General features: G+C 43.2%; 78 protein-coding genes and 4 tRNA genes (1 of these 82 running past the window's edge). 35 read left to right on the top strand and 47 right to left on the bottom strand.

The features are described from left to right. The 3 genes from pyrF to VQ048_RS05875 all read left to right on the top strand — a co-directional run. Nucleotides 1-1231, top strand: the 3' portion of a protein-coding gene (gene pyrF, locus VQ048_RS05865) for an orotidine-5'-phosphate decarboxylase (RefSeq protein WP_327610758.1). 137 nt of this gene lie to the left of the window's left edge; the window shows 1231 of its 1368 coding nt (coding positions 138-1368); its start codon lies off the left edge, out of view; it ends in the stop codon at nt 1229-1231. Between the two features lie 212 nt (nt 1232-1443). Beyond that, nucleotides 1444-3105, top strand: a complete 1662-nt coding sequence (gene glgP, locus VQ048_RS05870; RefSeq protein WP_327610759.1) for an alpha-glucan family phosphorylase — start codon at nt 1444-1446, stop codon at nt 3103-3105. Between the two features lie 228 nt (nt 3106-3333). Continuing rightward, a complete protein-coding gene (locus tag VQ048_RS05875; RefSeq protein WP_327610760.1) occupies nt 3334-3993 on the top strand; it encodes a DUF2461 domain-containing protein in 660 nt (219 codons plus the stop codon). A 108-nt stretch (nt 3994-4101) separates the two neighbouring features. Here VQ048_RS05875 and VQ048_RS05880 read toward each other — a convergent pair whose 3' ends face one another. From VQ048_RS05880 to VQ048_RS05890, 3 genes are read right to left on the bottom strand one after another with little or no spacing between them, the layout of a single operon-like run. After that, complete coding sequence (locus tag VQ048_RS05880) at nt 4102-5424, bottom strand: RagB/SusD family nutrient uptake outer membrane protein (RefSeq protein ID WP_327610761.1); 1323 nt, start codon at nt 5422-5424, stop codon at nt 4102-4104. A 22-nt stretch (nt 5425-5446) separates the two neighbouring features. After that, nucleotides 5447-8512, bottom strand: coding sequence for a SusC/RagA family TonB-linked outer membrane protein (locus VQ048_RS05885; RefSeq protein WP_327610762.1), 3066 nt, complete (start codon nt 8510-8512; stop codon nt 5447-5449). Between the two features lie 12 nt (nt 8513-8524). Further along, nucleotides 8525-11101 carry a zinc-dependent metalloprotease gene (locus VQ048_RS05890; RefSeq protein WP_327610763.1) on the bottom strand — a complete coding sequence of 859 codons (2577 nt, stop codon included), beginning with the start codon at nt 11099-11101 and terminating at the stop codon, nt 8525-8527. Between the two features lie 119 nt (nt 11102-11220). On the opposite strand from VQ048_RS05890, the gene VQ048_RS05895 reads away from it, so the two are divergent. The 6 genes from VQ048_RS05895 (at nt 11221) to VQ048_RS05920 (ending at nt 19035) form a co-directional block, all read left to right on the top strand. After that, entirely contained in the window at nt 11221-13356 is a 2136-nt protein-coding gene (locus VQ048_RS05895) for a S9 family peptidase (RefSeq protein ID WP_327610764.1), read from the top strand. A gap of 73 nt (nt 13357-13429) precedes the next feature. Beyond that, nucleotides 13430-15091 carry a peptide MFS transporter gene (locus VQ048_RS05900; protein ID WP_327610765.1) on the top strand — a complete coding sequence of 554 codons (1662 nt, stop codon included), beginning with the start codon at nt 13430-13432 and terminating at the stop codon, nt 15089-15091. 124 nt (nt 15092-15215) lie between these two features. After that, nucleotides 15216-16712 carry a peptide MFS transporter gene (locus VQ048_RS05905; RefSeq protein WP_327610766.1) on the top strand — a complete coding sequence of 499 codons (1497 nt, stop codon included), beginning with the start codon at nt 15216-15218 and terminating at the stop codon, nt 16710-16712. A 182-nt stretch (nt 16713-16894) separates the two neighbouring features. Then, nucleotides 16895-17644: a UbiA prenyltransferase family protein gene (locus VQ048_RS05910; RefSeq protein WP_327610767.1), complete on the top strand. Its 750-nt coding sequence runs from the start codon at nt 16895-16897 to the stop codon at nt 17642-17644. 9 nt (nt 17645-17653) lie between these two features. Then, nucleotides 17654-18736, top strand: coding sequence for a DNA replication/repair protein RecF (gene recF, locus VQ048_RS05915; protein WP_327610768.1), 1083 nt, complete (start codon nt 17654-17656; stop codon nt 18734-18736). A gap of 5 nt (nt 18737-18741) precedes the next feature. Further along, the gene (locus tag VQ048_RS05920; RefSeq protein WP_327610769.1) at nt 18742-19035 is read left to right on the top strand and encodes a DciA family protein; all 294 of its coding nucleotides are present in this window, start codon (nt 18742-18744) and stop codon (nt 19033-19035) included. Here VQ048_RS05920 and VQ048_RS05925 read toward each other — a convergent pair. Genes VQ048_RS05925 through VQ048_RS05935 form a run of 3 tightly spaced genes read right to left on the bottom strand, consistent with a single transcriptional unit; the run spans nt 19013 to nt 22746 of the window. Next, complete coding sequence (locus VQ048_RS05925) at nt 19013-21049, bottom strand: transporter-like protein (protein ID WP_327610833.1); 2037 nt, start codon at nt 21047-21049, stop codon at nt 19013-19015. The two genes, VQ048_RS05920 and VQ048_RS05925, sit on opposite strands and share 23 nt — an antisense overlap. Nucleotides 21050-21061: 12 nt before the next feature. Beyond that, nucleotides 21062-21706: a monofunctional biosynthetic peptidoglycan transglycosylase gene (gene mtgA / locus VQ048_RS05930; protein ID WP_327610770.1), complete on the bottom strand. Its 645-nt coding sequence runs from the start codon at nt 21704-21706 to the stop codon at nt 21062-21064. A 53-nt stretch (nt 21707-21759) separates the two neighbouring features. After that, on the bottom strand, nt 21760-22746 hold the full coding sequence (locus VQ048_RS05935; RefSeq protein WP_327610771.1) for an ABC transporter substrate-binding protein: 987 nt from the start codon (nt 22744-22746) through the stop codon (nt 21760-21762). A 108-nt stretch (nt 22747-22854) separates the two neighbouring features. On the opposite strand from VQ048_RS05935, the gene VQ048_RS05940 reads away from it, so the two are divergent. After that, nucleotides 22855-22931, top strand: a tRNA-Arg gene (locus VQ048_RS05940). Between the two features lie 49 nt (nt 22932-22980). On the opposite strand, the gene VQ048_RS05945 is transcribed toward VQ048_RS05940, so the two are convergent. The 11 genes from VQ048_RS05945 to leuS form a co-directional block, all read right to left on the bottom strand. Further along, nucleotides 22981-23373, bottom strand: a complete 393-nt coding sequence (locus VQ048_RS05945) for a hypothetical protein (RefSeq protein WP_327610772.1) — start codon at nt 23371-23373, stop codon at nt 22981-22983. 138 nt (nt 23374-23511) lie between these two features. Next, nucleotides 23512-23585: transfer RNA gene (locus tag VQ048_RS05950), tRNA-His, on the bottom strand. 36 nt (nt 23586-23621) lie between these two features. Further along, nucleotides 23622-24341, bottom strand: coding sequence for a bacillithiol biosynthesis deacetylase BshB1 (gene bshB1, locus VQ048_RS05955; RefSeq protein ID WP_327610773.1), 720 nt, complete (start codon nt 24339-24341; stop codon nt 23622-23624). A gap of 79 nt (nt 24342-24420) precedes the next feature. Further along, nucleotides 24421-26088 carry a tetratricopeptide repeat protein gene (locus tag VQ048_RS05960; RefSeq protein WP_327610774.1) on the bottom strand — a complete coding sequence of 556 codons (1668 nt, stop codon included), beginning with the start codon at nt 26086-26088 and terminating at the stop codon, nt 24421-24423. Nucleotides 26089-26153: 65 nt separating this feature from the next. Beyond that, complete coding sequence (locus VQ048_RS05965; RefSeq protein WP_327610775.1) at nt 26154-27038, bottom strand: PstS family phosphate ABC transporter substrate-binding protein; 885 nt, start codon at nt 27036-27038, stop codon at nt 26154-26156. Beyond that, the gene (locus VQ048_RS05970) at nt 27028-27225 is read right to left on the bottom strand and encodes a C4-dicarboxylate ABC transporter (RefSeq protein ID WP_327610776.1); all 198 of its coding nucleotides are present in this window, start codon (nt 27223-27225) and stop codon (nt 27028-27030) included. Before VQ048_RS05970 ends, VQ048_RS05965 begins: the two co-directional genes overlap by 11 nt. A 65-nt stretch (nt 27226-27290) precedes the next feature. Further along, nucleotides 27291-28136, bottom strand: a complete 846-nt coding sequence (locus VQ048_RS05975) for an energy transducer TonB (protein WP_327610777.1) — start codon at nt 28134-28136, stop codon at nt 27291-27293. Nucleotides 28137-28159: 23 nt separating this feature from the next. After that, the gene (locus VQ048_RS05980; protein ID WP_327610778.1) at nt 28160-28714 is read right to left on the bottom strand and encodes an ExbD/TolR family protein; all 555 of its coding nucleotides are present in this window, start codon (nt 28712-28714) and stop codon (nt 28160-28162) included. Nucleotides 28715-28726: 12 nt separating this feature from the next. Beyond that, the gene (locus VQ048_RS05985; protein WP_327610779.1) at nt 28727-29335 is read right to left on the bottom strand and encodes an ExbD/TolR family protein; all 609 of its coding nucleotides are present in this window, start codon (nt 29333-29335) and stop codon (nt 28727-28729) included. A 68-nt stretch (nt 29336-29403) separates the two neighbouring features. Continuing rightward, a complete protein-coding gene (locus tag VQ048_RS05990; protein ID WP_327610780.1) occupies nt 29404-30267 on the bottom strand; it encodes a MotA/TolQ/ExbB proton channel family protein in 864 nt (287 codons plus the stop codon). Between the two features lie 260 nt (nt 30268-30527). Next, nucleotides 30528-33341 carry a leucine--tRNA ligase gene (gene leuS, locus VQ048_RS05995; protein WP_327610781.1) on the bottom strand — a complete coding sequence of 938 codons (2814 nt, stop codon included), beginning with the start codon at nt 33339-33341 and terminating at the stop codon, nt 30528-30530. A gap of 119 nt (nt 33342-33460) precedes the next feature. Here leuS and VQ048_RS06000 point away from each other — a divergent pair, with 119 nt between their 5' ends. After that, on the top strand, nt 33461-34213 hold the full coding sequence (locus VQ048_RS06000; protein ID WP_327610782.1) for a glycosyltransferase family 2 protein: 753 nt from the start codon (nt 33461-33463) through the stop codon (nt 34211-34213). Nucleotides 34214-34328: 115 nt separating this feature from the next. Here VQ048_RS06000 and VQ048_RS06005 read toward each other — a convergent pair whose 3' ends face one another. From VQ048_RS06005 to VQ048_RS06030, 6 genes are all read right to left on the bottom strand, one after another. Next, nucleotides 34329-34967: a hypothetical protein gene (locus VQ048_RS06005; RefSeq protein ID WP_327610783.1), complete on the bottom strand. Its 639-nt coding sequence runs from the start codon at nt 34965-34967 to the stop codon at nt 34329-34331. A gap of 219 nt (nt 34968-35186) precedes the next feature. Beyond that, nucleotides 35187-35411, bottom strand: coding sequence for a hypothetical protein (locus VQ048_RS06010; RefSeq protein WP_327610784.1), 225 nt, complete (start codon nt 35409-35411; stop codon nt 35187-35189). 154 nt (nt 35412-35565) lie between these two features. Next, a complete protein-coding gene (locus VQ048_RS06015; RefSeq protein WP_327610785.1) occupies nt 35566-36810 on the bottom strand; it encodes a 3-deoxy-D-manno-octulosonic acid transferase in 1245 nt (414 codons plus the stop codon). A 13-nt stretch (nt 36811-36823) separates the two neighbouring features. Next, complete coding sequence (locus VQ048_RS06020; RefSeq protein ID WP_327610786.1) at nt 36824-37546, bottom strand: C40 family peptidase; 723 nt, start codon at nt 37544-37546, stop codon at nt 36824-36826. 23 nt (nt 37547-37569) lie between these two features. Next, complete coding sequence (locus VQ048_RS06025) at nt 37570-38217, bottom strand: O-methyltransferase (RefSeq protein ID WP_327610787.1); 648 nt, start codon at nt 38215-38217, stop codon at nt 37570-37572. A 117-nt stretch (nt 38218-38334) separates the two neighbouring features. Continuing rightward, nucleotides 38335-39168, bottom strand: a complete 834-nt coding sequence (locus VQ048_RS06030) for an OmpA/MotB family protein (protein WP_327610788.1) — start codon at nt 39166-39168, stop codon at nt 38335-38337. A gap of 105 nt (nt 39169-39273) precedes the next feature. On the opposite strand from VQ048_RS06030, the gene tilS reads away from it, so the two are divergent. From tilS to VQ048_RS06045, 3 genes are all read left to right on the top strand, one after another. After that, nucleotides 39274-40608 carry a tRNA lysidine(34) synthetase TilS gene (gene tilS / locus VQ048_RS06035; protein WP_327610789.1) on the top strand — a complete coding sequence of 445 codons (1335 nt, stop codon included), beginning with the start codon at nt 39274-39276 and terminating at the stop codon, nt 40606-40608. 61 nt (nt 40609-40669) lie between these two features. Further along, nucleotides 40670-42733, top strand: a complete 2064-nt coding sequence (locus tag VQ048_RS06040) for a protein-disulfide reductase DsbD family protein (RefSeq protein ID WP_327610790.1) — start codon at nt 40670-40672, stop codon at nt 42731-42733. 79 nt (nt 42734-42812) lie between these two features. Next, nucleotides 42813-43583 (top strand): alpha/beta fold hydrolase, encoded by a 771-nt coding sequence (locus VQ048_RS06045; RefSeq protein WP_327610791.1) that lies wholly within the window; start codon nt 42813-42815, stop codon nt 43581-43583. Here VQ048_RS06045 and VQ048_RS06050 read toward each other — a convergent pair. Beyond that, nucleotides 43580-44587 (bottom strand): DHH family phosphoesterase, encoded by a 1008-nt coding sequence (locus tag VQ048_RS06050; RefSeq protein ID WP_327610792.1) that lies wholly within the window; start codon nt 44585-44587, stop codon nt 43580-43582. The two genes, VQ048_RS06045 and VQ048_RS06050, sit on opposite strands and share 4 nt — an antisense overlap. Nucleotides 44588-44778: 191 nt before the next feature. Between VQ048_RS06050 and rpmH the strand changes: the two genes are divergently transcribed. Both rpmH and VQ048_RS06060 read left to right on the top strand, forming a co-directional pair. Next, the gene (gene rpmH, locus VQ048_RS06055; protein WP_009085498.1) at nt 44779-44934 is read left to right on the top strand and encodes a 50S ribosomal protein L34; all 156 of its coding nucleotides are present in this window, start codon (nt 44779-44781) and stop codon (nt 44932-44934) included. A 177-nt stretch (nt 44935-45111) separates the two neighbouring features. Continuing rightward, nucleotides 45112-45822, top strand: coding sequence for a cell division ATP-binding protein FtsE (locus VQ048_RS06060; RefSeq protein WP_327610793.1), 711 nt, complete (start codon nt 45112-45114; stop codon nt 45820-45822). Between the two features lie 14 nt (nt 45823-45836). On the opposite strand, the gene VQ048_RS06065 is transcribed toward VQ048_RS06060, so the two are convergent. From VQ048_RS06065 to VQ048_RS06075, 3 genes are read right to left on the bottom strand one after another with little or no spacing between them, the layout of a single operon-like run. After that, complete coding sequence (locus VQ048_RS06065; RefSeq protein WP_327610794.1) at nt 45837-46535, bottom strand: tRNA1(Val) (adenine(37)-N6)-methyltransferase; 699 nt, start codon at nt 46533-46535, stop codon at nt 45837-45839. After that, nucleotides 46532-47986, bottom strand: a complete 1455-nt coding sequence (locus VQ048_RS06070; RefSeq protein ID WP_327610795.1) for an ATP-binding protein — start codon at nt 47984-47986, stop codon at nt 46532-46534. The genes VQ048_RS06065 and VQ048_RS06070 overlap by 4 nt, the downstream gene beginning before the upstream one ends. Then, nucleotides 47973-48572, bottom strand: a complete 600-nt coding sequence (locus tag VQ048_RS06075; RefSeq protein ID WP_327610796.1) for a riboflavin synthase — start codon at nt 48570-48572, stop codon at nt 47973-47975. Before VQ048_RS06075 ends, VQ048_RS06070 begins: the two co-directional genes overlap by 14 nt. 61 nt (nt 48573-48633) lie before the next feature. Here VQ048_RS06075 and pdxA point away from each other — a divergent pair, with 61 nt between their 5' ends. Continuing rightward, complete coding sequence (pdxA, locus tag VQ048_RS06080; RefSeq protein ID WP_327610797.1) at nt 48634-49725, top strand: 4-hydroxythreonine-4-phosphate dehydrogenase PdxA; 1092 nt, start codon at nt 48634-48636, stop codon at nt 49723-49725. A gap of 333 nt (nt 49726-50058) precedes the next feature. On the opposite strand, the gene VQ048_RS06085 is transcribed toward pdxA, so the two are convergent. Both VQ048_RS06085 and VQ048_RS06090 read right to left on the bottom strand, forming a co-directional pair. Continuing rightward, nucleotides 50059-50280, bottom strand: coding sequence for a hypothetical protein (locus tag VQ048_RS06085; protein WP_327610798.1), 222 nt, complete (start codon nt 50278-50280; stop codon nt 50059-50061). 128 nt (nt 50281-50408) lie between these two features. Next, on the bottom strand, nt 50409-50975 hold the full coding sequence (locus tag VQ048_RS06090) for a Crp/Fnr family transcriptional regulator (RefSeq protein ID WP_327610799.1): 567 nt from the start codon (nt 50973-50975) through the stop codon (nt 50409-50411). A 131-nt stretch (nt 50976-51106) separates the two neighbouring features. Between VQ048_RS06090 and VQ048_RS06095 the strand changes: the two genes are divergently transcribed. The 5 genes from VQ048_RS06095 (at nt 51107) to rocD (ending at nt 55305) form a co-directional block, all read left to right on the top strand. Beyond that, on the top strand, nt 51107-51637 hold the full coding sequence (locus VQ048_RS06095; RefSeq protein WP_327610800.1) for a YceD family protein: 531 nt from the start codon (nt 51107-51109) through the stop codon (nt 51635-51637). Nucleotides 51638-51723: 86 nt separating this feature from the next. After that, the gene (gene rpmF, locus VQ048_RS06100) at nt 51724-51927 is read left to right on the top strand and encodes a 50S ribosomal protein L32 (RefSeq protein ID WP_327610801.1); all 204 of its coding nucleotides are present in this window, start codon (nt 51724-51726) and stop codon (nt 51925-51927) included. A gap of 114 nt (nt 51928-52041) precedes the next feature. Further along, complete coding sequence (gene accB, locus VQ048_RS06105; RefSeq protein WP_327610802.1) at nt 52042-52530, top strand: acetyl-CoA carboxylase biotin carboxyl carrier protein; 489 nt, start codon at nt 52042-52044, stop codon at nt 52528-52530. Between the two features lie 79 nt (nt 52531-52609). After that, nucleotides 52610-53965 (top strand): acetyl-CoA carboxylase biotin carboxylase subunit, encoded by a 1356-nt coding sequence (accC, locus tag VQ048_RS06110; protein WP_327610803.1) that lies wholly within the window; start codon nt 52610-52612, stop codon nt 53963-53965. Nucleotides 53966-54054: 89 nt separating this feature from the next. Then, nucleotides 54055-55305 (top strand): ornithine--oxo-acid transaminase, encoded by a 1251-nt coding sequence (gene rocD / locus VQ048_RS06115; protein WP_327610804.1) that lies wholly within the window; start codon nt 54055-54057, stop codon nt 55303-55305. Between the two features lie 36 nt (nt 55306-55341). Here rocD and VQ048_RS06120 read toward each other — a convergent pair whose 3' ends face one another. Beyond that, nucleotides 55342-56430, bottom strand: coding sequence for a glycosyltransferase (locus tag VQ048_RS06120; RefSeq protein WP_327610805.1), 1089 nt, complete (start codon nt 56428-56430; stop codon nt 55342-55344). 132 nt (nt 56431-56562) lie between these two features. On the opposite strand from VQ048_RS06120, the gene VQ048_RS06125 reads away from it, so the two are divergent. The 4 genes from VQ048_RS06125 to VQ048_RS06140 are packed head-to-tail and all read left to right on the top strand — an operon-like array spanning nt 56563 to nt 60193. Next, nucleotides 56563-57354: a glycosyltransferase family 2 protein gene (locus tag VQ048_RS06125; protein WP_327610806.1), complete on the top strand. Its 792-nt coding sequence runs from the start codon at nt 56563-56565 to the stop codon at nt 57352-57354. Further along, entirely contained in the window at nt 57351-58358 is a 1008-nt protein-coding gene (locus tag VQ048_RS06130) for a WaaS/CpsH family glycosyltransferase (RefSeq protein WP_327610807.1), read from the top strand. The genes VQ048_RS06125 and VQ048_RS06130 overlap by 4 nt, the downstream gene beginning before the upstream one ends. Next, on the top strand, nt 58348-59340 hold the full coding sequence (locus tag VQ048_RS06135; protein ID WP_503619821.1) for a WaaS/CpsH family glycosyltransferase: 993 nt from the start codon (nt 58348-58350) through the stop codon (nt 59338-59340). Before VQ048_RS06130 ends, VQ048_RS06135 begins: the two co-directional genes overlap by 11 nt. Before the next feature lie 22 nt (nt 59341-59362). Further along, nucleotides 59363-60193, top strand: coding sequence for a glycosyltransferase family 2 protein (locus VQ048_RS06140; protein WP_327610809.1), 831 nt, complete (start codon nt 59363-59365; stop codon nt 60191-60193). Between the two features lie 120 nt (nt 60194-60313). Here the strand turns inward: VQ048_RS06140 and VQ048_RS06145 are convergent, their stop codons facing one another. From VQ048_RS06145 to VQ048_RS06165, 5 genes are all read right to left on the bottom strand, one after another. Beyond that, entirely contained in the window at nt 60314-60652 is a 339-nt protein-coding gene (locus VQ048_RS06145; protein ID WP_327610834.1) for a phosphomannose isomerase type II C-terminal cupin domain, read from the bottom strand. A gap of 141 nt (nt 60653-60793) precedes the next feature. After that, nucleotides 60794-60874: transfer RNA gene (locus VQ048_RS06150), tRNA-Leu, on the bottom strand. Nucleotides 60875-60938: 64 nt separating this feature from the next. Beyond that, on the bottom strand, nt 60939-61706 hold the full coding sequence (locus tag VQ048_RS06155) for an MBL fold metallo-hydrolase (protein WP_327610810.1): 768 nt from the start codon (nt 61704-61706) through the stop codon (nt 60939-60941). A 48-nt stretch (nt 61707-61754) separates the two neighbouring features. Beyond that, nucleotides 61755-62345 (bottom strand): HD domain-containing protein, encoded by a 591-nt coding sequence (locus tag VQ048_RS06160; protein ID WP_327610811.1) that lies wholly within the window; start codon nt 62343-62345, stop codon nt 61755-61757. Nucleotides 62346-62364: 19 nt separating this feature from the next. Further along, a complete protein-coding gene (locus VQ048_RS06165; RefSeq protein ID WP_327610812.1) occupies nt 62365-62754 on the bottom strand; it encodes an acyl-CoA thioesterase in 390 nt (129 codons plus the stop codon). 103 nt (nt 62755-62857) lie between these two features. Between VQ048_RS06165 and VQ048_RS06170 the strand changes: the two genes are divergently transcribed. The 5 genes from VQ048_RS06170 (at nt 62858) to VQ048_RS06190 (ending at nt 69842) form a co-directional block, all read left to right on the top strand. Continuing rightward, the gene (locus VQ048_RS06170) at nt 62858-63409 is read left to right on the top strand and encodes an L-threonylcarbamoyladenylate synthase (protein WP_327610813.1); all 552 of its coding nucleotides are present in this window, start codon (nt 62858-62860) and stop codon (nt 63407-63409) included. A 96-nt stretch (nt 63410-63505) separates the two neighbouring features. Further along, nucleotides 63506-64939, top strand: a complete 1434-nt coding sequence (locus VQ048_RS06175; protein WP_327610835.1) for a CCA tRNA nucleotidyltransferase — start codon at nt 63506-63508, stop codon at nt 64937-64939. A 38-nt stretch (nt 64940-64977) separates the two neighbouring features. Beyond that, nucleotides 64978-66060: a DNA polymerase IV gene (dinB, locus tag VQ048_RS06180; RefSeq protein ID WP_327610814.1), complete on the top strand. Its 1083-nt coding sequence runs from the start codon at nt 64978-64980 to the stop codon at nt 66058-66060. A 79-nt stretch (nt 66061-66139) separates the two neighbouring features. Next, nucleotides 66140-67612: an alpha-amylase gene (locus VQ048_RS06185; protein WP_327610815.1), complete on the top strand. Its 1473-nt coding sequence runs from the start codon at nt 66140-66142 to the stop codon at nt 67610-67612. A 727-nt stretch (nt 67613-68339) separates the two neighbouring features. Then, on the top strand, nt 68340-69842 hold the full coding sequence (locus VQ048_RS06190; RefSeq protein ID WP_327610816.1) for a phage tail-like protein: 1503 nt from the start codon (nt 68340-68342) through the stop codon (nt 69840-69842). A 70-nt stretch (nt 69843-69912) separates the two neighbouring features. Here the strand turns inward: VQ048_RS06190 and VQ048_RS06195 are convergent, their stop codons facing one another. Further along, nucleotides 69913-70257, bottom strand: a complete 345-nt coding sequence (locus tag VQ048_RS06195; RefSeq protein ID WP_327610817.1) for a winged helix-turn-helix transcriptional regulator — start codon at nt 70255-70257, stop codon at nt 69913-69915. Nucleotides 70258-70354: 97 nt separating this feature from the next. On the opposite strand from VQ048_RS06195, the gene VQ048_RS06200 reads away from it, so the two are divergent. Continuing rightward, complete coding sequence (locus VQ048_RS06200) at nt 70355-71044, top strand: nitroreductase family protein (RefSeq protein ID WP_327610818.1); 690 nt, start codon at nt 70355-70357, stop codon at nt 71042-71044. Here the strand turns inward: VQ048_RS06200 and VQ048_RS06205 are convergent. The 6 genes from VQ048_RS06205 to ribB all read right to left on the bottom strand — a co-directional run bounded on the left by VQ048_RS06205 (nt 71017) and on the right by ribB (nt 81097). Continuing rightward, complete coding sequence (locus VQ048_RS06205; protein WP_327610819.1) at nt 71017-73398, bottom strand: TonB-dependent receptor; 2382 nt, start codon at nt 73396-73398, stop codon at nt 71017-71019. The genes VQ048_RS06200 and VQ048_RS06205 overlap by 28 nt on opposite strands. Before the next feature lie 34 nt (nt 73399-73432). After that, nucleotides 73433-74374 (bottom strand): carbohydrate kinase family protein, encoded by a 942-nt coding sequence (locus VQ048_RS06210; RefSeq protein ID WP_327610820.1) that lies wholly within the window; start codon nt 74372-74374, stop codon nt 73433-73435. A 2-nt stretch (nt 74375-74376) separates the two neighbouring features. Further along, entirely contained in the window at nt 74377-75552 is a 1176-nt protein-coding gene (locus VQ048_RS06215) for a glucosidase family protein (protein ID WP_327610821.1), read from the bottom strand. Nucleotides 75553-75569: 17 nt separating this feature from the next. Next, entirely contained in the window at nt 75570-76871 is a 1302-nt protein-coding gene (locus VQ048_RS06220) for an MFS transporter (protein ID WP_327610822.1), read from the bottom strand. Nucleotides 76872-76945: 74 nt separating this feature from the next. Next, a complete protein-coding gene (locus VQ048_RS06225; protein WP_327610823.1) occupies nt 76946-79573 on the bottom strand; it encodes a TonB-dependent receptor in 2628 nt (875 codons plus the stop codon). Nucleotides 79574-79975: 402 nt separating this feature from the next. Then, nucleotides 79976-81097: a 3,4-dihydroxy-2-butanone-4-phosphate synthase gene (gene ribB, locus VQ048_RS06230; RefSeq protein WP_327610824.1), complete on the bottom strand. Its 1122-nt coding sequence runs from the start codon at nt 81095-81097 to the stop codon at nt 79976-79978. Between the two features lie 116 nt (nt 81098-81213). Here ribB and VQ048_RS06235 point away from each other — a divergent pair. After that, nucleotides 81214-81284 (top strand) — tRNA-Cys (locus VQ048_RS06235). Nucleotides 81285-81380: 96 nt separating this feature from the next. Next, on the top strand, nt 81381-83000 hold the full coding sequence (locus VQ048_RS06240; RefSeq protein ID WP_327610825.1) for an LIC_10190 family membrane protein: 1620 nt from the start codon (nt 81381-81383) through the stop codon (nt 82998-83000). A gap of 65 nt (nt 83001-83065) precedes the next feature. Here the strand turns inward: VQ048_RS06240 and VQ048_RS06245 are convergent, their stop codons facing one another. The 5 genes from VQ048_RS06245 to VQ048_RS06265 all read right to left on the bottom strand — a co-directional run bounded on the left by VQ048_RS06245 (nt 83066) and on the right by VQ048_RS06265 (nt 85897). After that, nucleotides 83066-83431, bottom strand: a complete 366-nt coding sequence (locus VQ048_RS06245) for a hypothetical protein (RefSeq protein WP_327610826.1) — start codon at nt 83429-83431, stop codon at nt 83066-83068. Nucleotides 83432-83566: 135 nt separating this feature from the next. After that, entirely contained in the window at nt 83567-83935 is a 369-nt protein-coding gene (locus tag VQ048_RS06250) for a hypothetical protein (protein WP_327610827.1), read from the bottom strand. Next, nucleotides 83917-84069, bottom strand: a complete 153-nt coding sequence (locus VQ048_RS06255) for a hypothetical protein (RefSeq protein ID WP_327610828.1) — start codon at nt 84067-84069, stop codon at nt 83917-83919. Before VQ048_RS06255 ends, VQ048_RS06250 begins: the two co-directional genes overlap by 19 nt. Nucleotides 84070-84104: 35 nt before the next feature. Further along, a complete protein-coding gene (locus tag VQ048_RS06260) occupies nt 84105-85115 on the bottom strand; it encodes a phenylalanine--tRNA ligase subunit alpha (RefSeq protein ID WP_327610829.1) in 1011 nt (336 codons plus the stop codon). A gap of 119 nt (nt 85116-85234) precedes the next feature. Then, nucleotides 85235-85897, bottom strand: coding sequence for a YceI family protein (locus VQ048_RS06265; RefSeq protein ID WP_327610830.1), 663 nt, complete (start codon nt 85895-85897; stop codon nt 85235-85237). Between the two features lie 360 nt (nt 85898-86257). Here VQ048_RS06265 and VQ048_RS06270 point away from each other — a divergent pair. Continuing rightward, nucleotides 86258-86458: hypothetical protein (locus tag VQ048_RS06270; protein WP_327610831.1), on the top strand; the 201-nt coding region annotated here is incomplete at its 3' end.

An 86458-nucleotide genomic window follows, 5' to 3' on the forward strand; every position in this document is an offset into this window, starting at 1 on the left:
GAAGCAATTGGCGCATCACCTTTTGAACCTTTTGCCCGATCGGAACTTCGATTTAATTTGCGGCGTTCCCTATGCCGCCCTCCCGATGGCCACCGCCATCTCTTTGGAAAGCCAAATCCCATTAATCATCAAAAGAAAAGAAGCCAAAACTTACGGCACCAAAAAATTAATTGAAGGTGTTTTCCAAAAAGGACAAAGCTGTCTTTTGGTTGAAGACGTCATCACCTCCGGAAAATCTTTACTGGAAACCATTCCCGAAATCGAAAACGAAGGCCTGAGTGTCGCCGACATCCTCATCGTCCTTGACCGTCAACAAGGTGGTACCGCCCTACTCGAAAGCAAAGGATTCCGTGTCCACACCCTCTTTACCATTTCCGAAGTGTGCACCATTCTCCGTGAAGAAAATCTATTGGACGACAAACAAGTCCAACGAATCAATGCTTTTCTGGAAGGCAACCCGATTCAGTTTGACACGCCCAGCCGCCTCTCCTACGAGCAAAAACGGGAACGCCAAAACCATTCCGCAGCCAAAAAGCTGCTGGAAATCGCTTTGGATAAAAAATCCAACCTCATTGCTTCTGCCGACGTCATCACCACCAAAGAACTCCATGAACTGGCTGAAAACGTAGGTCCGCACATCGTTGCCTTGAAAACCCATATCGACATCATCACCGATTTTGATTACGACAAAACCATTCTCCCTCTAATTGATATCGCCCAAAAGCACAACTTCCTGTTGATGGAAGACCGTAAGTTCGCCGACATCGGAAACACTCAGGAACTCCAATACTCCTACGGCATCTACCGGATTTCGGCATGGGCCGACCTAATCACCTCCCAAGTCATCGGAGGCTCTCCTTCCTTGGATTTCTTCCACAACTCCGGCGTCATCGCCATTGTCGGCATGTCTTCCAAAGGCGCCCTAACCGATGCAAACTACCGCGAAGAAGCGCTAAAAATTGCCCTTTCGCATCCCAACGTCATCGGAGGCGTAGCCCAAAACCCGATTCCCGAAGAACTCCTGCTTTTTACTCCCGGTATAAATCTGGAAACCTCCGGAGACGGCAAAGGCCAACAATACAGTACCCCCCAGCATGCATTTAAAAACCTCCAAACCGACTTCATCATTGTAGGACGAGGCATCTACAAAGCCGATCAGCCCGAAAAAGCCGCATTGGACTACAAAATCGCAGGCTGGCAAGCTTACACGGATGCTTTGAAAAAACCGTAATTAGTATTACCCCAGTAAAAAACCCTCTTTTTTTCGATCGTGAAAAAAAAGAGGGTTTACTTTTTTCTCCCCAAAAATCCCCTCCCCCAATATGAACACAAAATTAAAAATGACCTGATAAACATTAGGATTTGCCTTTTTCCCCTTTTCAAAATTCCTGAAAAAGCTAAAATTATATACCTTTGTCGCTCGAACTTTTAAACTTTATGACGATGGATTTTAAAAACTTCCAGATGCCTTACAGCATCAATCCCGAATACTCAAAAAAAACCGCTTATTTCTCTATGGAATTCGCCATAGATCAAGCGCTTAAAATATACTCCGGAGGCTTAGGATTTCTTGCCGGATCGCATATGCGAAGCGCCTACAACCTAAAGCAAGACCTCATCGGCATCGGTATTCTTTGGAAATACGGCTACTACGACCAAGCCCGTAACAACGACCAAACCCTGCAGCCTACATGGACCAAAAAAAGGTACAGCTTTTTGCAAGATACCGGTATTAAATTCCAAATTGATATCCACAGCGCTCCGGTTTGGGTGAAAGTGCTTTATTTGGATCCCGAAACATTCCATACCGCACCGATGTTCTTCCTTTCCACCGACGTTCCGGAAAACGATTACATCTCCAAAACCATCTGCCATAAACTCTACGACGCCAACGAATCCACTAAAATAGCACAATACATCCTATTGGGAAAAGGAGGCGCCAAACTGTTGGACATGATGAACTTCAGCCGAGACATCTACCACTTCAATGAAGCCCACGCTCTTCCTGCCGCGTTTTACCTTCTGAGAAAATTCGACGGAGACATGGAAAAAGTAAAAGAAAAAGTCGTGTTTACCACCCACACCCCCGAAGAAGCCGGTAACGAAAAACACAGCTTCGATATGTGTTACGACATGGGCTATTTCTCCGGATTCAGCAAAGAAGAAGTTAAAAACATCGAAGGCTACCCCGATCCCAATCTTTTCAACCACTCCCTCTGTGCGTTGAAAATGTGTAAAATAGCCAACGGCGTTTCCAAACTGCACGGCGAAGTTTCCAACATCATGTGGGGCAAATACCCCGGCATCGCCAAAATCACCTCCATCACCAATGCCCAAGAATTCAAATATTGGGCAGATAAACCGCTTTATCAAGCGAAAGACGAAGGCGATGACACCCAATTCGATTTCCGAAAAAAACACATCAAAAAAAGACTCTTCAAAGTTGTTGCCGATCAATGCGGAAAACTCTTCGACCCCAACGTACTTACCATCGTGTGGGCCAGACGATTCGCCGGATACAAACGAGCCGACTTCCTGCTTCACGACAAAGAACGCTTCAGCAAAATGCTAAACAATAGCCGCTACCCCGTTCAAATCATCTGGGCCGGAAAACCCTACCCAATGGATTACGCGGCCATCTCCACCTTCAATACCTTGGTGGAAGAAAGCAAAAATTACGGCAATATGGCCGTACTAACCGGCTACGAACTCGCTCTGAGTAAACTCCTGAAACAAGGCTCCGACGTTTGGTTGAATAACCCGCGTGTTCCGAGAGAAGCCTCAGGAACCTCAGGAATGACTGCCGCCATGAACGGATCCATCAACCTTTCCACCGACGACGGATGGATCCCCGAATTCGCCCAACCAGGCGTTAATAGTTTCGTCGTTCCGAAAGCCGATTATCTCAACATGAGTGTCTACGAACAAGACAACTACGACTTGGAACAACTTTACCACATTTTGGAAAACCAAGTCATCCCAACATACTACGAAAGACCTGACGAATGGAGGAAAATCACCCAAACCGCCATGGACGACGTGAAGGAAACCTTCAATAGCGACCGTATGGCAAAAGAATATTACGACCTCCTCTACAACGCTTAAACTTAGCTTTTAGTTTAAACTAACTTATAAAATCTCGGGGCTGCCTTTTAGGCAGCCCCGATTTCATAAAAGCTTTAGCATACCCTGATCTTTTAAAATTCTATAGAGGTAACCGACTCAATTTCTCCATAAAAAATGATAATCAAAAGCTCCGTAATTTCATCAAAAAAATAAATTCTGATAAATAATATAGTACCTTTGGTAACATAAACAACTAAAGACCTTCTCATGCCACTAAACGAAAAAACATTTCTCTTCCTGACCGACCTTCAAACGCACAACAACCGCGAATGGTTTAACGACAACAAAGAACGCTACCTCGAAGCCAAAGCCGACACCCTCCAACTCATTGAAGAACTCCTCGAAGAAATAGCCCATTTTGACCCCGAAATAGTAAAAATCAACGCCGAAAAAACCCTTTTCCGCATTTATCGCGACACTCGTTTTTCCAAGGACAAATCCCCCTACAAAACCAATTTCGGAGCCGCCATAGGCATGGGAAAATCCAGTCCGAAAGCAGGCTATTACCTGCACATCGAACCCGGAAAATCCTTCCTCGCAGGAGGATTTCACCGCCCTGAAAGCACCCTCCTGAAAAAAATACGCCAAGACATTGTGGCTCTCAGTGACGATTTTAAAGCCTTAATAACGCATCCCAATTTCCGCGAGTCATTCCAAACGCTCGATACGGAACTTCAACTCTCAAGAGTCCCACAAGGCTTCGACAAAGACCACCCCATGAAAGAATTTTTAAAATTAAAAAGTTTTACCGCCCGCCTCCCCCTGAGCGATTATGAACTCCAAACCCTTCCCCCGAAACATCTCGCCAACCATTACAAAACACTAAAACCCTTAAACGACTTTATAAATGGGGCTATCGACGCCTAAACCCAGAGCCGGTCATCCAAAAAAGTGTATTTTTTTCTAAAAAATACAGGAAAAACAAAATCCCGGGGCGGCAAGCCGCCCCGGGATTTTCAAAACTCAAATTTTTGCTTATAAATTAGGATTCTTCAGTCTTGCGCTTGCCGGAAACGGAAGCACATAACGGTCATCCCCCTGCTGCATTACCGCCGTCTCTGCCTCGTACTGATGTTGCATCTCAGGCTTCCCTGTCCGACGAAGATCATACCAGCGTAATCCCTCGAACGCCAACTCCCGTTGCCGCTCACCATAAAGTACCTTGAGATATTCTTCTCCTGACAGGGCTTCCACCTTCGCTTTAAAAACGGCCAACCCTTGAGCATTGTAACGCGTTGCCGCCAAAGCCAGCAATGTATTTTTGGAACTTTGCTCATCTCTCAATTTATACTCGGCTTCCGCCTTCAAAAGATAAATTTCTCCAACCCTAAACGAACTTTTCAGTTCATTCGATGAGGCAAATTTGGTCGATTGATACAACGTTCCCGAACGTCTGAAGTACTTGGCAAATCTCAAATCGTTAGTTTGGTCGTAAAGCCCGATTAAATTTTCACTCGCCCTATACACCGAATTTGTATTGGAATTCAGATTCGCATCAAGATTCATAATCGACTCCACAGAGCGGAAACTCGAAGGCAAAACCGAAAAACGGTTAAAATCTTCCAGCCTTCCATTAACCGCCAACACTTTCTGCGCATAAGAAAGAGCCTTGCCCCAATCCCCCATATATTGGTAAATCCTAGCACTGAAAGCATCCAATGCCACCTTAGTAAAGCGATAATTCAGCCCCGCATCAAACTGATTGACACTCAAAAGCGATTCAGCCCTTTGAACATCCGCCAAAATCTGAGCATAAACCTGCTGAACCGTCGCCCTAGGATAGGTCTTTTCCAAATCAATTTCCAATACCAGAGGAACCGCCAAAGCCGAGCCATTCGCTTCTTCGTACATCGGAGCAAACAAGTTTACCAATTCAAAATTACACAATGCCCTCAGCGCATACGCCTCTCCCAAAATCTGATTCTTTTCGGCCCCCTCAGGCATATCTTTGGCGCCTTGCAAAATCGTATGATTGGCATAAAATATAACACTATAAAACTGCCCGTAAGGCACCTCCACCGTTGCCGGATCCCGCGAAGAATCTTTCCAAAGAAAAAGATCCTTATACGAAACCACCTCATCCGATGAGGGGTTCAGCTGAACTTCATCCGTACGGCTCTGAATCACTGCCCGATGGGCAGGATACAGCGAATAAGCCCGCGTCAAAACCGCCCTGTAGTCCTCCACCGTTTTCGGAATAGCCTTTCCCGTAGGTGTAATATCCAAAAAGCGGTCGCAAGACACCGTAGAAACAGACAGTAAAGACAAAAGCGATAATGCGATAATATGTTTTTTCATTTTGTTGTCGTTTTAAAAATGATTAAAAGCCTATGTTAAACCCTAAAATAACCGATTTCTGTACCGGTGTGGCATAAATATTCCCATAGGTTTCCGGATCAAAATAACCGGCAGTATTCGTTCCGAAAGTCAGCAGATTTCGCCCCTCAAGCGACAAACGCATGGAAGCAATTCCCGTAGACTTCAGTACCGACTGAGGAACCGAATACCCCAACCTGATGCTGCTTATCCGAATAAAGCTAATCTCTTTGTTCCAAATATCCAGGTTGTTATAGATCCCCATATAGTCATTCCCCGGATAGAACCAATTGTAAGTCAAGCGGTCCGAGGGAAGCGTTTCTGCCCCCACAATCCGTGGCAAACGCCCGTTTCCGGCATGAAGCACATCCGAAGAATAGTTCAATCCACGATCCACAGCCGTAAAATTATACGTCGGACGCCCCTTTACATACTGCCGAAGATTAAACGTCGTTGCAATGTTCAAGTCCCAATTTTTCATTCGGAACGTGTTATTAATCCCCCCGTAAAATTTCGGATCCCTATCCCCCAAATAAGAATAAAGGCCTCGGGATTCCACATCCGACAAACTGCTCTGAACATAATCCGGCCAAAAGAAATCGTACGGATTGGAAAGTTTAAGGAAGTCCACCGCATTCACCACACTGCCATCCTTACCATAGAATAACGGCATTCCGTTCTCGTCCAATCCCGCCGTTTTGATTCCGAAAACCGCATTAACCGGATAACCCAATCCCGACGGGGTAAACTGGTTATTCCGAGCCATGATTTGATCAATATTACTCCGGTTAGCCGCAATATTAATCGCCGTAGACCACGTAAAATTACCCGTATCCACATTCACCGAAGACACCGAAAATTCAAACCCTCGGTTGGTGATCCCCGCCCAGTTAATCGTAGCAAAATCCACTCCTGATTCCTGAGGAAGCTCCGTCACCCCGACAATATCCGTCCCCTTACGGTGATACAAATCAAAAACAAAATTCAAACGGTTATTAAATAATCCGAAATCCAACCCAAGGTTAATATTGGTCGTCTTTTCCCATCGAAGCCGCTCATTCGGATAAGTATCCGCAATCAGCATATTTTCCGTCGTATTCAGCAAACGAACAGGCCGGTAAGAACCCACAAAAAATTTAGACGTATTCCGATCGATATTCCCTTGCAAACCATAAGACCCTCTTAATTTCAGGGTGCTGATCGTAGTATTATCCGCAAGAAAACCTTCCCGCTTCACATTCCAAGCCCCAGAAACCGCCCAAACCGGAAGGTATTTATCCCGAAGCTCCGCTCCGAAAAGATTGGTTCCGTCATAGCGCAAACTACCAAACAAGGTGTATTTCTTCCCAAACGTATAAGACGCCGTCCCATAAAAAGAAGTGTACGCATCCTCATTAAGATAATTGGTAACCGGTATATAGTTCGCATTGGTAATTTGGCTGGAAGGAATCGTTAAAGGAACCGACGTCCGCGTAAATGGATTATACCCGTACATCTGAGAATTAGTCCCTTCTGTTTTCACCCTGCGCAATTCATTTCCCACCAAGAAATCCAAATCATGAGAGCCCAAATTGACACGGTATTGCAAAACATTCTTCCAATTGTACTCAAACCCTTTATCGTCTACGGTATTGAGATAATCCCCCTCCGGAAGGATATACGTATCGGTATTACTCTGGTAAGAATTCGCTAAAGCACGACGCATGAAGTAAGTGTCCTGCTTGGCATAACGCTCGGTATGCGTATTTTCAAGAAGCACCCCCAATTGCGTACGGAATTCCAAGCCCTTGAGGATTTTATAATCGGCATCAAAAATAAATCGCGCCGAACGGGTCTGCATATCGTAACGGGTATTCTCCCTTTCCTCAATATAGTTAAACGGCAGACGAACGATTGTCCCATTAGAACGCTCGATATAATTGATGTCCTGATCGTAAATATAATTGCCATCCGCATCCCTTACCGCCAAATAAGGATTAGCCGTTCGGGAATAATAGGTCGGTGTGGTAAAGCTTCCCGTATCCGAAAGAAAAGATTTACGCGTGGTCTGCACCCCAAAAAAAGTAATTCCTAAATTAAGTTTTTGGTTGAATTTAAAGCTGTTCTTCAACGTAACGTTAAACCGATCAAACCCCGAACCGATAACCGCAGCATCTTCATTGTAGTATCCCAATGAAGCGTAGTAATTGTAGTTATCGACCCCGCCGGAAAAGTTGATGGACTGTTGCTGATTAACCGCCGCACGGTAAAGCAAATCCCCCCAACGGGTATTCACCCCACGCAACGCCTGAATTTGAGCTTTGGAAGCCGAAGACAAAGCTTCATACCCACCGAGGCGGTAAGCCGTCAAATCGCCATTAGCCGTAAGGATTCTCATCACTTCCCCTCCACCGCTGCGGTAACCGTCCAAATCCTCACGGCCAGCCATTGCCAGCTCAAAATCCACTTTCTGGTTCGAGTTCAAGAGGTTAAGTTTTTCAAAATTAGGACGAAGATTCACAAAGGTATTAGAGGAAAAATTAATATTCAGTCTCCCTTTTTTCCCTTTCTTCGTGGTTACCACAATCACTCCATTTGCCGCTCGAGCGCCATAAATCGCCGTAGCCGAAGCGTCTTTTAGAATAGTGATGTCTTCGATATCCTCCGGGTTCACTCCTGCAATCGAATAGTTTCTAAGCAAGTTTATATCCTCGCCCGCATTGTATTTCGGTGCTTCGTTGCCCTCCAAAGGAACCCCGTCCAACACCCATAGAGGATCGACACTTCCCGACAGAGAAGCCGTCCCACGAATCCGAATCGGAGCAATCTGACCTGGCGTCCCCGATGCCGGATTAATCATCACACCAGCCACTTTCCCCTGCAACATCTGCTCCACCGAAGCCGTTCCTTTCTGCTCGATATCCGCCATCTTTACGGTCGATACGGCCGATGTGAGCTTATTTTTCTCAATCTTTTGGTACCCCGTAATCACCACTTGTTCAATTTCCTTGCTTCTTTCCAACGTATCGGACACGCGGGTCTGCGCCGCCAATGCCATGGGAAGAAAAAGAAAAAATACACCTGTTTTCATATGTCCATTAATTTACTTTCCTAAAATTTCGTCCAAACGGATTATGGTATCTTCATAATGGCTTCGGGTCATCGCATCACCGCTGCCCGCTGCCATCTTCATCAGTCGTCTTACCCGAATCAACTCGCCTCGCTTTAACGAACCTACGTCCGATAGGCGTTTCATCCCCGTAAAATAAAGTTCCAATGCCGCCTCCGAATCGCCATAAGCCCGATCCAAATGATGAAAATGCCCCGCATAATCGCAAATCATCGGCATACGAGTAGAAGCCATCGACTTGGAAGACGTTTTTTCATACATCCGCTTCACATCAATAATTAGCGCATCAATGTAATTTTTCTGAGTCATGCGCTCATAAATATTCAAATTCTTTTTACGAATCGTCTTGGCAAAAATCACTTTTCGAAGATCCTCAAAAAGCTCCAACGCCGTCATCTCCTTCGACGCAGAACCATTAAATTCGTTTTCCTGAAGCCTCAAAAGCCGATCGTCCCTCAAAAGATTATACAAAATAACAGCCTGCTTTTCTCTAAAAACATTATAAGGCGACTGATCCACCGCTCCTTTAGGAGTGGATTTGGCCGGTTTCAAAAGAGGAGTCCATTGATTTACAAAAAGCCATTTCGGAAAAACCACCACATGCCGAGCCAAATAATCCACGGCTCTTTTTTGCACCTCGTACGGCACACTTTGGTAAGACACCTGCCCGTCCCCGTAAACATTAGGATTCAGATAAATGCCCCCGATATTAGCCAAAACATGGGAATTATACACCTGCCATTGATTGATGATCTGATTGTAAAATGCCTTCGCTTCTTCATACGATTCCCCTTCGTTTGTGGTCCATTTCACAAGATTCGCCAAACTTTTCTTGAGGTTATTCAAACCGTATTCGCCGGCCTTCATCGCATCATTCCCCAAATCTTCACTTTGGGAGCGGGGATCGATGACCTCTTCCTGCTGCGCACCATAAAAATAAAGAGGATCCTTAGCATGGCGCTCAATCCACGCGCGGGTTTGTTTTACTTCGTCAAAAGGCGATTTTGCCCCCGTCCACCGGTACCCCCAATGAATGGCAAACTCATCGTAAACCCCAATCTGAGGCGTAATCTGTGTAACTCCGTCGCCTTCCTGAGCAATATAATTAAACCTCGCATAATCCATAATCGAAGGAGCCGTCCCCCCCATTTCGGACGTAAAAGAAGGATCTCTGAGTTTTTCCACATCAAAAGCAAACGAAGCTCCCATATTGTGTTTCAGCCCAAGGGTATGCCCCACTTCGTGCGACGAAGCAAAACGAACCGCATTAGCCATACGTTCCACGGGAAGCTTGTTTCCCCTCGCCTGAGGATCAATAATCCCCGTCTGAACACGCATCCACGTCTGAAGCAACGACATGACATTATGCCACCACACAATATCGGCTTCAAGAATTTCCCCGCTTCGGGGATCTACCACCGAAGGCCCCATCGCATTAGCCTTCTCCGAAGCCGCATACGTAATCACCGAATAGCGGACGTCATCCGGATCGAAATCTTTATCCTCGGGTAACGGCATTCTTGCTTCTATGGCATTTTTAAACCCCGCCTTTTCAAACGTTCGTCCCCAATCTTTAACCCCGTCCAAAATTGCCTGCTGCCATTGTTTAGGCGTAGCGGGATCTAAATAGTAAACAATTTTTTTTCGAGGTTCTACCAATTCGCCTTTCAGATAACGATCCACATCCTCAGGCTTAGGCTCCAGCCGCCAGCGGGTAATCAATTCCTTATTTTGCACCGCCTGCTGTTCATCCGAATAATAACTTTTCTTGGTTGTAAAATACCCCACCCGATGATCGGAAAAACGCCCCACCATAGGCTCCGGCAAAAGAATGAGGTTAGTTGTGGTAAGAATCGTAAGGTTTGCTGTTTCTTTATTCTCCGTCACACTGCTGCTCAAAACGGATTTCACCACAATATTCTCGGGAAAAACCTTGACTTCGTCAATATAGGAACGGTCGCTTTTCACCGCGCTGCCTATCCCTATGTTATCAAACAGGTTATTAAAACTCTTTGAGCTTCCGTTAAACACCTTATTCACCTGAAACACCACCCGAGCCGAATCCTTAGCATACGCCTTGATATCAAAACCTTCTATGATGGCTTCCGCATAGTTATCCCTTACGGATTGGGCGATACGGTCTCCTTCGGGAACCGATACCTTGGGATCAAACGTCTTTGCCCAAACCTTGTTATTTTTCTTATCAATATAAAAACGGATGATTTGGTTTTCGTAGTTGATGCCCTTATTAACTCCCGCTTCATTAATCTGAGTATTGACCGTGGAAAGTTTATTCACAATCAATAAATCTTTCCCTTCGATAGCGGGCGTAATCTCAAAAAAAACATCGCCTTTTTTTTGGTAAACATTAAAAAGGCCACTTTTGAGCACGGCACCTTTGGTCAACTCTTCATACTTGGTCGTCTTAGTTCCGAGCGAATCGGTCGTTTTGGATTGTGCTTCCTTTTTTTCGTTCTCCTTTTTCGTTTCTTGTGCCATTGCGCAGGACAATCCCGCCCAAACAAAAAAACAAAACCACACTTTTTTCATAATCTTTTTTTGAGGGGCGCAAAGGTACGAATTACGATTAAGTTGCACACAATGACTTTCGTTAGGCCAAATACTTTGGCGTTTTTCATATATTTGGGGGGAATAAATAGTTTATATCCATGACAAAAAGATTAATCGGAACGTTTTTTTTAGCCCTATTGGCTTTCAATCCTTTGGATGCCCAAGAAATTACTCTCGACAAAATTTACTCCGGCTACTACCGTGGCAAAGGCATTGCCGGCATTGCCTCCCTAAAAGACGGAGAAAACTATGCCGTGATCGAGAAAAACGGCATCGCCCGATACGACTATAAAACCTCCAAGCAAAACGGCTACATCGTCAACGGAAGTTTTGAATCGTACGAGTTTTCCGAAGACGAATCCAAAATTCTTTTGCTCAAGGGAAGCCAACCCATCTACCGCCATTCTTTTTTGGGAATTTTCGAAGTCAAAGATTTGAAAAGCGGGCAAACCATCCAACTGAATAACGGAAACCCCGTTCAGGAACCCCGTTTTTCTCCGGACGGCCACAAAGTGGCTTTCGTGGCCGACAACAATTTATTTTACCAAGACCTTAGCAACGGAAAACTAATACCCATTACCTCGGACGGAAAAAGAAACCATATCATCAACGGATTGGCCGACTGGGTCTACGAAGAAGAATTCGGGCATGCCAGACAATACGAATGGACCCAAAACTCCGACGCCATTGTGTTCGTGAAATCCGACGAAAGCCTCGTCCCCGAAATGAATATGCCCATCTACGACAAACAGCTTTATCCGCAGGATTTCCGTTTCAAATACCCCAAAGCCGGCGAAAACAACGCCAAAGTTTCGGCGCACCTCTACCGTTTGGATAGTCATCAAACTACAGCCATTGATCTTTCCGGCTACAAAAACTATTACATCCCGAACGTCTTCCGCACCGCCAAAGCAGACGAAATCGTCCTGATTACCTCGGGAAGAACCCAAAACGCTTCCGACATCCTGAAGATTAACACGAAAAAAAACACCGTAACCAAACTCTTCACCGAAACCGATGAAAAATGGATCGAAACCGACCACGTCATCCTGGAATTTTTGGAAGACAATTCTTTCATTTGGGGAAGCGAGAGAGACGGCTACAACCACCTCTACTGGTACGCTGCCGACGGAAAACTAATAAAGCAAATTACCAAAGGCCCTTGGGAAGTAACCGAATACTACGGTTATAACCCGAAAACCAAAGAAGTCTACCTGCAAACCACCCAAAACGGAAGCCTAAATAAAGTGGTTGCCAAGGTTCATCTCGTAACGGGGAAATCAACCGTAATTTCCTCTGCCGAAGGCTATAACACGGCTAATTTCAGTCGCAATTTCCATTACTTTATCGAAACCTCATCTTCCGCCATAAAACCGCATACCTACACCCTGAAAAACCAATCGGGGCAAACGGTGCGGGAGCTGCAAAACAACAACGAAATGCTGCAAAAGCTCAAAGCCGACCAATGGATCGCCAAAGAATACTTCAGCATCCCCAACGAAAACGGCGATCTTATGAACGCATGGATCATGAAGCCCAAAAACTTTGATCCCAACAAAAAACACCCTTTGTTCATGTTCCAGTATTCCGGCCCCGGATCTCAGCAAGTAACCAACGCTTGGGATGGTGGCAACGGATTATGGTTTAATCATTTGGTGCAACAAGGCTATATTGTCGCCTGCGTGGACGGAAGAGGAACCGGAGGCCGTGGCGCCCAATACAAAAAAGCCACTTACATGAACCTCGGAAAATACGAAATCGAAGACCAAATTGCCGCCGCTCGCTGGCTCGGAAAACAATCCTACATTGACGCCTCTCGCATCGGAATCTTCGGATGGAGTTTCGGTGGTTACATGGCCAGCTTGGCCTTGACCAAAGGCGCGGACACCTTTAAACTCGGCATCGCCGTGGCTCCCGTTACCAACTGGAGGTATTACGACACCGTTTATACCGAAAGGTTTATGCGAACTCCGCAAGAGAACCCTTCGGGGTACGACGACAACTCGCCGACCACCCACGCCGAAAAATTGAAAGGCAAATTCCTGATGATCCACGGAACAGCAGACGATAACGTGCATTACCAAAACGCCGTGGAATTTGCTGAAGCCCTTATTCAAAACAAAAAACAATTCCAATTTATGACGTACCCCGATAAAAATCACGGCATCTACGGCGGCAATACCCGTCATCACCTGTACCAACTGATGACCAATTACCTTTTGGAAAACCTTTAGAAAACCGCTATGCCCGACTTTATCTCGGGAAAACAGCAAAAAAGATTATTTTTGAAAAAAAAATTAAATTCTCATGAATAAAACCAATAACAAACACCCCAAAGGCCTGCCCTTTCTTTTCTTCACCGAAATGTGGGAAAGGTTTGGCTACTATCTGATTCTCGGTATTTTCGTGCTCTACATGATTGATCCCAAAGACACCGGAGGACTCGCTTTCATGGATAAAACTGCCGACGATATTTTTGGGACTTTCATCGCTCTCACCTACCTCACTCCATTTCTCGGAGGCTTCTTGGCCGACCGGGTTTTGGGCTATGTAAAAGCCATTTATATCGGAGGGATTTTAATGGCTGCCGGTTATATCGGAGTGGGAGTTTTCCAGCAATTGCCTTTATTTTATGCCTCTTTAGGACTCATTATTTTAGGAAATGGGTTTTTCAAACCCAGCATCTCCACCCTTTTGGGAAACCTCTACAGCGAAGACCCTTATAAAGAAAACAAAGATGCCGGCTACAACATCTTCTACATGGGGATTAACATCGGAGCGCTGGTATGCAACTTCGTAGCCGCTTACATGCGTAACAAGTACGGTTGGGGGCCAGCTTTCATGACCGCCGGTTTCGGTATGCTCTTCGGCTTGTTCATCTTCACTTTAGGAATGAAACACATCCGTTCTGCCAACCTCATGAAACCCGCACAAGAAGGCGACACCAAACTTTCATCCGTTTTGGTGAAAGTTTTCCTTCCTGCCATCATCGCAGGAATCATCGGATGGATTATCCCGGGAACCCTTTTCGGCAGCGATAGCACCGACGCCTTTATCTTCGCCTGCATCCCTGTGGTGATTTTCTATGTAAGCCTTTACCTAAGAGCCAACGCCGAAGATAAAAAGCCCATTGGAGCCCTACTGGCCATCTTTGCCGTCAGCCTAATGTTTTGGGCTGTATTCAAGCAGAACGGTACCGCCCTTACCCGATGGGCGAATTATTACACCGACCGCACCGCTCCTGCCGCATTGGAAAAACCTTTGGAGTCCATTTATTTGGTTGAAACCAAAGCCTACAAAGACAAAGAAGTTCCGGTGTACGACCAGCAGTTTTCCACCGTAAAAGCGGATGGAGAAACCGTGAAGGAAATCGGCAAAGACATTTATTTCCGAAACATCTCCGACGAACAAAGAGCCGTTTTGGAAAAAAATCCGGATAAACCCGTTTACCTTTTCAATACGGAGCTCTTTCAATCGGTTAATCCGTTTTGGGTCATTTTGTTGACGCCTTTAGTGGTCGGCTTTTTCATGATGCTCCGCCGACGGGGCAAAGAGCCGAGTACCCCCTCTAAAATAGTACTCGGATTGTTCATTTCCGCCCTTTCCTGCCTGGTGATGGTAGGAGCCGTCTACTCCGGAGGCAACGGAGAAGTAAAAGTATCCTCCCTATGGCTCGTAGCCGCCTATGGCGTGATTACCATCGGGGAACTTTGCCTCTCGCCCATGGGCTTATCGCTCGTTTCCAAACTGTCTCCTCCGAGAATTACCGCTCTGATGATGGGAGGATTCTTCCTATCCACTTCCATCGGAAACAAATTATCGGGCGTGCTCGCCAGTATGTGGTACAACTACGAGGACAAAGGCAACTTCTTTCTCGTCAACTTCGGATTGCTGCTTTTGGCTACCCTTTTGGGGCTTTCCATCTTGAAGAAGTTAAACAAAGTCATGAAAGAAAAAGGCGTTCATTAAAAAATTCATCGCCTTATTCTCCCTTAAATCGCAGCTTACGCTGCGATTTTTTTTGTCTAAAAAATTGCACAACCCTCAAAAAAAACTATATTTGCTAATCTTTAACAAAAATTAACATTAAATAATGGAGACTATTCAATCTGAAAAAGGGCACCCTAAAGGTTTATACACCTTATTTTTTACCGAAATGTGGGAGCGTTTCAGCTACTACGGAATGCGGGCTTTATTGACTATTTTTTTGGCTGCAGAACTGGCTACCGGTGGTTTTGGATTAGACCGAGCAGAATCACTGAAAGTGTACGGTATTTTTACGGCCTTGGTGTATCTTACCCCTATCATGGGAGGTTGGTTTGCCGACAAGCTTCTTGGGCAGAGGAAATCCATCCTCATCGGAGGTCTGGTTATGGGTATAGGACAATTTATGCTGGCAGGTAGTTCTTCGGCTCTATTATTTGAAGATTTAGAAACCCGTAAAAGTCTATTTTACTTGGGATTAGGAGTTCTTATCTTGGGGAACGGCTTTTTCAAACCTAACATTTCAACCATCGTTGGCGACTTATACGATAATGACGATCCTAGAAAAGACGGGGCTTTTACCATTTTTTACATGGGTATTAACATCGGAGCTTTTTTGTCGCCGTTTATTGCAGGTACCTTAGGCGAAAAGGTAGGCTGGCCCTACGGCTATGCTTCCGCAGGGATAGGAATGGTACTTGGAGTACTTTGGTTCTACGCTCGTAGAAGCACCCTCGGAGACAAAGGCCTACCTCCAGGATATAAAGAAAAGGGAATCAACCGATTACTCCCAAAAGACTGGAGAGACATCATTTTATATACCATTGCCAACGTAGTTTTCGTTGTCCTTGTCATGCTACTTTGGCAGCATACGTCTGAATTAGCTCATTCTCTTATTGTGTGGACTTTGGGAATTCTCGGAGGAGGATTCATTGCCTTGTCTATTTTCAAGGGAACTTCTGGCTCTACAGAGTGGACGAGAGTTTTCGTAATCCTAATACTCGCCTTTTTTAACATTGTATTTTGGGCAGGTTTTGAACAAGCAGGCGGTACATTCAACCTCTTTGCTCAAGAAAACACCAACAGAATGGTAGGAAATTTTGAAATCCCTACTACTTGGTTTCAAAATATCAATCCTATCGCTATCGTTACCTTAGCTCCTCTATTTTCCATTCTATGGGTTAAACTAGCAGCAAAGAAACTTAACCCTAGAACTCCCGTTAAATTTGCCTTGGCGATGTTCGTTGGTGCCTTTGCTTTTTTCATAATGACCCAAGCCAGCAACAGTGCGCAAGGAGGAACTTTGGTTTCACCTATGTGGTTGGTGGTAGTCTATACTTTGCTTACCGTTGGAGAACTAATGCTTTCACCTATTGGCTTATCGATGGTTACAAAACTTTCTCCTGTGAAAATCACCTCCATTATGATGGGCGTATGGATGGCCAGCTTTGCTTTAGGTAATTATTTTGCAGCGACACTAGAGCAAATCTTAGAAGTATATAATTTTGATTTATACCCCTTCATCTCCTACCTTATGTTAGGATCAGGGGTAGCTTTACTTGCGCTTTCGCCAATATTGAATAAATTCATGAAAGGAATTCACTAAAAACAAATATTATAAAAAAAACGGTCTCTTTCGAGACCGTTTTTTTTATATAATACATTCCTTTAAGAACCTCCGCTCTATCAAATTAAATAAAAAATCATTCCTATATCTTTAAAACAAATTCTAACTTTACATCTCCCGAAGACTTTCCAATCCGTAACTTAGGGGCTTTAAATCAGAAAATGCCTATTTTTTTTCAAGCCTTAAAAACCCTCCTTATCCACAGCCAAATCTACGTGGCTCTGTGTGGGATGTTATTGGCCGCCTTTTTCATGCCCTCGCAATACCTCCCCCAATGGCAAGTATGGGCTTTTATTTTCACCAACTATTTCGCAGGCTACGTCTATACCAAATTTCAACACACCTCCAATCAAGCCTACGCTATCGCCCTAAGTACGGGAGCTTTTCTCTTCAACACCGCCCTGCTTTGGTCCCATCCCTTTTGCTCACTCGGTCGTTGGTTCACCCTTGTGGTTTTGGGCCTCCTGTACAATTCGTTTTTTCTGAGGAAAACCGTACGCCATCTCCCCTTAATTAAAATCTTCTACGTCGGCGCCCTTTGGGGTTTAGTCAACGGATGGCTCCTCCAACCCGATTTTTCCGCCACCGTTTTCAGTATTACTTTCCTGTACGTTACCGCCCTGATCCTGCCCTTCGACATTCGGGATATGCATTGCGACCTTATCCTTACCTTTCCCAAAATCATCGGCATCCCCCACACCAAACAACTCGCCACCGCTCTTCTGGTTGCCGCCAATCTAATCGCCTGCTTTTCACTTTCCGCCCCCCATGCCACCGCTTTCTTTTCCGCCTCCGTTGTAGCTGCAGTTCTCATTTATTTCGCCCAAAGCACCCGCCCAGACAGTTATTTTTCTTTCGGTATCGAAAGTTGCGGCGCCCTTCCGTTTTTGTTTTTGGTTTTATTGAAGTAATTTTGACGCATGATTGTGCAAAAACTTTCCCTGATCAACTTCAAAAACCATCCCGAACGGCATTTTGACCTCTCTCCACAAATCAATTGTTTTGTAGGCGGCAACGGCGTAGGAAAAACCAACATCCTGGACGCCTTGCATTACCTCTCGGTAGGAAAAAGTTTCCTCGGTCATTCGGATTTTAGCCCCATTGCCTACGGAGAAGAATTCTTCAGCCTGCAAGCCGAAATTGCCACAAACGAAAAAACAGACACCCTAAAACTCTTTCTACCCAAAGACGGTAAAAAAACCATCAAAAAAAACGAAAAAACCTACGAACGGCTCGCCGATCACATCGGGTACCTTCCCTGTGTGATGATCTCGCCCTACGATTCGAATTTAATTTCAGATTCCGGTGAAAGCCGAAGAAAATTTTTGGATGCCATGATTGCCCAAACCGATCACGAGTACCTCCACCACCTGATGCAGTATCAAAAAACCCTGAAACAAAGGAATACCCTATTAAAATACTTTCATAAAAATCGCACTTTCGATAAGGAAGCCTTAGCCATTTACAACCCTCCGCTTACCCGGTGCGGAAACTTCCTCCACGAAAAACGAAAACAATTCATCGAAAAACTAAACCCCATCGTTCAGGAGTTTTACCAAACCATCGCTTCCGGTAAAGAGAAAGTCGCCATTCTCTACGACAGCGCCCTGCACGATCACCCCATGGAACAACTGCTGGACGAAAACCTGGACAAAGACCGCCAACTTACCTACACCGCCTCTGGCGTCCACAAAGACGATTTAGGGTTTGAAATGAACGAAAAACCACTCAAGAAAACTGGCTCCCAAGGCCAACAAAAATCGTTTCTCATCGCTTTGAAACTGGCTCAAATCCAACGGATAAAAGACCTCACCGGTAAAAATCCCATCCTGCTATTAGACGACATTTTCGACAAACTGGACGATCATCGTGTGGCTAAGCTCATCACCTTGGTCAATCGTGAAAATTTCGGGCAAATTTTCATTACCGATACCCACCGCGAACGCACGGAATCCGTCGTCAAAAGAATCAACGAAGAAAGCCGACTGTTTGAAATCGAATAAATCCCATGAGACGAAAAAAAAGAGAATACCAAAGTTCCGATTTAGTCAAAACCTTCGCCAAAATCCACGGCTTTGAGGATAAATTATTGGCTTTCGAAGTCAAGGCTTTCCTGAAAGATTACTTGGATCAAGCTCTCTACAACGAAATCGAAAGCGTAAATCTCCAAGGCAAAACCCTTACCATTGCCATAAAATCGCCCTTACTGAAAAACGACTTCCGAATGCGCCAATCGTTCTTCCTTAAAAAATTCAACGACCAATTCGGGGAAGAAAAATTTAATGCTCTTCGGATTTTGTAGACGCCTTCTGCATCATTTCCTTAGCCCGGACATCCAACTCCTCCGAACGAATCGGCATCACAAAACGCAAAGGGTATTTTCGGAAATACCTGAAAATCTCCCGCCAAATCTCCCGAAGTTCCGCCGAACTGAGCTTACGCGAACGCAAAGCCAAAAGCATAGAGAGCCCGAAACTCACAACAAAATTGAAAAAACCTATCAGAAAAACCGTTACGAAACAAACGCCAAACGTATAAACGTCCACCGAAAAATCCTTTCCGTAAAGCCCCAAAGCAAAATTTCCCGCCGCAAACGTAATGTGCCTAATATCCACATCTAATCCCAAAAACACCCCTACCGGTCCCGTTACACCAAGAAAAACGCCAAACCAGGCATTGGAGACAATTCCCGCCCAATTCCGCGAATAATACCGCGAAAGCGCCTTTGCCGATTTCGGACCAAGAATTTGGTTGATTATCGGATTCTTGGCAATCCTTGCCGGCATACGGTAATACACCGAATTATTGCCAATGTTTCCCGCAATAATCCCCGATATAAACAAATAAAATCCCGCAATACTGGCATGCAGTAAAGCCTTGGATTCAAAAGGATCAAGATCCCTGAGTAACGTGGAAGATTTCTCCATGGCAAAATTCTGATTGAACAAAACATCCAAACCGTAAATAATCGCCAAAGAAACCGGAAACGCCCATAAAACATTCCCCACAAAAGCAATAAACTGCGTACTGCAAAGCTTAGAAATCAAATGCGCAAACTCCACATAGTTTTTTTGGGTATTCTTCTGATCCGACAAAACCTTCGCCATCGTAGCCGCCGTCATAGCCGGTTGTTTGGTCGCTAACGTAAAGCCCATCAAATAAATCATCACAAACCCCATCGCATAATTAAGGGCATACATGAACGCATGGGAAAATTCGCTCCCCGGAGCATACCCGTAGAGCATCTTCAGTACGCAAAGCGCACCAACCACAACCCCGCCACCACTGGCTTTCCAAAACATCTTGAGATAATCCTTCTTTGAAGAAGTAATATAATGCGTCCCCGTTTCCGCCGTGTGATTGGTTATCAGGTGCGACAGCAACCTCGTACTATCGTTAAAAAGTTCGCCTACATCGTTTTTATTCGATTTATACCTTAAAATATTAAAGACCAATGCTTTTGAATTTTCCACTACATCGCGCTCTTCATCGTCAATCACCAAAAGCAAAAGAATTTCCGAAATCCGATTAATCTGCTGCCTTATTTTTAAAAGCGACTGGTTCGTCTTACTGGAAATCCCATACTTCGCCGAATTACGAAAGGCATCATCCACAAACGTAAGGCATTGTTCCAGATAAATTTTCAACTGCTTAAAATGCTCGTCTTTGGACGTGAGCCTGAACTCGGGATTTTCCCTAAACGCCTGATGCAAAAGCCCCATTTCCTCCTGCAAAGCCAAAAACGGATTGTCATAATTCTTATACTCGGGCACCATATGCATCACCTCCATCTCCATCGCGTTACCAACCGCCCGCCACGCCAAAATATTAGCTGAAAACAAAAGCTCCCGCACCACGGAAGGCCGCGTAATAAATCCGTCAATCCCTAACAAGCGAAAACATTCGTCAATCTGAGGCTTCGGTATCCCGCTCAGGTAAGCCCAATCCTTACCCGGACGAACCGAAATATGATCCACCAAATACCATATCGAATTCTCGTTTTCTACGGGAGGAAGAACCGAATTAAGCAACCGCTTTCTAAACTCGGAAACAAAACCGTTCTCCGAAAGAATATTGGCCTCCGTCAAAGAAAGATTAAATGGCTTCCCTAAAAATAAATTGCGAAGGTACGACCCAAAATGCCCTGCGACATCAGGATTTTCCCTCAAAAAAAGAAGAACATCCGCAAAGGGTTCCTTTTTCATGCTGTTAAAAATCGCATACAACGGTTCAAGCGATTTGGTATCGTTCTGAAAACTGAAGTATTTTTTCAGCATGCTGGCCGAACTTTGGACGTTACCGGAAAACCATTTCATCATGCAATCGGTTTATTTCAAGGTGATTGTATTCATTTGTCTCATAATCCACGAGTGCCTCTTCCTGAGATAAGACGATGGATTTTTCGGGTCGTATTTCCGTGGATTGGGAAGCACCGCCGCAATCCAGGCCGCCTCGCTTTTGGTAAGATTTTTGGCGTCCTTGCCGTAGTAATACTGCGCCGCCGCCTGAACCCCAAACACCCCTTGCCCCATTTCAATCGAGTTAAGGTAGCGCTCTAAAATAGTGGTCTTATCCCAAACATTCTCTATCGCAAACGTATAAAACGCCTCCAACCCTTTTCTGAACCAACTTCTCCCCTGCCACAAAAACACGTTTTTAGCCGTCTGTTGAGAGATTGTACTTCCTCCTTTCAGCCGCTTTCCCGCTTCGTTATCCTTATAAGCCTTCTCAATCGCTTGGTAATCAAACCCTGAATGGTCAAAAAACTTTTGATCTTCCGAAGCCAGCACCGCCTTTTTCACATTATCGCCCATTTCATCGTAGGAAATATAATCCCGATGCAGCTTCCCGTACTCCAACAAGCCTCCCAATTGGGTCAACGTAATCGGAGGATTAAAGAATTTGCCCGCCGCAATACCCAATATATTGAGTAAAACCAGCGTATAAAATAATCTTTTAATAAATCTGAACATAGCCGAACCTTTATTAAACTCCACAAAAATAAGAATTAAAGCCCAACCTTTAATCAATTGATCGGCTTCATGAAAACCAAACTGTCCGCAGGCACTAAATCGGGATGAAAAATCTTAACATAATCCCTTAAAACCAAGTCCGAACGAACATTACCCATCTCAAAAAAATCATTGGCTTTCCCTTTTTGCCGACCAGACATCGCATACAGTTTTCCATTGCGAAAAACAGCCAGCTTCTCGTAAACGGGATTCACCGCCAGCAGACTCTTTCGACTCTGATGCGCCCCTACATTCACCCAAAACGAAGCGCCCGCCGACTGAATCAAGACTTCCTCGAACGTCATAGGAACCGAACGATCCGAACGATCGTCTTTCAAAATATAATCGGCACCCGCATCCGATAAAAACAAAGCCAGCTGCGTGCGCCCTCCCGGCATAAACCACTGTCCTCCATACATCTCGTTGGCCAAAACGACCGGTTTGGTTTTCGCTTGTCTTGCCTTTGCCTTCAATGCATTATAACGGCTTTCAATTTCGGCATACAGCTTTTCTGCTTCCGCTTTCTTATCGAAAAGCACTCCAAATAAAAGGAGGTATTTGGATTTTTCCAAAGGATTTTGCTCCATGTACTCGTTGAGGAAAATAATCGGTACGCCACTGCTTCTAAGTAAATCGTACGTGGCCTCAAAAGTAGGAATGTAATTGGTTAAAACCACATCCGGCTTCAACGCCAGTATTTTTTCGACGTCGTATTTCTGCTCGTTACCAACCTCTTGAATCGCCCCTTCCGCTAAGCGTTTTCTCAAACGATCGGAAAAAATATATTCCGGACTGGACACCCCCACAATACGATTTTCCACGCCCAAAGCCTCAAGGTAACCAATCAAACTGGCATTAAGCATCACCACCCGACGAAAAGGAAGCCGATCGGAAGTCACCTGAAACGTTTGTCCTCCCGCCTTTACTTCGATCCCTCTATCATGCTTATAATAAGAAAGTTGAGAAGATACTTTAACACCCTCCGGAGCCTCTTCTCTCACCTGCTTTTTACACCCTAAAAGAAAAAAAAGAAAAAATATTGAAAAAAAAGTTGATTTCATTGCTCAAAGAAAATAAAAAAGTATTATATTTGCAAACCGAAAATCAATGGACGCGTAGCTCAATTGGATAGAGCGTCAGATTACGGCTCTGAAGGTTGAGGGTTCGACTCCTTCCGCGTTCACCATTTATTTGGAAAATCCTCTTAAAAAAGAGGATTTTTTTATTATCTACATTTATTCTCTCTGGTATTTTATTTGACCTCCAACGGACAAACCTCCCTTTTCGTTATCAAATTCATACCCTTCTCCCACATAAAGCGTTCGTTCCTCATTTTGCACAACCAAGATTACCGACCCTTTACGCTCCGGCAAAAATAACTCCGCCATCGAGCCATCCGCTGAAATAATCACGACAGCCGCTCCAGAATCCACCTCCAAAGGATTCTGCCCTACATTAAAAACCTGAACACAATCCTGTTTCAACTTACTCCAAGTCTGCCCCTCAGCCCCTAAACACCCCTGCTCATCCCGACCTCCCCATCGCTCTTTCCTTTCCGTTGAAAGATTGAGAAACCTCTCTTTTCTGCCTTCCACAAGCCCCCAAAACCGCAATCCCCAACACTCCAAAAACTATTTTTTTTATTTTCATCATTTTTTTAGAGAACCCTTCCAAAAAATAAACCAACCTAAAAATCCATCCCGCTTTTCTTAATTGTACATTCTAAAAAAACAAAAAAAGCACCGCTTAACGCGATGCTTTTGCAGGGTGGCTGACCGGGATCGAACCGGCGACCTTTAGGACCACAATCTAACGCTCTAACCAACTGAGCTACAGCCACCATTTTGTGGGTGCAAATATAGTAAAATTATTATTACTACAAAATTATTCCGTCAAAATTTTTCAAAATAATCGTTTTTTCCGTTGTAAAACCTTCCGCAAAGCCGCACCCCGACAAGCGACCAAGATTTTGAGCCCGATAAGTAAGACTCTCCAAAAAATCTTTAGTTGCAATAGGCGTCATCGGTTCTTTAGAGGTCGGATCATAAAACTGCGTACGGTAAGCCAAACAAGCCTCCACCTTTTTCGCCATAAAATCCGTTATATCAATAACAAAATCCGGTACTATCTCCTTCCACTGAATATAATGAAACACCTGCTTCGGCCGCCAAGCCTCCTGACGCACACCTTCTAAATCCGTCTCTATCTTAAGCAACCCCGAAAGAAAACAAGCATCTGAAACCAACTTAGCCGCCTTGGCATGATCCGGATGACGATCCTCCACCGCATTAGCTAAAACAATATCGGGCCGATACTTGCGAAGCATCCGTACCACCCTAAGCTGATATTCTTCCGAATTCGTCAAAAAGCCGTCTCTCATCCCCAAATTTTCACGCGCAACCACCTCTAAAATCTTCGCCGCTTCTCTCGCCTCATTTTTTCGGGTTTCGTCCGTCCCTCGGGTTCCCAATTCCCCCCGGGTTAAATCCACAATCGCCACAGATTTCCCTTCCGACACCAATTTGGCGATAGTCCCCCCGCACCCCAATTCCACGTCATCAGGATGCGCACCGATTGCTAATACATCTACTTTCATAAGTCAAATTTAATGAAAATAAAAATCCCTTTCTCACCAAAAGCAAGAAAGGGATACTAAAGTCTTAAAAACCGAACGTTTATTTGTTCGCCAGTTGATTATTCAATGTAACGGCATCTTGGTATCCGGGATTCAAAGCCACAGATTTAGCCGCATACTCCTTAGCCTTAGCCAAATTCTTATCTTGGTTGTAGAACGCGACCAAATAATAAGCATAAGAAAGCGTTTCCTTGTTCTGAGCCTGCTCTTCTGCCGACTGCCCCGTCACCAAGTCAATGTATTGCTGATAAGCATTCTCCGCCATTTCGTGATTCCCCATTTGCTGGTAAGAAGCTCCTTTCGCATAATAAGAATAAGCCCAACTCGGAGTAATACTAATCATTTTATCCCAAGTCAAAATAGCCCCATGCCAGTTCTGCGCTTCCTGGTAAGCCGCTCCAAGCTGAACCAAAGCGTCTACATCGTTAGGATTCGCCTTTACTTTTGCTTTCAACCCTTCAATCGTTGGGTTGGTAGGACCTGCTTCAGCTGCAGCAAGGCTCGCGCCTCCCCCTTGGATACTAGAAAGCTCCGCATCCCATTCCAACGTTTTATCGTCCGCATTTTTAGCAATAGCAATTTTCTGAACCGCCTCGCTTTTCATTTGGGCTTTCTTCGCCTCATCTTCCTCATGCGAAGCCAACCCCGCTAAAATCAAACCTTCCAAACCACGATCCGCAGGCAGAATTCTTGATTTATCCTTCACCGTATCGAAAAAAGTCGCCAAATCCTTCTGAGCCGAAGCATAGTTCTTATCCGAACCGTAGTCGATGTAAGCTCTCAATTTGTACTTGATAGGGTCTTCTACCTTGTTGAAAACCTTATTCAACGTTGCCTTGGCGTTAGGATAATCGTTGTTGATGAAGTAAAGTTTTGCAATCTCCAATTGCGTATACGGATCCTCATCCGCATGCTGGGTGTACTTAACCAAATCCTGAGTCATCAACTCCTTTTCCTGGAAATTGTAGTTGTATTCCGCCGAAGCCTTATATGCCGGCGCATACGTAGGATCAATCTTAATGGCACTGTCAATATTTTCCTTAGCCAACTTCCACTGCTTCGCCGCCATCCACAAAGTTGCCTTCCGCGTAAATACCGACGCCTTATTGCTGGACACTACCGCCGCTTTATCATAAGCCGACATTGCGCTTCCCGGATCTTTTTTCAAACGATAAGCGTCCCCCAAAGTATAATAAAAATGTGCAGGAACCCCCGCTTTTTGAGACCTTTCAATCGCTTTGTTAAGATACGCAATCGCCAAATCCGGCGCATTCGTCTTCTCAAACATCGTTAGCGCCTCCGCAGCACGGAACAACACCTCGGCATCCTTTTCTCTGGAATCGGAAACCACCGCCTGAATATCAGCAATACCGGATTTGTCCCCCTTCGCTATTTTAATCGAAGCCAAACCAATCTTGTTAAGATAACTTTTGCTATCCATCGCCAAACCTTTCTTAAATTCGGCTTCCGCAACATCAAAGTTAGGTTCAAACTGAGAAAGATAAGCATTACCCAAATAAAAATAATTGCTGGCATCCTTCGGCGCATTCTGAATCATCTTACCAAAAATATCTTTCGCCTTAGCGTATTTATGGCTATCCACACTCAAAATTCCATCCTGTAAAGTCTGAGCAAAAGAAAAACTGGCAAACGCTACCACTCCTGCTCCCATTGCGACTTTTCTTGTTACCTGAATCATATTTTTCATTTTTATTTTAGATTTTATGAGTTTAAGTTCATTTTCATTCCACAATTTTCGTTCCAAAAAATGATTTATCTCATTTCAACCTCTCTTTTAAAGAGGTAATAAGGCTGAAGTCCTTCTTTTTCCACCACCATCTGCCCCAATTGGGTGCACGAGTAACGCATAAATCCGTTCGCAATGCCAAAGAACCCCTCGTTCGTCAGAAAATAAAGCTCCCGAGTGAAAGGGTACGTCATGTTTTGCAAATTAGGCTGAATCGGATCGTAGGCCACTCCCCCACCGTCCACAACGGAAAGAACCCTTACCTTATCCTTGAGTTTCTGAGCCTTTTGGGAGTACATCCGGCTAAAAGTATTAAGACTAACCACACCGATACGCCCTGGAAATTTGTCCAATTCCTCAATAACATTTTCATTTCCGTTAATGACCGAAAATTTAAGCTCCGAAGGTTTCTTTCCAAATTTTTGAGCCACAAAATTAAGATTCCCCGAATTGGTACCATCAAAAATAATCTTCCGATGATCCGAGGCAAGTTCTTTTTCTAATTCCGCCATCGAAATTTTCGTCTTATCCGAAGTTTTTGGAACGATGAAAACCACCGCATCGGCCGCAAAATAAGCCGGCTGAAACTTTAATTTAACTTGCTTATCGTAGGCTTGTCTTTCGGCTTCATTTAACTTTCTGGACATGACAACCAGTTTGGTTTTATCATTCAACAAATCCAAAAAACCGAAATCCTCTTTCTTGACTTCAACTTTGACCTCCGTCTCCGGATAACTGATCATGTAAGCCCCGGCCAAAGCCTCTGCCACTCCTTTAAAAGATTCATCCGTGGTAATTGTAAGCTGCCCTTTATGATAATCCGTTTCTGCCGATTTCCCAAACGTTTTTTTCTCTGAGCACCCCCACAAAAAGACCATTGCGCAGAGAATCATCCACCACCTATTTCTCATGCCGAAAATTTCTGATTCGATAGACTGCTCTTACGATTCTGAACACCCCGTAAGAAACCAAAAGTGCGCCCAAAGCATAAGCCACGAAAGGCTCCAAGGCGATGACAAAGAATTTGTAAATCATTACAAACACCCCCATAACAATGTAAAAAAATCCCGTTATGAGAGACAACCAATTAAACATCATAAGCACAAAAATAAAAAAAAAAGAGAAGCCAGGCTTCTCTTTTATGAATATATTAACAATAAATTTTACTCGAAATTCATCGTCAAAGGAAGTCTGTAACGGTAACGAACCGGCTGTCCATTGATCTTGGCCGGAGTCCATTTATTTTTGATGGACTTCACCGTTCTTTCCGCCTCTCTGTTAAAATCAGAATTAGATCCTGTCGCCTTCACCTGCGTGATGCTTCCGTCCCGCTCAACTACAAAGGTAATCTCGGTCTTCAAAGTCCCTTCTCCACCGTCCATTACTGAAGAGTCAAAATTCTGAGCCACTCGGTTACGGAAAGAATCAATCCCTCCAGGGAATTCTGCCAACTGCTCCACTTCATTATAAACCTCCGTAGTACTCACCGCAGGCTTAGCAACCTCTACAGTAGAAGCCTTTGTTCCTGTACTCGGTGGTGGTGGTGGTGGCGTATAACTCGGTGTTTTCACCCCTTCCTGAGATACCAATCCCGTAGTTGTTTTCAACTGTTCCGTAATTGGCGGCGTTGGCGTTTCTACTTGCGGAGCTTTTTTGGGCTCAGGAACGACGTTTTGAATCACTTCCTGCTGTACAGGCTCCTCTTTCGGAGGCGGTGGAGGCGGAGGCAACTCTTCCTCAGGCTGCTCTACAATCACATCGTCCTGAATGATTTCCACTAAATTAGCATCCACTTCGGTTTTTGCCTCCGCATTCATTTTCTTGATTGTCATCACAATAAACGGAGTTACCACCAACAGTAAGAAAAGCATCGTGCCAATCATCATGGACTTCGTGAGGATCTTCGGATAAGAGCGTCTCAAATCGTAGGCCCCGTACTCCTTATTCCTATTTTCAAATACGATTTCATCCAAAGTCAGATGGTTCTCGTATGTTGTTTCGTCTGCCATGTTTAATCTATTTATTTCGTTAATTAATTTGTAGACGCTGGAGTTCCTACTTTTTTCTCGTAGATGGCCTTTTCCCAAGCCTTGATGTCGGTTACCCCGTACTGCTCACTCTTGGTAATAGCCATTTCGTCCAAAATGTCTACAAAGTTCTTATACACTGCGTCATCCGTCGGCTTGATAATCACCGTAAAAAAGGATTGGTTTTCCGCTCTGGATTTAGCCTCCTGAATCACCTTTCTGATTCCGTCCCGATCCAAGGTTGTCTCGTTCAGATTTTCTTCCGTAAGAGAAGTATTGTCCTGTTGGTGCCAAAACACTCTATTATCCTTCCCTAACAGGATAGAAATCGAATTAGAAAGTTTAATCTCTGTATCTGGACTCTTCTGCCCGTCCTTCGGCTTCGCAGGAAGCCCCAAATCCATCACGTTAGGTTTACTAAACGTCGTGGTAAACATGAAGAAGGTAATCAAAAGAAATCCCAAATCCACCATCGGGGTCATATCCACCCTCGTACTCTGTTTTTTCGACCGGACTTTGCCGTCCTTGCCGCCTTTTTCTTGTACTTGTACTTCTGCCATTTCTATCGATTATTATTTTGATGGTCCGACTTCTTGCGTTGTGATAAGCCAAAACTTAAGAAAGTCTATATCTCTAAGTCCTTCAAACAGATTCTTCACTTTTGGATATTCTGTATCAACATCCCCCTTAACCGCCAATTTGTAATCCGGATTCACGGCAAGGCTTTGCTGTACCCAATCAATCAACTCTTTTTTCGTACTATCCATAGGCACGCCTACCGGATCATTGTACCTTTTTTGTTCATCTTCACTCAGAGCGAGAAAGCTTTTAAGCTTGCTCATCGGAACTCCTACCGCCTGTACTTTGGTAAAAGACACCTTCTCTGCATCCGTAAACTGCATATTATACTTTTTCCCCATGTTATCCAACAACTGAAGCCGCTCGGACTGGTTGGACACCGGTTGAAATACAAACTTACCGTCAGCCGTTGCATTAACCGTCATAAGGCTGGCATCCGGCAGGAGTTTTTCTGAGATTGAAGATGGCGGTTTAATCATCTCAACATCAGGTTTCTTAAACTCTGTGGTGAGGATAAAGAACGTAAGTAGCAAGAACGCAACGTCGCACATAGCGGTCATATCCGTTACTACCCCGTGTCTTTTTGGTTTTACTATCGCCATTATGAATTATTTTTTTACTACTAAATAAGATTATATCATTAAGAGTCCTGCAAAAATTTTGCCGTTTCTTAATTAAATTCCGCGAAAGACTGCTGGATGGACATGGAAATCTCATCAATCTTGTAAGTCATTCCGTCGATTTTAGAAGTAAAGAAGTTGTAAAGAATGATCGCAATCGCTGACGTACCAATACCCAAAGCCGTGTTGATAAGTGCCTCGGAAATACCGATTGAAAGCGCTGCAGCATCCGGAGTACCTCCTCCTGAACCTAACGCGAAGAACGCCTTGATCATCCCGATTACCGTACCTAGTAGAGCCACAAGCGTCGCTACCGTACCCAAAGTCGAAAGAATCATCATGTTTTTTTCTAGCATTGGCATTTCAAGCGTAGTAGCTTCTTCAATCGCCTTGTTAAGCGCAACCATTTTTTGCTCTTTGTTCAAGGTCGTATCTTTAGCCAAAGCCTTATAAGTCGTAAGACCTTCTTTCACTACGTTTCCTACAGTTCCTTGTTGTCTGTCGCACTCTTCAATAGCCTCGTCGATTTTGTTTTGGTTAAGCAAAGTTCTTACTTTAACTACGAAGTTATCCAAGTTCCCTCTACCTTGAGCTCTGTTAAGAACGATGAAACGCTCAATAGAGAATACGATTACCGTAATCATGAACAACACCAAAATGTGTACTACAGGTCCTCCCATGTAAATGATCCCCATGAAAGACTCAGGGTGAAGCTCCTTAGACTCGATATCGGCAAAAGCAACCGACAATCCCGACAATCTCGGATCCTCTCTAAAGTTCCCCGGATTACCAAAGATGAATAAATAAATACCCAATGCCACCAAATACAAAATAGGTAAAACGATCGCAGGGTTCAATCCTCCTTTTTTTCTAGCAACTACTTGCTCCTCTGTGTTTGAAACATTCATTTCCATATTAAACTAAAATTATAATTGTTATTTTTTGATTTTTAACGAGCCGTAAAATAAAGGCAATTTTTTTTATAATGCAAGAGTTTAAGCCTGATTCTTACACATATTTCCAAATGTTAAGAATTATTAATATTACACATTAATCAAAAATTACTTTAAAAATTATCTTTATTTTCCGTATACCGATAATATTTTGAAAAATAAAAATTAATAAAGCTATTTTTTATTAATTTCACATCGGTTTTTCATGCGTTTTTTTCGGCTTAGGATACAATATTAATGATTTTTTTTGGAACCACGATGACTTTTTTCGGTGTTTTCCCCTCCAAATAAGCCACCGTACGCTCGTCACTCATCGCTTTTTCTTCGATGGTTTTGGCATCCAAATCCGCAGGAAGCGTTATTTTAAACCGCATCTTCCCATTGAAACTCACCGGATACTCGATCTCCGATTCCACCAAATAACGTTCGTCCAACTCAGGAAACGCCACCGTCTCAATGGAAGAACCGTGCCCAAGGCACTGCCAAAGCTCCTCGCAAATATGAGGCGCATAAGGCGAAACGATAACCGCCAAAGGTTCCAAAATTGCCCTTTTATTGCATTTCAATTTCTGTAAATCGTTCACAGCTATCATAAATGACGACACCGACGTATTAAACGAAAAATGATCCAAATCGTACAATACCTTTTTAATTAACGTATGAAGCACCTTATACTCCTCCTTGGACGGCTCCTGGTCGGAAACCGAAACCTGATCGCCATCAAAATAAAGATTATAAAACTTCTTCAAAAAGCCATAAACCCCACTCAATCCCTGAGTGTTCCAAGGTTTACTCTGCTCCAAAGGCCCCAAAAACATCTCGTAAAGACGAAGACAGTCGGCTCCGTACTCCTCACAAATATCATCGGGATTCACCACATTATACTTGGATTTAGACATTTTTTCCACCTCACGCTCCGTTACGTAGCGGCCGTCTTCCAAAATAAACTGAGCCTCGGCAAACTCCGGACGCCAGGCCTTAAACACCTCGGTATCCAACTCGTCCGAACCGCCCTTCAAAAGAGAAACGTCCACATGAATCTTCTGAGTAGCATATTCCCCAGCAAGATTCTTGGAAACAAAAGTATTAGTCCCGTCCACACGGAAAACAAAAGCACTCATCCCCAAAATCATCCCCTGGTTAATCAGTTTTTTAAACGGTTCATCGTGAGCAACCAGTCCTCTATCCTTCAAAAAAAGATTCCAAAAACGAGCATAAAGCAAATGCCCCGTAGCATGTTCGCTCCCCCCGATGTAAAGATCCACCTGCCCCCAATAATCGGATTTTGACTTGGCACAGAAAGCCTCCGCATTGGAAGGATCCATATAACGCAAGAAATACCACGAACTTCCCGCCCAACCAGGCATTGTGGAAAGCTCCATCGGGAAAACCGTCTGATGGTCAATCTTATCGACCGAAACCACCTCGCCACGCGCTTCATCCCAAGCAAAACACTTGGCGTTACCCAACGGAGGATCTCCATCCTCGGTCGGCAAATATTTCTCCACCTCCGGAAGCTGCAAAGGCAAAGCGTCCACCGGCAAAGGGTATGGCATCTCTTCTTTATAATAGACCGGCACCGGCTCCCCCCAATAACGCTGCCTAGAAAATATTGCATCCCGCTGGCGGTAATTGGTGGTACCATGACCTATCCCCTTTTTCTCAATTTCTTCAATAATACGCTTTTTGGCTTCCGCGTACGAAAGTCCATCCAAAAAATCGGAATTCACGCACACGCTATCCTTAGAATCGTAAGCCTCCTTCTGAACATCCAAGTCCGTTTCGATAACCCCCACAATGGGCAAACCGAACTTCAAGGCAAACCGATGATCCCTCTCGTCATGAGCAGGAACCGCCATCACAGCCCCCGTGCCGTACCCCATCAACACATAATCCGAAAGATATACCGGCATTTTACGCCCCGTAAAAGGATTAACCGCATAAGCTCCCGTAAAGACTCCGCTAACGTTCTTAACGTCCGCCATTCGGTCCCGCTCCGTTTTTTTGGAAGTCTGCGCCACATATTGCGCCACAGCCTCCTTTTGACCTTGAGTGGTAAGGGTTTCCACCAACGGATGCTCCGGAGCCAAAACCATGAAAGTCGCCCCAAAAATCGTATCCGGCCGAGTGGTAAACACCTCTATCGATTCCTCGCCATTTTCCGTGAAAAATTTAACAGAAGCTCCCGTGGATTTCCCAATCCAGTATTCTTGGGCGTCTTTTAAAGGTTGAGGCCAATCCAACGACTGCAAACCGTTCAGCAACCGCTCGGAATAAGCCGTAATTCTCATACTCCATTGCATCATTTTCTTCTGATACACCGGATAACCACCCCGCTCGGACTTCCCGTCTTTCACCTCATCATTGGCCAGCACCGTCCCTAAAGCAGGACACCAGTTCACCGTGGTCTCCGCCCGAAAAGCCAAGCGGTAATTAAGCAAAAGATCCTGACGTTCCACCTCGGAAGCCGAATTCCATTCTTCCGCCGTAAAATCCAACCGTTCGGTCTCCGCCGCGCAAAGCCCTCGGGTGCCTTGCGTTTCAAAATGACTCACCAAAGTCTCTATCGGCTCCGCTCGATCCGTAGCCTTGTTATACCAAGACCCAAACAACTGGATAAAAATCCATTGTGTCCAACGGTAATAAGACGCATCGGAAGTCCTAATCTCACGATTCCAATCAAAAGAAAACCCAATCTTGCGCAACTGCTCCTCGTAACGGGCAATGTTCCGCTCCGTGGTTACCGCAGGGTGCTGCCCCGTCTGTATCGCATACTGTTCCGCCGGAAGACCAAACGAATCGTATCCAATCGGATGAAGCACGTTATAGCCCTGATGCCTCTTATAACGCGCATAAATATCCGAAGCAATATACCCCAGCGGATGACCGACATGCAGCCCCGCTCCCGAAGGATAAGGAAACATATCCAAAACATAAAATTTCGGCTTAGCCTGATCTTCGGACGTTTTGTACGTTTGGTTATCCTGCCAGTATTTCTGCCATTTCTGCTCTATCTGTTGATGATCGTAAAACATTCTATTGTGGTATTATTTTTTTAAACTACGACAAATTTATGATTTTGAAATGAAATGCAGACAGAAAACTTAGCCTTGACCCTTATTAATAAAACCGTATTTTTGCAAAAAAACATCGGATGGCAGAAGTTTCCATAATCACCCCTTGCCACAACGCCGCGGCATTCCTAAAAGAGACTGTAGCCTGCGTACAAAACCAAACCTTCCAAGACTGGGAGTGGATTATTGCCGACGACGCCTCCAGCGATCATTCGGTGGAGCTTCTAACCTCCTATAAAGACCCTCGAATCACCGTTCTCACCTCCCCCACCAATAAGGGCGCAGGGCACGCCCGAAACCTCGCCCTAGCCCAAGCCAAAGGACGTTTCATCACCTTTCTTGATGCCGATGACTATTGGGAACCTGTTTTCCTTGAGGAAATGATCCGCTTCATGAAACAAAACCAAGCGGAATTAGCCTATTCCAACTACGCCCGATGCGACGAAAACATGACGCCAAAAATCGAAGACTTCAAAGCCAACAAAGACGTTACCTTCCACAATCTCTTAAAAACCTGCCGCCTCTCCCTACTCTCTTCCATGTACGACTCGGCCAGAGTGGGCAAAATATACTTCCCCGAAGGCAGTAAACGGGAAGACCACGTCATGTGGCTTAACCTCCTGAAAAAAATCCCCGTAGGAAAACCCCTGCCCAAAACCATGGCCAAATACCGTATGCATTCGGCAAGCATATCAAGAAACAAAAAAAACATCATAAAAGACCAATACTTGGTCTATAAAGAACACATGGGATTTTCTACCTTGCGGTCACTTTATTATACCGTAAATTGGGCTTTTAACGGCTTTCTGAAATATTCTAAGCTTTTCAATTAATCCGCATCGCTGATTTTATTTATAAAACAGGGATTTTATCTACAATTAGCAAAACAGAATAAAACCCTAATTATAAGTATTTTAGTGATAAAAAAACGGTATAGATATAAAGTTTTTATTTTATTTTTCTAAAGTCGTATTGTGAAATTTTTTGTGCAACTTTTTCATTGGGAATAATGGTATTGTAGTTTTTCCAAAAGGTAGTATCATTTTCTTGAGTTTCGTAATTGCTAATAATATCTGTCGATGATATTAGTTTCCCTTCTATTTTATTTGGAAGGCCTTCAATAATTTCGGTATTAATCATTTCAGTTGTTGAAATACGCGTCGTCCCAAAATGTTTTTTTGTACGAATACCCTTCCCATTCATCATGTAATAAAGACCATTGATTTTTTTATATTCCCCTACTATTATATCACCATCTCCCCAAGTAATATCTACTTTTAGAATAGCAAAGTCTTTTTTATTTATATATATCTTTCCCTTAAAATCAAATTTCTTGAATTTTTTATTCTTGTAGAAGTCAATTACAAATACTTCCTCATTATTAATAATATCAGAAGTTAGTTTTTTTATTTGATAATTTTTATAAAAATTTTGATTAAAAAAATTCCCTAAATTTTTGATTAAATCTATACCTCCTATGTTTTTAAGAGAAATACTATTATTAGTAAATCTAAAACTTCTATTTTTGGATAGGTAATACTTAGTATCTAATTTCGGATTGTAGGATCTTTCTACATTCAAAGCCATTTCTTGTATATACAGAATACTATCGCTTTCTGTTAAAACCGATCTTCTGAACTCCTTAGAAAAGAAATAGTTTTGTGAATAATTTTTTGGAATATTAGCAATAGCTTGCTTTATTATTTTTGATGCATCGACTGAAGTAATAGTAACTTCTTCTATCAGAGTGGGTTGTTTTATTAAAGTAATAGATAAATTTGAATTGATTTTGTTTAGTTCTAAATTTTAATAACCCATTTTTGAAAACTTTAAATGCTCGATTGGATCATTATCAATGATTTCAAATCTCCCTTCATCATTACTTATTACACTGCCATGATTATTAAATAAGATTGTTACCCCTGATAGAGGATATCCCGCTTCATTTAGAACTTTTCCACCAATTTTATTTTGCCCTAATGAAAAATGAATGACAAATAAAAATAATATAAATGAGAAATATATTTTCATAATCTTTTGAATAAATTAAGCTATGGAAATTTATATCTTTTTAGTTGTTAATTGCGTTTGTAAAACAAAAAAATGCGAGTAACTTTTGGTTAAAAGCATTGAAAAAACTCCCACAATTCTTTTCCCGTTTCTTTTGACACATTTCTACATAAATTCAATCATTGTTTTGTAGTCTTATTTTTTCAAAAATCCGATCGGACGAAACAGGCTGCCCCTCCACAAAATCGAACGAAGCCTTTGCCATCGCCTCCAAACGAGCAGTATCCCCAAGCAAAACCGAAGCAAAAGCAGAAAGTTCATCCGTTTCGGAAAAAGCCTTTGCGCCTCCACTTTCGATTAAAGCATCAGCCTCCGGATTTTTACGGTAATGACTCCCAAACAAAACCGGCACACCGAAAGCAGCCGCTTCCAAGATATTATGAAGCCCCGCCGAATGAAACCCTCCACCCACCACCGCCAAATCCGCATACCGATACAAACGAGAAAGCAAACCGATGGAATCAATGATAAGCACCTTTGCCTCTTTCTTCTGCAACGCAGTCCACCGAGACATTTGAGAATAGCATAATGCCTCCGGGAACATCCGCCGCAAGTGTTCAACCCTCTTCAGATCGTGGGGAGCCAAAATGATTTTCACCCCGTGTTTTTTTGCAACCGCCAAAGCCACCTCTTCCTCCGCTTGCCAAGAACTACCAAAAACCACCAATTTACACTCTCGGCGATAGTCGTCAATCCCTTCAATAGCTTCCGCCTTTGAGGCAATCTGCCGAACCCTATCGTAGCGGGTATCCCCCGAAATCGAACCAAGAGAAAGCCCCAACGTTCGGGCAAGCGACAAAGATTGCGAGGTCTGATGAAAAAACCAATCCACATCGCGCATCAAACGCTGAACAAACCAATGCCCGTAAGGCTTAAAAAACATCTGTTTTTCATAAAATAAAGCCGAAACCACGTAAATTTTAACCTCCCGTTTCTTCAACTCTTCAAAAAGCCGATACCAATAATCGTATTTTACCGTAAAAAAAATAACCGGCTTAAAACAAGCCAAAAAACGTCCTACCGATTTCTTATCATCAAAAGGGAGGTAACAAACCGCATCCGCTATCGTGTTTTTTTTAATCACAGGATCATATCCCGACGGCGAAAAGAAAGTTACAAGAATTTTATACGTCGGATACCCCGCCTTCAGTTTTTCCAAAACGGGAAGCCCCTGCTCGTATTCGCCAAGACTTGCCGCATGCATCCATATCACACGGTCTTCCGACGAAAAAACCTTTCGAAGAACCGCTTCGTTCCATTCCCTTCCCTGAACCCCCTTTCGGAGTTTGAGGTTAAAAACAGAGCCGATCCGCATCCCCAAACGCATCAAAAAAACAAATATTCGGTAAAGAAAAGCCATGAAATATACCCCGTCAGGCGTCAATTATATTCTTCACAAAACGAAGCTTATGGGTATGTTCGTTTATTTCCTCATTAAAAATCCCCGTAGAGTCCAACGTATCAATCCGAACTTTTCCCGAAGCATGGATAATCCTTTGATTATCCAACATTATCCCAACATGAATAATGCGTCCTTCTTTGTTTTCAAAAAAAGCCAAATCCCCCGGCTGGCTCTCCTCCACAAAAGTCAAAGGCAGCCCTTTCTCCGCCTGTTGGTAAGAATCCCGAGGCATCGCAATACCGTTAATCTTATAAACCAAATGAACCAACCCCGAACAATCCACTCCAAAAAAAGAACGCCCTCCCCACAAATAAGGAATATTAAGCAGCTCCTGAGCCGTAAGGGCAATACTCTCCCTCAAATCGTGGCTCCGGCGGGACGCCACCGTCGGAAACTCCACCTCCGATCCCATCGACAAGAGCATCCGCCCTTGCTTGGTCATCACCGACTGAAAGTTTTCCGTTACCGTTGTGGTTTTCCGTTCTGCAAGTTCAGACTCCGAAACCTCACGAATCATGCGGCTGTCCACCCAACCTTCGTAACCGTCGAAATGCATTTTGATAAGGCTCCAATATTTCCCCGATTCCAAAACGTCCATCGACTCCCCAAACAAAAGTTGAGTGACCATCTCCGCCTGTTCCTGCTTCTGGGCACGAACCGGCGCATACATCACGTTACATACCGCTTTACTCATTCGCTTTTTGTTAAAATTTCAGATTATTTCCTGCGGAGCAGGTTGATCCCGTCCCGCAAAGGTAAAATAAGATTTTCAAAATCCTCATCTTTTGCCACCAAATCATTCAGTTCTTTAATTTTTCGGGTGGAAAGAGACTTCGGTTCTTCCTCCAACACCTTCCCGTACCAAAGTACATTATCAAACAGCACAACCGACCCCGATTTCAACCTCGGTTTGATTAATTGAAAATACGTCACGTAGTTCTCCTTATCCGCATCGACAAAAACCAAATCAAACGTCTCCTCACAAGTTTCCAAAAAACGCTTAGCCTCCTCCAATCGAAATTCAATTCGCTCCGCATAAGGACTTTGAGCAAAATACTTCCGCGGAAGATAGGCCAAATCTTCATTCACATCCAAGGTAACCAACCGCCCGTCTTCCCTTAAACCTTCCGCCAAGCAAAGCGCCGCATACCCCGTAAACGTCCCTATCTCCAATATTTTTTTCGGACGAACCAATTGCGAAACTATCGCCAATAACCGCCCCTGTTGATACCCCGAAATCATATGCGGCTGTGTCGTCTTTTGGTACGTCTCCCGACGCAGTTTTCTCAAAAGCTCCGGCTCCGATGACGCATGACTTTCCAAATAACGGTCCATCTCCGAATGAATTTCTTCAAAAAAGCTCATATTCCCTAGTCTTTGACACGAAAGTATAAAAAAGAAAACAGAACCAAAAACATTTTCCATAAAAAAGCCTTCCTAAAAATCAGGGAAGGCTTACGATAACCAAGCAATGCTTGTATTTTATTTTACCGGTGCAATATCCATCAACTTCATGAATTCGTCCAATTTCGGCATAATGATGATCTCCGTTCTACGGTTTTCAGCTCTTCCCGAAACAGAAGCGTTTGTCGTTTTAGGATTGTATTCGCCCCGACCTCCCGCTGTTATACGGTTAGGATTCACCCCAAATTCATTCTGAAGAATTTTAGCAATAGACGTCCCCCGAAGCGCGGACAAATCCCAATTATCCCGTGGCACCGAAGCCGAATTAAGAGGAACATTGTCGGTATTCCCTTCGATTAGCACCGAATAAGTATCGTAATCGTTAATCACCGAAGCCACTTTACCTAAAACCTCTCTCGCCTTAGGCTGAACAGCAAACTCGCCAGTCTTATAAAGCATATTGTCGGACAAGGAAATCATCACCACGCCCTTAAGAACCTTAACCTGAACATCCTGATCCGCCACATTATCCAACGAACGTTTCAGCTTGTTGGATAAAGCCAAATTTAAACTGTCATTGCGAGCGTTTGTGGAAATCAACTGCTTAATGTATTTGTTGGAAGCATTAATCTCTCCCACCAATTTATCGATATTAACCGAGCTTTTCCCCTGATTGGAAAGACAAGCGTCCAAAGACGATTTCAACGCATCGTGCTGCCCCTTCAGAAGATTATTCTCACTGGCCAAAGCCGAATTTTGGGATTTCAAATCCTGAATCTCCCGTTGCCTCTCGGAAAGATTTTCCAAGCTCTGTTTGTAGTTCAGATTCAGAGCATCGTACTGCTTCCTGCTAACACAACTTGCCAACAAAAGCGCTGCCCCGAAAACCGCCACCATTTTTCTTATTCTCATAGATACAAAATTTTACTGTTAAGTTTCTATTCTCTTTTAAACTTTCCAAAAGTACAAAAATCATTTTTAAAAGAACGCTTATATTTGTGCAATTTATAAGATTTTGTGAATACTTTAACGCTATCCGACGTTCAACTAACCTTAGAACGACTGCAACCCGATTTCAAAAAAAGAAATTATTTAGTCGCCGTGAGCGGCGGCGTAGACTCCATGGTCCTCGCCTCGGTTTTATTGGCATTGGGAAACAACCTGCACGTGGCTCACGTCAACTACAAACTCCGGGCAGAAGCCTCCGATAAAGACCAAGCACTGGTCGAAGCCTTTTGCCAAAAGCATAAAATCCCCTTCCACCTATACGAAGTTTGCGAAGAAGACCGTCGCCCCGAAGGCTCCATCCAACTTTGGGCGAGAGAGTTGCGTTACCGCTTCTTCCGCCAAATCCTTCAAAAGGAAAATTTGGACGGCATCATGACCGCCCACCACCTGAACGACCAACTGGAAACCTTCTTCATCAATCTTTCCAGAGGCTCTGGCCTCACAGGACTGCTCGGTATTCCAGAGAACGAGAATAGCCTGATCCGCCCCCTTCTTTCCTTCAGTAAAGAAGCCTTGTTAGACTATGCCCAGCGCAACCAAATTCCTTATCGGGAAGACGAAAGCAACGCCAAATCCGACTATCTTCGCAACCAAATTCGCCATAAAATCGTCCCCGAACTCAATTCCCTTTCCGAAAATTTCTTAGACCGATTCCAAAAAAGCATCACTCTGCTAAAACAATCCCGACAAGCCTTGGATCAACTCTTGGAGGAAAAACGCAAAGCCCTTACCGTATCCCAAACCCCAACCCTTTGGTGCTTGGACCAAAACGCATTCGCCGAAGAATCGGATTTTATAAAATACGAAATGCTAAAACCCTTTGGTTTCCGAAGCTCCGAAGAAATCCGAAAAATAACCACGGCTTCAACCGGAAAAAAAATCTTTTCCGAATCCCACGAACTATGGGTCAACCGAGGTCTTCTCATCTTAAAACCCACTGAAGACGAATCTTCTAAGGAAAACCAAACCCTCCTACTCCCTCTTCTCCCCTCGGAATCTTCCCCCGCCAATCAGAAGATTGTTTTAAACCCATACTTGGATGACCTTTGGGCGACCTATTCTAAAAACACCCTTCCCTGGCACATCGACATCGAAAAAATAAAATTACCGTTGATACTCCGAAGAAAAAAAGAAGGCGACGTCTTTCATCCCAAAGGCATGAAAGGCAAAAAGAAAGTATCAAAATTTTTTAAAGACGAAAAATTACCTATTTTCGCAAAGTGTAAAGTCTGGTTGCTGTGCGACGGCAACGACGAAATCCTCGGAGTTTTGCCTCTAAGACAAGACCGAAGATTCGCCTCCGATTCGCATACTCAAAAGCAACTGACAATCGAAATCCATTAAAAACCGGTGTTTCCGACCCGCCATTAAGGGTTCGGAACCCCCAACAAAAGCATTATCAAAGATGAAATTCAAAAATTGGCTTTTTCTTATCATTGCCTTTTTGTCCGTTTCGCTTTCAGCGCAAATCAAGGATCCCGCCAAAATCAAATTCGAGGTCAAAACCTTGGACAATCACCAGTACGAAGCCGTCATTACGGCTACACTGGACGCCGGGTGGCACATTAATTCCATCAACCTTCCTCCCGACACCGCCATTCCCACCGAAGTACTGCTATCGGGGGACAACATCGAAAAAATCGGACAAAACACCGAAAGCGGAAAGAAAATAAAAGAATACAGCGACGCCTTCGGCGGCGATATGGTTTACTTCGCTAACCGTGCAGTTTTCAAACAAAAATTCCGACTGAAAAACCCCGAAAAACCGGCTTTGGCAGTAGTCGAGTTCACCTACCAAGTCTGCGACGACCGAATATGCCTCGCGCCCAACACCTTGGAATTCGAGCACCGCATCGAAGCCCAAACTCCGCAAACCAATACCACCGAAGCCCCCCTTGTCTCAAATTCCGACACGGCGAGCATCGGAGGAACTACGGAAGCTGGTCCCCCTCAAAACACCACGTCACCGGCTCCTCAAGCACAAGACAATAAAAATTTAAAAATCAACTCTTTAGATTATAAAAATCCGCTGACCGACTGCGGAACAAAACCGGAAAATCATGCCGAAAATTACTGGACGTATCTTTTTCTAGGCTTCGTAGGAGGACTCATCGCCCTATTGACCCCCTGCGTCTTCCCGATGATTCCCCTAACGGTATCGTTCTTCACCAAAGGAAGTAAAAACCAAGCCAAGGGACGAAGAGACGCGCTTATTTATGGTTTTTTCATTCTTTTCATTTTTGTTCTTCTCTCCGTGCCGTTTCATTTGATTGACGGTATCGCAGGAAATATTTTCAATGAAATCTCCACCTCGGTAGGACTGAATTTATTTTTCTTTGCCATCTTCCTCTTTTTTGCTGGAAGCTTTTTCGGCTACTACGAAATCACTTTGCCAAGCTCTATCGCCAACAAATCTGCCAAAGCAGAAGAAGCCGGTGGGCTAATTGGGATTTTCTTTATGGCCCTTACTTTGGTTATCGTTTCTTTCTCTTGCACAGGGCCTATTCTGGGTAGTCTTTTGGGAAGTGCCGTAACCGGATCGGCCAATGTTCCTATGCTACTAACTTTCGCACTGGGCGGATTCGGGCTTTCCTGGGCCATCGTCTTCGGACTTTTGGCACTATTCCCTCAAGCCTTGGCCAGCTTACCGAAATCAGGCGGCTGGATGAACACCGTGAAAGTCGTGCTGGGATTCATCGAACTGGCTTTGGCTCTAAAATTCCTATCCAAAGCCGATTTGGTTTCCAAAACCTTTCTGCTCAAGCGAGAACTGTTCGTCGCCCTTTGGATTCTTATCACCATCGGACTGGTCCTTTACCTCTTCGGGCTGATTCGCTTCCCTCACGACGATAAAAAACAAAAAATAGCTCTCGGACGAAAACTATTCGGTGTGTTGGGAATCGGATTTATCCTCTACCTTTTCCAAGGTTTGTTTCCATCCGAACGCCCCAAACTTCAGGCACTTTCCGGGATTCTTCCTCCCATCAACGTCAGCTATTTGCACAAAGAGGCCGACGGTATATTGGGAATGCATCCCGAGCACGATTATTTCAAAGCCGTGGAAAAAGCCCGCAAAGAAAATAAGCCCATCTTGATTGACTTTACCGGCTACGGTTGCGAAAATTGCCGAAAAATGGAAGAATTCGTCTGGAGCGAACCCGACATTCTTCCCATCCTCCAAAACGACGTGGTTTTAGCTTCGCTCTACGTGGACGACAAAGAAGAGCTCCCCGAAAGCGAACAAGTAAGAATCGACATGGGCGGAGGGCAAATGAAAAAAATAAAAACCATAGGCGATCGTTGGAGTTTGTTCCAGCAGGTGAATTTTAACAACAATTCCCAACCGCACTATGTCTTGGTCACGCCGGAAGGCAAAGTGATTAACCGCCCTGTTTCGGGCTATATGCCTAAAGAAGAATTTAAAAAATTCTTGGAATGCGGCGTAAACTACTACAAAAAACAAAACTAAACCCGTTTTTTCGGAAGGCGGAGGCCTCAGGCCTCCGCTTCTCTTATAAAACCCCTTAAAATCAAACCGAAATACACGTATGCTTCATTACGAAATCACCGGTACCGGAAAAGAATACCTCGTCCTGCTTCACGGCTTCATGGAAAATTCATTCATTTGGGAAGACCTGCAGCCTTTTTTATCCAAAAAATTCAAACTGGTAAAAATAGACCTGCCCGGACACGGCCAAAGCCCCTGCGAAAAAGAAATTCACACCATGGATTTCATGGCGGAAAAAGTCAAAGAAGTAACCGACAAACTCCAAATGGAAAAGTTTCACCTTTTAGGACATTCTATGGGCGGCTACACCGCTTTAGCCTTTGCCGAAGCTTTTGGAAACCGACTCCAGAGTTTGACGCTGTTTTTTTCCACCTTCGCTGCCGACGATGAAGAGAAAAAAGAAACAAGAAGAAGAAGCCTAAGAATCGTAGAGGACAGCCTAAAAACTTTTGTGGCCGCAGGCGTCCCCAATTTATTTAACCCTTACGAAAAAAAACTTTTGGAATCCAAAATCGAATTAGCCCAATCCATTGCGCTATCCACCCCAACAAAAGGCATCACCGCCGCCATCAAAGGCATGATTGAGCGCCCTGACCGTAAATCTGTTTTGGAAACATTCGACCAAAAAATCCTCATTTTGGCAGGAAAGCATGATAACGCCGTAAAATCCCTACCGATGCTCAGCCAACTGCCCGAAAAAGAGAACCTCAAATCCTATCTTCTCGATTGTGGACACAACGGCCACTGGGAAAAACCCGAAATCTGCGCCGCCATCATCAACACCGAACTCCTCCAAACGCCAGATTCCTAGAGGTCTTCGGAAGCTATTTTCTGTTTAAAATCGGCAATAGTCTCTTCGATCGGTTTAAAGTATTTTCCACCGGCTGCATTAATATGCCCACCTCCATTAAAATAGCTTCGGGCAAAACGGTTCACGTCCACATCGTCTTTCGAGCGAAATGAAATTTTGATGAAATCTTCATGCAAATCCTCCATAAAGAAAGCGGACATTTTGGTTCCCGCCAAGCTAAGCCCGTAATTCACAAAACCTTCCGTGTCGCCCTTCTCAAAACCGTAGGCTTTGAGTTCTTCGCGTTTTAACCAAAGTACTGCCACTTGACCGTCCTTTACCAGTTCGATACGACCCAAAATAAGCGACAAAAGATGCAAACGAGAAAGCGTATTGGTATCCCACGTATCGGAAGTAATGCGGGCCGGATCCGCCCCTTTTTCGATTAAGTAAGCAATAATGCGGTGCGTAGTTGCCGATGTCGAACGAAAACGAAACCCGCCCGTATCGGTCATAATCCCCGTATAAAGACAGCGAGCCACCGCTTCATCAACCAAATGTTCCTCCCCCAAGGCTTCAATAAAGTGGTAAACCATTTGGCAAGTCGCCGGAATAGACGTATCGGAATAGACATAATCAAAAGCGTCGGGCTGCTGATGGTGGTCAATCAAAATCTTAGTACCTTTCGCCCTATCAAGCCACGGCCCCACCATAGCCCCTGCCCGATGAGAGGCATTAAAATCCAAAATAAAAATAGCCTGAGCCTCAGCAATCAGCTCGGCCGCCTTCTTCCGTTTATAATCGGCTATCGTGATTTTTTTCGCCTCCGGCATCCATTTGAGAAATTTCGGAAAATCGTTGGGAACCACCACCTCGGCCTCCACCCCACGAGCATTCAAGAAATGCTTAAGCCCCAAAGCACTTCCAATGGCATCGCCATCCGGATTGTAATGCGTAACGATAACCACTTTCTCGGACGAGGCCAATAAGCGTTTGATTTCCAAAAGTTCCGTCGGTGTAAACATTGTATCTTTATTTTGAAGGACGCCAAAGATAAGCATTTGCCAGCGAAGCACGAAAAGCTTTCCTAAGAGCACGCGAAAAAACCACCCCGATTCATTAAAACTTTTTTGAAATAAATTTGCAGGGTATAAAAAAATCAATATCTTTGCAACCTCAAAAAAGAATAATTACGGACACGTTATAAATTGAAGTAATGAAAAGAACATTCCAACCATCAGAAAGAAAGAAAAGAAACAAACACGGTTTCAGAGAAAGAATGTCTACGCCAAACGGTAGAAGAGTATTGGCTGCGAGAAGAGCAAAAGGCAGAAAAAGATTAACCGTAAGTGCTTCACGCGCTAAAAGATAATCTGTAAGCCATCCTATACAAGTCATGCTTGAAAAGTAAATTTTTCAAGCATTTTTTGTTGTTAAAATTTAATAAAAACAAGGCGTATCAAAAGTATTTTCTTTATTTTTGAGCCTTAAAACACGCTGACCAAACCATCCATCATCGGATAAAAACAGCGAAAAAAATAATTGTACCATGCCGCATAGAAATAATACGGGAGAATGCATCGTCAGCCTAACCAATGCCAAAATTGCCCAAAAGAGTTTTACCGTTCTCAGCAACGTTGATCTGAACATCCAAAAAGGTAAATTCTGCTACCTTATCGGCAAAACAGGCTCAGGAAAAAGCTCCCTTCTGAAGACCCTATACGGCCATATCCCGTTGGCAGGAGGACAAGGCAGTGTTGCCGGATTCGATTTGGCTAAGCTAAGAGACTCCAATATCCCGGACTTGCGCCGAAAGTTAGGCATCGTCTTTCAGGATTTCCAACTTCTGTCCGACCGAACCGTAGAAAAAAACCTACGCTTCGTCTTGGAAGCCACCGGCTGGAAAAATAAAACCGACATCGAAGACCGAATCAACGAAGTTTTGGGTAGCGTCGGCATGAAAAGTAAAAAACACAAAATGCCGCACGAACTCTCCGGAGGCGAACAGCAGCGCGTAGCCATTGCCCGAGCCTTACTAAACTCCCCCGAACTCATCTTAGCCGACGAGCCAACAGGAAACCTGGACCCCGAAACCAGCAACGAAATCATGACGCTACTAAAGCGCGTCGCATTAGAAGGAAATTCTGCCGTGGTTATGGCCACCCACGATTACCACATGATTCAAAATTTCCCGGGAGAAGCCATTAAATGCGAAGACGGAAAAGTCTCTGTTTTGGCCACCGCCGAACTTTTCGAGTAAATTCTTCTCTAAATTCACTTACCAAAAACGTGAAAATCACGGGTAAGTTCAAGATACTGGTCCGAGTAAACCCTCGGACCTTTTTCGATGATTAAATCCAACTCTTCGCAAGCTTTCGACACAAAAGAAAACTCCAATACCACCCGCCGAATTTCCGAAGAATCGTTTCCGTAAATATTCACTTTACGAATCAAAAAAAAACCTTCCCGTAAAGCAGCCGAAACAAAACCCTCCGCCATGGACGAGGGAATAATCACCGATAACAAACCTTCCGCCGAAAGCACCCTAACAGCTCCCCGCACGAGATCTTCAAAATCCAACATCACCCGCTGACGAGCAATTCGGTCCTTAACCGAAGGATTCGCTTCAAAATAAGGCGGATTACAAACCACCAAATCAAAACGATCCTGAGGATAATACGCCCGAAAATCCCCACACCACACCTCCATTCGGGAAGAAAAGGGCGAAGCCGAAAAATTAAGCGAAGCCAATGCTGCTGCCGCCTCATCAATATCCAAAGCCGAAACATAAGCCGTCTCTCTGCGCTGGGCACACATCAAAGCAATCAATCCCGTTCCCGTCCCTACCTCCAATATCCGATTCGCAGCCGAGACTTCGCACAAAGCTCCCAGCAAAACCCCATCCGTCCCCACACGAAAAACCAACGGAGACTGCTGAATCGTAAACTTCTGAAATCGAAAAGGTTTCATCATAAATTTGAAGGCAATGCAATTGTAAAACGTGTGCCCTTCCCCACTTCGGACTTCACCGAGATTTCGCCCCCACAATCCTCCACCATCTTCTTAACCATGGTAAGCCCCAAGCCCATTCCCGAATTTTTTGAAGTAAAATTAGGTTCAAAAATACGCTCGAGCATTTCCTCCGGAATCCCCACACCATTGTCCTCCACCGAAATCGTAATCCGTTTCTGAATTTGCTCCACATCCACGTTAATCATAAGCTGACGGTTTTCATCCGCCGCCTGCTGGGCATTCGTAACCAAATTAGTCAAAATCCGGTTAAGGTAAATCTTATCCATGTTAATCCGAATTCCCTCACGATTGAAATGCACAAAAATCCCCCCATCATCAAACACCCGAATAATATTGCTGACCTCCTTATTGAGGTCGAAAACTTCATTATGCTTTTCAGGCAACTGGGCAAACTGGGAAAAAGCCGAAGCCACCCTGGCAATCAAATCAATCTGCTCCACCACAGAATCGCTCATTTGATTGAACTTTTCCACAATATTCGGGTCTTCAGGATTAAATTTCCGACGGAAATTCTGAATCGTCAACTTCATCGGCGTCAAAGGATTTTTCACCTCGTGCGCCACCTGCTTAGCCATTTCGCGCCAAGCCTGCTCCCTCTGAATGATTTCCAACCTGGCTTTCTGCTCCTGAATTTGAACAATCATACGGTTATAACTGTTAATCAAAGGTTTAAGCTCGTCATTTTCATAGTATTTAATCAAATTAAGCTCATGGTCGAACAAGGCTATTTTACTAATCAAATTAGAAAACTTCGTTAAAGCCTTAGTTAAATTCTTGGAAATCAACCAACTATAACGAACCCCCACCAAAACAATGAAAATATTAATCACCACCAAATAAATCCCGTATTTCTTAAACACCGCCATATAAACAGAATCGCTATGGTAATACGGAAAATAAACAATCCCTATCGGCTCTAACATATTGTTTTTCAAAACCATGTACGACGACATAACATTAGCCTCCAACGCTTCATCGTACGTCGTTACATCCACCCTTTTATCGCTCCCCAAAACTTCTTTCACCAACGCCATAGGCAAACGAACCTGCTCCACCTGAACCGAATCCTTATTGGATAAAAGGTAACGCCCATCAAGATCATAAAGAACCACATCCGCCTTACTGATGTCCGAAATCTCATAAATTTTATTCCCCAAAATCCCTTTAAGATCGTCGGTTTCCACCTGGGTATGACTCACGGCATAATCCAGCGAAGCCATTAACGCATCGGACTTTTTCTGCTGATCCGTACGGCTCTGCTCAATGGCATTGTTCCGCAAAATAAAAAAAGAAACCAACGCAGAACTAAGAATACTGAGAAGACAAACAAAAAAGAATCCCCAAAAAATTCGACTCCTCAAGCTATACCCCCTATACCTACTTCCCGACATAACCAGAAGCCATTAGTTTCGCAACATATTTCCCAATGATGTCAAACTCCAAATTAACACGATCGCCCACCGACAAAGCATGCATATTGGTAAACCTCCAAGTGTACGGAATAATCGCTACCGAAAATTCCCCGTCCCCACTATGAGCCACCGTAAGGCTGATGCCGTTCACCGTAACCGACCCCTGAGGCACCGTCACAAACCCAGTCCCGGCATCGTAAGCGATCGTAATGTAGTGGCTTCCGTCCCGGTCTTCCATCGCCGTTACCCGCCCCGTGGTATCCACATGCCCCTGAACTACATGCCCGTCCAGACGGCCATTGAGCGACACACAACGTTCCAAATTCACAAGGGTACCTTCCTTCCATTCCGAAAGATTGGTTTTTTCCAAAGTTTCATCAATGGCCGTAACGGTATAACGGTCGCCATCAATCCCCACCACCGTAAGGCAGCATCCGTTATGCGCCAAACTCTGATCGATCTTTAATTCCTGCGTAAAAGGCGCACTCAGAATCACATTCCTGTTTGTCCCTTCCCGTTCGATTTTTTCCACTTTCCCCAATGCTTCGACAATTCCCGTAAACATATCGTAATTTTGTGTTAAATTTGTAACTTTAGCAATTATTTCCCAAAGATAACTAATAATTATGAGTTCTAAACATCACAAAGTAAGGGTAGGTCTCTCGGTCGGTGATTTTAACGGCATCGGACCGGAAATCATCATGAAGGCTCTGAGCGATAAAAACATTACGGATTTTTTCACGCCTGTCATTTTTGCTTCGGGAAAACTATTCACTTATCAAAAAAACATTTTTAAGCTGCAGATGAGCTTCAACTACATCACCGAAGCCTCCCAAGCCCAAAATGGAAAACTAAACATGGTCAACCTTTGGAAGGACAATGTCAATGTAGACTTGGGAACCCCTACCGAAGAATCCACACGCATGGCCATCGACTCTCTGGAAGCCGCCACCGAGGCGCTCATTAACGGAGACATTGACGTTTTGGTTACCGCTCCCATCAATAAGGACGAAATGCTAAAACAGGGATTCAAACACGCCGGACACACCGGTTATTTGGAGGAAAAATTCGGCAAAAAAGGACTAATGTTCTTGGTTACAGACACCTTAAAAGTTGCCGTTTCTACCCACCACATCCCCATCGCCAAAGTCGCCGAAAACATCACCAAAGAAAAAATAAAAAAACAAGTCAAACTACTCAATCAATGCCTGATTGAAGATTTTATAATCGAACGTCCCAAAATCGCCGTACTGGGATTAAACCCTCACGCCGGCGACGGCGGAGCCATCGGCAAGGAGGAAACAGAAATCATCGAACCGGCCATCAAAGAACTCTTTGACCAAGGCCTATTAGCCTTCGGGCCCTTCCCCGCAGACAGTTTCTTTCAGCCCTCCAAATACAAACACTACGATGCCGTGCTAGCCATGTACCACGACCAAGGCCTCGCCCCGTTCAAAACCCTGGCTTACGAAGAAGGCGTAAACTACACCGCGGGCTTGCCCTTCGTACGCACTTCGCCAGACCACGGTACCGCCTACGACATTGCCGGACAAGGCATTGCCGATGCCTCCAGTTTTTCGGAAGCCATCTTTAGCGCCATCAAAATATTCAAAAACCGAAAAGAAAGGAAAGAATTGATGCAAAACCGACTTCAACCCAGAAAACGCGCATCCGACAACGGCGTAGACGAAGACCTCCCCGAGAATTCGGAAGGATAAAGAAAAAGCGGTCATCTTCCAATGACCGCTTTTTTCATTTTAACTCACTTAATTTGATACTTTTTTCTAAAATGCTTAATGCTTACTAAAAGTACAGCCAATAAGATAAGTAGCATTTGGGAAATATTTAGATTGAGAGATTGACTATGAAGATAGTCCCAAGCTAAAACCCCTAAATGATACAGGAAAAACACACTCAATATAGAGAGAATACCCAACTGCCAATTTCTAGTTTTAAGAAATTCCAACTTTTTATTCCATTTTAATATTAATGCCAACAAAATTAAAAGTAACAAAACATTATCAACCATAATTATATATTTAAATTATATTTTATTTACTATCACAATTCGCAACACAAGCGATTTGATAAGCAACAGCAATAGCATCCATAACTGGCGAAGGACCATCAGCAGCAATCATCGCTAAAGCTGCAGCAGTGCAAGCTGCCTTACACCAGAAAGATGAAGTGGCAACATAACCATCAATATCGGAATTATACACAATATTGATAGGATTTCCAATTTCAAAATTATCCTCAGAAGCATAATCCATCTTCCCTGTCGACATTTTAATTAAAAGGAATCTTATTAAAGCTTCATTCGGATGATTCTATTTAACATACCAAAGATGGAAAGAAAAAATAGAACTCACCTGTGATATGCATCACAATTTTAAGAAATCTATAAAAATTTCTTATTCCTAACAAAATGTTCTCTAGAAATAGAAAGAAAAGATGCCATAACAGAATCCGTAACACGACCTATAATAGGACGATAATTCCTTTTTAGATATTCTATTTTCTCTCTCGTGCTTTTCCCCATACAATGGGCTTTATCCACATATAGTAGAATACTATTTTCTAATATTTTAAAGAAAAAATTCATTATCTCAATAGATTGTTTTGCGAGTTGTTGAAAATCACTTTTGGTAATGCATAAAATTTCAGCTTCCTCTATACATTCTATAATTTCACTCTCTCCAGAAAAATTTTCAAAATTAATAATATTGGTCAGCAATCTATTCTCCCAAGCGATCATTCTTGTTACTTGCTCACCATCATCATTCCTATAATACGCTCTTATTATCCCACTATTCACAAAATAGAGCATCCCATTTCCATCATCATCCATCAAAATATCTCCCTTTTTTACTTTTTTTAGTTTAAAATACGCTCTTATAAGACCTAAGCCCTCCTCTCCTATATTACCATAAGCTTTAGCCAATGATATAATCTGAAAATATACCATATTTCTCCTGATTTAAAAGTCTACACTTATCCAAATATAATTCTTTTTATCTATTTTTGTAGTCGCAAAAAAATCAACGGTATATATATTTGCAAATTCAAAAAAAATATCTATTTTTGCAACCTCATTTTATGGACAAGTATAGAAACTATGATATAGCGTTCGTCGGACTAAAAAACGGCAAACACGAGTTCCAATTTGAGATAGGAAAAGCGTTCTTTGAACTTTTTGACACGGAGCAAGAATTCACAAACCCGCGCATCGTTGCAGAAGCCTTATTGGAAAAACATTCGACATTTCTCGAATTAACCATCCGAACGAGCGGAACCGTGAATTTGGTTTGCGACCTCACCGGAAGCCCTTTCGATTATCCGATAGATAATACACTAAAGGTTTTGGTGAAGTATGGCGAAACGTATGACGACACCAATGAAGAAGTCATTACCATTCCCCATAGCGACCACGCCTTCAACATCGCGCAACTCGTTTATGAAGATGTTATGTTATCGATTCCCATGAAGAAAATCTCCCCCGAGGTTAGCGAGGAAGATTGGGCAATTTTGGAGCAATACAACCCCAGCGAACCCGATGGGCAAGAAGACGAAGAAAGCGAAGGCGACCCCCGATGGGAAGCCTTGAAAAAATTAAAAGAAAAGAACTAAATAAATTGTTTAAATAGATGAGATGATGAAAGTCTCTCATCACTCATCCCTGCAAAAGCAGGCATCATTTAAAAAAATTATTAAAAATGGCACATCCAAAAAGAAGACAGTCTAGCACAAGAAGAGACAAAAGAAGAACCCACTACAAAGCTGTGGTTCCTCAGTTAGCAAAAGACGCAACAACCGGTGAGCTTCACCTTTACCACAGAGCGCACTGGCATGAAGGAAAACTATACTACAGAGGTAAAGTAGTAATGGAGAAAGAAACCGAAGGATCCGAAGAAAACTAATTTTCTTTCAGGAAATTTCATTTTCATACAAGAAACCACTCGTATTTTATGCATAATATAGAGTGGTTTTTTGTTGTTTTTTTGTACATTTGGCCAATATTCAAATTTCAAATTATGGACATTAGAGACATACAAAACCTCATCAAGTTTGTATCTAAAGCTGAGGTTTCCGAAGTAAAATACAAAACCAAAGACTTCGAAATCACTATCAAAACGCCTTTGGCTGGTAACGAGTCCGTAGGCTTCATTCCTCAGCCTGCCATGTACCCAACAGCACCGCAAATGCCTGCAGTAGCTACGCCACAAACGACCGCTCCTGCTGCTCCGGCAGAAAAAACAGAGGCTGCATCGGACGAAAGCAAATACCTGACAATCAAATCCCCTATGATCGGGACATTCTATAGAAAGCCGGCTCCGGATAAAGACGCTTTTGTAAGTGTAGGCGACGCCGTCACTCCGGGTAAGGTAGTCTGCGTTATCGAAGCCATGAAGCTCTTCAACCAAATCGAATCCGAAGTTTCCGGAAAAATCGTGAAAATTCTTGTGGACGATGCCACTCCTGTAGAGTACGACCAGCCTCTATTCCTCGTGGATCCCTCCTAAGACCTTGTAAGCTGAAACCAAAGCAACAAACTCGATGAACGGGGAGGAATGCCCCTAAAATTTAAAATTTCGGAAAAAGATGTTCAAAAAAATACTAATCGCCAATCGTGGCGAGATTGCCATGCGTATCTTGCGCACCTGCAAGGAAATGGGGATAAAGACGGTTGCCGTCTACTCCACCGCCGATAAAGACAGTCTCCACGTAAGATTTGCCGACGAAGCCGTATGCATCGGCCCGCCAACAAGCAAAGATTCTTACCTCAGCATCCCCAATATTTTAGCTGCGGCAGAGATTACCAATGCCGATGCCATCCATCCGGGGTATGGTTTTCTGTCGGAAAACGCCAATTTTTCGCGCATCTGCCAAAAAAACGGCATCAAATTCATTGGAGCCACTCCCGAACAAATCGAAAAAATGGGAGACAAATCGAACGCCAAAGCCACAATGAAAGCGGCAGGTGTTCCCTGCGTACCCGGCTCTGACGGACTGATTGAATCCTACGAAGAAGCCGCCAAAACCGCTGAAGAAATCGGCTATCCCGTTATGATTAAAGCCACCGCGGGAGGTGGAGGTAAAGGGATGAGGGCCGTATGGAAAGCCGAAGACCTGAAAGAACACTGGGATTCTGCCATTCAGGAAGCCGTTGCAGCCTTCGGAAACGGAGGAATGTATATGGAAAAACTTATTGAAGAACCTCGCCATATCGAAATTCAAATTGCAGGGGATCAGTTCGGTAAAGCTTGCCACCTTTCGGAAAGAGACTGCTCCGTCCAAAGAAGAAACCAAAAACTGGTGGAAGAAACGCCTTCGCCTTTCATGACGGAAGAACTCCGAGAAAAAATGGGCGAAGCCGCTGTGAAAGCCGCCGAATATATCGGCTATGAAGGCGTCGGTACCATCGAGTTTCTAGTGGACAAACACCGCAATTTCTACTTTATGGAAATGAACACCCGTATCCAAGTAGAGCACCCTATCACCGAACAAGTAATCGACTACGACTTGATCCGAGAGCAAATTCTCTTGGCAGCGGGCACCCCGATTTCCGGAATCAATCATTACCCTAAGCTTCATTCGATAGAGTGTCGGATTAACGCCGAAGATCCCTATAACGATTTTCGCCCAAGCCCGGGGAAAATCACCCAACTCAACATCCCCGGCGGGCACGGTATCCGTGTGGACACCCACGTCTACTCCGGTTATACAATACCATCCAACTACGATTCGATGATTGCTAAGCTTATTACCACGGCGCAAACCAGAACCGAAGCCATTGCCAAGATGAAACGTGCTTTGGAAGAATTCTACATCGAAGGGGTGAAAACAACCATTCCGTTCCATAGGCAACTCATGGAAGATCCCGCCTTTATTGAGGGGAATTACACTACCAAATTCATGGAGTCCTTTAAAATGGACAAACGTTACGAGAATAATTAAATTCAGACCACAAGAACCGCTTAAACAAGCGGTTTTTTATTTGGTTTACCGGCGGCTATTTTCGTATTTTTGTGGAAAAGTTAATCAAAATGAAGACAGCAACACCACAAAAAACACCCGACTTCTACATCGAACTGGAAAACCGCCACGGCGCCCACAATTACCATCCGCTTCCTGTCGTCTTGGACAAAGGCGAAGGCGTTTACGTTTGGGATGTCGAAGGAAAAAGATATTACGATTTTTTATCGGCTTATTCTGCCGTTAACCAAGGGCATTCGCACCCCAAAATCGTTAATGCGTTGGTTGAACAAGCCCAGACCCTAGCGCTGACTTCCCGCGCCTTCTACAACTCCAAACTCGGTATCTACGAAGAAAAAATCACCAAGCTTTTAGGCTTCGACAAAGTGCTCCCAATGAATTCCGGAGCAGAAGCGGTGGAAACAGCCATCAAACTGGCCAGAAAATGGGCTTACGAGGTTAAAGGCGTAAAAGGAAACAACGCTAAGATCATCGTGTGCGAAAACAACTTCCACGGAAGAACCACCACCATCGTTTCCTTCTCCAACGATCCCGATGCTCACCACAACTACGGGCCTTTCACGCCCGGATTCGTAAGAATTCCTTACGATGATACTGATGCACTGCAAAAAGTATTGGAAGAAGAAGCCGAAAACATTGCAGCATTCCTAGTGGAGCCCATCCAAGGTGAAGCCGGCGTTTACGTCCCAACCGAAGGCTTCCTTAAAAAAGCCCAAGAACTTTGTAAAAAACACAACGTTCTATTCATCGCCGATGAAGTGCAAACCGGTATTGCACGGACAGGAAAACTCATCGCCTGCCAGCACGAAAACGTACAACCCGACATCCTTGTATTAGGAAAAGCCCTTTCCGGCGGTATGTACCCTGTATCTGCTGTTTTGGCCAATGATAACATCATGAAAGTCATTCACCCGGGACAACACGGTTCCACATTTGGAGGAAACCCATTGGCCTGCGCCGTAGCTATTGCCGCTTTGGATGTAGTGCAAGAAGAAAAACTCTCCGAAAGAGCCGAAAAACTAGGTAAAATATTCCGTGCCGAAATCGAAAAAATCATTGCCAAAACCGACCTCATCTACCAAGTACGAGGAAAAGGCCTTCTGAATGCCATCCTAATCAACGATAGTCAAGACAGCCCTACCGCATGGAATCTTTGTTTAGATTTAGCTAAAAATGGCCTTCTAGCAAAGCCGACCCACGGTAATATCATCCGTTTGGCTCCGCCTTTGGTCATCACCGAAGAACAATTGATGGAATGTGTAGCCATCATTGAAAAAACCGTACTGGAATTTAAGAAATAATTTCTTAGCGTTTCATGGACCAAAAGACCGGAAAATTTATTCCGGTCTTTTTTGATTCAGAAGCTTTTCCCATTGCACCATCGGAGATTCATTTTGAATTTTCAATAAACGGGCCTGCGCCCCTTCCCTAAGTTTTAAAGCCAAAGCCGAATCCTCTATCAATGCTATTGTATGGTTAGCAAGCCCTTTCGCCTCATTCTTAGCCGAAAGCAAAGCCGTCTCATTATGAAGCAACATATCTTTGATCCCTCCATCGCTATCGGTGGCTACCACCGCATTTCCACACAAAATAGCTTCCGCAACAGCCATAGAAAACCCCTCGCAATTAGAGGTGGAAAGACATATACTCGATTTAGCCAACTCTCCTCCAATCGATTCTACAAACCCCTTCATTTCGTAATTGTTAATCCCCTTACCGCAAAAATACTCCTCTATTGCTTTTCGAAGACGCCCTTCGCCATAGATATTCAAATGCCAATCTGGGTGTTTTGCCGAAATCAAAGCCCAGGTTTTGGCAATCAAAAATGCATTTTTATGCTTGCTCTCCAAACGCGAAATAAAACTCACCGTTTTTTCTTTTTGCGCCACTAATTCTTTCGAAAACCGCATGGGATTATATATCGTAACCAAATTATTCGTTTTCTCATCCCCAAAAAGATCAATCAATTCTCTCCTTACCCCCTCACTCACGCATACCAACCCATGACATGAAGCCGTAATAAACTTACTGAGTTTCGCCCTCTTAAAAGGATAGAAAACTTTTGACCACAACCGCCTAAGTCTGTGTTTGTTTTGAGCATCTTCATATTTTCTAAGATAAGCATAGGGGGAGCCGTGATATTGTGGTATGGCAATCACACCCGTTTCCTTTGCTGCTTCCAAAACAGCAATGGACACCGTCATATTATCTCCTTGAAAAATAAAATAATCAGGACGTTCTCGCTTGAAAAAATCAACAAAAACAGATTTAAACTTCCTTTTAGAACGAGGATTCAAAACCTCTATTTTCAATCCCTCAGGATAATCGACCACCGGGCTTCCCACGCCATACAACGACACTAAAGAAGACACCTTTTGACCACTTGCATTAAAAAGACGAATTAAATCCGCCGTCACCCGCTCCACTCCGCCTCCAAAAGAATAGTCTACAATAAAAAAACGATTTTATCTTTTCTCGGCGTCTCTTGTTTCTGCATTTTATTTCGACTAATTTTTGAAAAAGATACGACAAATTTATAAATTTGTGTAAAAATCATTTTGAAAACATCCCTGATTATCTCCACGTACAATTGGCCTGAAGCATTGGACTTAGTCTTGCAAAGCATTCAAAAGCAATCCGTGCTTCCCGACGAGGTGATTATTGCCGATGACGGCTCTAAAGAAGAAACCCAAACGTTAGTGCACCGTTGGCAGAAAAAATCACGCGTTCCGCTGGTGTATCTTTGGCAGGAAGACTTAGGCTTCCGCCTATCAGAGGTTCGAAACAAAGCCATCGCCAAAGCCCAATACGAGTACATCATCCAAATTGACGGGGATGTTATTCTTCACAAGGATTTCGTGAAAGACCATAAAAAATTTGCAGAGAAAAATTGTTTTATTACAGGCTCTCGTGTATTACTTATGGAAAAAACAACTCTGAGAGTGTTTGAAGACAGAAAAATTAATTTCGGATTTTTTACAAAAGGTGTAAGAAACCGTTTTAATGCTTTACGATTTCCTTTGTTTAATACCTTTTTTAAGCCACAAAACTCTCCTATTGAGAAAATGGGTTATCGTATAAGAGGGTGTAATATGAGCTTTTGGAAACAAGATTTACTAGATATAAATGGTTATGATGAAAGTTTTGTAGGTTGGGGAAGAGAAGATACTGATGTCGTATTTCGTTTAATAAAAAAAGGGTGTTACAGAAAAAAAATAAAATTGGCTTTAATACAATTTCATTTGTATCACAAAGAACACTCTAAAGAAAATTTGGAGGCTAATCATAAACTAATGGAAAGAGCCTTGTCGGATGCTTCTTTTTGGGCAAAAAACGGAATAAAAAAATGAAAGGACGCGTATTATTGTTAATGACTCCGCATTACTCTATTTATCAGAATATAATCAAAAATTTAGAGCTGATGGGGTACGAAGTTCTTTATTTTGAATCTGTTTACACAGGATTTAAGTATAAGAATTGGTTTCAAAAGCTTACTAATTTTATAAGAAAAACATTCTTAAACGATAAAAACTACAAAAAACAACTCAAAGAATCTCATTTAGAAAAATCTTTAGTGACTTTATTAGATTGTCCTGAAAATTATTTTGATTATACATTGGTTATACGACCAGACACTTATACCCCCAAGATGATGGTGCATATCAATAAAATATCAAAAAAAACTATCGCTTATCAGTGGGATGGGATGAAACGGTTTCAGCATTCAGAGGCATTAATTGACTCGTTTGATGTTTTTGGTGTTTTTGATAATAATGATTTTGAAGTGTACTCTAGAAAACATAAAAATTTATTTTTAACCCATAACTTTTACTTTGACTTTGTCTCTGTACCTCAAGCCAAAACGATTGATTTATGTTATATAGGTGCGGAGCTGAATAATAGAGTACAAATTATAAATTATATAAGTTCGCTCATAAATGCTACAGATTTTGTAAGTTATTTTAGAATTTATACAGAGCGACGTAATTTTAATCAAGAATTCCCTGTCATAATAAACAATAAATTATTATCCTATCAAGAAGTTGAACGTATTTCTTCTCAAAGTCGTTGTATTTTGGACATTAAGTTTCATGCTCACGATGGCTTATCCTTTCGTTTCTTCGAGGCACTGCATTTTTCCCAAAAAATAATAACCGATAATCCTACGGTTAAGAACTACGACTTTTATCATCCTAATAATATTCTTATGGTAGAAGACTGGTTTAAGTTGACAAAAGAACAGTTGGCATCGTTTTTAGAAAAGCCATATACTGAGATACCTGAGTGTGTTAAGTCTAAATATTCCTTTGAAGAATGGTTTAAAACTATAATTTCAATAGAAAATGAGGTGTAAAAAGACGATAATATTAGCTATGCCGCAGAGTTTTGGCATATACGAGCATATCATAAAAAATCTCAGACATTTGGATTATGAAGTAGTCGATATAAGCATGGATGCCGACAGGGATTTTAAATACCCCAATATAGGATACAAAATATATAATTTTTTGAGGAAAGTTTTTTTGGATGATAAAGACTATAAGAAAAAATTAAAACAAAATAAAGTCGGGAAGTATATCCTCCCCACGCTGGAAAAACTAATTGATAAAGCCGATTACGCCCTGATCATAAGACCAGACATTTATCCTAGAAGTACGATAAAGGCTATAAAAAGGAAAACCCATTTCATGGTTGGATACCAGTGGGACGGGCTAAAAAGATTTCCAATGGTAAAGCTATATGTCAAGTATTTTGACCGCTTTTTTGTATTTGATAAAGAGGATTTAGATGGGGGTAAGTATAGTCTTCTGACCAACTTTTATTTTGATTACCCTATACTAAAGGAAAGGATAGAAATAATCCCAAACTCCGTTTATTTTGTAGGTAATTATTTTGAAAATAGAAAATCAATACTTGAAAAAATAGGAGAAAAGGTTAGCAAACAGGGGATGAATAGTCGCATAACAGTTTTATTATCTCCTCCTAATTACGACAAGGAAGGAAGCTCATCCTATGTTAATTATGTCAAGGGGGAAATCTCTTTTGAGGAAAATATCAAGCGTGTCTTAGAATCGGAAATACTGGTAGATATAGTTAACACAGTACATAAGGGGCTTTCTTTTAGAGTGTTCGAAGCCCTAGGGAACGATAAAAAACTCATCACCAATAACACAACGATAAAAGAGTACGATTTTTATAACCCCAATAACATCTTCGTAATTGAAAATGAGAATTTAGAAGGCTTGGAGGCGTTTTTGAAAACAGATTATATCATCGATGAAAAAATAAAAGAAAAATACGCCTTTTCCAACTGGATAAAAAGAGTTTTAGAATAGCTGGTTTTAATAATGATAAATAATGGATAACTTAAATCTTGTTTCTGTAATCATACCGTGCTATAATAGTGCAAACTACATTCAGGAGACCCTAACATCTGTAAGAGAACAATCTTACTCTAATGTTGAAATCATCGTTGTGGATGATGGCTCTTTGGATAATCTGCCAGATATTATGGAAAAAGAGATGCAAAAAGATTCTAGGGTCTCATTTTTTAGACAGAGTAATAAGGGGCAATCAATGGCAAGGCAGTTAGGTGTAGAAAAATCAAAAGGTAAATATCTATTGTTTTTAGATTCAGATGATAAAATACATCATTCCTACATACAGAAAGCTGTAGAAATTCTAGATAAAAATCCAGAAGTGGGAATAGTAACTTGTAAAGCTCATTTTTTTGATAAAATGGATGGAGAATGGGAACTCCCAGAATATGTGTTAGCTGATTTCTTGATACAAAATAGTATATTTATAACCTCTCTGATTAGGAAAGAAGATTTTCAAGAAATAGGAGGGTTTGATTCGAGTTTAACATTTTATGAAGATTGGGACATCTTTTTATCTCTCATTGAGAGAGGGAAAACAGTGTGCCGAATTCCTGAAGTTCTATTCTATTACAGAAAGAGAGAAAATGAGACATCAGTTACCGATAATGCGTTGAAAGATAGGTATATCTTGTCTTATAATAAAAAGAAAATTTATTGCAAACACTACCAACTTTACGAGAAAAATGGACTAGGGATTGATGTATTGTTTAACAATAAAGTTGAAAGTGATAAGTATAAACGCAAATATTATTCTGTATGGTATAGGTATATCTTTTACAGAATATTTAATCCCAAAAAACTATTATAGCCTATAATCAAAAAAAGACAGAGTAGCACATGGACAAATTTGTTTTTTTGTTATAGGATGTTTGTGCTAAATGGATATTAGAAAAAATGAAAAAGAAGATAGAATAATGGAAGTCAGTCCTTATCTAGCGTAGTCATCTTGTAATCTTACAATATCATCCTCTCCGAAGTAAGTCCCCGTCTGAACCTCCACAAAGACAAGAAGTTCTTTCGCCCGATTTTCGATACGGTGTTTGGCGCCTAAAGGGATAAAGATGCTTTGCCCGTATTTTAAAGGATGTTCCTCACCGTCCAAAATCACGACGGCTTCCCCCTGAACCACCGTCCAATGCTCTTGCCTCTTATGATGGTACTGGTAAGATAGACGCTGCCCGGGATTAACCTCAATTTTTTTCAGTTTAAAGTGCTCCTCGTCCTGCAATACATAATATTTCCCCCAAGGTCTTTCTCCTATTTCCAACATGATTTTCTTTATTTTTTCAAACCACAAAAGTACAAAATTTCACTTACACCATCACCGAACGCCAATTTCTTCCCAATCAAAAAGAAACAAGGCCGCTCTCAATAAAAAAACCGATAATCGTAATGATTATCGGTTTTGTACCCAGGACCGGGATCGAACCGGTACTCCAAAGGAACTGGTGTTTGAGACCAGCGCGTCTACCAATTCCGCCACCTGGGCTCGTCATTGAGTTTGCAAATATAAAACTTTTTCTAAACGTTCCAAAACATTTTTATCTTTTTTTTCAAAAAAATAATTCCAATCCGTCGTAAGCCTGATGAACATTAGAAGGAAGACGATTTTCCTCTTCTAAATAGCGTCCGAAATGATGGCTAATATGCGTCAAATACATTTTTTTCGGCTTCAATTCGTCATTCAGAGCCAAAACTTCGGGAAGAATAAAATGAGCCGGATGGGGTTTCTCCTTTCGGATGCAGTTTAAAACAAGAATATCGAGGTTTTTCAATTTTTCTTTTTCCTCCTGAGAAATAAAACTCGCATCGGTTACGTAAGCCGCTGCCCCAAAACGATACCCATAGATTTCCATTTGATAATGCCTCACCTCGATAGGAAGCACCATGGTTCCCGCAATTTCAACCGCCTGATTTTCCAATGCAAAAAGATCGAACGCCGGCGCCCCCGGATAACGTTCCTCGGCAAAAGCATAAGGAAAACGCCGCCGAACCTCCTCACAAACACGAGCCTTCCCATAAACCGCAATGTTCTGCCCGGTTTTAAAAATAATGGGACGCAAATCGTCCAGCCCAATCACATGATCGTTATGCTCATGAGTCAATAGAAGAGCATCCACATGAGATTCTCCAAAATCCAGCATCTGACGGCGAAAATCCGGCCCGCAATCCACCAAAATTTTCTTCCCTTCATCCGTAGTGAACATCACCGAAGCCCGCATCCTCTGATCCCGAACGTCCTCAGAACGGCACACCTCACAATCGCAACCAATAACAGGCACGCCCTGAGACGTTCCCGTGCCTAAAAACTTCAATTTCATCGGTATATTTGTATGATAAACCTCTCCCTTATTCCTTTTTTTGACAGCTTATTTCCTCAGCTTCCCTTCGGCAACCGCTTTGTCAAGCAGCCGCTCAAAAACGGCTTTCATTTCGTCGGAAGCTTTTTCCACCACACCGGCAATGGTTTTTCTGACTTGGGAAACTGTTACCCCCGCCTCCGTCCAACTCGTTCCGGCATTATGGGTATTAAGGATAAAAGGCATCAGCCGATCCACCGCATTGGCAAAAACCGAATCCGGAGTTTCTTCAGCTTCAAATTCCAGCCACAAAGCCATAAACTCTGCCCGAAGAGGTTCTTCCAAAAGCCCAAAGGTTTCCCGAGCCGCCCGAAGCTCTCTCTCGTGCTTGCCTTTCATCTTTTCTTCATCAAAAATAAAGGTATCCCCGGCCTTAATTTCTACCACGTCATGAATCGAAAGCATCTTAAGAACCCGCAACAAATCGACCGCCTCCCGATTCTTCGCATAAGGATAAAGCACCTGAGCCAATACCATTACCTGCCAACTGTGCTCCGCCGTATTTTCCCTACGTCTGTCGTCAAGATTATAATTTCTTCGCTCAACATTTTTCAGTGCATCCAAAAAGAGAATGAACTCGATTTCCTTTTCTAACTCCATTCTTAATTAAGCTCCCCTATTACACTTTATTGACTTCCACCGGTTTTTTATCCTTCCCTATCGCCACGAAAGTAAACTCCCCTTCCACCGCCTTTTCACGGTGGTCGGAGTACATCTGTTCCATAAAAATCTCCACACTTACCTTCAGACTTTTATTCCCGATGTGAATGATTTTCCCGATCAGTTCCACGATGGTTCCCGCAGGAATCGGTTTTTTGAAGTCTATTTTATCACTACTAACGGTAACCACCATCTGACGAGTAAATCGGGTAGCCGTAATAAAAGCCACCTCATCCATCATTTGCATGGCCGTTCCGCCAAAAAGAGTATCATAATGGTTGGTCGTATTGGGAAATACCGCTTTGAAAATTCGGGTTTCCGCCTGTTTTATTTTTTCTTCTAATGTCATGATCGAAATTTACTAACAAAGCAAATATAAAAAAATAATTCCTCACCCGTTTTCGGCTTTCGTCCTAAATTTGCTACTTTAGCTCTCTCGATACCATTAAGCCATGCTAAACAAAATCATCGACACATTAAAATCCGGCGGCACTATTCTTTATCCCACCGATACCATTTGGGGCATCGGATGCGATGCCACTAATCCCGATGCCGTGCAGAGAGTCTTCGAAATTAAAAAAAGAGAACCTCGGAAATCCGTCATCCTTTTGGTCGAAAATGAAAAACGCCTTCAGGAACTGGTAGACGTTCCCGCCATGGCTTGGGAAATTATCGACCTTTCCGAAAAACCCGTCACCATTGTCTATGATCACCCCAGAGGCCTCCCGAAATCCCTTTTGGCCGAAGACGGCAGCATCGGCATTCGACTAGTTAAAGACCCTTTGTGTCAAAAAATCATCCGTCTGCTCAATGCCCCCCTGGTTTCCACATCCGCCAATTTCAGCGGCCAAAAAAGCCCTCTGAAATTCTCCGACATTCCTTCCGAACTCGTTGATGCCGTTGATGCCGTTGTGGAAGCCCATCAAGACAAAATCGCCCAATATTCGGGATCTTCCATCATCCGGGTATGGGCTGACGGCCGCATAAAGGTGTTAAGAGAATAATGCCTCTGCCCTCGCGCACAGCTTTGCTTTTCCGTCTTTTAAACTCTATCTTTGCACCAAAAGGATGCGGATCAGGGCATCCGCAATCCGAATGCTATGAAGATTAACCTTGTTCAGAATAAACATTTCAAACTTTTCAAGACCATCGCCGAAGTCGCCCACCGCAACGGGCAAACCGTTTACATCGTCGGCGGATACGTTCGGGATTTGCTCATGAAACGCCAAGCCCCCACCGACATCGACTTCGTTACCGAGCAAAACGGCATCAAACTGGCTCAAGCCGTAGCCCAAGAACTTCATCCCACACTGAAGGTTTCCGTTTTCAAAACCTACGGTACCGCCATGTTCAAATACGGCGGGCTGGATTTGGAATTTGTAGGCGCGCGAAAAGAAAGCTATGCCGAGAATTCCCGAAAACCCTCAGTCGAAAACGGAACATTGGAAGACGACCAAAAAAGGAGAGATTTCACCATCAATACCATGGCAATTGCCCTGAACAAAGAAAATTTCGGCGAACTCATCGACCCGTTTCAGGGAAAAAAAGACCTCAGCGAAAAACGCCTCCGCACGCCGTTGGAACCACACCAAACCTACAGCGACGACCCTCTGCGCATGATGCGTGCCATCCGCTTTGCCACCACCTTAGGCTTTAACATTGAGGCCCAGTCGTTTTCCGCCATCCAGGCGGAAGCCGAACGCATCCGTATCGTTTCCATGGAACGCATCATGGTAGAATTCAACAAAATCATGATGGCCGAAAAGCCCAGCGTCGGACTAAAGCTCCTGGACGACAGCGGTCTATTGGACAAAATCCTCCCCGAACTCACTGCCCTGAAAGGCATCGAGGAAATCGAAGGCCAAACCCATAAAGATAATTTTTACCACACCTTGGAGGTTGTGGACAACATTGCCCTGAACACCGATAACTTATGGCTCCGCTGGGCGGCTCTTCTTCACGACATCGGCAAAGCCCCAACCAAAAAATTTGTGGAAGGCACCGGATGGACTTTTCACGGCCACGAATTCTTAGGCTCGAAAATGACCAAACCCCTCTTCCACAGACTGAAATTACCTTTGGGAGCCGACCTGAAATACGTTCAAAAAATGGTACGCCTCTCCTCCCGCCCCATCGCCCTCATTACCGATGATGCCTCGGATGCAGCCTTACGCCGTCTGCTTTTTGATGCCGGCGATGATTTGGAGGATTTGTTCACCCTCTGCAAAGCCGACATCACCACCAAGAATGCAAAAAAGCAAGCCAAATTCACTAAAAACTTTGAATACGTTGCAAAAAAAATAAAAGAAGTTGAAGAAAAAGACCACATCCGAAACTTCCAACCCCCCATTACCGGTGAAGAAATCATGCAGTTATTCGGATTAAAACCCGGACGAGAAATCGGCATCCTAAAGGAAAAAGTAAAGGAAGCCATCTTGGAAGGCGATATTCCCAACGAAAAAGAAGCCGCCCACCGCTTCATTTTATCGGAAGCCGCCGCCCTTAACCTATTCCCGATAAATCCAGAAGAATAGCCACTTTTCCCCTAACACGAATTTCCTAAATTTGCCCCATGGCCGAAAGGAAAATCATTCATATCGACATGGACGCCTTCTTCGCCTCCGTAGAACAAAAAGATCACCCCGAATTGAAAGGCAAACCCGTCTGCGTAGGCGGTGGAGAATACGGCGTAGTCGCCGCCGCAAGCTATGAAGCCCGAAAATACGGTATCCGATCGGCCATGCCCGGAAAAATGGCCCTCCAAAAATGCCCGCACCTGATTGTCGTCAAACCAAGATTCCAACGGTACAAGGAAATTTCAAACCAAATCCGAGCTATTTTTCAGGAGTACACCGATTTGGTAGAACCGCTGTCCCTAGACGAAGCCTATCTGGACGTAACCCAAAATAAAAAAAATAGCTCCTCTGCCAACCAAATCGCAAGAGAAATCCGAAAAAAAATATACGAAACCACAGGGCTTACCGCCTCTGCCGGAATTTCCATCAATAAATTTCTCGCCAAAGTCGCCTCCGATTACCGAAAACCCAACGGCCAAAAAACCATCCATCCCAATGAAATCGAAAGTTTCATGGATCGTCTGCCCATCGAAAAATTTTACGGCATCGGAAAGGTAACCGCCAACAAAATGCACGAACAGCACATCTTCACGGGAAAAGACCTCAAAGCCCGCTCCTACGAAGAACTAACGTCCCTTTTCGGAAAATCCGGTGCCTACTACTATCACGTCGCCCGAGGCATTCATCACAGCGAAGTCCGCCCCCACCGCATCGCCAAAAGCGTCGGTGTAGAAGAAACCTTCTGGGAGAACCTCATGGACGAAGAAACGGTTTTCGACCAACTCACAGCCATAGCTCAAGAACTCCAAAACCGCCTCCGCCGAAAAGAAGTCCAAGGCCGTTCCCTTACCCTGAAAATAAAATACAAAAACTTCGAAACCTACACCCGAAGCAAAACTCAAAACACCTATTTCTCGGACGCCGATCAAATCCTTAAAATCGCCAAAGACCTTTGGAGCCTGAGGCCATACGACCGTCCCGTACGCTTGCTAGGGCTTTCATTAAGCCACCTGAACACCCAAGAGAAAAAACAAGTTTCCGTCCAGTTAAAACTACCTTTCCCGGATCTCGAGCTTTGAAAAACGAAAGATTATCCCCCAAATTATATAAGGATTTTCCCTCCCAATGCCCTATTTTTGATCTTTTAATAAAACAAAGATGAACGCCACCCTTTTGCAAAGCTTCCACTGGTATTCCGAAGGCGATGCCACGCATTACGATCACATTAAAAAAACCTCGGACTGGTTATCCGAACTGGGGATTACCACCGTATGGTTTCCTCCCGCTTACAAAAGTGCCGGCGGTGGATTTTCCGTAGGATACGATCCTTACGATCTTTTCGATTTAGGCGAATTCGACCAAAAAGGAACCGTCCCAACCAAATACGGCACCAAGACACAGTACCAAGAGGCTTGTAAAACCTTACAGAGCAAAGGCATCGGCGTCATGGCAGACATCGTTTTGAACCATAAAGCCGGAGGAGACGAAAAAGAAGTTTTCCATGCCGTAAAAGTGGAATCCGAAAATCGAGAAAATACAACCTCCGAACCTATCGAAATTGAATCCTACACCAAATTCACCTTTCCGGGACGAGGGGATTGCTATTCCGATTTCCGTTGGAACTTCACCTGCTTCAGCGGAGTGGATTACGCCGAAGGCCACAACGGCGGCATTTTCCGCATCCTACACGAACACGGCGAAGGCTGGGAAGACGTCGTGGGCCACGAAAAAGGCAACTACGATTACCTGATGTACAACGACATCGAACACCGCAACCCCTACGTGCGTGAAGAACTAAACTACTGGGGGCAATGGTATCACGAACAAATTTATTTCGATGGCGTTCGATTGGATGCGGTGAAACACCAATCTCCGGCATTTTACAAAGAATGGCTTTTGATGTTACGTGCCAATACGAAAAAAAACATCTTTGCCGTGGGTGAATACTGGGCTCCCGGGCAGCTCCCCTTACTATTGGAATATATCGAGGCCACCGAAGGGTGCATGTCCCTTTTCGATGCATCACTCCATCACAATTTTCATACCGCTTCCCTCCAAGGCGAACACTACGACCTGAGAACCATTTTCGACCAAACGCTCGTTTCCGTACGCCCCGATTTGGCCGTTACCGTCGTCGATAATCACGACACCCAACCTTTGCAAGCTTTGGAAGCTCCCGTAGAGTCTTGGTTCAAGCCTCTCGCTTACGCCCTAATCCTTCTAAGACAAGACGGCTATCCTTGCGTTTTTTATCCCGATCTTTTTGGCGCCCATTACAAAGATAACGGCAAAGACGGCAACGAACATGAAATATTTCTGCCTAAAATTGAAGGCATCGAAGAACTCCTAAAAGCAAGAAAAGAAAACGCCTACGGTATTCAGCGCGATTATTTTGAGGATGCCAACTGCCTTGGTTGGACCCGCGAAGGGGACGGATTTCATAAAGGATGCGCCGTGCTGCTAAGCAACAAAGACGCCTACGAAAAACCCATGGAAGTAGGGAAATCTTACGCTGGAAAATACTTTTACGACCGCTTAGGCCATTGCACGCACAAGGTGGAAATCGATGAAAACGGCTGGGGATTATTTGCCTGCCCTGCCGGTAATGTGAGTGTATGGATCCCCGAATAGCCTCAGCTCTATAACCGTTTACTCTTTCCTCATAAAACAAACCTTGCCTTTTTTCGGAAGAAATAAAGGATGTGGTGTATAGAGGATGATATTTTTCAATAAATTTGGGTATTTGGTAAAAACTTTCTAAGTTTGTGGGGTAAAATTATGCGACGCTTCATCCCTGCCATAGAAAAAAGTGTAAAAAACAACCTTAGAAATTTGGTTGTTTCGGATAATTGTGTAAACACACACACACACACACACACACACACACACACATACGTCCCCTAAGGCTTTATAAAAGCGCGCAGGTACGCGTATCTTACAAAAATTTTTCGGAAAAACCAACGGCACTTTATTTTTTTGCGGCTTTGGTTTTGGGCGTTGTTTTGAGGAGTCTGTTTTCTCAAAACAACGCCTTTTTGGTTTTTACCCTCGTGGTCGTTTTGACCGTTATTCTTTTTCCGTTTTCGCGAAGTTCATTTTTAACGATAAACCCCAAGCTAAAAGCACTTCTTTATGATCATAAGTTAAAGGTTAAGTGTATCGGTGCTTTTAGCCGCCGGAAGGCCACCCCATGGCTTTCCGGCTTTCTTGCGAATAGCTCTCAACCATCAATAAAGGCTTTTGGGTTTTTCAGGACAAGAGGCGGGTGAGAGATATGTATCGTCTGAGAAATTTTAAAAAACACAAATGAAGAAATACAAACCTTAAATTATATTTTATGAAAACAAAAACAACTAAATTGGGAGTATTAGCCTTCTTAGGCTTGGGATTAGTAGCCTATGGTCAAACAGACGATCGTTACGGCAAAATGGGGATAAACACTTCTTCGCCGAAAGCCACCTTGGAGGTACAGCCTAGTGCAGTAAATTTAGGCGATACCGCGACAACCAACGAGGGGATTATTGCTCCGAAGTTGTCTAAGACGCGTATTGCAGCGATTGCCAACCCTATAGAAGGAACCTTGGTTTACGCTACGGACGAGGACGCTAGCAAAATTTCGGCTTATGCAGGAGATAATGCCAAAGTAGCTAAAATCACAGAAAAGGGGTATTACTACTACAATGGGACAGAGTGGGTGAAGAGTACGGGAAGTGGAGCGATGATTTGGGTTAACGATTCTACAAACAAAGTAGCAAAAATCAAAAACCTATCGGATGGTATAACCGAAAGAAAAGATGAAAATAGCATTTTCATTAATGATGAGGGTAAAGTCTCTATTGGTGCTCTTGAGGACTTTTCTGGGACGCCTAAGTTGAGAGTACATAATTTTGATAATGACACCAGTACAAGGTTTTCCATAGGAGCTTATCAGATGGCATTTTCTAGATTACAAAATAGCGTTAATGGAGCGATGTTATTACTTCAAAAGGGCAGAGGTAATAATTATGAATCTAAAGAATTTATACAGTCAGGAGATAATTTAGGTAGAATAAGGTTTTCACCAGAGTATGTAGCAGCAGACCTTACAGGTAAGGAACCAGTAGAAATTGATGGGGCTTATATAAATGTAAGGGCAAGGGAAGTAGTGGATGAAGAGCATTTTTCAACAACCATGGAGTTTGCAACACGTTCTAAAAATGCTTCTCAATCTTACATTGCTATGAGATTAAATGATACAGGTTTTTTGGGTATAGGCACTCCGGATCCAACCGAAAGACTAGAAGTAAATGGTAATATTAAAACAACTTCTTTAGTGGGGCAGGGCAACCGTCCGGTTTATGCGGATGCAGATGGAAAGTTGATTATCGGAGATGCTACTAATGCACTAGCGAGCTTGAAGTGGGTAGAGGACACAACAAATAACGCTATAAAACTGGCTGTAAACTCAGCGGGAGCAGAGCGTACACAGTATCCTGTGTCAATTAGTGACGAAGGAGTAGTGTCGGGATCTTCATTCAGAGGCGCTAGCGGGGCTACCATCTTCCCGGACTATGTATTCCAAAAGTATTATACGGGTACTTCTAGTTTAAAGGCTGACTATAACTTTAAAACGCTAAGCCAAGTGGAAAACTTTGTAAAAGTTAATGGGCATTTGCCAGGATACAAATCCGCCGCAGAAATTAAAAAGCAAGGTTATATAGACCTTATGGCAACTCAACTTACCAATGTAGAGAAGATAGAGGAACTCTATCTTCATTCCATTGAACAAGACAAAGCTTTGAAAGCAAAAGACGCCGAAATAAAAGCAATGAAAGAAGAGCTTTCCGAAATCAAAGCACTTCTGAAAAAACTTCAAAAATAATCTTTAACCCTCCAGCGTCTCGTCGTACGACGAGACGCTTTTTTCTTCTGTAAAAGCCCTATCCGTTTTTCTAAAGGTCTTCGGAATTTGCACTTCTTTTTGCCGCTTCGTGCCCCCATTGGGCAATCGCACGCAGTAACGGAATAAGGCTCTCGCCCAAATCCGTAAGAGCATACTCCACCTTCAACGGAGGTTTGGAATCGTAAACCGTTCGGGACACCAAGCCGTTAGCCTCCAATTCCTTAAGCTGTAAACTAAGCGTTCGCTCCGTAATGAATGGACAAGCCTTGCGTAATTCGCTATAGCGTTTCCGCTCCATGAGGTGCATCAATATTACCGCTTTCCACTTTCCTCCGATATAACTCATCGTTAAACTCGTACTGCAAGGGTATTTCTTATCGCCTATTTTATACATTGTACTATCCTTTTTGACCGTTATTGCAAAGGTAAAAGACTATACTTAGCTTTGCAAACTATAAAAAGTATAGTTTAATAATAAATCAAAAAATCACATGAATCTAGAACTTGCCCAAACCCGATACACTACCAAAAAATACACCCCTGGTCAAATCATCGAGGAAGAAAAAATATTACAACTAAAGGAAATTCTACGGCTCAGCCCTTCGTCCATTAACAGCCAGCCCTGGCATTTCACCTTCGTATCGGACGAAAAAATCAAAAGCGAATTGGCCTCCTTTTCCTTTTTCAATGAACAAAAAATAAAAGATGCCAGCCATTTGGTGGTTTTCAGCGTGGTGGACGATCTTGAAAAATTTGAGGCGCAAATCTTAAAAAATCTCCCCGAAGGGGCTGTTTTTTACTACACTAATTTCATCAAGCCCCGTCCCGAAGCGGAAATAAAAAACTGGCTCACTCATCAGGTTTATTTGTCGCTCGGATTTTTCCTCTCGGCTTGTGCAGGCCTGCAAATTGACAGTACCGCAATGGAAGGCATCCAAACCGCCGAGTACGACCGTATCAAACACCGAAGGCTACAAAACCCTATTTGCCGTAGCCTTAGGCTACCGAAGCTCCGACGATGCCAACCACCCTTCCGTAAACCCCAAATCCCGACGAAAAACGGAAGAAACCGTTACCTCTATCTAAAAACCAAAAAGCGGAGTTTTGTTAAAACTCCGCTTTTTTATCCCGCTTTCAGATTTTTCCCCTCCCATCAAAATTCCACGATAACCCCAAAGTAGGGCAACGATCTCAGCTTGTCTTGCTTGCCCGTTACCAACTGATAGTGCTGTTGTAAATAAGGTTCCGTCGGATTAACAATCACAGCTTCACCTTGTTCGTTTCGTTTAAGATTCACCACCGGAAGATTGCTTGGGTTCACCGAAGTAAAAGCATTGGCAAGGTCCAAATACCCACTGAGTTGCCATTTTTTAAACAACCATTTTTTCTCCAGCCTAATATCCATTTGACTGGTATTATTCCCTCTGAAAGCGTTAATCTGTGCAAAATCCCTTACAGGAGCATTAGAAATATCCCATACCGCTACCATTTGGCTCAAAGCTAGATTGTAAGGCGTTTCTGGCAAAGCAGACTGAAATCTAAACCTTACACCTAAATTCCAATTTTTCTGAAAATTTTTACCTGCCGTAAGACTCAAAATGTGTCTAGAATCCCAACTAGAAGGCAGTAGCTTACCCTCTACATTGCTAAATCTGGAATACCCATAAGTGTAGGCTAATATCCCATAGAAATCGTTAAGTGTTCGTTTTTGAGCAAGAAACTCAATACCATAGGTTTCGCCTATTCCTCTAGCGTCTAAAGGCTCTGTACCTATTACACCAAAACCTCCCCCCAGATTAGCCAAAGAAACTCCGTTTCTAAGCGAAAAAGGAATATGATTGTATTTTTTGTAATAGGATTCTAAAGTTACACGCAGGTTATTAGGAGCTTTATACTCTAAGCCTCCCACCAATTGAGCATTTCGGATATATCTGAGATAAGGGCGATTAACCAAAGTTTGATTTTCCTGATACCCTAAAGCCGTGTAAGAAGGCAATTGATAATAAATTCCTGTATTAAAATTAAGCGACCAAGCGTTATTAATAGCATAACTCACCGCCAAACGAGGCGACCATTGCTCCAAAGGATTACTCGTTCCTGCGGAATAATCTGAACCGTCCGCTCTAAGCCCTGCGGAAATGTTCCACTGGTTTACTCTATAATTACCTTGTACATAAAGACCATATTGAGACAAGTTAAAATCCGTGCTATATTGGTCTGATACTTTCCCTACTTGAGTAATCTGCTGTACAAAAGACTGATTGTAATACCTCGACAAACTGTAATTTCCCCCCGCAGTAAATCTTATATCGCCCAATCGGAAATTACGATCTATGCGAATTTTATTTTCCTGCTCTTTGGAATGATAATCCAATAACTTATTTTCTGGTTTTTCTATATTTCTAAAATATTTGTAGGCCGAATTATCCAACTCACTTCTACTCATTGTAAAAAGCCAATAGCCATTCTCTCTTAAATGGCGATATCCCGCTCCCAAAGTGTAACTCCATTGGTTGTTGATAGGCAACTGCTCAATCAACGTAAGATTAGCTAAAGTTGGTTTGGCGTTTTCGTTAAATTTAAAATTATCCAACGCTCCAATACCAAGCACATAAAACTCATCTCCAGATTTAAACTTTTTAGAAACTTTAAAATTGGTATCATAGTATGAAGGTAAAAAAGGCAAGCCCACCGCTTTAAATAAAAGCTGAAGATTAGATTTCCTAACGCTAAAAAGTCCTGTCCAAGATTGGTCTTTAGATAGTGGGCCGTCTGCCATTAGCTGCATATCATCAAGTCCTATCACCGCTTTGTAGCCTATCTTATCTCTTCTAGCAGATTTTAAATTAAATTCAAATAAGGAAGAAAGCACGCCGTTTCTATTCGCAGGGAAAGCTCCGCTATAAAAATCCACATCTTTTATAAAATCTACCGTTATAATTCCTCTAGGTCCGCCACTAGCTCCCTGAGTCTGAAAGTGATTGATGACAGGAACTTCTATTCCATCAATATAAAATTTGTTTTCTTGTGAAGCTCCTCCTCGGATAAACAAATCGTTCCGAAAAGTAGCGGTACTCCCCACTCCTGGCAAACTAAGTAAGGCTTTGGATATATCCCGATTAGACCCTGGATTTTTTTGCACTTCCTCCGCAGAAAGTGTCCTTAAAGACAATGGGCTTTCTGCTGTTTTTTTATAGGCACTTTTAGAAATCACCACCTCCTGAATGTTCTTTGCCTTTTTCTCAAGAGTGGCACTTAAACTAATGTTTTGGTTAGGCACTACATCTATATCGTTAAGATAAACCGATTGATACCCTTCTGACTCCACTAAGAAACTATAACTTCCTGCGGGTAAATCTTGTATCTGTACTTTACCCTCGCCATTAAAAGACTGTTGAGTTTTAAGTACCGTTACCTTAGCCAGTAAACCTTTTTTATTGAAAAAATCATATACACTGATATTTACACTCCCTACTTGGGCAAACAACCAGCTCCCAACCAAAAGGAAACAAAGTGATAATTGAGTTCTTGTCACAGATAAAATTTTTAAAATTTATTTAATCTATATCTCATACTAAGCCATCTAAAAACGAATCTTTATCAAAATCATTAGGGAGACCACCGCCCATATTTTGAAGTTTAATAACCGCTAATTTCTGAGCCAGTTCTATCCCTTTATCCAAAGGAAGGCCTTTGAGATAAGCATACAAAAAGCCCGTCCAAAAGGCATCGCCTGCTCCCGTGGTATCCTTTACCTCCGCTACTTTATGGGCTTTTTTAGAAAACACGCCTTTCTCCGTATCCGAAACCACCACCCCTTTTTCACCTTTGGTAAGACAAACCGTAGAGACTCCTAATTGATGAAAATAATTGAAAATAGCCTCATCACTTTTCATTTCTCCAAAAAGTCTATAACAATCATCTTCGCTAAGTTTAAGCAATGGATTTGTAGAAAGATATTCTTCTATTACATTTATAGCTTCTACTTTATTCGACCAGATTTTTTCGGAATAGTTTAAATCTATACTGGTTTTTACCCCCAACTCTTTAGCCTTTATTGCATTTTTTAGGATAGTCTCTCTTGCAGGGTTTCTACTGAGAGCAAAACAAGTGGTATGAAAAATTTTGGCACCAGATAATCTATCCTCGGAGATTTGTTCTTCTCTTATTTCGCAATCCGCATAACGGTAAGGTATAAAATCGGGCGTTCCCGTAGATTTAGACACCAATATTATAGAGGTAGGCAAGTCACTCCATTTTTTAAGGCCATCAGTAGAAATCCCTCTTTCTTTAACCTCTTGTTCAATATAATTTCCTAAACCATCGGCTCCACAACTTGCAACCAAAAAAGTTTCAAGCCCCATCTTTGAAGCATTAGCCGCCACATTGGTGGGAGAGCCTCCTAAAAATCGTTGATACGAACTCGTCCCCGCTATATTAGCATCGGTCTGATGCCCTATGAAGTCTATTAAAATTTCGCCTATACTAATGATGTCTATTTTTTTTTCCAAAACTAAGAATTGATTTTAAAGTTATCAAACAACGACTGATGAAGCAAAACCGCTCCCGCGGCACTCCAAGTACAATACGCTACGCCATTAGGCGCTTGGGTATTGGTATTAAAATTCTCAAAAAAAGAATGGTTTACCATGGCGTTAGCATTATTAACATTACACAAAATCTCCAAGGCTTCTTTTTTATGGTTCTTGCTTAGTAATGCCATACCATAAAACCCATTCACCATAGGCCAACTTCCCGCATTATGAAATTCGTAAGGGTAATTTCTAAACTCATACTTGCAGTTATCTTTGAGTAAATCCCAATAAGGTTCGTTTTCAAAAATAGGTGGCCAAAACGCAGGTAATAATCCCAATGCTGTTTCCTTATAAATGCCAATACTATGAGCTAATATTTTCTCGTGGAACAAAGACTCTCCTATGTCTAACAAAAGCAATAGAGAATGAGCAAAGGCATCAAATACATTTTTGTAACCCGATGGCGAAAATGAACACGGTGCGAAATGATTTATCTCTGCTTTTTTATAAGCTAACGGATGAATCGCTTCCTGTTCGTTTCCGTTAGGGAAAAAATTAGTAGCAATTTGATTGGTAATCTTCTCTATTTTGGTTTCAATCGCTACATCGTTATAAAATTTATTGTAAGACCTTAAAGCCCAAAGCCTTAATAATTGGTCATAAAGAACATAGCCGTCCACAATATACTCGTCTGCCCAGTTGCCCGACAATGGAACATAAACCAAATGTCTATTATTAAATTCCCATATTTCCAACAGAGAAAAAACTTTTTCTATGGCACTTTTGTGCTGCTCCAAAAACGAAAAATCCTTTGTATGGTGCACATACTCACAGACTCCAATAACATACCAAGTCTGAGCATCTACCCTACCCGCGAGACCACCATAACTCACCTCCTTTTCCGTTCCTTTTAAGTAAACATTAGACGGCACAGTACCGTTCTGATGACAATAGCGGTGTAAGGTATTTAATGTACTTTTAAAGGTATCTATCAAAGTTAAATCTCGAGAAGCTAATGCAGCCAACCCACAGATCACGCCATCTCTAGCCCATACTCTCTGATAATTGGCCGTGTCTTGCACACTTGCTACAAAACCATTTTCGGTGGAAGCCTTATGTAATAATTCTATCGCTTTTTTATAATAATCTTGCATGATATTTCTAATAATTTCTATACCGCAGCTTTATTCTTAGGTTTTATAAACAGGGTAAGTACTGCCGCTATTAGAAGCGAAACGCCTGCAAATGTGATGGCATTGCGAGGATCATTATTCAGAAAATGTTTTAAAATAAACCCGAACGAAAGATTTTGGAAAATCATTGGTAAAACAATCATCATGTTGATAATCCCCATATACACCCCATACCGCTCCTTAGGAATATCACTCACAACCATCAAATAGGGAATCCCCATCATGCTCGCCCAGCCAATACCGAAGCCTGTAATGGCAAAAAACAAAAGGTTTTTGTTTTCGATGTGAGGGAACGCCAAAAAACCTATGGCTGCCAACAATAAACAACCCGCATGCACCATCTTAGGACTGTATTTCTTAGCAAAACCTACCAGAATAAACGCCGTTAAAAAAGTAACAATATTATACCACCCGTTTACCAGTCCCGTCCAACTTACCGCCTGCTCATAAGCCGCCGCATTACTTTTTGGTGTGGCTCCCCATACCGATAAAGCGATACTCTTGGACGAATTTTGCCAATAACAAAACAAAGCATACCACTGGAAAACATACACCAAAGCCAACTGCCACATCACTCTGGGCATCTCCCAAACTGCCGAAAAAATTTCCTTCAAAGGAGCCCAGACCCCACCTTCCTGCTTACGCATCGCCTGGAGTTCTTCTTCTGTGGGAGGAATTTCTTTTGTCGTCTTCATCGTCCAAAGAATAGACCCCAACGAGCAAACGGCCCCTAAGAAGAAAGACGCATAAACCCATGTAGGCAAAGAACCGGTTTTTCCTATAAAAATTAACGGAAATATAAATAAGGATAAATTAGCCAGCGTTTGCCCGAATCCTGTAAAAAAGCTCTGCATTTGAAACCCTAAAGGCTGTTGTTCTTCCACCAATTTATCAGCGACAAAAGCACGATAAGGCTCCATGGCCATATTATTCCCTGCATCCAAAATCCACAAAAGCCCCGCCGCCATCCAAAGCGTACTACTAAAAGGGTAAGCCAGCAAACACAGACTGCACAAAAGCGCCCCCAAGAAAAAGTAGGGCTTTCTTCGGCCGAAACGAGGATACCATGTCTTATCGCTCATCGCTCCGATAATCGGCTGAACGATAAGCCCCGTAACCGGCCCCGCTAAATTAAGCAGAGGAATCTCATCCGGCGAAGCACCCAAAAAATCATAAATGGGATTTACCGCACTCTGTTGCAGCCCAAAACTGTACTGGATTCCGAAAAAACCCACGTTCATATTGAGTATCTGCCAAAAATTAAGCCTTATTTTATTCATGACCAATTGGTTTCAAAAAGGAAAATAATTCTCGGGGATTGCCCCGAGAATTACTCCGTTAAAAAAAATTCTAATTAAAATTTATACGCTAATGTAAGCGAAGTCGTTCTACCATTGATAGAACGGGCTCTCACGTAATTGGTCGCCCCCGCAGTAATCGAACCTTCTTCCGCCTCGGTGATACCTATCGTGTTAAAGACGTTATTCACGTTAAGTGCCGCCGATAAATTTTTCACGACTTCCACCTTAACAAACGGATTAAAGTAAGCATACCCCGGCATAATCAAACTGTTATTGTCCTGAGCATAAGAACTGGTGGTGCCTATCACGCTGAAGCCAAGCACATGCTGCTTATCGCCTCCAAATTTATATCCTGCATTTGCATTGTAAATAAGCGCCGCCTGTCTTCTAGGACGATTGCCTTCATAAACCGGATTAAGCACATCCCGTACAATTTTAGCATCCGTCCACGTCATACTTCCGCCCAAATCAAAATTGGAAATACGGTAATAGGCCTCTAGTTCTGCACCTATAGCACGGTATTTACGCTGAATTTCCCGAGGAGAGGCTCCTGCAAAATCCCAGTTCTGTTCGGTTGTATTCGCCATAAAACCTGTTGCAAATAACGATAGATCGCCTCTACGGTGCTTAAAGCCGATTTCCGTCTGTGTCACCCGATCGGCACTCAGCCCTTTAACGGCATTACCCGAAGCCAATATAGCCCCCGTGAATAAAAGACGATCGGCATTGGCCCGCCCACCTTTACTGTGGCGAACAAAAACAGACTGGTTAGGATTAAACATATAATTCGCTCCCAAAGAATACGAAAGATAGTTAAAATCATAGTTAATCGGTTTCTTATTTGCATAATCAATAACCGAAACACTGGCTTCGTTAGCCTCGATGATTCCGTTTTGATTGACATCCATCTCCACCTGCTTCGCTCCCGCATAAGATCCTCTCGCAGTACCAAAGTCGTATCGTGCACTGGCATCAAAGTTCAGACGATCGCTCGCCTTGTACTCTCCACCAACGTAAGGCGCCTGAATATCGTATACCGCATCATAATTACGCGTACAGCAATTCCCCCACTGAGGAACCCCGTAAGCCAGCAGTCCGTTGGTCGAAAGGTTACCGGCATTCAAAAGTGCAGCATTATTGCCTTTCACCTCCATCAAATACGTGGTCCAAAGCCATGACATGGAAATATTCTGAACCGCGCGGTAATAACCTCCTGAGAAATTAAAATCGCCCAGTTTCTTGGTAATTTTAAAATCATTAGTGAAATTATTAAAACTATGGATATCCACATCAAATAATGCCATCCGCATCGCCGGCCCCGAATACGTTTGTCCTGCATTAGGCCCGTTGGCATACGTCAACTGATTAACGTTCAGCATTGTGGCATAACTATCCGCCGAACCTACACTATCCGGAAACGGAGAAACAAATCGTCCCGAAATAAAGTTCTGACGAAAACGTTCTTCCAACTTCCAACCACTGCCCAGGTTAAACGACAACTCCGCTCCAATGGCTGTACTAACCGGTCTCATACCATCCCGAAGCGAAGTCGTTCGAGGGCGCCCATCCGCTCCAACCGAAAGCAAGTTATCCAAAAACAAAGCACTATGCTGGGTATCACGAAGCAAATTAAATCCGGCCAAAGAAGACCATTTCGGATCCGAGTTGGTTCCCGTAACTTGTGCAGGCATAGGCAAATACCCAATTGCACGATCGTTAAGGTGTTTGAAATAAAGACGAACGTATCCTTTATTAAAGGTCTTGGTAATATTCGCTTTAAACTGGCCGCCGTCATTACCGGCATACCCTGCCCGTCTCGGCCCTTCACCAACCCGATAAAAACCTCCCACATGCATACTGAGGGTATTGGTAATCGGCATGCCGTATTCAAAATCCGTACGGTTATTCTGATAATCCAACCCCACGGTATGCATTAGGCTTCCGCCTTGTTTTTTGCCGTTTTTACTAATGAAGTTGATGATACCCGCCGGGGAATTACTGGCCAGCGTCGAAGCCGAACCGCCTCGTATCGCCTCCACCCTGGAAACCGTCTGGTCATACCTTAAAAATATATCCGAATTTCCGAAAGCCACATCTCCAAACTGCATCACGGGAAGACCATCTTCGTGAAGTTGCAAAAACTTCCCTCCTCCAGATGCCACAGGAATCCCCCTTACAGTAATATTGGCATTCCCTTCGCCTCCCGTCGATTCCGATTTTATCCCCGGAATGGAACGGAAAACTTCCGCTGTGGCTCTGGGAGCCGATTGCTCCACAATTTCCGAATTCACAGAACTTACCGATACACTGGAGGCTATTTTGGACTTTGGATTAAGAACCCCTGTAATAACCACTTCTTGCACCTTCGCATATTTGTCCTCATCCATTACCACATCTAACACCAACACTTGCCCTTCCTGCAAAACCACCGTTTTTTTGGTCGTTTTATAGTCTTTCTGCGAAAATACCACATTCGTATTGCCCGGCTTCAGCCCCGAAAGAATATAGGAACCGCTACCGTCGGTAAACGACACTTGATCCGTCCCCTCAGCCGAAACGCTAACGCCGGCTACTGGTTTGCCATCGCCGTCCTTCACATACCCCTTGACGCTCTGAGCCCAAAAAGACTGAACCGCACAAGACATCAGAACCACCGATGCTATTTTAAATCTTTTATTCATGTGTTGATTTTTTAATGTTAAAACAAATATAAAAACTTATCGCATCCGCAATCATTTTTTCATTCTGATAACACACAAACAGAAAAACAACCTTCTTTCTACATCAAAAACAATCTTAAAAAGTATTTTTTCAATTTCATTCAAAATAAAAAACGTTCATAAAACCATAAGTCTGCCATTTTGAATTTCAGTTTTACAATCGCCCATCCCAAGGAAAAAACAAAACACCAAACGCTTGATATACAGCAATTTAATACAAAGCTCATCCAATACCATACTCTCCAAAGAAAATCCATCCGCCATCCGCCCCGCCCAAAAACAATCCCCAAAAAACATTCAAGCAAAAAAAATCAACCCCGAATTGAGGTTGACTTTTTTATTTCCATATCAAAAATAACTCGACTAAAGGGCTACCATTTCGGTTACTTCCACCTCATAACCGCCTACCTGAGGTCTGATATTAGGATTCTGAGTAATAACCCGGAATTTATTAATCCCCAAATTTTTCAGAATCTGAGTGCCTATTCCGTAGTCCCTAAAATTAGACGCCAGCGTCGGACGATCCTCCTGCCCGTCCTGATAATCCAAAAACTGCTGCAGCTTGCGAAGCGTATTCTCCGTATTGGAAACGTTATTAATGAAAATCACGGCGCCTTTCCCTTCATCATTAATCATCTTGGTTACTTTTTCCAACAGAGGTTTCTCCCCGTTCGTCAAGCGGCTAAGCACATCAAAATAAGAATTGGAAGCCTGAACCCGCACCAGAACCGGCTCATCCGCACTCCATATTCCTTTCGTCAAAGCAAAATGAATTTGGTCGGTGCTGGTTTCCCGAAACGCATAAAAATCAAATTCGCCATAATGCGTTTGAACCCGACGCTCTTCAATTCTTTCAATCAAATTCCCCTTCTGAAGTTGATAATGAATCAAATCTTCTATCGAAACGATTTTAAGATCGTGCTTTTTCGCCAACGCCACCAATTCGGGCAAACGAGCCATCGTCCCGTCGTCGTTCATGATTTCACAAATCACTCCGCCTTCTTTCAACCCCGCCAAACGCGTCAGGTCAATCGCAGCCTCCGTATGCCCGGCTCTTTTAAGAACGCCTCCCTTTTTGGCTCGCAGCGGAAAAATATGCCCCGGCCTCATAAAATCAGTCGGTTTGGTTTTCTCATCCATCAAGGCCAAAATCGTCTTGGAACGATCGCTCGCCGAAATCCCCGTCGAAACCCCCTCGCCCATCAAATCAATCGAAACCGTAAATGCCGTCTCCTTAGGATCGCTACTTCGGGAAACCATCACCTCCAGCCCCAGCTCATCACAACGTTTCTCGGGAAGCGGCGTACAGATTAGCCCCCGCCCGTAAATGGTCATAAAATTAATGATTTCCGGCGTTGTCAATTCCGCCGCAGAAAGGAAATCCCCCTCGTTCTCCCTATTTTCATCATCCACCACAATGATAATTTTACCTTGTTTTAAATCTTCGATGGCTTCAGGAATGGTATTCAATCGTATGTCAGACATGTGCATTATTTAATAAACCACAAATATAATACAGGATTGCCCTTCAAAAAAATTTAATTCTTTATTCCTACATACCATTTTTTTTTATTACCTTTGCAATCCAAAACAAAAAGAACGGTTCCATGGCCGAGTGGTTAGGCAGAGGTCTGCAAAACCTTGTACAGCGGTTCGAATCCGCTTGGAACCTCAAAAGATACTTTCAGCACCGAAAGTATCTTTTTTGTTTTCTTACCTTACGGCCTTTGCAAAAGATTCCTTATTTTTAGTTTTTTTAAATGCACCCATGTTCCACATTCTGTTTACATCCATTTTAATCTCTGTGGTTTTCTTCGGTTACGGAAAATTGTTTGAGAAACTTTTCGGTAAACTTTTCGAAGGCATCGCCGCCACCATGATTACAGGCATTTTAAGCCTAACCGTACTCTGGAGCTGCTTAGCCTTCTTCGCTCCCCTAAATGACAAAGTGGAAATCCTCTCTATTCTTTTAGGGTTGGCGTCGTTGTTCTATTTCAATAGTCATCGCCAATTAACAAAATTCTTACGCCAGCATCTCACTCTTCTGATTCCTTCGATGCTCCTCATTGCTTTTGTAGGCGCCTTCTACCCTTACATTTTGGATCATTTCGGTTATTACGTTCCTTCTATCCAATGGCTCAACCGATTCGGACTCACCCAAGGGCTGGCCAATTTCGAGTTAAACCTAGCCCAAATGTCCCCTTGGCATATCCTTCAAGCAGGGCTTTCCCATTGGGCAGATCCATATCTGCGCCTAAACCCCTTGCTTTTAATGATTTATATTACATATGCCCTCGAAAAAAAACGATGGATTCATTTTATTTTCGTCCCAGTTCTTCTTCTTTTCGCCCAATCTCCCAGCCCCGATCTGCCCGTGATCGTTTTTGCCCTGATTGTGCTGGACGAAACATTACACTCCACGAAACCTCAAAATCTTCTCCCCTTGGCCATATTGGCTTTCACCATCAAACCCACCATTTTATGGCTGCCCTTATTCACGTTTACCGCCGCCATCTACGACCGCTCGCTCACCAAAAAAGCACTTGCGGGAAGTTTTTTCCTCTTCAGTCTTTTCGTCTTCAAAAACCTGTGGCTCTTCGCCTATCCCATTTTTCCCGTTCAAATCGGTGGTCTCGGGCTGGATTGGACCCCCGATAAAGCCATTCTCCATTCGTCCTCGGTTATCGCAGCAGAAAAAACCTTCGACATGCAGTACTCCTACGACGAAATAAAACAATTTACCACCTGGGAATTTCTATACCATTGGCTCACCCTAAAAGGATTGAAAGCCTTTTTCAACACCGGCCTGATCGTTACCATAGCCCTACTGCCATTAGCCCTAAAACCTTGGAAAAACCGCCTATTCTTATTTCTCTACCTGACCTTGGTTCTAAAAGCCGTTCTGATTCTCTTGTTTTCTGCCCAATACCGATTCTTCATCGACGTTTTTTTCGTGGCGGCCTTCGTATTGTTCTATGCAAAAATTTCCAAAGCCCAAGCCCTGACTTCGGCCGGTATTGCAACCTTCGTTTTAATCGTCAACCTCGCCTTCCCTCAAATCCTCAAACAAGCTCTGCCCAGCTTCCACCTCGGAAAATACATGCAAGGATTTGAATGGCGCCAATTCCTAACCCCTTCCCACTTTCAACTAAACCAATACGAAACCCATCAGATAGGCAATCTGAAATTCAACGTAGTGAAGCATTACCCGCTTTGTTTCGACACTCCGCAACCCGCCATCACGCCCTATCTGCTTCATCAATACCATCATCTCGGCATCTTCCCACAATGTTCCGACAGCCGAATCGAGCAAGGACTGGTAACGAAAAAACTCACCCCCGAACAAAAAAAACAACTGGAAGCCATCCTAAAAAGCTATTCCCACTGAAAAAAATCCATTTCCTGACTTGGAAATGGATTTAGAAACCAAGAAATAAGATCTTATTCCTATATTTAGGCGTCTTGAGACGGTTGTTCTTCCTCTTTTTTCGCCGTTACTATATTGTAAACAAAAAGAACCACAATAATCCCCAAAATTACCAAAACTCCGAGGTGCTTATCCATAAAACTTAAACTTTTAAGTTCTTCGGCCGGAGCCAATTTATTGGCTTTAATAATACCGTCCACCTCTTCCGGAGTCAATTCGTAGTAAACATCATCCCGCTTCGAGCTAAGCCCTACTATCACAGGGTCTTTTGTAATCCAATACGGCATGCCCGCAATTTGAAATTGCTCGTAAATCACCCCTAGATTCAAATGATCATTAGTGCCTTCAATCGCATACTCTTCCGTCTTGGGAAGCTCTGCCAACAATTTCATTTTTTCGGCCTTTCCGAAAGTAATGAATTTCGCCTGCATCTGTACTGAAAACAAACCGGCAACCAGTAAACACAGCCCGAAGAATAACTTTTTAATAGTATAAAAAATTTAAAGTGTTATTTTTGAGAATTAAGGTTAAGAGGTCTTTCTATTTTCCGCAAGAATTTCCTTGAGAAGTTGCTCACTATCTACCAGCTCATCCCCAAGAAAAAAATTATAACCGATCACCATAAATTTTTCTTGCACCCCTCGTTTTTCCATGGTTACCCAATTGTAAGTGTCCTTTCGGGCCCGAACCCCCGTTTCCGAAATCTGAATATGTTTCGCATCGTGAAAACTCATCGTTTTCACCTCCTTGAGCTCCGTTAGTTCATAAATTTTCTCCGGACGAAAGTACTTCTTCAGATGCAAACGATTGTTTTTGATTTCCGCCTTGCACATCGTCCACCAAACCCATAGAAAGAGGAAGACTAAAGTCCCAAAAATTAAACTGAAGATAAGCATTTAAGCCCGCCGTGATCCCCACCCAAAAGAATGAAAAACATAAGGGCAAAAACGGGAGGCATCACGATAAGCCCTGCCCAAAAATTCAAATCCGTGTATTTTCCGGAGAATTTCACGTTAGGATACTGTTTCATTATAAAACAATATTTTTTTGAATTCCCTCAATTCCCTACAAAGCTCGGAATTGTTTCAACATTCGAAGATCATTTTCGAAAAACATTCGGATGTCTCCCATTTGATAAAGCAGCATCACGATACGCTCAATCCCCATTCCGAAGGCATACCCCGAATATTTATCGGCATCAATCCCCACGTTTTTCAGAACCGCAGGATCCACCATGCCACAGCCCATGATCTCCAACCAGCCCGTTCCTTTCGTAATCCGATAATCCGTCTCCGTATTCAGCCCCCAATACACATCAACTTCCGCACTGGGTTCCGTAAACGGAAAATACGACGGCCGCATACGGATTTTAGACTTCCCGAACAGCTCGGTCGTAAAAAACTGTATCGTCTGTTTCAAATCCGCAAAACTGACATTTTCGTCAATGTAAAGCCCTTCAATTTGATGAAAGATGCAATGCGATCGCGCCGATACCGCTTCGTTACGAAACACTCGCCCCGGCGAAAGAATCCGTATCGGAGGTTCATTTTGCTCCATATAGCGGGCCTGCACCGAAGACGTATGGGTGCGAAGCAAAATATCCGGATTTTGCTCAATGAAAAACGTATCCTGCATATCGCGCGCAGGATGATATTCCGGTAAATTAAGCGCCGTGAAATTGTGCCAGTCGTCCTCGATTTCCGGACCGTCCGCCACCGTAAACCCAATGGATTTAAAAATATCGACAATCTTATTTTTAACTAAATTGATGGGATGACGCCCCCCTAACTCCAAAGGCATCCCAGGGCGGGTAAGATCCTCCCTCTCGGCAAAAGTTTCCGTAGAAAATCCTGCCGACAGATCCTCCAACTTCGAAGCCACAGCTTGTTTTAAGGTATTAATTTTTTGACCGTAAGCCTTCTTCTGTTCATTTGGAACTTCTTTAAATGCAGCAAACAAATCGTTCAACACCCCCTTTTTGCCATTGTACCGAATGCGGAACTGCTCCAACTCGTCCTTACTCCCAGCCGTAAATCCTTCTACCTCCGACAACAACTCGTCTATCTTTTCTAACATGATTTTCTATTTTTCGTATGCCCCGCAAATTTACAATTTTCAATCTACATCAAAAAAGGCTGAAGCACGAAAAATATCGTGCTTCAGCCCCATCATTTATTAACACTTAAAACTAAATTTTATCCTCTTTTAAAAGCCTTCACCAATATTTGAACGTTCATCTCTTTCGTAATCACTCCGTTTTGTAAAGGAGCCTGAAATTTAACCCCAAACGCCTCTCTATCCAAATTCTTAGGCTCGGTTGCGATACGCACCTGATCCTCCGAAACGCTCACGTTCGCATTAAAAGAAACCGGAAGAGTAATCCCCTTAATCGTCATGGAACCTTCCAATACCGTATTATAATCGCCCCCTTCGCTAGGAAGCACTTTCGTAATCTGGTACGACGCCGTAGGAAAACGTTCTACCTCGAAAAAATCTTCATTTTTAAGATGAGACTCCAGTTTGGCCTTTTTATCCGGTTCCCTCTGAAGATCCACAGAAACCAAAGAAGCCATTGAAGCCACAAAACGACCACCAACCAAATGCCCATCTTTCACCGACACCTCTCCACTCTCGAACTTCAATTCTCCAAAATGGCTGGTATTCTCCGATTTAAACACCTTAAAACCTTTCCACTCGACCCGGCTGCCAAGCGTATCCAATACATAACGCTCTCCCTCTGAAACCGCTTCAATCGGAAGCGTATCATCGGAAACAGGTTTATCCTTTCCGCAAGAAACACTCACCGATGCCAACCCAAAGGCAAAAGCCATAATCGAAAGTATAGATCTTATCCTCATTCTTTTACTTAAGTTAATCTTCCGCTAAAGTAACAAATATTTTTAAAAAAAATCCGAATATTTATACTTTTATCCCGAACCCCTTGCGCATGTCCTCATAGTTTTCTACATTTGGCTCGTTATGCTTTTGGGATCCAATCACATCCGAAAAAACGAAAAAAAACAACCGAAAAATTTGGTGGTTTCGGATAATCGTGTAAACACACACACACACACTTACGTCCCCTAAGTCCTTATAAAAGCGCGAAGGCACGCGTATCTTACAAAAAATTTTCGGAAAAACCAACGGCACTTTATTTTTTTGGAGCTTTGGTTTTGAGCGTTGTTTTGAGGAATCTGTTTTCTCAAAACAACGCTTTTTTGGTTTTTACCCTTGTGGTCGTTTTGGCCGTTATTCTTTTTCCGTTTTCGCGAAGTTCATTTTTAACGATAAACCCCAAGCTAAAAGCACTTCTTTATGATCATAAGTTAAAGGTTAAGTGTATCGGTGCTTTTAGCCGCCGGAAGGCCACCCCATGGCTTTCCGGCTTTCTTGCGAAACTTTATCCGATTGAACGTCAA

The sequence above is a fragment of the Bergeyella anatis genome (assembly GCF_036016955.1).
In the GTDB taxonomy this organism is placed as follows: Bacteria; Bacteroidota; Bacteroidia; order Flavobacteriales; family Weeksellaceae; genus JAYWXI01.

What these genes read in the sequence shown, in the direction of transcription:
- glgP (WP_327610759.1), top strand. Translation starts at nt 1,444, where the DNA reads ATGGATTTTAAAAACTTCCAGATGCCTTACAGCATCAATCCCGAATAC.
- VQ048_RS05875 (WP_327610760.1), top strand. Translation starts at nt 3,334, where the DNA reads ATGCCACTAAACGAAAAAACATTTCTCTTCCTGACCGACCTTCAAACG.
- VQ048_RS05880 (WP_327610761.1), bottom strand. Translation starts at nt 5,424, where the DNA reads ATGAAAAAACATATTATCGCATTATCGCTTTTGTCTTTACTGTCTGTT.
- VQ048_RS05885 (WP_327610762.1), bottom strand. Translation starts at nt 8,512, where the DNA reads ATGAAAACAGGTGTATTTTTTCTTTTTCTTCCCATGGCATTGGCGGCG.
- VQ048_RS05890 (WP_327610763.1), bottom strand. Translation starts at nt 11,101, where the DNA reads ATGAAAAAAGTGTGGTTTTGTTTTTTTGTTTGGGCGGGATTGTCCTGC.
- VQ048_RS05895 (WP_327610764.1), top strand. Translation starts at nt 11,221, where the DNA reads ATGACAAAAAGATTAATCGGAACGTTTTTTTTAGCCCTATTGGCTTTC.
- VQ048_RS05900 (WP_327610765.1), top strand. Translation starts at nt 13,430, where the DNA reads ATGAATAAAACCAATAACAAACACCCCAAAGGCCTGCCCTTTCTTTTC.
- VQ048_RS05905 (WP_327610766.1), top strand. Translation starts at nt 15,216, where the DNA reads ATGGAGACTATTCAATCTGAAAAAGGGCACCCTAAAGGTTTATACACC.
- VQ048_RS05910 (WP_327610767.1), top strand. Translation starts at nt 16,895, where the DNA reads ATGCCTATTTTTTTTCAAGCCTTAAAAACCCTCCTTATCCACAGCCAA.
- recF (WP_327610768.1), top strand. Translation starts at nt 17,654, where the DNA reads ATGATTGTGCAAAAACTTTCCCTGATCAACTTCAAAAACCATCCCGAA.
- VQ048_RS05920 (WP_327610769.1), top strand. Translation starts at nt 18,742, where the DNA reads ATGAGACGAAAAAAAAGAGAATACCAAAGTTCCGATTTAGTCAAAACC.
- VQ048_RS05925 (WP_327610833.1), bottom strand. Translation starts at nt 21,049, where the DNA reads ATGAAATGGTTTTCCGGTAACGTCCAAAGTTCGGCCAGCATGCTGAAA.
- mtgA (WP_327610770.1), bottom strand. Translation starts at nt 21,706, where the DNA reads ATGTTCAGATTTATTAAAAGATTATTTTATACGCTGGTTTTACTCAAT.
- bshB1 (WP_327610773.1), bottom strand. Translation starts at nt 24,341, where the DNA reads ATGAAAGTAGATGTATTAGCAATCGGTGCGCATCCTGATGACGTGGAA.
- VQ048_RS05960 (WP_327610774.1), bottom strand. Translation starts at nt 26,088, where the DNA reads ATGAAAAATATGATTCAGGTAACAAGAAAAGTCGCAATGGGAGCAGGA.
- VQ048_RS05965 (WP_327610775.1), bottom strand. Translation starts at nt 27,038, where the DNA reads ATGAGAAATAGGTGGTGGATGATTCTCTGCGCAATGGTCTTTTTGTGG.
- VQ048_RS05970 (WP_327610776.1), bottom strand. Translation starts at nt 27,225, where the DNA reads ATGATGTTTAATTGGTTGTCTCTCATAACGGGATTTTTTTACATTGTT.
- VQ048_RS05975 (WP_327610777.1), bottom strand. Translation starts at nt 28,136, where the DNA reads ATGGCAGACGAAACAACATACGAGAACCATCTGACTTTGGATGAAATC.
- VQ048_RS05980 (WP_327610778.1), bottom strand. Translation starts at nt 28,714, where the DNA reads ATGGCAGAAGTACAAGTACAAGAAAAAGGCGGCAAGGACGGCAAAGTC.
- VQ048_RS05985 (WP_327610779.1), bottom strand. Translation starts at nt 29,335, where the DNA reads ATGGCGATAGTAAAACCAAAAAGACACGGGGTAGTAACGGATATGACC.
- VQ048_RS05990 (WP_327610780.1), bottom strand. Translation starts at nt 30,267, where the DNA reads ATGGAAATGAATGTTTCAAACACAGAGGAGCAAGTAGTTGCTAGAAAA.
- leuS (WP_327610781.1), bottom strand. Translation starts at nt 33,341, where the DNA reads ATGTTTTACGATCATCAACAGATAGAGCAGAAATGGCAGAAATACTGG.
- VQ048_RS06000 (WP_327610782.1), top strand. Translation starts at nt 33,461, where the DNA reads ATGGCAGAAGTTTCCATAATCACCCCTTGCCACAACGCCGCGGCATTC.
- VQ048_RS06005 (WP_327610783.1), bottom strand. Translation starts at nt 34,967, where the DNA reads ATGGCTTTGAATGTAGAAAGATCCTACAATCCGAAATTAGATACTAAG.
- VQ048_RS06010 (WP_327610784.1), bottom strand. Translation starts at nt 35,411, where the DNA reads ATGAAAATATATTTCTCATTTATATTATTTTTATTTGTCATTCATTTT.
- VQ048_RS06015 (WP_327610785.1), bottom strand. Translation starts at nt 36,810, where the DNA reads ATGGCTTTTCTTTACCGAATATTTGTTTTTTTGATGCGTTTGGGGATG.
- VQ048_RS06020 (WP_327610786.1), bottom strand. Translation starts at nt 37,546, where the DNA reads ATGAGTAAAGCGGTATGTAACGTGATGTATGCGCCGGTTCGTGCCCAG.
- VQ048_RS06025 (WP_327610787.1), bottom strand. Translation starts at nt 38,217, where the DNA reads ATGAGCTTTTTTGAAGAAATTCATTCGGAGATGGACCGTTATTTGGAA.
- VQ048_RS06030 (WP_327610788.1), bottom strand. Translation starts at nt 39,168, where the DNA reads ATGAGAATAAGAAAAATGGTGGCGGTTTTCGGGGCAGCGCTTTTGTTG.
- VQ048_RS06040 (WP_327610790.1), top strand. Translation starts at nt 40,670, where the DNA reads ATGAAATTCAAAAATTGGCTTTTTCTTATCATTGCCTTTTTGTCCGTT.
- VQ048_RS06045 (WP_327610791.1), top strand. Translation starts at nt 42,813, where the DNA reads ATGCTTCATTACGAAATCACCGGTACCGGAAAAGAATACCTCGTCCTG.
- VQ048_RS06050 (WP_327610792.1), bottom strand. Translation starts at nt 44,587, where the DNA reads ATGTTTACACCGACGGAACTTTTGGAAATCAAACGCTTATTGGCCTCG.
- rpmH (WP_009085498.1), top strand. Translation starts at nt 44,779, where the DNA reads ATGAAAAGAACATTCCAACCATCAGAAAGAAAGAAAAGAAACAAACAC.
- VQ048_RS06060 (WP_327610793.1), top strand. Translation starts at nt 45,112, where the DNA reads ATGCCGCATAGAAATAATACGGGAGAATGCATCGTCAGCCTAACCAAT.
- VQ048_RS06065 (WP_327610794.1), bottom strand. Translation starts at nt 46,535, where the DNA reads ATGATGAAACCTTTTCGATTTCAGAAGTTTACGATTCAGCAGTCTCCG.
- VQ048_RS06070 (WP_327610795.1), bottom strand. Translation starts at nt 47,986, where the DNA reads ATGTCGGGAAGTAGGTATAGGGGGTATAGCTTGAGGAGTCGAATTTTT.
- VQ048_RS06075 (WP_327610796.1), bottom strand. Translation starts at nt 48,572, where the DNA reads ATGTTTACGGGAATTGTCGAAGCATTGGGGAAAGTGGAAAAAATCGAA.
- pdxA (WP_327610797.1), top strand. Translation starts at nt 48,634, where the DNA reads ATGAGTTCTAAACATCACAAAGTAAGGGTAGGTCTCTCGGTCGGTGAT.
- VQ048_RS06085 (WP_327610798.1), bottom strand. Translation starts at nt 50,280, where the DNA reads ATGGATTATGCTTCTGAGGATAATTTTGAAATTGGAAATCCTATCAAT.
- VQ048_RS06090 (WP_327610799.1), bottom strand. Translation starts at nt 50,975, where the DNA reads ATGGTATATTTTCAGATTATATCATTGGCTAAAGCTTATGGTAATATA.
- VQ048_RS06095 (WP_327610800.1), top strand. Translation starts at nt 51,107, where the DNA reads ATGGACAAGTATAGAAACTATGATATAGCGTTCGTCGGACTAAAAAAC.
- rpmF (WP_327610801.1), top strand. Translation starts at nt 51,724, where the DNA reads ATGGCACATCCAAAAAGAAGACAGTCTAGCACAAGAAGAGACAAAAGA.
- accB (WP_327610802.1), top strand. Translation starts at nt 52,042, where the DNA reads ATGGACATTAGAGACATACAAAACCTCATCAAGTTTGTATCTAAAGCT.
- accC (WP_327610803.1), top strand. Translation starts at nt 52,610, where the DNA reads ATGTTCAAAAAAATACTAATCGCCAATCGTGGCGAGATTGCCATGCGT.
- rocD (WP_327610804.1), top strand. Translation starts at nt 54,055, where the DNA reads ATGAAGACAGCAACACCACAAAAAACACCCGACTTCTACATCGAACTG.
- VQ048_RS06130 (WP_327610807.1), top strand. Translation starts at nt 57,351, where the DNA reads ATGAAAGGACGCGTATTATTGTTAATGACTCCGCATTACTCTATTTAT.
- VQ048_RS06135 (WP_503619821.1), top strand. Translation starts at nt 58,348, where the DNA reads ATGAGGTGTAAAAAGACGATAATATTAGCTATGCCGCAGAGTTTTGGC.
- VQ048_RS06140 (WP_327610809.1), top strand. Translation starts at nt 59,363, where the DNA reads ATGGATAACTTAAATCTTGTTTCTGTAATCATACCGTGCTATAATAGT.
- VQ048_RS06155 (WP_327610810.1), bottom strand. Translation starts at nt 61,706, where the DNA reads ATGAAATTGAAGTTTTTAGGCACGGGAACGTCTCAGGGCGTGCCTGTT.
- VQ048_RS06160 (WP_327610811.1), bottom strand. Translation starts at nt 62,345, where the DNA reads ATGGAGTTAGAAAAGGAAATCGAGTTCATTCTCTTTTTGGATGCACTG.
- VQ048_RS06165 (WP_327610812.1), bottom strand. Translation starts at nt 62,754, where the DNA reads ATGACATTAGAAGAAAAAATAAAACAGGCGGAAACCCGAATTTTCAAA.
- VQ048_RS06170 (WP_327610813.1), top strand. Translation starts at nt 62,858, where the DNA reads ATGCTAAACAAAATCATCGACACATTAAAATCCGGCGGCACTATTCTT.
- VQ048_RS06175 (WP_327610835.1), top strand. Translation starts at nt 63,506, where the DNA reads ATGAAGATTAACCTTGTTCAGAATAAACATTTCAAACTTTTCAAGACC.
- dinB (WP_327610814.1), top strand. Translation starts at nt 64,978, where the DNA reads ATGGCCGAAAGGAAAATCATTCATATCGACATGGACGCCTTCTTCGCC.
- VQ048_RS06185 (WP_327610815.1), top strand. Translation starts at nt 66,140, where the DNA reads ATGAACGCCACCCTTTTGCAAAGCTTCCACTGGTATTCCGAAGGCGAT.
- VQ048_RS06195 (WP_327610817.1), bottom strand. Translation starts at nt 70,257, where the DNA reads ATGTATAAAATAGGCGATAAGAAATACCCTTGCAGTACGAGTTTAACG.
- VQ048_RS06200 (WP_327610818.1), top strand. Translation starts at nt 70,355, where the DNA reads ATGAATCTAGAACTTGCCCAAACCCGATACACTACCAAAAAATACACC.
- VQ048_RS06215 (WP_327610821.1), bottom strand. Translation starts at nt 75,552, where the DNA reads ATGCAAGATTATTATAAAAAAGCGATAGAATTATTACATAAGGCTTCC.
- VQ048_RS06220 (WP_327610822.1), bottom strand. Translation starts at nt 76,871, where the DNA reads ATGAATAAAATAAGGCTTAATTTTTGGCAGATACTCAATATGAACGTG.
- VQ048_RS06225 (WP_327610823.1), bottom strand. Translation starts at nt 79,573, where the DNA reads ATGAATAAAAGATTTAAAATAGCATCGGTGGTTCTGATGTCTTGTGCG.
- ribB (WP_327610824.1), bottom strand. Translation starts at nt 81,097, where the DNA reads ATGTCTGACATACGATTGAATACCATTCCTGAAGCCATCGAAGATTTA.
- VQ048_RS06240 (WP_327610825.1), top strand. Translation starts at nt 81,381, where the DNA reads ATGTTCCACATTCTGTTTACATCCATTTTAATCTCTGTGGTTTTCTTC.
- VQ048_RS06245 (WP_327610826.1), bottom strand. Translation starts at nt 83,431, where the DNA reads ATGAAATTGTTGGCAGAGCTTCCCAAGACGGAAGAGTATGCGATTGAA.
- VQ048_RS06250 (WP_327610827.1), bottom strand. Translation starts at nt 83,935, where the DNA reads ATGCTTATCTTCAGTTTAATTTTTGGGACTTTAGTCTTCCTCTTTCTA.
- VQ048_RS06255 (WP_327610828.1), bottom strand. Translation starts at nt 84,069, where the DNA reads ATGAAACAGTATCCTAACGTGAAATTCTCCGGAAAATACACGGATTTG.
- VQ048_RS06260 (WP_327610829.1), bottom strand. Translation starts at nt 85,115, where the DNA reads ATGTTAGAAAAGATAGACGAGTTGTTGTCGGAGGTAGAAGGATTTACG.
- VQ048_RS06265 (WP_327610830.1), bottom strand. Translation starts at nt 85,897, where the DNA reads ATGAGGATAAGATCTATACTTTCGATTATGGCTTTTGCCTTTGGGTTG.